Origin of the sequence: Listeria booriae (assembly GCF_000766865.1) — a bacterium.
Taxonomy (GTDB): Bacteria; Bacillota; Bacilli; order Lactobacillales; family Listeriaceae; genus Listeria_A; species Listeria_A booriae.
This window is the reverse complement of record NZ_JNFA01000005.1, coordinates 1-109,438: the sequence shown is the minus strand read 5'-3', so window position 1 is coordinate 109,438 and position 109,438 is coordinate 1. Positions and strand designations below refer to the sequence as shown.

103 protein-coding genes, 3 pseudogenes and 1 riboswitch are annotated in these 109,438 nt (G+C 42.2%); of the genes and pseudogenes, 78 read left to right on the top strand and 28 right to left on the bottom strand.

All coding sequences use genetic code 11. From position 1 onward, the window contains the following. The 11 genes from EP57_RS02820 to EP57_RS16335 all read left to right on the top strand — a co-directional run. Nucleotides 1–2,423: Ig-like domain-containing protein (locus tag EP57_RS02820; RefSeq protein WP_036084011.1), on the top strand; the 2,423-nt coding region annotated here is incomplete at its 5' end. 109 nt (nucleotides 2,424–2,532) lie between these two features. Beyond that, complete coding sequence (locus EP57_RS02815; RefSeq protein ID WP_036084009.1) at nucleotides 2,533–4,032, top strand: glycosyltransferase family 39 protein; 1,500 nt, start codon at nucleotides 2,533–2,535, stop codon at nucleotides 4,030–4,032. Between the two features lie 33 nt (nucleotides 4,033–4,065). Next, nucleotides 4,066–4,314 carry a GntR family transcriptional regulator gene (locus EP57_RS02810; protein WP_036084008.1) on the top strand — a complete coding sequence of 83 codons (249 nt, stop codon included), beginning with the start codon at nucleotides 4,066–4,068 and terminating at the stop codon, nucleotides 4,312–4,314. Then, on the top strand, nucleotides 4,311–4,937 hold the full coding sequence (locus EP57_RS16340; RefSeq protein ID WP_052167503.1) for a class F sortase: 627 nt from the start codon (nucleotides 4,311–4,313) through the stop codon (nucleotides 4,935–4,937). Before EP57_RS02810 ends, EP57_RS16340 begins: the two co-directional genes overlap by 4 nt. Nucleotides 4,938–4,976: 39 nt before the next feature. After that, nucleotides 4,977–6,263: a glycosyltransferase family 2 protein gene (locus EP57_RS02800; protein WP_036084006.1), complete on the top strand. Its 1,287-nt coding sequence runs from the start codon at nucleotides 4,977–4,979 to the stop codon at nucleotides 6,261–6,263. A 28-nt stretch (nucleotides 6,264–6,291) separates the two neighbouring features. Then, nucleotides 6,292–7,161 (top strand): carbonic anhydrase family protein, encoded by an 870-nt coding sequence (locus tag EP57_RS02795; protein ID WP_036084003.1) that lies wholly within the window; start codon nucleotides 6,292–6,294, stop codon nucleotides 7,159–7,161. A gap of 37 nt (nucleotides 7,162–7,198) precedes the next feature. After that, nucleotides 7,199–8,230, top strand: coding sequence for a UDP-N-acetylglucosamine 2-epimerase (locus tag EP57_RS02790; RefSeq protein ID WP_036084000.1), 1,032 nt, complete (start codon nucleotides 7,199–7,201; stop codon nucleotides 8,228–8,230). 12 nt (nucleotides 8,231–8,242) lie between these two features. After that, nucleotides 8,243–8,797, top strand: a complete 555-nt coding sequence (locus tag EP57_RS02785) for a Crp/Fnr family transcriptional regulator (protein WP_036083998.1) — start codon at nucleotides 8,243–8,245, stop codon at nucleotides 8,795–8,797. 21 nt (nucleotides 8,798–8,818) lie between these two features. Then, nucleotides 8,819–9,781, top strand: a complete 963-nt coding sequence (locus EP57_RS02780) for a glycosyltransferase family 2 protein (RefSeq protein ID WP_036083995.1) — start codon at nucleotides 8,819–8,821, stop codon at nucleotides 9,779–9,781. A 12-nt stretch (nucleotides 9,782–9,793) separates the two neighbouring features. Beyond that, entirely contained in the window at nucleotides 9,794–10,084 is a 291-nt protein-coding gene (locus tag EP57_RS02775) for a hypothetical protein (protein ID WP_036083994.1), read from the top strand. Nucleotides 10,085–10,194: 110 nt separating this feature from the next. Further along, on the top strand, nucleotides 10,195–13,329 hold the full coding sequence (locus tag EP57_RS16335; RefSeq protein ID WP_052167502.1) for an immunoglobulin-like domain-containing protein: 3,135 nt from the start codon (nucleotides 10,195–10,197) through the stop codon (nucleotides 13,327–13,329). A gap of 65 nt (nucleotides 13,330–13,394) precedes the next feature. Here EP57_RS16335 and EP57_RS02765 read toward each other — a convergent pair whose 3' ends face one another. Further along, nucleotides 13,395–13,979, bottom strand: coding sequence for a hypothetical protein (locus EP57_RS02765; RefSeq protein ID WP_036083993.1), 585 nt, complete (start codon nucleotides 13,977–13,979; stop codon nucleotides 13,395–13,397). Between the two features lie 296 nt (nucleotides 13,980–14,275). On the opposite strand from EP57_RS02765, the gene EP57_RS02760 reads away from it, so the two are divergent. The 9 genes from EP57_RS02760 (at nucleotide 14,276) to EP57_RS02720 (ending at nucleotide 22,425) form a co-directional block, all read left to right on the top strand. Next, nucleotides 14,276–14,941: a DedA family protein gene (locus EP57_RS02760; RefSeq protein ID WP_036083991.1), complete on the top strand. Its 666-nt coding sequence runs from the start codon at nucleotides 14,276–14,278 to the stop codon at nucleotides 14,939–14,941. Nucleotides 14,942–15,038: 97 nt separating this feature from the next. After that, entirely contained in the window at nucleotides 15,039–15,338 is a 300-nt protein-coding gene (locus EP57_RS02755) for a hypothetical protein (RefSeq protein WP_036083990.1), read from the top strand. Nucleotides 15,339–15,491: 153 nt separating this feature from the next. Beyond that, complete coding sequence (locus EP57_RS16900) at nucleotides 15,492–15,668, top strand: hypothetical protein (protein ID WP_159106408.1); 177 nt, start codon at nucleotides 15,492–15,494, stop codon at nucleotides 15,666–15,668. Continuing rightward, entirely contained in the window at nucleotides 15,655–17,100 is a 1,446-nt protein-coding gene (locus EP57_RS16330; protein WP_052167501.1) for a T7SS effector LXG polymorphic toxin, read from the top strand. Before EP57_RS16900 ends, EP57_RS16330 begins: the two co-directional genes overlap by 14 nt. 18 nt (nucleotides 17,101–17,118) lie before the next feature. Continuing rightward, on the top strand, nucleotides 17,119–17,568 hold the full coding sequence (locus EP57_RS02740; RefSeq protein ID WP_036083987.1) for an SMI1/KNR4 family protein: 450 nt from the start codon (nucleotides 17,119–17,121) through the stop codon (nucleotides 17,566–17,568). A gap of 463 nt (nucleotides 17,569–18,031) precedes the next feature. After that, on the top strand, nucleotides 18,032–20,332 hold the full coding sequence (locus EP57_RS02735) for a glycosyl hydrolase family 18 protein (protein ID WP_036083986.1): 2,301 nt from the start codon (nucleotides 18,032–18,034) through the stop codon (nucleotides 20,330–20,332). Between the two features lie 137 nt (nucleotides 20,333–20,469). Continuing rightward, a complete protein-coding gene (locus EP57_RS02730) occupies nucleotides 20,470–20,688 on the top strand; it encodes a DUF3955 domain-containing protein (RefSeq protein WP_052167500.1) in 219 nt (72 codons plus the stop codon). Between the two features lie 108 nt (nucleotides 20,689–20,796). Further along, complete coding sequence (locus tag EP57_RS02725; protein ID WP_036083985.1) at nucleotides 20,797–21,645, top strand: aldo/keto reductase; 849 nt, start codon at nucleotides 20,797–20,799, stop codon at nucleotides 21,643–21,645. A gap of 72 nt (nucleotides 21,646–21,717) precedes the next feature. After that, entirely contained in the window at nucleotides 21,718–22,425 is a 708-nt protein-coding gene (locus EP57_RS02720; RefSeq protein ID WP_036083983.1) for a Crp/Fnr family transcriptional regulator, read from the top strand. Between the two features lie 62 nt (nucleotides 22,426–22,487). Here EP57_RS02720 and EP57_RS02715 read toward each other — a convergent pair whose 3' ends face one another. Beyond that, a complete protein-coding gene (locus EP57_RS02715; protein WP_036083981.1) occupies nucleotides 22,488–23,123 on the bottom strand; it encodes a CPBP family intramembrane glutamic endopeptidase in 636 nt (211 codons plus the stop codon). Nucleotides 23,124–23,637: 514 nt separating this feature from the next. On the opposite strand from EP57_RS02715, the gene EP57_RS02710 reads away from it, so the two are divergent. Further along, a complete protein-coding gene (locus EP57_RS02710) occupies nucleotides 23,638–24,330 on the top strand; it encodes a Crp/Fnr family transcriptional regulator (RefSeq protein ID WP_036083979.1) in 693 nt (230 codons plus the stop codon). Here EP57_RS02710 and EP57_RS02705 read toward each other — a convergent pair. From EP57_RS02705 to EP57_RS02695, 3 genes are read right to left on the bottom strand one after another with little or no spacing between them, the layout of a single operon-like run. After that, the gene (locus EP57_RS02705; protein WP_036083977.1) at nucleotides 24,327–25,298 is read right to left on the bottom strand and encodes an AraC family transcriptional regulator; all 972 of its coding nucleotides are present in this window, start codon (nucleotides 25,296–25,298) and stop codon (nucleotides 24,327–24,329) included. The genes EP57_RS02710 and EP57_RS02705 overlap by 4 nt on opposite strands. 16 nt (nucleotides 25,299–25,314) lie before the next feature. Then, entirely contained in the window at nucleotides 25,315–26,883 is a 1,569-nt protein-coding gene (locus EP57_RS02700; protein WP_036083975.1) for an alpha-L-rhamnosidase-related protein, read from the bottom strand. 15 nt (nucleotides 26,884–26,898) lie between these two features. Then, nucleotides 26,899–28,257, bottom strand: coding sequence for a glycoside-pentoside-hexuronide (GPH):cation symporter (locus EP57_RS02695; protein WP_052167499.1), 1,359 nt, complete (start codon nucleotides 28,255–28,257; stop codon nucleotides 26,899–26,901). Between the two features lie 552 nt (nucleotides 28,258–28,809). Between EP57_RS02695 and EP57_RS02690 the strand changes: the two genes are divergently transcribed. The 20 genes and pseudogenes from EP57_RS02690 (at nucleotide 28,810) to EP57_RS02605 (ending at nucleotide 50,474) form a co-directional block, all read left to right on the top strand. Then, entirely contained in the window at nucleotides 28,810–30,192 is a 1,383-nt protein-coding gene (locus EP57_RS02690) for an amino acid permease (protein ID WP_036083973.1), read from the top strand. Between the two features lie 71 nt (nucleotides 30,193–30,263). Beyond that, nucleotides 30,264–31,853, top strand: a pseudogene (locus EP57_RS17315) (immunoglobulin-like domain-containing protein); the annotation flags it as partial. A 45-nt stretch (nucleotides 31,854–31,898) separates the two neighbouring features. Then, entirely contained in the window at nucleotides 31,899–32,861 is a 963-nt protein-coding gene (locus EP57_RS17310) for a chitinase (RefSeq protein ID WP_036084030.1), read from the top strand. A 94-nt stretch (nucleotides 32,862–32,955) separates the two neighbouring features. Continuing rightward, a complete protein-coding gene (locus EP57_RS16325) occupies nucleotides 32,956–33,438 on the top strand; it encodes a DUF4352 domain-containing protein (protein WP_052167498.1) in 483 nt (160 codons plus the stop codon). Nucleotides 33,439–33,526: 88 nt separating this feature from the next. Continuing rightward, nucleotides 33,527–35,833: pseudogene (locus tag EP57_RS17330) on the top strand (glycosyl hydrolase family 18 protein); the annotation flags it as partial. 9 nt (nucleotides 35,834–35,842) lie between these two features. After that, nucleotides 35,843–36,640, top strand: coding sequence for an immunoglobulin-like domain-containing protein (locus EP57_RS17415; protein ID WP_479481426.1), 798 nt, complete (start codon nucleotides 35,843–35,845; stop codon nucleotides 36,638–36,640). A 173-nt stretch (nucleotides 36,641–36,813) separates the two neighbouring features. Then, entirely contained in the window at nucleotides 36,814–38,088 is a 1,275-nt protein-coding gene (locus EP57_RS02670; protein ID WP_036083972.1) for a nucleotide sugar dehydrogenase, read from the top strand. 22 nt (nucleotides 38,089–38,110) lie between these two features. Next, nucleotides 38,111–38,779, top strand: coding sequence for a YveK family protein (locus tag EP57_RS02665; protein WP_036083970.1), 669 nt, complete (start codon nucleotides 38,111–38,113; stop codon nucleotides 38,777–38,779). Then, entirely contained in the window at nucleotides 38,773–39,453 is a 681-nt protein-coding gene (locus tag EP57_RS02660) for a CpsD/CapB family tyrosine-protein kinase (RefSeq protein ID WP_036083968.1), read from the top strand. Before EP57_RS02665 ends, EP57_RS02660 begins: the two co-directional genes overlap by 7 nt. A 5-nt stretch (nucleotides 39,454–39,458) precedes the next feature. Continuing rightward, nucleotides 39,459–40,784, top strand: a complete 1,326-nt coding sequence (locus EP57_RS02655; RefSeq protein WP_036083965.1) for a hypothetical protein — start codon at nucleotides 39,459–39,461, stop codon at nucleotides 40,782–40,784. Further along, complete coding sequence (locus EP57_RS02650; protein ID WP_036083963.1) at nucleotides 40,750–42,000, top strand: oligosaccharide flippase family protein; 1,251 nt, start codon at nucleotides 40,750–40,752, stop codon at nucleotides 41,998–42,000. Before EP57_RS02655 ends, EP57_RS02650 begins: the two co-directional genes overlap by 35 nt. Continuing rightward, nucleotides 41,990–42,619, top strand: a complete 630-nt coding sequence (locus EP57_RS02645; protein WP_052167497.1) for a sugar transferase — start codon at nucleotides 41,990–41,992, stop codon at nucleotides 42,617–42,619. The genes EP57_RS02650 and EP57_RS02645 overlap by 11 nt, the downstream gene beginning before the upstream one ends. Before the next feature lie 31 nt (nucleotides 42,620–42,650). Beyond that, complete coding sequence (locus EP57_RS02640; protein WP_036083959.1) at nucleotides 42,651–43,610, top strand: NAD-dependent epimerase/dehydratase family protein; 960 nt, start codon at nucleotides 42,651–42,653, stop codon at nucleotides 43,608–43,610. Beyond that, complete coding sequence (locus tag EP57_RS02635; protein WP_036083957.1) at nucleotides 43,579–44,856, top strand: glycosyltransferase; 1,278 nt, start codon at nucleotides 43,579–43,581, stop codon at nucleotides 44,854–44,856. The genes EP57_RS02640 and EP57_RS02635 overlap by 32 nt, the downstream gene beginning before the upstream one ends. Further along, nucleotides 44,837–45,580, top strand: a complete 744-nt coding sequence (locus EP57_RS02630; RefSeq protein ID WP_036083955.1) for a glycosyltransferase family 2 protein — start codon at nucleotides 44,837–44,839, stop codon at nucleotides 45,578–45,580. The genes EP57_RS02635 and EP57_RS02630 overlap by 20 nt, the downstream gene beginning before the upstream one ends. Before the next feature lie 39 nt (nucleotides 45,581–45,619). Next, nucleotides 45,620–45,850, top strand: a complete 231-nt coding sequence (locus tag EP57_RS02625) for a MerR family transcriptional regulator (protein WP_052167496.1) — start codon at nucleotides 45,620–45,622, stop codon at nucleotides 45,848–45,850. Between the two features lie 226 nt (nucleotides 45,851–46,076). Continuing rightward, nucleotides 46,077–47,402: a sensor histidine kinase gene (locus EP57_RS02620; RefSeq protein WP_036083951.1), complete on the top strand. Its 1,326-nt coding sequence runs from the start codon at nucleotides 46,077–46,079 to the stop codon at nucleotides 47,400–47,402. Continuing rightward, a complete protein-coding gene (locus tag EP57_RS02615; protein ID WP_036083949.1) occupies nucleotides 47,380–48,117 on the top strand; it encodes a LytR/AlgR family response regulator transcription factor in 738 nt (245 codons plus the stop codon). The genes EP57_RS02620 and EP57_RS02615 overlap by 23 nt, the downstream gene beginning before the upstream one ends. 152 nt (nucleotides 48,118–48,269) lie before the next feature. Further along, nucleotides 48,270–49,274 (top strand): inorganic phosphate transporter, encoded by a 1,005-nt coding sequence (locus EP57_RS02610; RefSeq protein WP_036083947.1) that lies wholly within the window; start codon nucleotides 48,270–48,272, stop codon nucleotides 49,272–49,274. Between the two features lie 117 nt (nucleotides 49,275–49,391). After that, nucleotides 49,392–50,474 (top strand): GntR family transcriptional regulator, encoded by a 1,083-nt coding sequence (locus EP57_RS02605; RefSeq protein WP_036083945.1) that lies wholly within the window; start codon nucleotides 49,392–49,394, stop codon nucleotides 50,472–50,474. Between the two features lie 55 nt (nucleotides 50,475–50,529). Here the strand turns inward: EP57_RS02605 and EP57_RS02600 are convergent, their stop codons facing one another. After that, nucleotides 50,530–51,912, bottom strand: coding sequence for a sugar porter family MFS transporter (locus EP57_RS02600; RefSeq protein ID WP_036083943.1), 1,383 nt, complete (start codon nucleotides 51,910–51,912; stop codon nucleotides 50,530–50,532). Between the two features lie 247 nt (nucleotides 51,913–52,159). Between EP57_RS02600 and EP57_RS02595 the strand changes: the two genes are divergently transcribed. The 3 genes from EP57_RS02595 to araA are packed head-to-tail and all read left to right on the top strand — an operon-like array spanning nucleotide 52,160 to nucleotide 55,894. Beyond that, nucleotides 52,160–53,737, top strand: a complete 1,578-nt coding sequence (locus tag EP57_RS02595) for a xylulokinase (RefSeq protein ID WP_036084024.1) — start codon at nucleotides 52,160–52,162, stop codon at nucleotides 53,735–53,737. A 16-nt stretch (nucleotides 53,738–53,753) separates the two neighbouring features. Continuing rightward, complete coding sequence (locus tag EP57_RS02590) at nucleotides 53,754–54,452, top strand: L-ribulose-5-phosphate 4-epimerase (protein ID WP_036083941.1); 699 nt, start codon at nucleotides 53,754–53,756, stop codon at nucleotides 54,450–54,452. 17 nt (nucleotides 54,453–54,469) lie between these two features. Continuing rightward, on the top strand, nucleotides 54,470–55,894 hold the full coding sequence (araA, locus tag EP57_RS02585) for an L-arabinose isomerase (RefSeq protein ID WP_036083939.1): 1,425 nt from the start codon (nucleotides 54,470–54,472) through the stop codon (nucleotides 55,892–55,894). Nucleotides 55,895–55,967: 73 nt separating this feature from the next. Here the strand turns inward: araA and EP57_RS02580 are convergent, their stop codons facing one another. From EP57_RS02580 to EP57_RS02570, 3 genes are read right to left on the bottom strand one after another with little or no spacing between them, the layout of a single operon-like run. Then, nucleotides 55,968–57,053, bottom strand: a complete 1,086-nt coding sequence (locus EP57_RS02580; RefSeq protein ID WP_036083938.1) for a DUF4097 family beta strand repeat-containing protein — start codon at nucleotides 57,051–57,053, stop codon at nucleotides 55,968–55,970. Further along, nucleotides 57,050–57,535 (bottom strand): DUF1700 domain-containing protein, encoded by a 486-nt coding sequence (locus tag EP57_RS02575; protein ID WP_036083936.1) that lies wholly within the window; start codon nucleotides 57,533–57,535, stop codon nucleotides 57,050–57,052. Before EP57_RS02575 ends, EP57_RS02580 begins: the two co-directional genes overlap by 4 nt. Continuing rightward, nucleotides 57,528–57,857 (bottom strand): PadR family transcriptional regulator, encoded by a 330-nt coding sequence (locus tag EP57_RS02570; RefSeq protein WP_036083935.1) that lies wholly within the window; start codon nucleotides 57,855–57,857, stop codon nucleotides 57,528–57,530. Before EP57_RS02570 ends, EP57_RS02575 begins: the two co-directional genes overlap by 8 nt. Nucleotides 57,858–58,078: 221 nt before the next feature. Here EP57_RS02570 and EP57_RS02565 point away from each other — a divergent pair, with 221 nt between their 5' ends. The 8 genes from EP57_RS02565 to EP57_RS02530 all read left to right on the top strand — a co-directional run bounded on the left by EP57_RS02565 (nucleotide 58,079) and on the right by EP57_RS02530 (nucleotide 65,761). Then, nucleotides 58,079–58,849, top strand: a complete 771-nt coding sequence (locus EP57_RS02565) for a YusW family protein (RefSeq protein ID WP_036083933.1) — start codon at nucleotides 58,079–58,081, stop codon at nucleotides 58,847–58,849. 383 nt (nucleotides 58,850–59,232) lie between these two features. Further along, nucleotides 59,233–61,239: a BglG family transcription antiterminator gene (locus EP57_RS02560; RefSeq protein WP_036083931.1), complete on the top strand. Its 2,007-nt coding sequence runs from the start codon at nucleotides 59,233–59,235 to the stop codon at nucleotides 61,237–61,239. A 17-nt stretch (nucleotides 61,240–61,256) separates the two neighbouring features. Next, nucleotides 61,257–61,586 carry a PTS sugar transporter subunit IIA gene (locus EP57_RS02555; protein ID WP_036083929.1) on the top strand — a complete coding sequence of 110 codons (330 nt, stop codon included), beginning with the start codon at nucleotides 61,257–61,259 and terminating at the stop codon, nucleotides 61,584–61,586. 1 nt (nucleotide 61,587) lies between these two features. Beyond that, the gene (locus tag EP57_RS02550; protein WP_036083927.1) at nucleotides 61,588–61,944 is read left to right on the top strand and encodes a PTS sugar transporter subunit IIB; all 357 of its coding nucleotides are present in this window, start codon (nucleotides 61,588–61,590) and stop codon (nucleotides 61,942–61,944) included. A gap of 13 nt (nucleotides 61,945–61,957) precedes the next feature. Continuing rightward, nucleotides 61,958–63,256: a PTS sugar transporter subunit IIC gene (locus EP57_RS02545; RefSeq protein WP_376701631.1), complete on the top strand. Its 1,299-nt coding sequence runs from the start codon at nucleotides 61,958–61,960 to the stop codon at nucleotides 63,254–63,256. A gap of 15 nt (nucleotides 63,257–63,271) precedes the next feature. Then, the gene (locus tag EP57_RS02540) at nucleotides 63,272–64,054 is read left to right on the top strand and encodes a glucosamine-6-phosphate deaminase (protein ID WP_052167495.1); all 783 of its coding nucleotides are present in this window, start codon (nucleotides 63,272–63,274) and stop codon (nucleotides 64,052–64,054) included. Beyond that, the gene (locus tag EP57_RS02535) at nucleotides 64,020–64,991 is read left to right on the top strand and encodes an aldo/keto reductase (protein WP_036083923.1); all 972 of its coding nucleotides are present in this window, start codon (nucleotides 64,020–64,022) and stop codon (nucleotides 64,989–64,991) included. The genes EP57_RS02540 and EP57_RS02535 overlap by 35 nt, the downstream gene beginning before the upstream one ends. Then, on the top strand, nucleotides 64,988–65,761 hold the full coding sequence (locus EP57_RS02530) for a sugar phosphate isomerase/epimerase family protein (protein ID WP_036083922.1): 774 nt from the start codon (nucleotides 64,988–64,990) through the stop codon (nucleotides 65,759–65,761). Before EP57_RS02535 ends, EP57_RS02530 begins: the two co-directional genes overlap by 4 nt. A 35-nt stretch (nucleotides 65,762–65,796) precedes the next feature. On the opposite strand, the gene EP57_RS02525 is transcribed toward EP57_RS02530, so the two are convergent. The 6 genes from EP57_RS02525 to EP57_RS02500 form a co-directional block, all read right to left on the bottom strand. After that, nucleotides 65,797–66,009: a helix-turn-helix domain-containing protein gene (locus EP57_RS02525; RefSeq protein ID WP_036083920.1), complete on the bottom strand. Its 213-nt coding sequence runs from the start codon at nucleotides 66,007–66,009 to the stop codon at nucleotides 65,797–65,799. A 9-nt stretch (nucleotides 66,010–66,018) separates the two neighbouring features. Beyond that, nucleotides 66,019–66,501 carry a DUF2975 domain-containing protein gene (locus EP57_RS02520; RefSeq protein ID WP_036083918.1) on the bottom strand — a complete coding sequence of 161 codons (483 nt, stop codon included), beginning with the start codon at nucleotides 66,499–66,501 and terminating at the stop codon, nucleotides 66,019–66,021. Then, on the bottom strand, nucleotides 66,498–66,719 hold the full coding sequence (locus tag EP57_RS02515; RefSeq protein ID WP_036083916.1) for a helix-turn-helix domain-containing protein: 222 nt from the start codon (nucleotides 66,717–66,719) through the stop codon (nucleotides 66,498–66,500). The genes EP57_RS02520 and EP57_RS02515 overlap by 4 nt, the downstream gene beginning before the upstream one ends. 9 nt (nucleotides 66,720–66,728) lie before the next feature. Then, the gene (locus tag EP57_RS02510) at nucleotides 66,729–67,211 is read right to left on the bottom strand and encodes a DUF2975 domain-containing protein (RefSeq protein WP_036083914.1); all 483 of its coding nucleotides are present in this window, start codon (nucleotides 67,209–67,211) and stop codon (nucleotides 66,729–66,731) included. A 113-nt stretch (nucleotides 67,212–67,324) separates the two neighbouring features. Continuing rightward, on the bottom strand, nucleotides 67,325–67,822 hold the full coding sequence (locus tag EP57_RS02505) for a GNAT family N-acetyltransferase (RefSeq protein ID WP_036083912.1): 498 nt from the start codon (nucleotides 67,820–67,822) through the stop codon (nucleotides 67,325–67,327). A gap of 17 nt (nucleotides 67,823–67,839) precedes the next feature. Next, nucleotides 67,840–68,571: a glucosamine-6-phosphate deaminase gene (locus EP57_RS02500; RefSeq protein ID WP_036083910.1), complete on the bottom strand. Its 732-nt coding sequence runs from the start codon at nucleotides 68,569–68,571 to the stop codon at nucleotides 67,840–67,842. 148 nt (nucleotides 68,572–68,719) lie between these two features. Here EP57_RS02500 and EP57_RS02495 point away from each other — a divergent pair, with 148 nt between their 5' ends. The 3 genes from EP57_RS02495 to EP57_RS02485 all read left to right on the top strand — a co-directional run bounded on the left by EP57_RS02495 (nucleotide 68,720) and on the right by EP57_RS02485 (nucleotide 74,124). After that, nucleotides 68,720–70,402, top strand: a complete 1,683-nt coding sequence (locus EP57_RS02495; RefSeq protein WP_052167494.1) for a DUF6044 family protein — start codon at nucleotides 68,720–68,722, stop codon at nucleotides 70,400–70,402. 13 nt (nucleotides 70,403–70,415) lie between these two features. Next, on the top strand, nucleotides 70,416–71,375 hold the full coding sequence (locus EP57_RS02490; protein ID WP_036083909.1) for a glycosyltransferase family 2 protein: 960 nt from the start codon (nucleotides 70,416–70,418) through the stop codon (nucleotides 71,373–71,375). Nucleotides 71,376–71,655: 280 nt separating this feature from the next. Beyond that, nucleotides 71,656–74,124 carry an Ig-like domain-containing protein gene (locus EP57_RS02485; RefSeq protein WP_036083907.1) on the top strand — a complete coding sequence of 823 codons (2,469 nt, stop codon included), beginning with the start codon at nucleotides 71,656–71,658 and terminating at the stop codon, nucleotides 74,122–74,124. Nucleotides 74,125–74,195: 71 nt separating this feature from the next. On the opposite strand, the gene EP57_RS02480 is transcribed toward EP57_RS02485, so the two are convergent. Together EP57_RS02480 and EP57_RS02475 are read right to left on the bottom strand one after the other, a co-directional pair. Continuing rightward, on the bottom strand, nucleotides 74,196–75,140 hold the full coding sequence (locus EP57_RS02480; RefSeq protein ID WP_036083905.1) for a DMT family transporter: 945 nt from the start codon (nucleotides 75,138–75,140) through the stop codon (nucleotides 74,196–74,198). Between the two features lie 102 nt (nucleotides 75,141–75,242). After that, entirely contained in the window at nucleotides 75,243–75,707 is a 465-nt protein-coding gene (locus EP57_RS02475) for a universal stress protein (protein WP_036083903.1), read from the bottom strand. 153 nt (nucleotides 75,708–75,860) lie between these two features. Beyond that, nucleotides 75,861–75,967: riboswitch (TPP riboswitch) on the top strand. A gap of 88 nt (nucleotides 75,968–76,055) precedes the next feature. On the opposite strand from EP57_RS02475, the gene tenA reads away from it, so the two are divergent. Genes tenA through thiE form a run of 4 tightly spaced genes read left to right on the top strand, consistent with a single transcriptional unit; the run spans nucleotide 76,056 to nucleotide 78,950 of the window. After that, nucleotides 76,056–76,748 (top strand): thiaminase II, encoded by a 693-nt coding sequence (tenA, locus tag EP57_RS02470; protein WP_036083901.1) that lies wholly within the window; start codon nucleotides 76,056–76,058, stop codon nucleotides 76,746–76,748. Continuing rightward, the gene (gene thiM, locus EP57_RS02465) at nucleotides 76,726–77,529 is read left to right on the top strand and encodes a hydroxyethylthiazole kinase (protein WP_036083899.1); all 804 of its coding nucleotides are present in this window, start codon (nucleotides 76,726–76,728) and stop codon (nucleotides 77,527–77,529) included. Before tenA ends, thiM begins: the two co-directional genes overlap by 23 nt. Further along, complete coding sequence (gene thiD / locus EP57_RS02460) at nucleotides 77,530–78,333, top strand: bifunctional hydroxymethylpyrimidine kinase/phosphomethylpyrimidine kinase (RefSeq protein ID WP_036083897.1); 804 nt, start codon at nucleotides 77,530–77,532, stop codon at nucleotides 78,331–78,333. Further along, entirely contained in the window at nucleotides 78,330–78,950 is a 621-nt protein-coding gene (thiE, locus tag EP57_RS02455; RefSeq protein ID WP_036083895.1) for a thiamine phosphate synthase, read from the top strand. Before thiD ends, thiE begins: the two co-directional genes overlap by 4 nt. A gap of 5 nt (nucleotides 78,951–78,955) precedes the next feature. On the opposite strand, the gene EP57_RS02450 is transcribed toward thiE, so the two are convergent. The 3 genes from EP57_RS02450 to EP57_RS02440 all read right to left on the bottom strand — a co-directional run bounded on the left by EP57_RS02450 (nucleotide 78,956) and on the right by EP57_RS02440 (nucleotide 82,517). Then, a complete protein-coding gene (locus EP57_RS02450) occupies nucleotides 78,956–80,005 on the bottom strand; it encodes a sensor histidine kinase (RefSeq protein ID WP_036083894.1) in 1,050 nt (349 codons plus the stop codon). Continuing rightward, nucleotides 80,006–80,677 carry a response regulator transcription factor gene (locus tag EP57_RS02445; protein WP_036083892.1) on the bottom strand — a complete coding sequence of 224 codons (672 nt, stop codon included), beginning with the start codon at nucleotides 80,675–80,677 and terminating at the stop codon, nucleotides 80,006–80,008. A 100-nt stretch (nucleotides 80,678–80,777) separates the two neighbouring features. After that, complete coding sequence (locus EP57_RS02440; protein WP_036084020.1) at nucleotides 80,778–82,517, bottom strand: ABC transporter ATP-binding protein; 1,740 nt, start codon at nucleotides 82,515–82,517, stop codon at nucleotides 80,778–80,780. Nucleotides 82,518–82,838: 321 nt separating this feature from the next. Here EP57_RS02440 and EP57_RS02435 point away from each other — a divergent pair, with 321 nt between their 5' ends. From EP57_RS02435 to EP57_RS02425, 3 genes are all read left to right on the top strand, one after another. Then, nucleotides 82,839–83,510: a Crp/Fnr family transcriptional regulator gene (locus EP57_RS02435; protein ID WP_036083890.1), complete on the top strand. Its 672-nt coding sequence runs from the start codon at nucleotides 82,839–82,841 to the stop codon at nucleotides 83,508–83,510. Nucleotides 83,511–83,653: 143 nt separating this feature from the next. Then, entirely contained in the window at nucleotides 83,654–84,298 is a 645-nt protein-coding gene (gene fsa / locus EP57_RS02430) for a fructose-6-phosphate aldolase (protein ID WP_036083888.1), read from the top strand. Next, a complete protein-coding gene (locus EP57_RS02425) occupies nucleotides 84,298–84,657 on the top strand; it encodes an SH3 domain-containing protein (RefSeq protein WP_036083886.1) in 360 nt (119 codons plus the stop codon). The genes fsa and EP57_RS02425 overlap by 1 nt, the downstream gene beginning before the upstream one ends. 47 nt (nucleotides 84,658–84,704) lie before the next feature. Here the strand turns inward: EP57_RS02425 and EP57_RS02420 are convergent, their stop codons facing one another. After that, nucleotides 84,705–85,586, bottom strand: a complete 882-nt coding sequence (locus tag EP57_RS02420; RefSeq protein ID WP_036083884.1) for an alpha/beta hydrolase fold domain-containing protein — start codon at nucleotides 85,584–85,586, stop codon at nucleotides 84,705–84,707. 97 nt (nucleotides 85,587–85,683) lie between these two features. Here EP57_RS02420 and EP57_RS02415 point away from each other — a divergent pair, with 97 nt between their 5' ends. From EP57_RS02415 to EP57_RS02405, 3 genes are all read left to right on the top strand, one after another. Next, nucleotides 85,684–85,956, top strand: a complete 273-nt coding sequence (locus tag EP57_RS02415; RefSeq protein ID WP_036083882.1) for a helix-hairpin-helix domain-containing protein — start codon at nucleotides 85,684–85,686, stop codon at nucleotides 85,954–85,956. After that, nucleotides 85,956–86,654: an NAD-dependent protein deacylase gene (locus EP57_RS02410; RefSeq protein ID WP_036083880.1), complete on the top strand. Its 699-nt coding sequence runs from the start codon at nucleotides 85,956–85,958 to the stop codon at nucleotides 86,652–86,654. The genes EP57_RS02415 and EP57_RS02410 overlap by 1 nt, the downstream gene beginning before the upstream one ends. 88 nt (nucleotides 86,655–86,742) lie before the next feature. Then, nucleotides 86,743–88,071 carry a hemolysin family protein gene (locus EP57_RS02405; protein WP_036083878.1) on the top strand — a complete coding sequence of 443 codons (1,329 nt, stop codon included), beginning with the start codon at nucleotides 86,743–86,745 and terminating at the stop codon, nucleotides 88,069–88,071. A 197-nt stretch (nucleotides 88,072–88,268) separates the two neighbouring features. Here the strand turns inward: EP57_RS02405 and EP57_RS02400 are convergent, their stop codons facing one another. Both EP57_RS02400 and EP57_RS02395 read right to left on the bottom strand, forming a co-directional pair. Further along, nucleotides 88,269–88,655, bottom strand: coding sequence for a type II toxin-antitoxin system HicB family antitoxin (locus EP57_RS02400; protein WP_036083876.1), 387 nt, complete (start codon nucleotides 88,653–88,655; stop codon nucleotides 88,269–88,271). 84 nt (nucleotides 88,656–88,739) lie between these two features. Next, nucleotides 88,740–88,907 (bottom strand): type II toxin-antitoxin system HicA family toxin, encoded by a 168-nt coding sequence (locus tag EP57_RS02395; RefSeq protein ID WP_241480696.1) that lies wholly within the window; start codon nucleotides 88,905–88,907, stop codon nucleotides 88,740–88,742. Nucleotides 88,908–89,070: 163 nt separating this feature from the next. Here EP57_RS02395 and EP57_RS02390 point away from each other — a divergent pair, with 163 nt between their 5' ends. The 5 genes and pseudogenes from EP57_RS02390 (at nucleotide 89,071) to EP57_RS02365 (ending at nucleotide 94,635) form a co-directional block, all read left to right on the top strand. Next, complete coding sequence (locus EP57_RS02390) at nucleotides 89,071–90,024, top strand: LacI family DNA-binding transcriptional regulator (RefSeq protein ID WP_036083872.1); 954 nt, start codon at nucleotides 89,071–89,073, stop codon at nucleotides 90,022–90,024. A gap of 67 nt (nucleotides 90,025–90,091) precedes the next feature. Further along, nucleotides 90,092–90,463 carry a hypothetical protein gene (locus EP57_RS02385; protein ID WP_036083870.1) on the top strand — a complete coding sequence of 124 codons (372 nt, stop codon included), beginning with the start codon at nucleotides 90,092–90,094 and terminating at the stop codon, nucleotides 90,461–90,463. A gap of 16 nt (nucleotides 90,464–90,479) precedes the next feature. Then, nucleotides 90,480–91,091, top strand: a complete 612-nt coding sequence (locus tag EP57_RS02380) for an HAD family hydrolase (protein ID WP_036083867.1) — start codon at nucleotides 90,480–90,482, stop codon at nucleotides 91,089–91,091. Between the two features lie 1,162 nt (nucleotides 91,092–92,253). Next, nucleotides 92,254–92,670 (top strand): annotated as a pseudogene (locus EP57_RS17410) (hypothetical protein); the annotation flags it as partial. 1,551 nt (nucleotides 92,671–94,221) lie between these two features. After that, the gene (locus EP57_RS02365; protein WP_036083863.1) at nucleotides 94,222–94,635 is read left to right on the top strand and encodes a thioredoxin family protein; all 414 of its coding nucleotides are present in this window, start codon (nucleotides 94,222–94,224) and stop codon (nucleotides 94,633–94,635) included. 470 nt (nucleotides 94,636–95,105) lie between these two features. Here the strand turns inward: EP57_RS02365 and EP57_RS02355 are convergent, their stop codons facing one another. Both EP57_RS02355 and EP57_RS02350 read right to left on the bottom strand, forming a co-directional pair. Beyond that, nucleotides 95,106–95,921: an aldo/keto reductase gene (locus tag EP57_RS02355; protein ID WP_036083861.1), complete on the bottom strand. Its 816-nt coding sequence runs from the start codon at nucleotides 95,919–95,921 to the stop codon at nucleotides 95,106–95,108. A gap of 2 nt (nucleotides 95,922–95,923) precedes the next feature. Beyond that, nucleotides 95,924–97,105 (bottom strand): MFS transporter, encoded by a 1,182-nt coding sequence (locus EP57_RS02350; RefSeq protein WP_036083860.1) that lies wholly within the window; start codon nucleotides 97,103–97,105, stop codon nucleotides 95,924–95,926. A gap of 137 nt (nucleotides 97,106–97,242) precedes the next feature. Here EP57_RS02350 and EP57_RS02345 point away from each other — a divergent pair, with 137 nt between their 5' ends. After that, nucleotides 97,243–97,599 carry a winged helix-turn-helix transcriptional regulator gene (locus EP57_RS02345; RefSeq protein ID WP_036083859.1) on the top strand — a complete coding sequence of 119 codons (357 nt, stop codon included), beginning with the start codon at nucleotides 97,243–97,245 and terminating at the stop codon, nucleotides 97,597–97,599. Between the two features lie 246 nt (nucleotides 97,600–97,845). On the opposite strand, the gene EP57_RS02340 is transcribed toward EP57_RS02345, so the two are convergent. The 3 genes from EP57_RS02340 to EP57_RS17405 all read right to left on the bottom strand — a co-directional run bounded on the left by EP57_RS02340 (nucleotide 97,846) and on the right by EP57_RS17405 (nucleotide 100,666). After that, a complete protein-coding gene (locus EP57_RS02340) occupies nucleotides 97,846–98,958 on the bottom strand; it encodes an ABC transporter ATP-binding protein (protein WP_036083858.1) in 1,113 nt (370 codons plus the stop codon). 134 nt (nucleotides 98,959–99,092) lie between these two features. Further along, nucleotides 99,093–99,809 (bottom strand): cyclic nucleotide-binding domain-containing protein, encoded by a 717-nt coding sequence (locus EP57_RS02335; RefSeq protein ID WP_036083857.1) that lies wholly within the window; start codon nucleotides 99,807–99,809, stop codon nucleotides 99,093–99,095. 116 nt (nucleotides 99,810–99,925) lie between these two features. Beyond that, nucleotides 99,926–100,666 (bottom strand): metalloregulator ArsR/SmtB family transcription factor, encoded by a 741-nt coding sequence (locus EP57_RS17405; protein WP_077916751.1) that lies wholly within the window; start codon nucleotides 100,664–100,666, stop codon nucleotides 99,926–99,928. A gap of 280 nt (nucleotides 100,667–100,946) precedes the next feature. Here EP57_RS17405 and EP57_RS02320 point away from each other — a divergent pair, with 280 nt between their 5' ends. The 7 genes from EP57_RS02320 to EP57_RS02290 form a co-directional block, all read left to right on the top strand. Beyond that, nucleotides 100,947–104,297 carry a GH36-type glycosyl hydrolase domain-containing protein gene (locus tag EP57_RS02320; RefSeq protein WP_036083856.1) on the top strand — a complete coding sequence of 1,117 codons (3,351 nt, stop codon included), beginning with the start codon at nucleotides 100,947–100,949 and terminating at the stop codon, nucleotides 104,295–104,297. A gap of 116 nt (nucleotides 104,298–104,413) precedes the next feature. Beyond that, entirely contained in the window at nucleotides 104,414–105,031 is a 618-nt protein-coding gene (locus tag EP57_RS02315; RefSeq protein WP_036083854.1) for an acetyltransferase, read from the top strand. A gap of 93 nt (nucleotides 105,032–105,124) precedes the next feature. After that, nucleotides 105,125–105,544, top strand: coding sequence for an ester cyclase (locus EP57_RS02310; protein ID WP_036083851.1), 420 nt, complete (start codon nucleotides 105,125–105,127; stop codon nucleotides 105,542–105,544). 182 nt (nucleotides 105,545–105,726) lie between these two features. Beyond that, nucleotides 105,727–106,281, top strand: a complete 555-nt coding sequence (locus tag EP57_RS02305; RefSeq protein WP_036083849.1) for a TMEM175 family protein — start codon at nucleotides 105,727–105,729, stop codon at nucleotides 106,279–106,281. A gap of 266 nt (nucleotides 106,282–106,547) precedes the next feature. Continuing rightward, nucleotides 106,548–107,216, top strand: a complete 669-nt coding sequence (locus EP57_RS16320) for a cyclic nucleotide-binding domain-containing protein (protein WP_052167492.1) — start codon at nucleotides 106,548–106,550, stop codon at nucleotides 107,214–107,216. A gap of 153 nt (nucleotides 107,217–107,369) precedes the next feature. Continuing rightward, nucleotides 107,370–107,549 carry a hypothetical protein gene (locus EP57_RS02295; protein WP_036083847.1) on the top strand — a complete coding sequence of 60 codons (180 nt, stop codon included), beginning with the start codon at nucleotides 107,370–107,372 and terminating at the stop codon, nucleotides 107,547–107,549. A 57-nt stretch (nucleotides 107,550–107,606) separates the two neighbouring features. Beyond that, on the top strand, nucleotides 107,607–109,438 hold a 1,832-nt coding region (locus tag EP57_RS02290), incomplete at its 3' end, for an MSCRAMM family protein (protein ID WP_036083845.1).

Here is a 109,438-nt window from a genome sequence, read left to right as displayed (position 1 = left end):
TAACACTTTACAGCAACACAGGTGCAGTTGTAGAAACAACAACAACAGACGCTAACGGATTGTACAAATTCGAAACAATTACACCAGGAACTTACTACGTGAAAGTAACAGCACCAACAGGTTATGACGTATTAGCTAACTCAGCATTCGGTGGCGACGGCGTATCAGGATACATCGATATCGCAGCACAACAAACACGCACAGATATGAACTCATCACTTGTCGAAGCTGTAGATCCAACAGCCGTAGCTAATGCAAAATGGATTTATCACAATGGATTCACACCAGATACTGATTTAGCAAATGGTGGAACAATTTCTGTATCAAACACGTACAAAGACGGATACAACAACGACAACGTAGACGTGGCCTTCTATAACAGCGCAGATAAGATTGTAAATCCTAGCTCGTATACTTGGACATTATCAAATCCTGACCTATTCACTTCTGTTCAAGCTAACGGCACGCATATTGCCTTCACGCATACAGAAAAAACAGGAAGCTCATTAGTAACAGTGAAAGACGCATCTGGTAAAACAGTACGTACATTCACAATCACTATTACAGGTCCAGAAAATGTACCAGCAACAGACATTTCACTTTCAGCATCAAATATTACAGCAAAAGTTGCTGACACAGGTAAAATCAATGCAACAGTAGCACCATCAACAGCAACAAACAAAAACTTAACGTATACACCAGCAGACCCAAGCATCATCTCTGTAGATGAAAACGGCAACTGGACAGCTAAAAAAGCAGGAACAACAACAATTGCGGTAGCAACAGAAGACGGATCAAACATCACGAAAACAATCACTGTAAACGTAAGTGAATCAGTAGTTGTGAAACAAGAAAACATTCCTAACTACCCAGCAGACGTAATTACAGAAGGTAAAAACATCTACATCGATACAGCCTTCACAAACACGTTCAATTCACATGACATGAACTTCAGAGAATACGATACAGCAGGAAATGTATTGAACAGCAGTGACTACGTCTACACATCTAGCGATACTTCCGTATTATCTTCAAAACCAGACCAAGGAGATAACTGGAACAGACTAGCAGTTAACGGCGCAGGAACAGCAACAATTACAGTGAAAGACAAAGCTGGAAACACTATCCGTACGTTCATCGTACACGTAGCTCAAGCAGCAACAACAGTACCAGTAACAGACATTTCACTTTCAGCATCAAACATTGCAGCAAAAGTTGCTGACACAGGCAAAATCACTGCAACAGTAGCACCATCAACAGCAACAAACAAAAACTTAACGTATACGCCAGCAGACCCGAGCATCATTTCTGTAGATGCAAACGGCAACTGGACAGCTAAAAAAGCAGGAACAACAACAGTTGCGGTAGCAACAGCAGACGGATCAAACATCACGAAAACAATCACTGTAAACGTAAGTGAATCAGTCGTTGTGAAACAAGAAAACATTCCTAACTACCCAGCAGACGTAATTACAGAAGGTAAAAACATCTACATCGATACAGCCTTCACAAACACGTTCAACTCACATGACATGAACTTCAGAGAATATGACACAGCAGGAAACGTATTGAATGGTAGCGACTATATCTACACATCTAGCGATACTTCTGTATTATCTCCAAAACCAGACCAAGGAGATAACTGGAACAGACTAGCAGTTAACGGTGCAGGAACAGCAACAATTACAGTGAAAGACAAAGCTGGAAACACTATCCGTACGTTCATCGTACACGTAGCTCAAGCAGCGACAACTGTAGCAGCAACAGGTCTAACATTAGACGCATCAAGCATCACTGCTAACGTAGCAGACACAGGTAAAATCAACGCAACAGTTGCCCCTGCAAACGCAACAAACAAAAACGTAAGCTACACACCAGCAGACGCAAGCATCATTTCTGTAGATGCAAACGGTAACTGGACAGCTAACAAAGCAGGAACAACAACAATCACAGTTAGAACATTAGACGGTAGCAACATCAGCAAAACTATCAATGTAACAGTTGCTAAAAGCATGGCAGATCGTGTAGGAAGTGCTGACTTCGAAATTGTCAATCAACGTCCAAACACAGGAAGCACTGGAACAAACGTTTATGTTTATCCACACGCAGCGGATGTACCAGCAGGCGTAGTTTATTCAATGGAAACATATAGCGACACAACGGCTACAACCTTGCTTAGAACGGATACACTTGGTACTTCTGACGGAACATATCACCAAATGATTCACTGTACTACACCGTTGGCAGCTTGGGGCCTACAAGGTTACGCTATCAAAGTATACGCAACATACCAAGGTACTAAATATCTGATTCTGAATGACCAGTCATACAAATACTACTCTCTACAAACAACACACGAAATGACCAGTCATACAAATACTACTCTCTACAAACAACACACGAATGGACTGACTGATCTTTAGATATATCATAATGTACCACCCAAAATAACCATAACGAAAGCTGTAGCCAACATCCAAGTTCGGCATCACGCGGGCTACAGCTTTTAATTTTTCAACAAGGAGGAACAACGTGCTGAAAAAAAGTTTAACAGGAATTGCATTATGGATTCCCGCACTTATGATGCTTTTCGCACTCGTTAGCACAGCTATTTTACTACCATGGCAAGCAAACGGTGAATCATCTATCTGGATGATTACAGGAATAGTAGCAGGCATCATACTTGTTTTAATTATGAGTATCTGGGGTTTTACGAAACTCTATCAATGGAAAAAAGGCTACTTCTATCTCGCATTAGGCGCCCTGATTATCGTTCCAAGAATCATTTGGATTATCTGGATTCCAACACATGCCGTATCTGACTTTTACTACTATCAAGTAATCGCAAGTTACGTCGCAGATAACAACAGTTGGACAACGCTATACGATCAAGGCATTCTATTCTACGCGCCTTATTTCACACATATACTCAATTTCTCTAAAGTACTATCGACTGTTTATCATATTTTTGGAAACAGTTATCTTGTCGGGCAACTATTTAACAGCCTCTTGACACTAGGAGGAACATTTCTACTTTTTAAAGTCGTTAAAAATTGGTTTCCGCTTGGCGTTGCTGTAGGTAGTAGTTTGATTTTCGCCTTATGGCCAGCCTACTTTATGTACAGTACACTACTTGCGACTGAACCATTATTTATTTTCTTATTTGTTTTAGCACTTTTCTTGTATCAGCAGGTGGAGCAACACGCGCCGAGCTTTATCTGGTCGTTGCTACTTGCACTTACATTAATCGGCTTAAACATGATTCGGCCACTCGCTGTGGTTATACTAATTGCCTTTGTAATAACTTCTTTCTTACTTCGACCAAAACGCAAAGAAACGCTAAAAAGATACACCATCGTCGTACTTCTGTTTCTCGTTTTCCTCGCTGGACAATCCACGATTAACAAATTGGTATATCATATCCCAACCTCCAATAGCACAATCGGATACAACGTGTTCGTAGGTGCCAATGAAAAGTCAGGAGGACAATGGAGCCAAGCCGACAGTAAGACGTTCTGGAAATTATACAACGACAATAAAACAGACGCTTCAAAAGCAGACAGCGCCCTACTCCAAAAAGGGATAGAACGCTATCAAGATATGGCTAGTAATGGCAAATTAACCGACCATATCATCACTAAAATGAAAAACTACAGTAGCGAAAGTTATGGCTACGATTGGAATGTTTACAGTGATGCACCAGAAATTTGGTACCACTCCAAAATCATTCTCGCGATTTGCAACGTATTTATGTACATCATCTTAGGGTTAAATGTCCTTGCAGTCGTTCTCGCACTTTGCTTACGAAAAATAGCAGACATTTATTTATTCACCTTGCTACAAGTTGGATTCACATTATCAGCGCTTCTCGTAGAAGTACAAGGTAGATATCACGTGCCTTTAATTATCGGCTATAGCGTGATTGGCGCCTGGGGTTGCTGGCAACTATATCGAATTTTAGCAGGAAAAAACAAAAAGAAGAAAAAACCAGTCATGCTCGAAGGTTACGACAGACCTGAGCTACCGCTGTAAAAAGGAATTCATTGTATGGAGATGAACCGATATATGAAGAGACCACGATTAGAAGAAGTCGCGTACGAATACGTATTGAAATGTATTCAAGAAAACCGACTGAAAATGGGCGACTTTGTGAGCCAGCAAGAGTTGGCGCATGAACTCAATATGAGTCGAACTCCGATTCGAGCCGCCATTACGAAACTAAGCGGCGAAGGCTACATCCGAATGTTACCTTACCACGGGGCTTTCGTAGCCTTTTATAAAGACCAATCTGTGAAAGGTTGGGATAAAGGATGAGAAAACGGATCATTGCCGCAACATGTATTTTACTGCTGTTGGTGAGCGTTATTATCACCTTTGACTACATCAATGCCAATTCAGAAACACTACCAAAAGGAAACCAAACAACCGAAATTGCAACCATTCCAAAAAGCACAACAAAAACAACTGGCGCAACTGCCAAAAAAAGCATCATGCCAACCCAAATCATTTTTCGCAATGGGACAAAAACCCAAATTGAAGACCCAGTCCGACCTGTAGGAACAGACAATGGTGGTCGAATGGAAGTGCCAGACGGAATCGACGCCGTATATTGGTATAAATTTGGCCCGTCACCAGGCGATAAAGGTAATGCAATTATTGCAGGACACCGCGATTGGGGCGGCGAACTAGGGTTATTTAAGTACCTCGAAGACATCGCATTAGGCGAAAAAGTCATTATCGGCTATGAAGATGGCACACAAAAAACATTCGAAGTAAAATCTAAAAAATCCTACGCTTTTAAAGACTTTCCACAAGAACTAATGGACACAACAAAAGGTAATCAAGTCACATTAATCTCATGTACCGGGACGTTCAATCGCTCCCAAGACGGTTATCAAAACCGAGAAGTTGTCATACTTCAACCAGTAACCAAGTAACATATTCCTAACGGTTACAAACAATACAAGGAGGAATATATGAACGCTTTATTAACAATTATGGCCGGAGTCAGTGTATGCCTAATCTTTATTTATTTTTCGTACACGAGCTTAATTTTGCTACTCCCCCCATTTGCAGGAAACAAAAACAAAGTGAGTGAACAAGACGACAGTGAATTGGAATATGTTTTTCTAATTCCTTGTCTGAACGAAGAAGTTGTCATCGAAAAGACGATTCGATCGATATTAGCTTTGTCTTATCAGAAGAAGATGGTAATTGTTGTCGATGATGATTCATCCGATAATACAGTCGCCATCGTCCGCCAAATGAATCTTCCTAACGTCCGGGTTATCGAGCGCAAGAAGCCGAACGCCCAACTAGGAAAAGGGGAATCTCTTAATTACGCCTATTCAAAAATAACAAAAGCAGCACGCCGTCTAGGCAAAAATCCAACCAATCTCATTCTCACCGTTATTGATGGAGACGGTCGCCCAAGCGATAATTTGTTAAACGAAGCAAACCGTGTATTCCGTGACACAGCAGTTGGCGCGGCGCAAGCACGGATTCGTATTACAAACCGCAAAAGCATCCTGCCAATGATGCAAGACATCGAGTTCTACTCCACGGTTGCAGCTATTCAAAACAGCCGCGAATACACCGAAAGCGTTGGTTTAGGCGGAAACGGGCAATTCACAAGACTAAGCGCATTAGTCGAACTTGGTCCAGCACCTTGGTCCAAATGTTTACTAGAAGATTTCGACTTAGGCTTATCAATCCTTTTAAAAGGCTGGAAAAGCAAGTATATCGGAGAGGCCATCGTATATCAACAAGGACTTACATCTGTGAAGAAATTTATTCGTCAACGTGCTAGATGGGTGCAAGGAAACATCCAGTCCATCAAGCGATTACGCGAAATTAGAAAATCAGACACATTAAGTAGCGCATCTAAGCTCGATATCTATTACTTCTTAGCCCAACCGTGGATTAACCTACTCGGAAGTATCATCATGATTATTTCCTGGGGGCTAATGCTTATCTTCTTCCAATCGGTTGACTGGGGCGCAGGATTTACGAACACATTGCAAGATTGGGGCGCGATACTAATCATTGTCGGTTTGATTTTCGGACCGGGTCTGATTTGGTGTATTTATCACTACGAACTCGGCCGCAAAGACAAGGATGGCATTTCCTTTTTCCATTGTATGGGCGCAGGATTATTCATGCCAATTTATAACTTATTAGCCATTCCAAGCATTTGGCTCGCATTTTGGCGACAAGTAGCACGAAAAGAAGCTTGGGCAAAAACAGAACGAGTAGCTGAATAACAAAAAAATGATAGTGAGGTTTTTATTCATGATTAAGAAGAAAATAACGATGCCTTTAATGGCGATTGCAGCAAGTAGTTTACTAATTTTAGGCGCGTGTGGCACGACAGATTCATCAAGCACAGACAAAAATACAGACACTTCCACAAAAACAACCCAAACAACAAAAGAAACCACAACGAAAAAAGACGAAAAAGCATTGCTTGACTGGTCATATTCTGGCAGCACAGGCCCATCAGACTGGGGTTCTATCAAACCAGCATACAAAATCAGCGACACAGGCAAGAAACAATCACCAATCAACATCGAAACAAAAGACGCAAAAGCAGACAAAACAAAAGCGAGCGTTGCCTACAAATACCAACCAACGATGTTCAAAGTAACGCGTAAAGACCAAACAGTTCAAGCCGTTGCCCAAACAGCAAAAGGTAGAGCAGACAGCAAGATTACCGTTGCAAACAAAGAATATACACTAAAAGAAATCAACATCCACACACCAAGCGAACACCAACTAGACGGCAAAAAATATGACGCAGAACTACAACTAAAACACGTTTCTGCGGATAACAAAACATTAATCATCAGCGTTTTCGTTAAAGAAGGCGACAAAAACCAAGCAATTGGCGACATGACAAGCATCATTGCCTCATCAGAAAACGGCAAAACAACAACGATGAAACAAGCTGTTAGTACGCTAGGTCTCATTCCAACAGACGACAAAGCATTCGCATACGACGGTTCCCTAACAACGCCAGCAACAACAGAAGGCGTATCATGGGTTGTTTACGAAAAACCAATCACAATGTCCAAACAACAACTTAGCGACTTAACAAAACAACTCGGCGACAACAACCGCCCAGTACAAAAGTTAAACGACCGCCAAGTAAGCAGCAACTAATTTTGCACAAATATCAAAAATAAATGGAGCATATCACATGAAAAAAGTAATGATAGTGTTTGATACGCCCGCAGAAGCTATTAGAATATGTCCCGTTATCGATAAACTAAAACAAATGCAGTACACACCAGTCGTTTTTATCCCTAAACAGGTAGAAACGGCTGGGATAATGGATCAAATTTTGGCGTTATTTGGCGTAGAACCAAGTTATGTATTAAGCGCTGCGCTAGAATCACAAACGCTAAACCAACTCACGGCTTACGCCTTAAACGAATTATCCAACACCATAAAACAAGAGCAAATCGACGCTACCATCGTGTGCGGCAATACGCGAATCGCTTTTGTAGCAGCACTTGCCTCATATTACAACGATATTCGCGTGACACAAGTACTGTCCCCCGCAGGAAACGGCGAAGCAACCAGCGCTTTTTTTGGCAAAAACACAGACGCATTAATGGCGCCGCTAGCCGCAAATCGGGTTTTTCTAGGTCTAGAAACAGCATTATCCAAAACGACCACATTGCCGCTAGACCAATTGCCAATCACAAACAGTGATACTAAAAGAATTATTTTGTTTGACTATCACGGCAAGTCCAACCAACGATCCATACTCGAAAAAAGCTTCCAAGCAATGAAACATATCACCAATACTTACAAAGAAGTTATTTTCGTCATCCCGATAAAACTAACAACATTAGTCATGGAACTCGCAAATCGAATTTTAAAAGGCCAAAAACAAGTATATTTTGTGAAGCCATTTAATATTTTAGAATATCAAAGCTTTATGCGTCGCGCGTGGCTCGTGATGTCTGATAATACGCATTGTCTGGAAGAGGCGCAAATACTTGGCATTCCAGCATTAATTATGAAAAATCCGGGCAACAATGGCACACGCCAAGATCAAGGTGTCGGAACGGCAATCAATTTTTCCAAAGTACAACTTGTAGATTGGATGGAGCGGTTGCTTCTAGACGCTGAGTGCTACGAAACCATTACGAAACGCCCATCACCGGACCCAAAAACACAATCCATAGAACAAATGATGGACTTATTGTTCCAAAATAGCTAGGAGGAGAGCAGGATGTACCACGATTGGCCAGAAATGACCTTTTCAGAGAAACAAGAAATCGAATTTCACTGCACAAATCACTTTTTTATCATTCGAAAAGGGATTATTGCGATGGAAAGTAAAGCCGGTACTGTCATTGATTATTTAACTGTTGGCGATCTTATCGTCACTAATTTACTTGATGCCAATATCATTTTTTATGCAAAAACCGAAGTTCGGTTGGAAAAACGAGAGCTTAGAGAGACGAGTCTAGGCAACAGCACCAACGTATATAACAGGCTAATGCTTGAGCGTCTGGATGAATATAAAAGCGCTGCTCCGGCACGAGTGGGACTTTGCCTGAAACGATTAGCTACTAAATTCGGAACACCAACAGAAAAAGGTACGCAAATCATCCCGGCATTCACACAGTATGACTTGGCGAATTATTGTAATCTAAAACGAGAATATGTTTCGTTATTATTGCGGAATTTAGTAGATGCTGGCGTCATCCGTGTCAGACCAAAGCCATGGCTAGTTTTAAATATGGACAAATTAGACGACTATATTTTGAAAAATGGTTTCTGATTTGCACAAGGAGCACACACAATGAAACAGATTTGTATTTTAATACCTACTTACAATGAACAAGAAGCACTACCTTATCTTTATGAACGACTAAACCGTATCACCAACCAACTGACCAATTATGCATTTACGTTTTTGTTTGTGAACGACGGCAGTACGGATGATACGTTAGCGACAATTAAGAAGATGCAGCAGCAAGATTACCGCGTTCGATTCGTCAATTTATCACGCAATTACGGCAAAGAAATCGCGATGATTGCTGGGTTTGATCATGCATGCGCGGATGCCACGATTTTATTGGACGCCGATTTACAAGATCCACCAGAAATCATCGTTCAAATGTTGGAATATTGGGAATGTGGCTATGAAGACGTGTACGCCAAACGAATTTCCCGAAAAGGCGAAACATGGTTTAAAAAATGGTCTTCCAAGAAATACTATGAAGTCCTGCAAAAAATGGCAACAATCGACATTCCGAAAGACACAGGCGATTTTCGCTTATTAGATAGAAAATGCGTCGAAGCATTAAAAGAAATCCGAGAAACACAACGCTACACTAAGGGTTTATTCAGCTTCGTCGGCTTCAAGAAAAAAGAAATCCTGTTCGAGCGCGATGCCCGCGTGGCAGGTTCCACCAAATGGAATTACAAAAAACTGTTTCAACTAGCCATCGACGGGATTACTTCTTTTTCCGTAGCGCCGTTACGACTAGCAAGCATTGCCGGGGCAGGCATTTTAGTCATCACTATTTTGACGCTGTTATTTATTTTTATCGAAAGTATTTTCTTAGGCAGAGCCCCAACAGGAACGATGGGTATTGTTACCGTTATTTTGTTCTTAGGCGGGGTGCAATTGATTAGCATCGGCTTACTTGGCGAATATATCGGCCGCATTTTTATGGAAACGAAAAATCGACCGCTGTATTTTGTCGAATCACATACAGAACAAGTGGTTTATCAAGATAAGTCACGGAAAATTGGGTAAGGAGCAATGCAAATGGACATCATGGAACATTTTTTACGAGTGGAGTTACAAAATCAAGTAGCCTACACAGAAATGTTGCAATTCGTGGCTTCACTTTACATTAGAAGTGGCGAATTTGAAGGAGAAGAATACGTGATTCGCAAATTGGATCATCTTAATTTTATCATTGCGCGAGAATATATAGGGCTGGACGGGGAACGCGACATTAGCCGCCCTATCGTTATTAGTCGCCAAGCATTGATTGCCAAAATAAACAAACACGTACGAGCTCGCGGCATAGCACTTATCAACGCGTGCGTGTAGGAGTCATACAAAATAATGTTATTTGTTACACCACGCCAAAGTTCGCAATTCGCGTATTTTTCGTGGTGTATTAAATATAGAAACAAAATGAAAAAACGGAGGGTTTACTAATGAACAAAAGCATCATCAAAATTGCAGCAGGAACCATGATCGCATCAGCCATTCTTGCAGGAAACACAGAACTACCATATAACGTAATGAAAGATCCGGTGGCACATGCCGCAACAACTAACGTACACGGCGTACCGAAACCACCTATTGCAGTCATCAGCCTTCAAAATGGGAGCTTCGAACAACCGGTAATTCCATACGGAGAATGGGCAACATTCGATCAATCGCAAGTTCCGGGCTGGCAAACGACAGCATCCGATGGTTTAATCGAAATTCAGAACCATAACGAAAACCGAGATGCTGCGGACGGCGAGCAATATGCCGAACTAAACGCGTACGAAGCATCTGCTTTGTACCAAGACATCGCGACTACACCAGGCGCAAAAGTAAGATGGCAAGTCTCCCATCGCGGTAGACACACAACAGACACAGCAACAGTGAAATTCGGCTCTCCAGGGGATTTGAAACTCATCGACACGATGACAACATCCGTAGACGCTTGGAAAACTTACTCAGGAACCTATACTATTCCAGCAGGCCAAACCACAACACGTTTCGAATTTGAAGCAGTCGGCGGAGATCCAAGAAACGGTAACCTGCTAGACAACATCGTTTTTGCAACACAATCTTTCATCACTGTATCCGGTAGTGTCGACAAAACATCCGTGAAAAAAGACAAAACAGCGACGTACTCTTTCGACGCTAAAAATGAAGGCGGAATGGCATCTCAAAACACAACATTGACCATCCCAATTCCACAAGAAGTCACGCTAGACTCACCAAATGTTAAGGTAGACGGCGTTTCTGTGGTAGGTTCATATGACAGCAATACGCGCATTTTATCCATTCCGCTTGGAAGTATCGCAAAAGACGCAACCAAACACGTTACGTTTGATGTGAGAGGCGCGGTTGTAGCGAACAATGTCACAGCCCAAGCCACTGTTATCCATCAAGATTTAGGCTTCACCGACGAAGATTACACAAATTACTCCAACGATGTCACTTTAAGTGTACTTGCGAACAATGCGCCAACAATCACGGCAACAGACCATACACTGAAAAAAGGTGCTAAATTCGACCCAATGTCAGGCGTAAGCGCAACAGATCCCGAAGACGGTAATCTAAGCAGCAGCGTGAAAATCACAGCCAACGACGTGGACACAACAAAAGAAGGCGTCTACCACGTGATCTACAGCGTAACTGACAGCGACGGCAACACGACAACAAAACAAGTCACAGTAACAGTCACAAGCAATGACGCGCCAACAATCGAAGCAACAGACCACACCCTGAAAAAAGGCACCAAGTTCGACCCAATGGCAGACGTAACAGCAACAGATGCAGAAGACGGCAATTTGACAAAGGATATCAAAATCACAGCAAATGATGTCGACACAAGTCAAGAAGGCACGTATCACGTGACCTACAGCGTAACCGACAGCGACGAAAACACGACAACAAAAGAAATCACAGTAACGGTCACAAGCAACGACGCACCAACAATCGAAGCAACAGACCACACACTGAAAAAAGGAACTAAGTTCGACCCAATGTCCGAAGTAAGCGCAGCAGACAAAGAAGACGGCGACATGACAAAAGACATCAAAATCACAGCCAACGACGTCGACACAAGTCAAGAAGGCACGTACCACGTGACCTACAGCGTAACCGACAGCGACGAAAACACGACAACGAAAGAAATCACAGTAACGGTCACAAGCAACGACGCCCCAACAATCGAAGCAACAGACCACACGCTGAAAAAAGGAACTAAGTTCGACCCAATGTCCGAAGTAAGTGCAGCAGACAAAGAAGATGGTAATCTAACAAAAGACATCAAAATCACAGCCAACGACGTCGACACAACCCAAGAAGGCATCTACCACGTGACCTACAGCATAACTGACAGCGACGAAAACACGACAACAAAAGAAATCACAGTAACAGTCACAAGCAACGACGCCCCAACAATCACAGCAACAGACAAAACACTAAAACGAGGCGACACATTCGACGCACTAGCTGAGGTAAGCGCAGCAGACAAAGAAGACGGTGACCTAACAAGCGACATCCAAATAATCGCAAATGACGTCAATCCTGATCAAGAAGGCACCTATTCAGTCACATATAGCGTAACCGACAGCGACAACAACACGACAACTAAACAAATAAACGTAACCGTAACAAGCAACGAACTTCCAGTCATCACAGCCACTGACCACACAATCAAAAAAGGAAGCAATTTTGACCCGATGTCCGAAGTAAGCGCCACAGACCAAGAAGACGGCGACCTGACAGACGCAATCAAAATTACCGCAAACAGCGTGAACACAAACAAAGAAGGCATTTACCAAATCACGTACAGCGTAACCGACAGCGATGACAACACAACAACGAAAGACGTCACTGTCATAGTAACAAGCAACGAAAAACCAGCCATCCAAGCAGAAGACCAAACAATCAAAAAAGGTACCAAGTTTGATCCAATCGCAGACGTAACCGCGACAGACCAAGAAGATGGCGACCTAACAAAAACAATCGAAGTCATTCGAAACACAGTAGACACAGCAAAAGAAGGCACATACCAAGTTTCCTACGAAGTCATCGATAGCGACGGCAACATTGCCTACAAAACAATCACAGTAACCGTAACATCTAACGAAAAACCAACGATTGCAGCAGAAGATCAAGTTATCACAGTAGGCGACAAGTTCGACCCACAACAACTAGCAACAAGTACAGACCAAGAAGACGGCGATCTAACAAAACAAATCGAAGTCATCATCAACACAGTAGACACATCACAACCAGGGACTTACAAAGTAGTCTACCGCGTAACCGACAGCGATAACAACACCGTGGAGAAAACCATTACCGTAACAGTCCTACCAAAAGCTACGGAAATCACGCCTCCATCAGCAACACCAGAAATCACACCAGTCGTACCAGCAAAAACACCAACCATAACACCAGTAGAACACATCACAAGCATCATCACTCCGGATACAACACCAATCATAACCCAAACATCACCAGAACTACCAACAACCGGAGACCAGTCAACAAAAACACCAATCTTACTAGGCGGCGCGCTAATATCCTTAGCTTACTTCCTATTCAGACGTAAAAAATAATAACCAAAAAACTCCCTTGCCAAGAAGCGTAATCATTCACGTCTTCCTAACAAGGGAGTTTTGCATTATTGATATTTATTGTAGAGCGAATCTGCCTTATCGCGCAGTTCCTTCATATCTTGGCGAGCCTTGATTAACTTCTCGTCAGATTCATTTTTTGCCGTGCTTAGTTGCGTGACTTGCGTATTCAAAGTATCCACTTGCGCTTTGTACTGATTTCGTTCCGATTTCAGCTGATTAATTGTGTCGTTTAACTGCGTAATCGAGCCATTTATTTGCCCAATTTGCGTATTCAGAGCGGTAATATCTATATTTTTTTGGTTCACTTCATTTTGTTTATTTTGCAGCTCCACCATTTTTGCGTTTACTTCTTGCTGTTTGGCGGCGATTTGGTTGTCCTTATCAGTTAGCTGGCCTTTTAGTTGCGTGATTTGATTCGTTAAGTCATTGATTTTCTGTGCATTATCTTGCTTCGATTGATTCAGCTGGCCAATTCTTTGGTCCGCCCAGTCGAGCACCTCAGAAATTCGCGCTTTATCACTTTCTCCGCCCCATAAAACAACACTCGCCCCAAACACAAGCGTACTCGTTCCCAATACCATAAACGCTACCAACACAACAACACTAACCTTCTTCATTTTACGCATCATTTCCTACCCTTCAATATTTATAATATTCAAAAATTTAAAAAATGAAGTAATGAGCTATGTACTGTGACATCAGAAAAATGACAATCTCTGAAATCCCTCATTGATTATATATCAATAGGTGTCAAAAAGTAAACAAAAAATGAATAAAAGTTTATTTGAAATATTCGCACCCTAAAGGTCACAGTTTTTACAAATGTTAAGTTTATGTAAATACACCTGTGGTATGATATAGAATGAGCAAGAAATATGGTACAATAAAAGCTAGCTCTGACTAAAATATAGGACGTGATAGATTCGTGGAGATCATTAAAGCGCTGATTAGCTTTATTATTCATATTGATCAGCATCTTGTAGAAATCATCAATACATTTGGCATCTGGACGTATGTCATTATATTCTTAATTGTATTTATTGAAACGGGACTTGTTATATTCCCATTCTTGCCGGGAGATTCCTTGCTATTTGCAGCGGGAGCATTGGCAGTATTACCTGGTTCGGACTTGAATATTTTCATATTACTCATTGTATTATGGGTTGCCGCAGTACTTGGCGATACAGTCAATTACCACATCGGTAAGAAAATCGGAACCTCCATACCACAAGATAGTTGGCTTGGAAAAGTAATCAACCAAGAGAAAATGGACAAAGCCGAAGCATTTTTCAATAAACACGGCGGAAAAACCATTTTTATCGCTAGATTCATGCCTTTCATCCGTACATTCGCACCATTTGTAGCCGGTGCTAGCCGTATGAATTACCGTTATTTCTTGAACTACAACGTTTTAGGCGCGACGGTTTGGGTATTACTTTGTACATTGGCAGGTTATTTCTTCGGGAATATTCCGATTGTCAAAGAGAACTTCTCGCTCGTTGTACTAGGAATCATCTTCGTTTCCATCTTGCCAATGATCTTTTCATTCATTAAGAGCAAAATGGACAACAAGAAAGCTAAAATGAAATAAGAAACCAAAGCTGGGCGATTGTGCCTGGCTTTTTTTAATAAATAATTATGGTATAATATTCTCATATATACTAAATCAAGGAAGGAGAGAACGACTAGTGGCAAAGAAAATACAGCTACCCAGCGGTAGACTATCAGAGCACGCAACAGCCATCGGAAAAAATACGGATGCGTTGAGGTTTCAACTTCAACCCCACGTGGCATATTCCACAGGCACCTCGCAGGAACTCGTCTCCGATTGCATGGAATTGACGCAATTTCTGCAAGCGTTTCCGAATGCTTTTACGAAAGACGTTTCACATCTAAAGCAGGTCGAGCGTGCTTTTGTGGCATCGGAAAAAGCCTTGGCACAGCAGTTACAAGCAGGCATCGATTTTATCAGTCAAAAAGGATCATGAGAGGAGCAGATAGAAGATGGAAAGAGAACGCGCATTGCTCGAGAAACAATTAGAAGCAGCCACCCATAAACAACGAAAGCTGGAAGATATTCAACTAGCGCTTATCCAATTAAACCGCGAGAAAGCCAGTATTCTTGGCAGTTTTCAACAAGCATGGCAGGGCAACAAGGCGGACCGCGTAGCCAGCAACTCGAAGATACCATGGAAGCAGAGTGGCACGAAACGCGTGGGCAGGTCAACTCATTAGAAAATCAAATTATCGCGGAAAAACGACAAATTCGGAAGCAGTTAGAAACGCTGAAAGAGCAGACATCCCATGGCGCGAATTGATATAGCAGAAATACATAATTTTGTGTCGGTATTTATCAGGGAATCCAAACGCGTGCAGACAGAACTAGCGCAACGCAAGCAAGTCATTAGCCAATTTGTAGCTGATTCGGATATTCAAGGTGAAATAGGCGACCAAGCGAAAGCCTATTACCGCGACGTCTATTATCCACTAATCGACGCGACGAAACAAAGTTTATTGGATGCCGAGGAAGTCCTCCAACGCTATGTATCCGATTTTCAGTCCCAAGTAGACCCATCCCCGAATGCAAAGCTCGACTTGGCACAGATGTACGAGTTGCAAGCAGACATGCGCAACTATGAAAACAAAATGGAAGACCTCGAATTTCAAGTAAACAGTATAGCTAACAGTATGGCTGCCATTGGGAAAAACATTGGTTTACAATTGGGTTTAGAAACAGCCATTGGCAAATTTCGAGAAGAAGCACGTATCCTAGAAAATTACGAACAGTTCGAAGCGACGCACCGAAACGTGCTCCGTGATGTTCTCACCCAACTGTACCAAGTCAAGCAAAGTTTGGCGCAAATAGAAAGTGGTATCGCCTTTCGTCCTACATCGCATCTCTTCCAAGCGAAAAAGATACATTTGGGGACACTGGCACCGAAAAAGCCAGAGAAGTCAGTGAAAACATATGATTTTGATGCGTATGATAAGACGTTATGCGGCGATTATTGGGTACTATCGAAGAACGGTGTTACCGATGAAGATTGTGCTGGCGCGACAGAAGCGTATAATGAAAGTTTGAAAACTGGGTCTGTGAAGGCGCAAGAGGATACGATTGATTTTGAAGCCGAATACTTGAAAGCGGCGATGGAAGGGTATGATCTGTTAACTGGAGAGAGTATCACGGATGCGCAAAGCTTTTCGATTATTTCAGGTATTATCATCAGTGGTATTGCTTTACGAGGTCGAGGGAAGCTGATTTCTGTTGCTCATCTGAGTAAAATAAAGAGCGACCTGAAACTGAAAGCAGCCAAAGATATAGAAATGAAGACTTTCAGTAAAAAACTCATGGCAACCAAACCAATGAATTCGCCAGTGCCAGAGAAGTGGATAAAAAAAGGTGGTAGTATTTCTATTGACGGGAAGGGTATCTGGAGTTATACCAATAAGCGAGGACAAACAGTGAAGTATCCGAATGGGTATCCTGATTTTACGGAATATAGTCATCCGACTGTAAAACCAGTGACAATTAAATACGCAAATCCAACGAATAGACCGGCTGATTACAAAGCTGCCAATATTCAAGCGGGTTTGGACAGAAACTCTATTCCACCAGTCACGTCACTCAATAAAGCACCTTCTGGGTATACTTGGCATCATATGGAAGATGGTAAAAGTATGATGCTAGTAGATATGAAGGTACATGCAGAATTTGCTCATAAGGGTGGTATAAGTTTGAAAAATAATTAATGGGAAGGGGTAGGAAATATGATGAAATTAACAACTCCCAATGGTAAAGCTTCTGAAGAAGTGATTCAAAGCTTTGAATTGGAGAATAACTTGAAATTACCAGTTGTATATAGAGATTTTTTAAAAGAAAATAATGGTGGAGAAACTGAGCCATCCTTGTTTCGAATTTCTGAATCTGAAGGTGTGAGTGTTCTAAATTCTTTATATGGTTTAGGTGATATGTACGAGAATTTACAGGATTTTTTAGAAATATATGATGAACGCTTGCCTAATGGCTTCATACCAATTGGTAACGATCCAGGTGGGAATGTTATTTGTGTCGCTACAAAAGGTAAACAAGCCGATCAAGTGTATTTTTGGGATCATGAGGCAGAGACGGAAGAGCCAAATGATATGGCAAATGTATATTTTTTAGCTAATGATATAAATGAGTTCTTAAGTAATCTTTTCGAAGAAGCGGAGGGCTAAAAACTTTGGCACTGTGAATGAAGACACGCATATCGCTTGGCTATTAATTAACCGAATTAGTTAAATAAGAACGCACAGTAATACACCCCTTCAAATAGGGATTCGATATTACTGTGCTTCTTTTTTGTGAAAATGTAAACAATATATACAATTCACGCCCCGAATCAGCAATTTTTCACTATAAATAACACTATAATGTAATGTGTGTAAAATAAAACCATCGCGTGTAAATGTTGTGTGTAAGAATTTTAACATTATAAACACTGATATGAACGCTTTCTTTTTTGGCATGATACTTGCAATACTGTTTAGTGTCCAGAATTTAGTAATGTGAAAAAGGGGGAAGAGCGGAAGATGGTCGAATTCTGGTGTTAACTGTAGATGAAGGTTAACAAAATGTAAGTCTCAGAGTAAGAAGGTACACCAGTTACGAAGAACGCGAAAAAATAAAAGAGGTGAAGAAATGAAAAAGGTAACAAAGAGGGTAGTAAGTGTTGTTTCCGTTTTGTTGTTAGTCGTTTCGTTATTTGCGTCATCAGTTCTAGGTAGTATAGGGAATTCTTCTGTGAAGGCTAAGGCCGCCAGTACACCACAATATAGAAATGTTATGTACTATGGAGATTGGTCCATTTGGGGCGGGGAAGGTCAGTTTTATCCGAAAGACATACCGGCAGATCAGCTGACACATCTGAACTTTGCGTTTCTTGATTTCGATAGTAACGGAAACTTGAAATTCACAGACAAGGATGCAGCAGTTGGCGCACCAGTTGGGCAAGACGGTGTTCAGTGGGGCGGAGCTAATGCTGGTATTTTAAACGCGTTACAAGATTTAAAAGCTGCCAATCCGAATTTAAAAGTCGGTGTATCCATCGGTGGTTGGTCTAAATCTGGTGACTTCTCTGCAGTAGCGGCAAACGCAACGGCACGAGCTAATTTTGTAAGCAATGTTATGAAATTCATTAAATATACCAATATGGATTTTGTCGATCTAGATTGGGAATATCCTGCATCGGTTCGCGCCGCTGACTTAGTGGATAACAAGAACGATGAAGGAACACCAAATGCAACTCCAGCCGATAAGCAAAATTACATTACGCTTCTTCAAGATTTGCGTACTGCGCTTGATAAACAAGGGGTTGACGTGAAGAAGAAGTACGAACTTTCCGTAGCACTACCAGCTGCTAAAAACACATTGGCAAACGGTGTGGACGTAGCGAAACTTTTCAATGTAGTCGATTTTGCGAATATCATGACATACGACATGAACGGCGCTTGGACACCGAACAGTGCACATCACACGGCGCTTTACGGTAACCCAGCTGACCCGAACTACAATGACGGTTTTTCTGTCGATCAAACAGTGAAATATTTGAAGAGCCAAGGCGCAGCATCTGAAAAAATCGTAATCGGTGCAGCATTCTATACACGTGGCTGGAACAAGGTTGACGCGGGCACAAGCACAACGCAACCAGGACTTTTCCAACCAGCAACAAAAAATAACAAAGACGCGGACCAATCCGCAACATACGGCGCTCCAAACGAAAAACCGTTAGCTACTGGTGATGGTGGACGTGCAGGCGGCGTGTGGGCATACAAGAGCATCGACGCTTTGAAAGCAAAATCCCCAACACTCGTTGAATATTGGGATGACGTGGCAAAAGCGCCATACATGTATAGCAAAACTACAGGCGAGTTCTACACTTACGACAATGTGCGTTCTATCGGTTACAAAGCACAGTACGTGAAGGACAACAATCTTGGCGGTATGATTTCGTGGATGCAATCCCAAGACAAAGCAACAACATCCACAAAACGTGACGAATTAACAAAAGCTATTAAACAAGGTCTATTCGGTGCTGGCGCGCTAGCCGCTAACACAATCACGTATGCCAACCTAAACGTAGAAGCAACTGTAGCTCCTTACAGTGAAAACGGCGTTGGGTATGAAATCACAGTGAAAAACAAAGAAACAGCGAACGAAACCAATGAAGTTTTACAAGCGGTTGAATTTGCTGCTGAAACAGTGAAATTACCGAAGTTCTATATCCCTGTAAAAGCTGGCGAAACATTGACAGCAGGGGATTACAAAGCAGGAACAGTAAGCACAGCCAATGGATATACTGTTGTCGATCTAGCGTCCGTTTATGATGCACAACAAATTCCACAAGGCGCAACTTACACATTCCGCTTGAAATCGAACCTAACATCCGTAAATGTAAGTAATATCGCGAACATCTCACTAACACAACGCATGTCTAAAACAGGTACTGAATTAGGCAAACAAGTTGTCTTTGGCGGAGGCGCGGTAGTTCCTGATCCTAGCGATACAGTAGCACCAACAGCTCCGGCAAACTTAGCAACAGTAGCAGCAAACGTAACAGACGTAGCAGTTCCACTAAGCTGGAGCGCATCTACGGACAATGTTGGCGTAGCAGGTTACAAAGTGTACCGCAATGGCACAGAAGTTGCGACCGTATCTGGAACAAGCTACACAGACACAGGTTTAACAGCTTCCACAGCCTACACGTACACAGTAAAAGCATATGACGCAGCTGGCAATGTTTCGGCGGCGAGTACAGCGCTTTCCGTAACAACAAAAGCAGGAACCGTAACACCACCAGGCTCAGGAACTTGGAGTGCTGACGCCACGTATAACCAAGGCGACCAAGTAACGTATAACGGCCACACGTACAAAGCGAAATGGTGGACAAAAGGCGACGTTCCAGGCGCGGACCAATGGGGCCCATGGGATTTAGTCAACTAAAATAAGACGCGAAAAACAGGAGAGAAGACGGCTCTCCTGTTTTTTGATATAAAAATTTATTGATAAACGATAAAAATATATCTCGAAACAATGTTTTTGTGTTATAATAAAAACAAATAATAAATGAGGTGATAACGATGATGAAAAAATGGAGCAAGTGGTTCGGTCCGATTTTGATTCTTATGGGTGTGTTATGTCTTGTAATCGCGCCGTTCGTCCCTGTTGAAATCGATGCAGAAGGTTTTGTACATGAACCCGGCTTTTTCCTAATTCCAGTAAGCTATGTTTTCTTTTTATCCGGAATCATTGTTACGTTAGTCATGACACTACGAAAGAAATTACGCAAGCAAAATTAGCATAATGATTGGAGGCCGCAAAACAGGTCTTCAATCTTTTTTTGTTTGATAAATGGCAAAAAAGTCATATACTAGTAGTGACTATAGATTAGGAAGGGGTTTTGGAGAATGGATTTAAAGGTTACAGATACGAAGAAGTTTCATAATGGGCAGGAAATTCCGCTGGTCGGGCTTGGCGTATGGAAAATGCGGGATGAAAAAGAAGCGATAGAGGCAATTCAAGTTGCGATTGAGTCTGGCTACCGCGCGATCGATACAGCGAAAGTGTACGAAAATGAGGAATATGTCGGTCAGGCGATTCGTGAAGCTGGCATCGCGAGGGAAGCGCTAACAATCACGTCAAAACTTTGGAACGCCGATCACGGTTACGACGAAACGTTGCGAGCATTCGACACGACGCTCAAGAAATTACAGCTAGACTATCTCGATTTATACTTAATTCACTGGCCAGTGCTGGCGTATAAAGACAGTTGGCGCGCAATGGAACGGCTGTACAATGAAGGACTTATCAAATCCATCGGCGTCAGCAACTTCCACCAACATCACCTAGAAAATCTCTTCACAACCGCGAATGAAAAACCAGTCATCGACCAAATCGAAATCCATCCCTTACTATCACAAAAACCGCTAAAAGCATATCTCGAAAGCCAAGACATCGTCCACGAAGCATGGTCACCACTCGCACAAGGCGGCGAACTACTCACAAACCAGACCTTACAACGCATTGCCGACAAATACAACATCACGATTCCCCAAGTCATTTTGCGTTGGCATTTAAATAACGGCTCAGTCATCATTCCAAAATCCGTGACACCAGAACGAATTCGCGCGAACATTGATTTGTTCGGCTTTGATTTAGCAGCTAGCGATATGGCGGAGATTGATGCGCTGAATAAAGACGAGCGGAAAGGGTCAGATCCGGATAGTGAGGAGTTTTTGGCGAGAGTTTGGAAGTGAGGATGGTTTCTAGACGAGAACGAGCGGGTATTTATAAGGCAGGCGAGACATTATTACGGAGGTGATTGAACGTTGAGTGAGAACCATTTTTTTCCTGATTTTACGCAGCAAACCGATTTAATGGAATTATTACGAGGTGCGGTTGGCTTTTCCGATTTCTCTCATGAGCAGAGAATCAAGAAAGGCGAGACTTTTACACGCGAAAATATTAGTAATTTTCTTTTTAGAATCGAAAGTGGAACGGTCCAATTTGGCTATATCAAGGATCGCCAATTTATTTTTCAATTTTTTCTACAGCCGGGCGACTTCTTGACGCTTCCAGAGTACTCTGAAGATTTGCCGGCTGAAGGTTGTTATATCGCGCTGAATGATGTGTCGGGTTGGGTAGTAGATATGGCTTTCGTGCAAGAAGTGCTCAATGAACGAGATCCTAAGAACTATATTATGATGGAGCATTTTTTGCGAACAAGGCGTAAATTTTTCCGCGCCTCCATTCGAGCGAACTTGGAAGCTAAACAACGCGTCTATTTTTGTATCTTAATATTAATCGAAATAGGTTTCCGGCAATCTAAAAACAGTGTGGAGTTGCCAGAATTTGTGACACATGATGTTCTTGCGACAATGGCGAACGTGTCCAAAAGCCTCGTGTTGTCCGTCGTTAAATTTTTGCGAGAGTCGGAAATGCTCGCATCCAACAAAAAGCCATGGGTCATTCTAGATTTGAATAGGTATATGTTATTAATGGCAGAAGAAAGAATTCCGACGAAAAGTGCAGTTTGATATAAAATAACCGATAAGTTTGTATCAGGTAGAATCCTGTTGAACAAACTTATCGGTTTTGTTTATCGCAACAATATCGGCAAAAAAGAAATCATATCAAAAGACACATGCACTAACCACGTCACCCAAACCGAATTACTTTTCTTAAACAAATAATTCAGTACAAGGCGGCTCGGTATAATCGTAACTAAACATTGTAGCAAGTTATAATCATACGCGGGCAAATGCCAAACTGCGAATAACACAGAGCAGAGTAGTGTCGCTTGCCAGAATTTCCAACCAAGCTTTTTCCACGCGGCGTAGAGAATGGCGATAGACAGCAATTCCTCGCCCATTAGCATGAAAGGAATATTCCTCATAACATAGCCCCAAGTAAGAACGCTGTTAATGCTATTTTCCGTGTGCCCACCAGCGATAAGTGACCACAGGCTTCCAGTCAATGTACCAACTATAAATAAGAATGGAATCCCAATCAGCAACCATTTAAAGCTAAAATGCTTAAACCAATCCAAGAATTCATTTTTCAGTAGGAGTAAAAGTACGATAAACATAATCACAACATTGAAGTATGCGCCGACAATTTCCAGCACGGTATCACTTGAAAAAACATATGGTAGCAATTGATAAGACAGACCTACCAGTATTGTAATCAAAATAAGTATGTAGCCGCGTTTTTTATTAATAAGCGTATTTTCCATATAACTATCTCCTTTGGGTTCTTGTTCAGTAGTAATTACCCTCTAAACAAAGATAGGAAACCATCAATGCAGCCCGAACTGAAGCAGAGATGGTTTCCTAACATAACAGTTAAGTAATATGGGGAATTAGCAATAACTGAAACGCTAAGTAAAGTATAAACGATATGCAGAATAAATGCTGTGGATAAAAAAAGAAATAATACCGCTAAGAATATCAGATGAGAACGCTTTCCTTTGTACTTTCGACGTGATTACGCATGCTTTTTAAGAAAGCGATTTCTTAACAGGAAAAATCATGCAGTTGTTCATAAGTTATCTACAGACGCAGAGACAAAACTCCGATAGAATAAAGGAGTACCTCATCCCACAGGTACATCTCAGAGTACATCTCATGAGTAAAGGGCGGAGCATCTGTTAAAGGAGCTCCGTCTTCTTTTGCGTTTATGTCACTTTTGAACAGGGAACATGATGATATATATACTGCCAATCGCTTGACGTGGAAGGGGGGGAGAACATGTATTTTAAATCAGAACTACGAGCCAACTACTCATTAGAACATTTACTAAAATTATTACGGAAAAATCCAGCTTTTAGCCAGTATTGTACTCAAAAAGTGATTTCTAAAGGCGAAATTCTGAAAATGGGTCCTAATAACCGTCAATATTTTTATATGGTAGAGCAGGGATATTTTTCGTTTTATTATGAGAATGAATACATTGGCAAGCATTTTATTTTTTTTGTACAGAGAGATACGATGATTAATTTTTTGCTGTATAAAGAACATATGGATTTGAGTTTTGAATATAAGGCACTATCGGATGTTTTAGTTTGGGAGATCGATTTTGCTTTTTTGCGGTCGATGATTTTGGAGGAGGACCCGCGGAATTATTACCAGCTGAACTACATATCAACAATTCAGACATTGCTTTTTCATACGATTGTCAGGCAGACGCTGGACGCGAAGAGGCGGGTTATTTATTGTTTAGTAGAGATTGCAGAGGAATTGTCATTATACACAGGGGAGCATAATTATGTGTTGCCTGATATTGTGACCTATGATTTATTAGCAGAATTTGCGGGGACTTCGCGCGGCTACACGTCACGAATTATTAAAGAGTTGCGAGATTTGGGTTTGCTTTCATCATTTAGAAAACCGTGGATTATTAAGGATTTACCGAAGTTGAAAAAGTTGTTACATGAAGACTAGCGGTTTTGTTCACGGAATTGCTTTGGAGTCATGTGGTAATGATGTTTGAATTGCTTGAAGAAGAAGCTGGGCGAGCCATATCCGGCTTCTTCGGCGATGTCTTCTAATTTCTTGTCTGTATAAAGTAGTAAATGTGTCGCGTGATGGAGTTTTTGTTGGCTAATTAAATCTGTTAATGTTTTACCAGTTTCTTTACGTAGTTTATTACTTAAATAATTTTTATTGAAGCCAAAATGTGTGGCCATTTCTGCAAGTGTTAGCGTTTTGTAGTTATTTTCAATGTATTCGAGCATCGGAAATAAAGTGGCGTTTTCCGAAGTACGTGTTTGATATTCCTTATTCTCATGAAAAACGCGAGCCAATTCCATAAAAATAACCGCTAAATAATGATTTATCATCTCATTCGAGTAATCTTTTGGATCGAAAAATTCGATGAAGATAAGTTTCATTACGAGTTGCAGATGGTCATTATTTTGCGCATCGAAGCGGATAAAATGATCTTTTGTACTACTAGAAAGTGCGGCGGAAAGAAGAAAATCAGACACGATGCTTTTATTGCTTTCTAATGTTTTGATAAATGTTGTTTTGACAGTTTCGCTACGAAAAATAATGTTTAGTAAAATATCATTTTCGCCCATCGCGGCTATGCTATGACTCGTATTTTGGTCGAAAAGGCAGAATTGACCTTGCGTGAATATATATTCTTTGCCGTTAATAATCTGTTTTGAAGTACCGGAATAAATGTAATTTAGCTCGATGAATTGATGCGTATGTGTGGGCATTTCTGCAAACCGATGATGTTTATTAATGAAAATATCATTTTGGCTAAAAAAGGGCGCGTCAGGCATGATAACTTTGTCTTGCTGTCTGTGAACCTTGATATCGTTAATGTTTCGATGGTTGATTCGTTGCTGTTTTTCAATGGCGTCGTGCGCTCGTAAAAACTGATCTAACTCTTCAAAATTCATGACTAACGCGCTCCTTTCACAAGTTATATTTTCGGATAAAATAGGCTGGTGTGCAGCTCCATGCGTGACAATAGGAGTTGATAAGGTGACTTCCATACGGTGAGAATGACAAGTTGTTTGGTTTAAAAAGCTCCCAAAATGTGTCGGCACCTTGATGTAGCATATCGCCCCAATAGCCGACTAACACTTGTTTAGCTGCCTCTTTATTGCCGACTTTTAACCAAGCTTCTACGAGAAAATGATGGGCAAATGGTGTTGTTAGACCGATTTCTGGCGCCAAATCTTGCGTTCGTTTTAGCAATGCCTCTGCTTCTTCATTTGGCAAAATACCTGCCAATACCATCCAAATTTGACTATGCCATGAGATCTGTTGGCTGGAACTGCTAACAAATAATTTTTGTTCGGAATCCCAAAGGTGCTTTTTGGCGGCTTCGGTGGTGTTTTCAAGTAGGGTTGTTAGTTTTTCGGTGCTTTCTGAATGAAGGATTTTCGCGAGACTAATCGCTTGTTTTAACGTGAAAATGAAGAGGCCTTGGACAGGTACCTGTTTTTCTAGCGTGTCATTCCAATCCATGAAAGCCCACCAATATGGCTGTTCTACTGCTAAATAGCGTTCATCTAGCAACGTCTCTGCAAATCGAATTTGATCTAAAGCGACCGGCCATAATTCGGTTAATGTGTCGATATCACCAGTCGCGTGATAATAATCGTGCAGCGTCATCATGAAATAAAGCGCGTAGTCAACCAAGTACGTATCGTCGGGAATTGGCTCAGGCTCAATGAACAGATTCGCCGCCACACGCCCATCTGCATCTGTTAAACCGGCGAACAAATACAAACAACGCTTCACTAAATCTTGATTTTGAAAAGTTTCATAGTTTGTTTGCGCTTGCAAGTACAGATCGCCTAGCCATAAACGCCGGTCCCGCTTTGGCCCATCTTCAAACACATCTTGCATACAGTCATTCAATGTTTTTACACTGACATAATCTAGTTTTTGAAAAAAATCACTCGTATTGGGAGTCTCTTTTAGCGTATCCGGATTCGCGGAACTTACCGTCTTTATTTTAACATGTTGTAGTGCTACTTTGTATTTTGGCGATGAATCAATGACTTCTATTTTCACATAACGAAAGCTGTAACGGCGCGCCATATCAAGCGTATGCGGCAATACATCCACATGATAATGCGCTTCCTGAAGCCAAGATTTACTCAACCAACCATCATAATTCGCAAATGGTTCGGCTATCTCGACAGGCATTTCGCCAAAAGTAAGTTTCAAATAAAGCGGCGCATCGGGGGGACTTCCAATCGGCAAAATCGAAAGGCTCGGAAAACCAACAACATGCTCACCAAAATCAACCGTGATACTATCTCCTTGACCTAACACATAATTGTCCAAATCGCTAATCGGCGCAATTTGGCGCATTTTCCAACCGTGAATCATAGATGCGTCAGCCTCGACTTCTACGATACTTTTTGCCGTAACTTCCTGATGCAGCAACGGCTTACGCAATTGTTCTGCTTTTTTTAGAAATGCCGTATTTTTTTTAATAATAACATCCTCGTTCACTTGTATGTTCACATCAAAAACCTCTTTCTAATCTTCCAATAACCGCGCGTCAAGCTCTTTGCGGATTTCTGGGTATAATTTATCCAACTTATAAAACGACATAATAATCATGGAAAACACGACTAAAATCGCTGGAATCACGAGATAATTCAATTTTATGGCGAGTAGCGCATTTGTTGTCTGTGTCTCATTCGCAGCATAATGGCCCCAAGTCAAAACAATCCCAGAAATCGCGCCAGCCACTGCCATTGCCACTTTTCCGATAAAACCGTTGATGGCCGAAAGAATCCCCGCAGCACTAACACCAGACTTCCATTCGCCATAATCGACTGGATCAGCTTGCATAGAGAAATAAATACTTTGTCTAAGCCCGTGACCCAGCGCGGCAACTACAGCCCCAATAAGCAATCCGGTTACATTAACGTTCGCCCAAATCATAATCACAAAACCGAGCAGATTCACCACACTGGCAATCATAAACACAGTCCGTTTCAACATCCGCCCAGAAATCGCTGGCGTAATAATCGTCCCAACCATCGGAACGAGCGAACCAATACCCGCAACAACCGCCGCTAAATCAGGTCTCCCAACATTATACGTATAGTAGTAAATCAATGAACCTTGCATAAAAAAGAACGAACCCCACATAAATAAAATATTTACCGCAAAAATATACCATGGCTTGTTACCTTTCAACGCTGAAAAAGTTTGTTTTACCGTCACTTTCTCCAGTTTCATTTTCACTTTTTCCTCGACATTGCGGAAAGTAAAGAAAAATAACAATGTGCCAACCACTGCAAAAATCACCATCGTCCAGAAAAATCCTTGCGCTTTCGAATCACCGCCGAGCCAGCCGACTAACGGCAATGTCATGACACTGACAATCGTTGCCCCAACAAAGGAGAAAATCATTCGAACCGTTGCCAAAATCGTTCTTTCATTCGTATCACTCGTCAAACTAGGCAAAATCGAGGCCATTGGAATATTCACCATTGTATAAGCAAGAGATAAGCCTAAATATGTAATATAAGCATAAATAAGCTTGCCCGCAGGCCCAATATCAGGAACATAAAACGCCAAAATCGCTAATAATCCGAAAGGAATCGCGCCTAGCAAGAAGTAGGGTCTTGATTTTCCCCATTTTGTATTCGTTCTATCAATCAAAATCCCCATTAAAACATCCGCAACCCCATCAACGACACGAGTTACAAGAAATAAGACACTAACTTGCACAGCTGCAAGCCCAAAAATATCCGTATAAAAATACATTAAATAAAGCGTTATCATTTGCCAAATTAAATTACATGCTAAATCTGCGGAACCATAACCAATTCTTTGTCGCCATTTAGAAATGCCTTTATGCTCTAAAGCTGTTGTACTTTCCATTGAAATTCCTCCCGAACCAATTTTTCAAGTCGCGCAACCTGCTCTTTAATTAAAGCGCTTTCTTAGTTTTGGAACAAGTGCATTTTTACATATGTTTATGCATGATTTACAGGTGGGATAGAGATTAGCATGACCTAAACTAGCAAAGAGGTATACCACTTAAAAGATTGTGAAATTTACATGAAAATTTGTAATCGCATACAAAAAAGATATACTTACACACACCAAAATATATAAAAAATCACAAACTTCCTTAGAACGTAAATATACCTATTTATTCTGTGAATGTTATATTAAAATTTAAAACTCATATAACTCATTATCTAGCAACGATATTGAAATACTTTCTAAATTATAAGCGTTCTTATTTGGTATGAAGTTAGCGCATGTGGTACAATAAAATAAATGATAGCGGTTACATTGTGAATTTAAAAATGATGGTATTTGCACTAGTTTTACGGTATGATGGTTATAGACATTGTTTCACAAAGATTAGTGGTTTGGCTCGACTGGTTCTTGTCAGCCACGACAACAAATAAGGGGGAAATACATATGTCAGAAGGACAGACATTAGAAAGAGGTTTGAAGAATCGCCATGTACAGTTGATTGCCATTGGGGGCGCAATCGGAACGGGGCTATTTCTCGGGTCAGGGAAATCGATTCATTTAGCCGGTCCATCGATTCTTTTTGCCTACACAATTACTGGTATTATTTGTTTCTTGATTATGCGCGCACTTGGAGAATTACTGCTATCAAACTTGAATTACCACTCATTTGTCGATTTTGTATATGATTATTTAGGAAATGGCGCCGCGTTTGTAACCGGTTGGACTTATTGGTTCTGCTGGATTTCCATTGCGATGGCGGATTTAACAGCGGTTGGTCTATACACCCAGTTCTGGTTCCCAAGCGTTGCCCAATGGGTGCCGGGTCTTATTGCTCTTGTTATTTTACTCATCATGAACCTTGCAACAGTTAAATTATTCGGTGAAATGGAGTTCTGGTTCGCCTTAATTAAAGTTATCGCGATTTTGGCGCTTATTATCGGCGGTACTTTTATGATAATCAAAGGATTCTCAACAGACGCTGGTGCATCAAGCTTTACAAACCTTTGGAGTCACGGCGGTTGGTTCCCGAACGGTGCTTCTGGTTTCATACTTTCCTTCCAAATGGTTGTTTTCGCCTTCGTTGGTATTGAGCTCGTGGGCTTGATGGCTGGTGAAACGAAAGATCCTGAGAAAGTTATTCCAAAAGCGATCAACAATATCCCGATTCGGATTATCATTTTCTACATCGGTGCTTTACTCGTAATTATGAGTATTTATCCATGGAACGACATCAACCCAGCGAAAAGCCCGTTCGTGCAAGTGTTCTCCGCACTCGGAATCGCAGCAGCAGCAGGAATTGTTAACTTTGTCGTACTGACCTCAGCGGCCTCAGCATGTAATAGCGCCGTCTTCAGTACAAGTCGTATGGTGTATTCACTAGCTAAAGAAAAGAACGCCCCATACCCAATGACAAAATTAACATCGCATAAAGTACCATCTAACGCATTATTCTTCTCAACAATCGTTATCTTAATCGCGGTTATTCTAAACTACGTTATGCCAGAAGGAGTATTCACACTGATTACTAGTATTTCCACGGTCTGCTTCATTTTCATCTGGGGAATTACAGTTATCTGCCATCTGAAATACCGCAAAACACGTCCAGAACTTGCAGCAAAAAACAAATTCAAAATGCCACTGTACCCAATTTCTAACTACTTGATTTTGATATTCTTGGCATTCATCCTCGTTGTTTTGGCGATGGCCGAAGATACACGTGTAGCCTTGTTCGTAACACCGGTTTGGTTTGCACTAGTTACTGGAATCTACTTCATTCGCAAATCGCGAGTAGATAAGCAAGAATCGAGTGCACCAGATTTGGATTAAATAATATTTTGAAGACGAGACCTCGTAATTTTTACGAGGTTTTTTTGTTTGGACAAATTTCAAATAAAAATATGCTTCGGCCCAAACGACGCAGGATTTTGACCATATTGCGAAAAAATATTGAGTTCATAAGGAAACTCTCTATAATGAAAATCAATAGGCTCATACAAAACGAAAGAAATGCGTTTGAGTTATTAATTCGCTTTGTGAAAAATAAAGCAATGCTCAAAAATAAGGAGGCAAGTATGAAAATCAATAAGCAATCCACAAAAAAGGGCAACAAATTAACTAGAACAATTGCAATGACACTAGTAGTGGGTATAGCTACGACGACACCAATCTCTCTAGCCGTAAACGCATCTGAGATAATCAATCCAAGCGTAGTAGCAAATCAATTGGCAACACCTACAATAACACCTAACGAATTCGAGTTATACACAGACAGCTATATAAGAGGGACTTTTACAGGTGATGTGAAACGTATTAGAGTATTTGTTGAAGGTGAGAATACGGGCGAATACAGCGGCGGAACAGTAAGCGGAGGTGTGTTCCAATTTTATGCTCGAGATAAAATTCGCAACACCCACGATAAAGTTACTGTAAAAGCATATAATACAGCGGGCCAAGAAGTAGATAGTAAAGTATTAACTATCAAAAATGCAGACGGCACAGGTAGTGTGGCAGTCAACGATTTTGTACTACGACAAAGCAGACATGTGGAAGGAACATACGAGGGTAACGTAGCGAGAGTTCGCCTCAAAGTCGGTACTACAGAATATGCAGGCGGTACTGTATCCGAAGGTAAAATCACTTTTTACGCGCTTGATAAAATAAAAGACACAACAGAACCAGTAGTGCTAATGGGTTACGACAGGCGTGGTAACAAGATTACAGAACAAACTGTCAATGTAACAGAACTCAGCGGAACAATCACAGCCAATGAATTCGAACTGTATACCGACAGCTACGTGCAAGGAACGTTTACCGGCGAAGTTAGAAGCATTAAGCTAATTGTGGAAGGCGAAAGTAGCGTAGAACATCTCGGTGGAACGGTAAGTAACGGTGTCTTCCAATTCTATGCCAAAGATAAAATCCGTAATTCATTTGATAAAGTGACACTTAAAGCCTACAACGCGGTAGGTCGAGAAGTAGACAGCAAGGACATTTCAATCAAAAATGCCGATGGAGTTGGTAGCTTAGTTACGACTGATTTTGCTTTAGGACAAAGCCGAAATGTAGAAGCAACTTACCAAGGAAATGTCTCCAGAGTTCGCCTTAAAGTGAACAATCAAGAATACACTGGAGGAACAGTTGCTAATGGAACAGCAACCTTTTACGCACTCGATAAAATCAGAAATACCACAGATAAAGTAACGCTAATAGGTTTGGACCGACGCGGTAATAAGATTACAGAACAAGCTGTTAAAATTGTTGAAGGAGTAGCAAATACTGCGCCAACAATTACAGGTGCTATTGACAAAACGATTGATAAAGATACAGTTTTCAATCCATTAGAAGGCGTGAGTGCGACAGATAAAGAAGACGGTGATTTGACAGCTTCCATCCGAGTAGCTGGGAATGTCGACACTACGAAAACAGGCGTGTATGAGCTAACTTACTCAGTTAAAGACTCTGCTAATGAAGAAACCAAAGTTACACGAAAAATCACTGTTCAAGATGTGGTCGCAACAGATCCAGCAGCCGAAATGGTTAATCCGACAGATAAAGTATTAGTTGGATACTGGCACAACTGGCCGGCAGGAAAAAGCGATGGGTATAAACAAGGCTCATCAGCTGCGATGGATTTAACAGAGATTCGCAAAGAATACAATGTTATTGACGTCTCTTTCATGAAGTCAGCGGATGAAGGTGGAATACCGACTTTCGCCCCGTATAACATGACAGACAAAGAGTTTCGTGATCAAATTGGCGAGTTAAACAAAGACGGTAGAGCAGTTATCATGGCACTTGGTGGAGCAGACGCGCATATCGAATTGAAGAAATCTGATAAAGATGCTTTTGTAGCAGAAATTATTCGGATGGTAGATGTGTACGGATTTGACGGGCTTGATATCGACCTTGAGCAATCCGCAATCACAGCTGGAGAAAACCAAAGCGTCATTCCAGAAGCCTTGCGTGAAGTCAAAAACCACTACAAAGCTCAAAATAAGAATTTCTTAATCACAATGGCTCCAGAATTCCCATATTTGAAACCAGGTGCAGCATACGAAGCATATATTAAAGGCCTAGATGGTTACTATGACTGGATTAATCCGCAATTATACAATCAAAGCGGTGATGGTCTATGGGTAGATGAACTAAACTTGTGGCTTACACAATCAAACGACGACTTAAAAGCGAAATTCCTATACTATATGGCAGACTCTTTCTCCAAAGGAACACGAGGTTTCTTACACATCCCAGCTGACAAACTAGTCTTAGGAATTCCAGCAAACAACGATGCAGCCGCGACAGGATACGTTATTAACCCACTCGATGTTAAAACAGCAATGGATCAATTAGAAGCTGAAGGACAACCAATCAAAGGCCTGATGACGTGGTCAGTCAATTGGGACGCTGGAACAGATAAAGACGGAAAAGCGTACGATTGGGAGTTTGTTAACCGCTACGCACCGATGCTTTTTAACGAAACAAAAGCGATGAAGTAAGGCGATAATCTACAAGGCTGGTTAAATAATTTTCCGTTTTAGCCAGCCCTAGCTTGAAGAATTTCTGTTTTCCAAACCGCTGAAAGGAGACTACATGAAAAAACTGATGCTTTGCGCAGTGTCTGTGCTCGCCATGTTTACTCTCGTTGCGTGCGGCGTGATGCCAGAAGAACCAGCGAACAATAAACAAAAGGATAGCACTAAAGTAGTGAAAGATGACACTGTTAAAAATCAAGAAGTTAAGTTAACGAAAAAAGTCAGAGGAACCGAACTGACTATTGAACATATCAAACAGACAATCATTAAGAAAAAGAAGCATCTCGAACTGCAATTCAGTCTAACCAATCATTCTTCCACAGATCAAGGAGTTGGTGCTAATGACTTTAGAATAGAGGCCGATGATGGCAAAACATATCGAATTGATGGTACAAAAGTAAATTTTGGCGATGTTATTGCACCACATGAAACATTAACTGGAAGCGCCTATTTCGTAATCCCAGAAAAGACTAAAAGTATCAATGTCGTATATCAACCAGAAGAAAAAATGGAAGCAGCATGGAAAATAAATCTTGAATAATTGGTATTCTGGGTTCATCCCAATAACACATACTAAAAACTATTGAAAAGAGGGAAAAATCGTGAAAAACAGTTCAATCAAACTAGCAATGAGTACAGTCTTAATCTTACAAGCATTTCTTATTGCATTAACAGGGGTATTTTATATGCCACAACCGCAACCAGTAAGCGCAGTAGAGAAGAGCACGACAGCATCTAAATACAGAAATGTTATGTATTACGGAGACTGGTCAATTTGGGGAGGTCAGGATAACTTCTATCCTAAAGATATCCCAGCAGATCAATTAACGCATTTGAACTTTGCATTTTTGGATTTTGATAGCAATGGGAACTTTATTTTTACAGATACAGATGCAGCTGTGAGCGCTCCAGTAGGTGAAACAGATGTAGCTTGGGGCGGCCCTAGTGCAGGTATTCTAAATGCCTTACAATCCCTTCGAGCGGAAAATCCTAACATGAAAATCGGAGTGTCACTTGGCGGCTGGTCCAAATCAGGAGACTTCTCAGCGGTCGCAGCAGATCCAGCGAAGCGTGCTAATTTTGTAGCCAACACAGTGAAATTCGTCAAGATGACAAATATGGACTTCGTAGACGTTGACTGGGAATATCCGGCATCGGTTCGAGAAGCTGACCTTGTAGATAACAAAAACGACGAAGGTACACCGAATTCACGACCTGAAGATAAACAAAATTACATTACATTATTACAAGAATTGCGTACAGCGCTTGATAAACAAGGAACAGAAATCAAAAAAACATATGAACTAACAGTCGCACTACCAGCACCAAAATCAAAACTAGACGAAGGAATTGACGTTAAAGCATTGTTTGATATTGTCGACTTTGCCAATATCATGACATACGATATGCACGGGGCATGGGAAGGACAAAGTGGTCACCACTCTGCATTATACGGAAATCCGAACGATTCTGCTTTTTCAGACGGACTTTCGGTTGACCAAACAGTTTCTTATTTAACATCACAAGGAGCCGCTCCTGAAAAAATTGTTATCGGAGCAGCATTTTACTCTCGTGGATGGAATACCGTTGCCAAAGGATCAGATCCACTTAACCCTGGTCTATTCCAACAAGCAACAAAAGACTTTGCAGATTCAGACCAGACACCATCGTGGGGAACATCAAATGAAATTGATATGGTTATCGGAGATTTTGGACGAGCATCAGGAACTTGGGCATACCGCAACATTGATAAACTAAAAGCAAGTGTTCCAGGTTTGACAGAATATTGGGATGGTATAGCCAAAGCACCATACTTGTACAGCGAAATCACAGGGCAATTCTTTACTTTTGAAAATGTACGTTCCGTGACAGAAAAAGCAAAATATGTCCAAGAAAAAAATCTTGGAGGTATGATTTCATGGATGCAATCCCAAGATAAAGTGAGCGCTGGATCAACAAAGCGTGACGAGTTAACAAAAGCAATTAAAACGGGCTTAGCAGGTTCAGAAAAACTACCAGATCAAAAAATTGTATACGCAAACCAAGATGTAGAAGTTACTGTAACAGCAACAACTAATTCATCTTACACGTTAAATTTGCGTAACAAAGCAGCGAACAAAGAAACGAATCCAGTATTAAAAGCAGTAGAAGAAGCATTCAATACTGTCAAATTACCTAAATTTTACGTAGCACTAAATACAACGGAAAGACTGTCCGCTGGAGACAATCACGCAGGGGTAGTATCACAGACTGGAAATATTGCTACCATTGACCTTGCTAGTGTATATGACGGCAAAACAATCTTGCCAGGTGCTAACTACACACTTAAATTAAATACAACAGGTACCGCTAACCAAGCGAATATCGATACAATTCATTTAACGCAACGTATGACAACTAATCGCAGTGAGTTAGGCAAACAACTTGTTTTTGGCACACAAAACACTGCTCCAGAAATTAAAGGAACAAGCAATAAAACAATCACTGTTGGAACTTCATTTAATGCACTAGAAGGCGTTACAGCAACCGATGCAGAAGATGGAGACCTAACATCACAAATAAAAGTAACAGGAACAGTCAACACATCAAAAGTCGGTGAATATGAACTAACATACAGCGTTAAAGACTCCGCAAACGAAGAAGTAACAGCTAAGCGCACAATTAAGGTCATTGCCAGTCAAGAACCAGTAACAGGAACCATTACCCCAAGAGCTTTTGAAGTATACAAAGACACATATGTAGGTGGTACATTCACGGGCGATGTGAAACGGATTAAGCTTGTGGTAGAGGGAGATAAAGGTGGCGAATACACAGGTGGAACAGTGAACACAAACGGCACATTCCAATTCGATGCAACAGGAAAAATTCACAATTCATACGATAAAGTAACAGTAGAAGCATACAATGCAGCCGATAAAAAAGTAGACAGCAAAGTCGTCTCGCTAATTAATGGAGATGGAGCAGGATCAATCACGACAGATGATTATATTCTTGGTCAAAGCAGACACATTGAAGGGGCGGTTAGTGGTAACGTCTCAAGAATTCGTTTGCAAGTCGATGGAACAGAATATGCTGGCGGATCATTAACAAATGGCCGTATCTCTTTCTACGCGATGGACAAAATCAGAACAACAACAGCTAAAGCTATCCTAGTGGCTTACGATAGACGTGGAAATAAGATTGATCAACAAAATATCAAAGTAAGACCATTGTATACAGGTAGTGTAGCACCAAACGAATTTGTACTGTATCAAGATAGTTATGTTACAGGTAATTTTACAGATGATGTGAGACGTGTTCGACTAGTTGTTGAAGATGACAATGGAACCGAAATCGAGTATGCAGGAGGAACAGTAGAAAACGGAACATTCCAATTCTACGCCAGAGATAAGATTCGTAGCTCATATAACAAAGTAACAATTAAGGCATATAATTCAGTAGGCCATGAAGTAGACAGCAAAGTAATCGCTGTGAAAAACCTAGATGGTAGCGGTACAGTTACTCCTGATGAATATGTATTAGGCCAAAGTAGATATCTAGAAGGAACTTACGCTGGGAATGTCAGCCGAGTTAGATTAAAAGTAGGCGATACAGTTTACAGCGGAGGAACAGTAGCAGCTGGGAAAATTTCCTTTTACGCACATGGAACCATTAAGAATACAAGCGAAAAAGTAGTCCTAATTGCTCTGGATGCACGCGGTAATATTATCGATCAGAAAGACGTTAAAGTAACAACGAAATAAACGAGTATTTAGTGAAACGATAGCCTGAGACAAAATGTATCGGTATGAGAATTGGTACAGATTCTATCTCAGGCTAGACTTTCCATTATTATTTTTTAATATCCCAGGCTTTAGGGAATTATCACGGACAAAAAAACAGTAGCTATCCAGCCAAGTTAAAGAAGGTGAGAAAATTGAAAATAGCAGTGATTGGCCTAGGCTATATCGGCTTACCTACAGCGGTCATGTTCGCCAATAAAGGACATCAAGTAGTTGGTGTTGACGTGAACCAGTCTGTCATAAAAAGATTAAATAACGCAAAATCAGGCATAGAAGAACCATTTTTACAAGAGGAACTTGAAAAAGCAGTAAAGCAAGGCAACTTTATCGCAACTACCGAAATAGAACTAGCTGATGTGTTCATCATTACAGTACCAACACCAAGTAAGAAAGATTTATGGAAATCATGCGATCTAACTTATGTGCTACAAGCAGTTACAAGTGTTCTGCCCTACTTAAGAGCAAACAATACAGTAGTTATTGAATCAACCGTTGCGCCTAAAACAACCGAATCTGAAATTTTGCCGTTGATAGAATCAGTAGGTTTGCAAGTTGGCAAAGATGTGCATTTATTGCATTGTCCAGAACGTGTTTTGCCAGGGCGAATTATTCATGAACTTGTGTATAACGATAGGATTATCGGTGGTGTAACGCCGAGTTGTACAGAAGCTGGCATTAAATTATACCAAACATTCGCAAAGGGCCGCTTAATACCCACGAATGCAGCAACCGCAGAATTAGCTAAACTAATGGAAAATACCTTTCGTGACGTTAACATAGCATTGGCCAATGAGCTAGTGAAGGTCGGTGAGACATTAGAAATTGACGCGCTAAAAGTCATTGAACTCGCAAATCACCACCCGCGTGTAAATATCCATCAACCAGGTCCAGGCGTTGGCGGGCATTGCTTAGCCGTTGATCCGAACTTTATTGTAGCCACGGCGCCATTTGCGACACCACTAATTAAAGAAGCGAGAAGTATCAACGAATCGATGCCGGTCTATATTCTAACTAAAGTGGAAGAAATCATGGCGCACATAGGCGGTAACAAAATAACCATTTTTGGTCTAGCATACAAAGGAAATAGTGACGATACCCGCGAAAGTCCGGCGATGACGATTTACCAATCTCTACAAAAGCAATCACCGTATGAGGTAGTGGCATACGATCCACACGTTGCTTTAGATTTTGTAGAAAAAGACATCAACACCGCTTTAACAAACACTGATTTACTACTAGTACTCACAGATCATTCGGAATTTCGAAAAATCGCTTCCAAACACATTGCGAATATGCGAAACAAACTCATTTTTGATACAAAAGGTATTGTACAGCATGTTGACACTGAAGTTAGCATAATAAATCTAGGAAATATGCACACACTAAAAGAAGTAAGTATTATGACTTGAAAAAGAAGGTAAGGTTAGTAATATGGAAAAAATGATAGACTTGCGCGTTGTTGCTAAGCGAATAAAGCAGTATCTTTGGATTCTTGTCCTAGCGGCAGTGGTCGGTATTGGAGGCTCCGCCTTATGGGCCACACAAATAGCCACCCCAAAATATCAAGCAACAGCAGACATCTTTGTTAAGCCACAAAAATTAGAAACAGAAGATTTCAGGCTAGATGCCAACACGAATAATCGCTTAATTAGCACCTATTCAGGCATTTTAAAAAGTCATAAAATTATCGATCAAGTAAAAATGAAATTAGATATAAGAGAAAGCTTCCAAACAATCGTTGCGAATTTGAACGTAAAAAATGAAAATGAATCGCAAATCATCTCCATATCGTATACCACAACCACACCAGAAGAAGCCGTCAAAGTTGTAAATACGACGATTCGGGTAATGGAAGTAGAGGTTGGAGCATTACTTGAAGACGGTACAATCAAAGTTTTATCAAAAGCAACTATAGAAGAAGCGGCAATTCCAGTTTCACCAAATATAAAAATGAACTTGTTGATGGGGTTATTTATTGGCTTGGTGGGCGGTATGATAATCATGGTTGCCATCCTATTCAGCAACAATACGATTAGAGAAAATGAAGACATTGAAGAGATAACCAATATTCCTATTTTAGGGGAGATTGAGAAATGGTGATTAAAAAGCAATATTCTGAAAGACAATTAATTAAAAAAGAAAAAGGTGTCATACCTGAACAGATTCGTAATATTCGTACTAACATTCAATATCTAGCGGATAAGCGTAATCTAAAAGTAATTATGGTGACATCTTGTAGGCAAGGTGAAGGAAAATCAAGTGCCATTGTCAATCTGGCTTATTTTATGGCCAAAAATAATAAGAAAGTATTGGTTATCGATAGTGATTTACGTCTACCAACAATCCATAAGCCATTTCAACTGCAGAATTTTAGCGGCCTTACCGATTTTCTAAATGAACTTATGGATGAAAAAGAAACGATTCAACAAGTTGCTGAAAATCTAGATGTTGTAACAAGTGGCCCATTACCATACAACCCTACCGAACTACTCAGTAAAAAGCGTTTTAAAACTTTTATCGACACACAACGAGTTGATTATGACTTCATTTTCGTAGATGCGCCACCAAGTGGGTTAGCAGATAGTAAGATTATTGGAAGCGTCTGTGATAGCACGATTATTGTTGTGGAGAATGGAAAAACAACAAAGAATCAGCTAAAGACATGCATCGATACATGTAAAATGCAAAATATTGATATTATCGGTGTCATTAGAAATAAGATAAGGAAGAAAAAGCATGACTCAAATTATTATTATAACTATGTTAAAGAGTAGCTTTGGTGAGAGAAATGCAGTTAAGCGTCGGTAGAATCACAGTTATTCTAGGTGTCATCACATATATTGCGGCACTGTATATTGCTTATATTTATTTAATCTCGCCAGCATATAGTTACTATCAACTTACCAATTTACATCCGTCATTATGGGTCACTATACTGTCTAGTCTATTAGCTATTTTGCCGAGCTTTTGGTTGGAATATCAGGTGCAACGACCGTCTCAAGTTATTTACTGGACATTGTATCTGTTTGCGTACATTCCTGTCATCATCATTCCTGATTTTATTAGAGTGGATGCTTTGGATTCCTTTTGGATATTTAAACTAGTCGTGCTTGCTGGCCTGATGATCCTTTATTTCTTCAGCAAAATTTCTTTGATAGAGCTTCCGAATACTAATTTCCCAGTTGCCGCTGTGAACGTTGGGATATTTGTAGGTATGTCGCTACTCTATGCGGTTATGATTAAGGCGTATGGTTTTCATATTAATCCGGTTTCTTTTAAAGAAGTATATGGTGTGAGAGAAGTGTATCGAAGTGAGACAGGCAGAATAGCTGGGTACGCAATAACATGGCTTTCGAAAATAATGGATATGTTTATGATAACTATCGGTATAATGCGTGGTCAGTTATTACTCCTCTTTGTAGGGATATTTGGGCAAGTGTATGTATATTCTGTTTCAGGACACAAAAGTGTGGTGTTGTCGATGGGGTTATTGTTTGTTATCCTATTTTGTCTTAGAAAAAGCGGGAGAACATTTGGTATTAGCTTTGTCTGGTTCATGGTTGCTTTTGTAGTGTTGGCCATTTTGGTAGATATTTTTAATGACAATATTGCACTTACTGAAATATTTACTAGAAGGATGCTCCTTTTACCTGGCGCTTTATCGAGTTTATTCTTTGACTTCTTCTCAACACATGAAAAAACATATTTAGGACACTCGATTTTGGGATTTTTTGTGGACTATCCTTATAAAGCGAGTCCTAGTCACCTTATTGGTTTCACGTATTTTGGTTCAGAGGAGATGTCTGCAAATGTAAACATGTGGGCAGATGCTTATTCTGCTTTTGGATACGCTGGAGTCATTGCCTTTAGTGTGTTGCTTGGATGTGTGCTTTGGCTGTATGACAGTATTGCGCAGAAACGGAATTTTGTGCTCAGTGTAGCCTTGATGGTCATGCCGGCTTGGAGTTTGGTGGATAGTTCCTTTATTATCGCCCTGTTTACAAACGGTATCGTGATTGCGATGGGATTGAATTACTTGTATCGCAGTGATTTATGGGAAGGAAATGAACATGTCAGCGCGAAAAATATTAGTAACCCTGTTTAGTGGTAATGTGTTGGCACAGTTGATTATGATGGCTTTTGCTCCAATCATTTCAAGGCTATATTCTGAAACGGAAATGGGAATTTACGCTGCGTATGTCACGGTCATTGCCATTACGGTTAAAATTGCTAGCTTAAGTTTAGAAAAAGCAATTCCGCTAGAACAAGATACCAAATTAGCTAGGCAGTTATTAAGACTGAATTTCATGATTGTTTGGCTAGTCTGTGCGATATTGTTTGGCGTATACATGATTTTTGACTGGAGTATATTGCGTTTTGTTGGGATAAATCCTAGTGTATTTTCGATGCTATTACTTAGTTTAGGTATTGCTTTTACAAGTATGATACAAATTTATAACTATCAGAATATGGCGCTGGAGCAGTACAGAACGTTATCTCTGACTAAATCCATGCAATTACTGGGTACTGGATTTTTACAAAGTATATTATCATTTCGTCCCATGGGTTTGCTTCTGGGAGATATTGGTGGGAAGTTACTTAGTTTGCTTGTTTTACAGCATGTATCTAGGAAGGCGCGGTTAGAGAAAGTAGTATTTTCGTGGGCGGATATGGTGTTTTTATTACGGAAGTATCGGAACTTTATGCTTTTCTCTGCTCCATCGGGGCTTGTCAATACGCTCGCTTTACAAGTGCCACAACTGTTTATTATCGCTATTTTTGCAACGGCTGCTGGGGGTCAATATGCATTAGTACAGCGTGTAATTCTTGTACCAATTTCACTGCTTTCCATATCTATTGCCCAGTTTTTCTATAGTTTTGCGACAAAACGCATTGCGAATCAACCGGGGCAAGTTTATCGAATGTATATGCAAATTACGTGGAAACTTTGTGTGGTGATGTTCCTGCCAGTCGTATTGTTAGCTATGTTTTCACCAGTTGTTTTTCCGTTTGTTTTTGGTGCGAATTGGCGGGAGGCTGGGGAGCTTGCACAGACTTTAAGTATGCTGTTTTTTACACAAGCAGTTTTTGGGGCCACTTCGCAGATTTTATATGTTACGAATAAGCAAAAACTACAAATGATCTTAGAACTTTGCAAATTAGCGAGTATTATTGGTGTTTTTATGATTATGCAAGCTGATTTTCTACAAACGATGATTTTTTACAGTGTGATTATTTCGTTTTTCAATGTTGTTGTTTGGTATTTAGGTCGGCGAGCTTTGGTGAAGCTATTAAATGGAGTTGGGAAAAATGATGAGTAGGCAAACGGTGGACTTATTTTTCAAAAGAGTAATGGATATCCTCTTGGGGGTTGCGGGTTTTCTTGTGACTACGCCGATTATGCTAGTTGTTGCTACCTGTATCAAACTAGAAGATGGCGGTCCTGTCCTGTTTGTGCAAACAAGAACTGGAAAAGATGGCAAGCTTTTCCCCATTTATAAATTTCGATCTATGAAAGTTGACGCAAAACAGCAAAATGAGTACGGAAAGGGTTGGGAGAGCGGGGTTCCAGACACATTCATATTTAAAGAAGGTAACGGTAAAAATCCTTGTATCACAAAAGTTGGCGGTTTTATAAGAAGGACAAGCATAGATGAATTGCCGCAATTTTTTAATGTAGTGATTGGCAATATGAGTCTTGTTGGGCCAAGGCCTGAAATACCTGATATCACATGCTACTACTCAGAAGAACAAAAAAAGCGGTTAAGAGTCAAGCCAGGACTCACAGGATGGGCGCAGGTGAATGGTCGAAGTTTAATAACGAATGGAGAAAAGATGCAGATGGATTGTCATTATGTGGACCACCGTTCTATACGTATGGACATGTATATTCTAATGCTTACAGTAAAGGTTGTTTTGACATTTAGAGGGGCGGTTTAGCTTAAGCAAAAGGAAAGCGAGGAAACATGATGTGAGAAAAAAACGATTCTTAATTACAGGTGGTTGCGGCTTCATTGGTTCGCAAGTACTGAAAAATTTGATCAAAACACCACATGAAATCTTTGTTATTGATAATTTAAGTACTGGTGACTGGAGTTGGATTCTAGAACGCCGGATTGATTTGAAAATATGTGATATTAGAAGTAAAGATGCTCTAAATTATATCGCAAATGTTGCCCCGCATTATGTGATTCATTTGGCGGCACAGACGGATATCCCGACTTCTATCGAACAGCAGCAACTAGATGCAGATATTAATATTTTGGGTACATTGAATGTCTTGCTTGCATGTAAAAAAGTCGCAAATTTTGAGCGATTCGTTTTTGCATCGTCGGCAGCAGTGTACGGAAACAATACGGATTTGCCATTAAACGAGGAGTCACAAAAACAACCACAATCTCCGTACGGTATGTCAAAAAGTATGTGTGAGCAGTACCTTTCTTTAAATGAGAACATGGATGGTTTTCCATATTGCGCGCTTCGATTTGCTAATGTATACGGCAATAAGCCCCTTGCTAAAAAGGATGTCATTTCGAATTTTTGGGATAAACTAGCACATCAAAAAGCACCAACTATTTTTGGCAGTGGAAAACAGACGAGAGATTTTATTTTCGTAGAGGATATTGCAGAAGCATTGATTTTGGCGATAGATATCAAGAAAAGTGGCGTATATAATGTTTCAACAAATGAGCAGACATCTATAAATGAAGTATTTCAAAACATAAGCAATCTGCTACAAATCGAGTTAGACCCAGTGAGAAAGGCTCCGCGTTTAGGTGATGTGTACAATAGCTGTCTTTCCAATCAGAAATTTAAAGAAGCGACGGGATGGGAACCCACATATATATTGCAAACGGGTCTTGAGAAGTTACGAGAAATAAAGATGAAGGAGACTCTCCATGCGACCAAAAATAGTGATGTTGTTATTTAATAATTTTTCTAATGATGCTAGGGTTTTGAAGGAAGGAAAAACCTTGGCAAAGGCAGGTTATTGGGTGGAATTAATCTGTATGCAAGAATATAAGAAAAAAGTATTACCAAAGTCGGAACTTGTTGCCCCTTTTTTTTACGTAACAAGGGTAGGTGGGAAAAATAATCAGTATGCGATTTGGGTCATATCGTTACTGCTGTTTATACTTGGATTTTCGGTATTAGGACAATTTGGAATTGCCGTAGTTGCCATCATGTTGTTATTCATTTCGTTTACTTCAAAAGGACATATCTTTATTCACCGATCAATGACAATTATAACAATGGCATTGGTTGCTAGGAGTAGGGATGCTGATTATTTTCAGGCACATGATTTAAATACTCTACCACAAGCCCATTTTGCAGCGAGAAGCAGATGGAACAAAAGCCTACTAATTTATGATTCCCACGAAGTTCAAACAAGTCGTGAAGGTTGTAATGGTTTTTTATATAAAAAGATTGAACAGTTCTATATTCGCAAAATTGATTTGATGATTGTTGAAAACCATACACGAGCTGCTTTCAATGAACAATTATATGGCTTTCTCCCAGCTGTGCTTCATAATTATCCGGAATATGTAACTCGAATGGTAGGTGGTCAGAGTATACACCAACTTTTGAAACTACCACCAAATGAAAAAATTTTATTGTATCAAGGTGTTATTAACCCAGGCAGAGGTTTGGAGAAATTAGTAGAAGCCGTACCTTTATTTCAAGAGGGAACGTTAGTCTTTATTGGAGACGGCCGTCAAAAAAAGGAGCTGCAAGCAAGAGTTGCTGAACTAGCCTTAGAAGACCGCGTTAAATTTATTGATAAAGTGCCATTACACGAACTAAGAAGTTACACGCAACAAGCATTTCTGGGTTTTCAAGTTTTAAATAATACTTGTTTTAACCACTATTCTGCTTCATCAAATAAGCTTTTTGAGTATATTTCAGCAGAAGTTCCTGTGATTGCGTGTGAATTCCCGGAAATTAAGAAAGTGGTGGAAGGCGATCAAGTTGGCGTTTGTGTCGATTCCCATTGCCCGAAAGCCATTGCTACTGGTGTAAATCACTTGCTTCAAAATACAACAAAGTACCAGCTGCTAAAGAAAAACACCCGGAGAATCAAAAAGAAATACACTTGGGAGAAAGAACAAATTAAATTGGAACATTATTACAAATCGCTCAACACAAAGGAGAAAAATGAAAGAGAAATTAGTTAGTGTCATTATTCCAACATACAATAGTGAAGCCACCATTGCGAAAACAATAAGCAGTGTTTTAAATCAATCATACAAATCACTGGAGATTATTATTGTAGATGATGCCTCCAATGACAAGACTGTTCAAATCATCCAAGACATAGACAAATCACAAATATCTCTTTTCGTACTCAAGCAAAATATCGGGGCGGCTGAAGCTAGGAATATAGCATTGAGCAAAGGTAGAGGGCGTTTTATCGCTTTTTTAGATAGCGATGACACGTGGTATCCAGAGAAATTAGCTCGGCAACTGCGGTTTATGGAAGAACATCAAGCAGGATTTAGTTTTACAGCTTATGAACGGGTTGTTGCCTCTACAGTTAAAAATACAGTGCAAGTGCCTCGGCGCCTGGCATATAACGATCTTTTGAGGAACACGATTATCAATTGTTCCACGGTAGTCATCGATCGAAAAAGGATAAATCATATAAAAATGCCAAGTATTAGAACAAGGCAGGATACAGCAACTTGGCTTTCGATTTTAAAAAAAGGACACGTCGCGTATGGGCTAAACCAAGTTTTGGCGAGCTACAATCTTCGTAATGACTCGCTGTCATCTAAAAAAGGAAAAATGGCAATGCAGACTTGGAAAATGTACCGAGAACAAGAAAAACTAAGTTATTGGCATGCGGCTATTTGTTTCACTTGTTATGCATACAACGCTGTGCGGAAACGAATAATTTAATTTTAAACAAACATTGACACAACGGAGGGAGCTAAAATTATGGATAAACAAAAGCAACTTAGAGAGTTATTAGACAGGGAGTTTCTTTCGAGACAGGAAGCTATTGATTACCTCGACATTTCCAAACAATGTTTTCATTCTCTAGTGGCTCGTGGAAAAATAACAAAAATCAAAAAAGGTTCTGCGGTCCTTTTTTATCGCTACGAAATTGAGCATCGGAAAAGTATAGCACCAGAGTTATTTGAAAAGTATCGTCCATACCAAAGATAGCTCCGAACCATTAAAAACGTGTTTTTGATATATGAAAGCACGTTTTTAATGTTGCACAAAATCGCTACCTTTATGAAAGCACGCCTTTTTTTAAAAGAAAGCGCTCTCTCGCGATGCCGAGCCATAGGAAAGTTCATTTTTTGACTACAGCAAACTGGCAGTTTACGTTCTATACTAGATAGTATAAGGATGGATTATAAGAATAAAAAATAAAAAGGTGGTTAAGATGTCAGAAAATGATTTGTATATTACAATGTCTATCATTAGCTTCATACTGCCGGTACTTATTCTTGACATAGAAAAAGTAATTAGAGTTCGAATTATTAGCACGCTAATTTTGTGTTTCGCTGTGTATTATCTGTTTTTAGAATCACTGTCTCCCACTTATTTTAGCGTGCTTGCATATGGGATACTACTTCTGTTTATGTATATTACTACAAATGACTTCACCACGTCCCTGGTGTATTTCTTGACTGTGAATCTAATTTTAAATGTATCGTGGTACTGCAGTTTTGGAATTTTACTAAGTTTTGCAGGGGAAAATGGAATTGTATTTCCCTTTGGAGGGATTGATTATAGAGAAATTCTGATAGGCTATACGATTCAATTTGTCATTATTATGGCTCAAAGTCTATTTTTAAGAAAGTATTTAAATACAACAAATAAAAATGTGATGCAAAAAATAATGAGCAGTAGCTTATGGCTAAAAATAGTCATGCTAAGCATACCAATTGGCATTGAGTTAGTTACAGCACTTTTCTTAGCAATCCCTGAGATGGCATACCATCATTTACGAATGGGAGCGTTAGTTATTGTTTTTTTAATGATTTACCTTATCGGAATGGTGGCTTTAAAAATTAAGATTACCCAACAAAAAGAATATTTGGCGCTGACCGCCGCACAACAAGAGAACTTGGAAAAGCAAAATAAGAGTTTAAAAGGGTTAAAACATGATTTTAATAATATGTTAATTTCGATTCAATTTTTTCTTCAAAAGAATGATTATAGTGGTCTTGTGGAATATATGCAGGATATCGGTATGATGATGGATGACGATATGTCACTAGAATTACCGGAAATTCGGAACATGCCGATAAAGGGCTTGCTATTAGCAAAGTTACTTCAAGCACGAGACAGTGGTGTTCGAATCAACATGGAGGCTACTGAAATTATCAATCAGATTCCCGTCAGTACGGCAAAATGTGTGCGGATTTTAGGTATCATTTTGGACAATGCTTTGGAAGCGGCACAAGAATCAGAGGATGCAACGGTGGATATTTTCATTTATAGCCAGAATAAAAGATTGCATTTTCTTGTTATGAATACGATGAAAAGAAGTAATGATGTGGATATAGAAACTTTATATCAGCCAGGCTATAGCAGTAAAGGCAGTGGGCGAGGTTACGGCCTTTATAACATTCGCAAACTTGTAAAAAGTGACAAGAAGTTGGCGTTTCAATCGAGTATAGTAAACGGAAGCTTTATTGCCAAGTTCAGCATTTTAGAAAACAATAAAGGGAGTGAAATTTATGAAGAAACTGTATGTCATTGAAAATGAGAAAATACAGCGGGACACGTTGTTGCAAATACTGAATCAAGATGAAATATTGTCTGAGATGCCTATAGAGGTAGATCAAGACATAGCAACTCCAGATGCTTTATTAGAAGACATCAGACGCAATAAAGGCAGTCATATTTATTTTTTAGATATTGATTTGGAAGCGCGGTTAGACGGCGTACAGCTGGCCATAAAGGTTAGAGAAATTGACCCGAAAGGCATTATTATTTTTCTAACAGCAATCAAAACACGGCTTTTCGAAACAGTAAATCTAGTTATTGAGCCATTGGCCTATTTAGTAAAAACGAATTTTACTTTGGCGACATTACAGTTGAAAATTGCAGAAATCACAGCTTTAATACGACGGCGATACGATAAAACAGAATTTTTGATAGTAGAGGTTGAGGGTGTGGTTCATAAAATTGGCTACGAGCATATTTACTTTATTGAAACATTGCCGAGGACTAGAAAAACAAGATTTCACTTAGAAAATGAGGTTTTATCGGTAAGTATACCCATTAACGAGTTAAAAGGAAAATTGATGTTCACCGAGTTTTTGTTAGATTTACAATCCTATATTATTAATCCTACTAAAATCCGGAATTTAGATTTGGGAAAAAGAACGATTGTTTTTAAAAATAGTGAGACTGTTTTTGCGGGGAAACGAACGGTGGCTAGAGTAAGGCAGTCTTTGCTAGCGGCACATTAGTATCTTGATGATGACTGATGTGTTTTTTTGTTGTTTCTGCTCAAACATGTATATTTGTGCTACAATCTATATAAATTGTATTTGAAAATGAGAATATCACGCGAGACAGGGTATAGATTGTTAAATAAGTTTTAACAGCTGGGGGATTAGGAATGGATACAGTACTTTTAATAACGATTATAATTGTCATTGTTGGCTTAGCGTTTGATTTTATAAATGGATTTCATGATATTGCGAATGCGGTGGCGACGAGTATTTCTACGCGGGCGCTCAAACCGCGTGTGGCGATTAGCATTGCGGCAGTGATGAACTTCTTAGGTGCGATTTCGTTTACGGGTGTCGCGGTAGCTTTGACTTCGAGCATTGTCGACCCGTTTGCCTTGAAAAATGGCGAATTTGTCGTGCTCTGTGGGTTGATTGCGGCGGTGATTTGGAATTTGCTGACGTGGGTTGCGAAAATGCCGAGTAGTTCATCCCATGCGCTGATTGGCTCGATTGCGGGGGCCTCGATTGCTTCGGCGGGGAGCTTTGGGGTGCTGAACTGGAGCGGTTTTACAACGATTATTATTGCTTTGATTGTGTCGCCGGTTATTGGTTTTACGGTCGGATTCTTGATTTATTCGCTGTTTAAATTTCTATTCCGGAATAAGAAATTGGTGCAGACAAATCGGCGGTTCCGCTTTATTCAAATTGGTACGACTGCGGCGCAAGCTTACGCGCATGGGACGAATGATGCGCAGAAAACGATGGGGATTATTACGCTAGCGCTGATTGCGAGCGGTTTCCAGACGGATTCGCACGTGCCGTTCTGGGTGCAAGTGAGCTGTGCGGCTGCAATGGCACTCGGTTCGTCGATTGGCGGATATCGGATTATTAAAACGGTAGGTACGAAAATCATGAAAATTGAGCCGGTGACTGGCGTTGCGGCTGATTTGGGTTCGCTTTCGGTCATTATGAGTGCGACGCTGATTCATTTGCCGATTAGCTCGACGCAAGTTATTGATAGTTCACTGATGGGTGTTGGGACGGCGAATCATAAGAAAGAAGTGAACTGGCGGACTGGGAAGAATATGCTGGTGACGTGGATGATTACGCTGCCTTCTGCGGGAGTTTTGGCGGCGGTTGTGTATTGGATTTTAGCGGCAATATTTTTATAATCTGTAAGTAAAGGTATTTTTGCTATTGTATCTGGATTTGAAAAAGTTGTATAATATTTGTATGGGAAAACACGCTCAATACATTGCAAACTGTTTGAGATGGAAAGGAATAGATGTATGAATCAATCTAAATACCAAGTTATCGCGGAAGATATACGTACAAAAATCGCAACGGGAACCTACCCGCAAAATACGGCGATTCCACCTGAATTGAAACTCCAAGAGGACTACGGGGTTAGCCGTCACACGGTTCGCCAAGCAATTGCTGTGCTTGTGAATGAAGGATTGTTGCGCAAGGAAAAAGGCTCGGGTACTTACGTAGACAATCAACCAAGGCAGGAAGATGCCAGCAAAGCAAAAAGCGAACACAAAACAATTGGCGTCATTACTACATATTTGTCCGATTATATTTTCCCGTCAATCATTCGTGGAATTGAACAAACACTGCGCAGTAAAAATTATTCCTTGTTGCTCGCTAGCACAAATAACGATTACGCGGCAGAAAAAGAGTGTTTGCAAAAGATGATCGATCAAGGCGTAGATGGCCTTATTGTGGAACCGACGAAAAGTGCGCTTTATAATCCTAACTTGGCGCTGTATGTCAGTTTGCGAGAACGAGGGATTCCAATCGTGATGATTAATGCGGGTTATGAGGAGTTAAATATTCCACACATTTGCGTTGATGATGTTGCAGTTGGCTATAAAGCTACGGAATGCCTTATCAAGAAGCAGCACAAAAACCTGCTTTTCGTCACGAAAACGGACGATTTGCAAGGAAAGTATCGCTTGAAAGGGTTTATTGAAGCGTGTGAGGCCTATGAAATACGATTTTCAGAAGGAGATGTTATCACGTACACGACGGAGACGCGTGGGCAGGTCATCAATCAAATTTTGGCGAGGCTGGGCAAGAAAGATGTGACGGGGATTGTTTGTTATAACGATCAGGTTGCGAATTTGCTGGCTACGGAATTGATGGAGCAAGGGTACAAGATTCCAGCTGATTTTTCGATTGTAGGGAATGATGATTCTACGCTTAGTCGTGTTGGTAGTATTAAATTAACGACGTTGAGTCACCCTAAGGAAGAGATGGGGAAAGATGCGGCGAATTGGATTGTACGTACAATTGAGACGGGGGTTCCAGAGGACAGCATTTGTTACACACCGGTTTTGATTGAGCGAGATTCAGTTAAAGAAATTTAGAAAAGGGCAGGTACTTTTTTACCCGGGTGGAGGGTTCAGAGTACCTGCCTTTTTTTTATGCTAGTTTTCTTTCAGCGGCATGTTGTTCGATTTCTTCAAGCGTGTGGCCGCGTGTTTCAGGGACAAAGAAGCGAATAAATAGTACGCCTAGGAAACAAATGATTCCAAAAATGGCGAAAACCAATTCTTGCGGCATGGAGGCGGTCATGATTGGGAATAGCAATCCGACAAGGAAAGAGCCAATCCAGTTGAATGAAGAAGCTAATCCAGACGCCCGACCACGAATGGCAAGTGGGAAAATCTCGCCGACAATAACCCAAGTGAGCGGTGCCCAAGTACAAGAATAGAAGGCTACATAGACACAAAGAAAAATAAGCATAATCATCGGACTGGCATCAGATTTCACAAAAGTATTTAAAATGGCTGGCAAGATAAAGGACAGCCCCATCACCGTTCCACCAATAGTTAGCAATGTTCGACGGTTAAATTTGTCCGCAATAACTAGGAAGAAAAGCGCGCCAAGAACGAGGATAACGCCTTGGATGATAGGCCACATCAGCGCTTCGCTCGCAGCATGTCCTGTCGCTTTTTCAACGATTAGCGGGATGTAATAAAAAATCGCGTTCGCACCTTGGAATTGTTGGAAAGCAGCTACGCCAATACCTGCAATAACAAGCGCCCTGTAACGACCGGTGAGAAGGGTTCCCCAAGTTGTTGTATGCGAGATTTGTTCTTCTTGTTTTGCGGTTTTAATGATTTGATCGAGTTCTTTGTCTACTTCTTCTGGTTTGCGAATGTAGCTAAGAACTTTGCTTGCTTCGGCGAGTTTTTTCGATTTTACAAGGAAACGTGGTGACTCTGGAAGCGCTAACACTCCGAAGAAAAGAATAATAGCTGGAACCGCTGCGATCCCAAGCATCAATCGCCAAGCCCATGTTTCAGGCAGTCCTTTTAGCAGAAAATCAATGATGTACGAAAGGAGCATTCCGGAAACGATCATGACTTGGTTAATTCCCGACAAGCGTCCACGTAATTTAGCAGGTGCCATTTCTGACATGTAAGAAGGAACAAGTGCTGAAGCAGCTCCTACAGCGAGTCCAAGCAACACTCTGGCTCCAATTAAGTAATACTGACCGTTGTGCGGAGCGAGTCCACATAGAATCGATCCAATGACGAAAACAACAGCCGAAATCAAAATCATTTTGCGGCGACCTAGTCTATCGGAAAGTATCCCAGCCAATGCGCCCCCAAATATCGCGCCTAGCATAACAGCAGATGTAATCCAACCGATTAACCCCGCATGCCCCGCCAAGTTCCAATCATCTTGTAGAAATGGAAGCGCCCCAGTCATTACCCCAATATCATAACCGAAAAGTATACCTCCAAAGGCTCCAAAAAAGTAGATAAATGATGCAGAAATTTTCTTTTCTTTCTTCATTTTGCGTCCAACCCCTTATTGTCATAATAGATTTGCAATAATTTAATCGATGTTATGTAAGCATTTTCATTCTACAATATTTGTTCGGACATATCAAGTATTTATTACTCTTTTTTAATATTTTTAGTTGACATGTACGTACAACAAGAGTAAATTTAGAATGTAAGCGTTACTAAAAGCGATGATTTAATCTGATTTTTCAAAGGAGGTCTTTAAAATTAGTACAGAAGAAGTGAAAGCAGAGGAGATGCTGGATGTTATTGATGGCCGTACATCTTTAGGAATCGAATTCGGTTCGACGCGGATTAAAGCTGTTTTAATGGATTCGAAATTTAGCGCGGTTGCTACGGGAAGTTATGAATGGGAGAACAAATTAGAAGATGGCGTTTGGACATATGCGCTTGATGACATTTGGAAGGGCTTACGAATGAGTTATCGCAAGCTTGCATCGGAAGTTTTTGAGAAGTATGGAGAAACGTTGTCTGCAGTTGGGTCTATTGGTTTTAGCGCGATGATGCACGGATACATGGCTTTTGACAAAAAGAAACAATTACTGGTGCCGTTTCGAACTTGGCGCAATTCCATGACGGAAGAAGCGGAACAGAAGTTGACCGAACAATTTAGCTATAACATTCCGCAACGTTGGAGTATCGCCCACTTGTATCAGGCAATTTTGAATAAAGAAGACCATATCGAGCAAATCGATTACTTAACAACGCTTGCTGGCTACATCCATTGGCAGTTGACGGGTGAGAAGGTTATCGGGATAGGAGACGCTTCGGGCATGTTTCCAATTGATATTGCCACAAAAACGTACAATCAAAAAATGATCGAGACATTTAGTCAACTAGTTGAAAAGGAAGGCGTCGCAGTAAGTTTGCAGGCGATTTTGCCGAAAGTGTTACTGGCTGGTGACGAGGCTGGTAGATTGACACAAGAAGGTGCGTATTTACTTGATCCAACGGGGAATTTGCAGCCGGGGATTCCGATTTGTCCGCCTGAGGGTGACGCGGGAACGGGTATGGTTGCTACGAATAGCGTGGCGAAGCGAACTGGGAACGTGTCGGTCGGGACTTCTGCTTTTGCGATGATTGTGTTGGAAAAAGAACTGCGAGCGGTTTATCCGGAGATTGATCTGGTGACGACGCCATCTGGGGATCTAGTTGGGATGGTGCATACGAATAACTGCTCGTCGGATATAAACGCGTGGATGAAGCTGTTCCAAGAAGTTACGGAGGCTTTTGGTTTTGAAGTTAGTACAGAAAAACTGTTCTCCGTGTTGCTAAAAGAGGCGCTAAATGGTGATTTGGATTGCGGTGGATTGCTTTCGTACGGTTATTATTCTGGTGAAAATATTACGGGAGTCAATGAAGGCAGGCCGCTATTTGTTCGTTCGCCGGAAAGCAGGTTTAATTTAGCGAACTTCATGCGCGTTCATCTTACGAGTGCGTTCGGTGCGATGCGGATGGGATTGGATATTTTAAAACAAGAGCAGATTCACATTGACACATTGGTTGGACATGGCGGGATTTTTAAAACGCCTGAGGTTGGTCAACGGGTGCTTGCAGCTGCGATGAAGGCGCCGATTACGGTGATGGATACGGCGAGTGAAGGCGGAGCATGGGGCATTGCGTTGCTTGCGGCGTACATGAAATCAGATGCGGAACAATCTTTGGCTACATTTTTAGCGCAAGAGGTGTTTAAAGATGATCGCGGCGTGACGCTGGAACCGACCGAAGAGGAGATGGCTGGCTACGAGGTATTCTTGAATCGTTACCGCGAAGGAATAGAGATTGAAAAACGAGCAATTGAAAAATTGAAATAGATTGGAGGGTTTTGCGATGTTAGAAGATTTGAAAGAAGAGGTTTTTCAGGCTAATTTGGAATTACCGGAACGCGGTCTTATTAAATATACATGGGGCAATGTGAGTGCTTTTGATAAGGCGTCGCAATGCTTTGTCATTAAACCGAGTGGTGTCAGTTATACAGAAATGAAAGCTTCGGATATGGTAGTTGTCGATCTGGATAATCATGTTGTGGAGGGGGATTTGAATCCGTCTTCGGACACGCCAACACATGCTGTACTGTACAGAAACTTCCCTGAAATCGGCGGAATTGTACATACACATTCAACGTGGGCGACAATCTGGGCGCAAGCGGGACTTGATGTTCCGGCAATGGGGACAACGCACGCGGACACATTTTTCGGTGCAGTTCCTTGTGCGCGCGTTTTAACACAGGACGAAATCGATGCTGGATACGAGCATGAAACGGGCAACGTCATTGTAGAAACGTTTAGCGAGCGGGGCGTTAATCCGACAGACGTGCCGGGTGTTTTGCTCCACGGACACGGCCCATTTACTTGGGGAAAAGACGCCACCAGTGCAGTTATGAACGCGGTCGTGTTAGATGAAGTTTGCAAAATGAATTATTATACAAGACAACTCAATAGCTATGCAGAAGAGCTGCCAAAACGAGTGCTTGATAAACATTATTTAAGAAAACACGGTAAAAATGCTTATTATGGACAAGGAAAATAAAAGGAGCTGGAAGAAACATGTTAAAAGTAGCTGAAAAAGAATTTTGGTTTGTCGTAGGTTCGCAACATTTGTACGGTGAAGAAGCGTTAAGAAGTGTCAAAAAAGACGCGGAAGAAATGGTCACGGCGCTAAATAAAAGTGGTAGAATGCCCTACCCAATCGTGTTAAAAGGGCTTGCGGTAACGGCGGACACGATTACAAATATCATGAAAGAAGCGAACTACCAGGATAAAGTGGCGGGTGTCATCACATGGATGCATACATTCTCGCCGGCCAAAATGTGGATTCGTGGAACAAAACTATTGCAAAAACCGCTACTTCATTTAGCAACACAATTCAACGAGAGTATTCCATGGAAAACGATTGATATGGACTTCATGAACTTGAACCAATCAGCACATGGCGACCGCGAATATGGTTTTATTAATGCTCGCTTAGGCAAACAAAATAAAATCGTCGTCGGTCACTGGAAAACAGATCGCGTTATGTCTGAACTTGCTGACTGGATGGATGTGGCGGTTGCTTATGAGGAAAGTTTTAACATTAAAGTTGCCCGTTTTGGCGATAATATGCGAAATGTCGGCGTAACAGAAGGCGATAAAGTGGAGGCGCAAATTCAGTTTGGCTGGGTTGTCGATTATTTTGGAATTGGTGATTTGGTCCAAGTTGTGGATGCTGTCACGGATGAAGAAGTGGAGGCTTTGTTTAGCGAATACAAGCAGCTCTATGATTTTGATTATGGCGATTATGATGCGGCGACTTGGGAAGCACACGTGAAAGTGCAGGCGCGCCAGGAAATTGGTATTCGTCGTTTCCTTGAACAGGGCGGGTACAATGCTTTTACTTCGAATTTTGAAGATTTATATGGTTTACAACAGTTGCCGGGGCTTGCGGTGCAACGCTTGATGGCAGAAGGATATGGCTTTGCTGGTGAAGGTGATTGGAAAACGGCTGCCATTGATCGTTTGATGAAAGTGATGGCGCACAATGAAAATACAGGTTTTATGGAAGATTATACGTATGAATTAGCGGTAGGCAAAGAAGCAATTTTGCAGTCGCATATGATGGAAGTAGATCCTACACTTGCTGTAAACAAGCCGAAAATCGTTGTTTCACCGCTTTCTATGGGCGACCGCGAAGACCCAGCAAGACTTGTGTTTGATGGAAAAGCTGGGGATGGCGTCGTTGTATCAATGGCTGACTTTGGCACGCATTACAAACTATTGATTAATGAAGTCATTGCATTTGAGCCGACAGAACCAGCACCGCATTTGCCAGTGGCGCGTGTTTTATGGGAAGTGAAACCTGGATTCCACGAAGGTGTTCACGCTTGGATTGAAGCGGGAGGCGGACATCACACGGTGGTTTCGCTAAATTTGACGACAGATCAGATAGTGACTTGGGCAAAATTAGTTGGTTTAGAAACAACGCTGATTAAGTAACTTTCAAAAACTTATATACATTAAGGAATGCAAAAATACCCCTGCCAGATTTCGCGGAACAGGGGTATTTTGCTTATTCTTCTGAGAATATTTTAATATCGCCAGAGTCTGTTTTGATATTTATTTTTGGAGAGCCTTGGCGTGCGGAGAATGTCTTTGGTGTGAAAACTTCGCCTGTACTTGTTTGTGTTGTGATTGGTGCTGATTTGAAAAGTGGTGACAGTGTCATTTTGACGAGGCCGGATTTGCTTATCGCCGTGATGTTGCCGGCAACGGTTTGCTGGTCTAGGATGATGTCGGCGTCGTCAGTCGTTGCCGTTAGGTCGCCGCGAATGTTGCGCAGAACGATTTTGCCTGTACCTGCTGTAGCTGCCAGTTTGCCGTCGACTTCTTCTAGGATGGCTACGCCAGCTTTTGTGTTGATGTTTAAGGTTGTGACATCATCTTCGGTGGACACGATTTTGCCGGTGTCGGTTTTTAGTAGAATTGCCTCACCGATGTTGCGATGGGATTGCACGATTCCGGATTGGCTGATGATTTGGAAATCACCGATGGAATCTTTGATGATGGCAGTTCCTTCGTCGTTATGAATCGTGACATTTCCTAGCCAATGCAGGAGTTCGACGTCTGCAGATTTTGTTCTTACGGTAGCGTCTTGAATATCATTTTTATAGCCTTCAACAAAACCAGATTGGACGGCGACTTTTAGATGTTTGCTGGTGAGATTATTGACGTCGATTTTGCCAGTGTCACTTTCAATTACGACATTATCAAATTGAAAATCGGATGCTAAGTGAATCGTGATGTCTTGAATGCCAAAGTCTTGTAAATTGATTTTGTTCAGCGTTGGATTCGAATGTTTCATATCGATAGTCAAATTGCCTTTAGAAAGCACCGTGTCGTTCAACTTCTCGATTTGTTTTGGTGTTAGATTGCCATTTAGCGTAATATAATTCTGGTCACTTGTCGTCTTTTTGAAGTTAACATCGATATTGTAGTCACTTCGTATGGTTAGGTTTTGCAGGCTTTTATTGGAGATGGACCAATTCTTCGTGTAAGCGTGGCCCTGATCGATAATGTTCCCAGAAACAAGGCAAATCAAGAAGCCGATGCACCCAATTGCTGTCAGTAAAATTCCGAAAATAATATGCTTTTTCATTGCGATGCTCCCTTTCTAGTTATGAATTGGCGCCAAGTGGAGGCTAGTAATGATGATAAAAGTAACGCAATTCCGATTAGTACACAACACAAAAAAAGTTGATATACAATGACTTGCCCGATAGAAATCCAATTAAAAATATAAACAATAATAGCAATTCCGCTGAATAAAATAAATAGGGCCGATAATACTAAAATAATGATTTGCCACAAAGTAGAAAACAAGGCTTTCCACTGAATGCGTTTTCGGTTGTTCTCATCATCAAGACCGTGCAAGGCCGCGTCCAACCGATTCTCCTCGAAGTAAGAAGCAACGATATGTCGCGGATCGCCAATGTGAGCTAGCGCCTCTTCTTCTGTTTTTCCAGAAGCCATACTGATTTGGATGTGCTCCTCGTAATCGGCAAGAAGGCTTTCGCGTTCCTCGATATCGAGTGTCGCGAAACCTTCCTCCAATGCTCTAAAAAATTCCTGTCTATTCATCTCTGTCTTCCTCCTCACGAAGATTGTTAACGTCTACCACGAATTTATCCCATTCTGTTAACAATTCATCTAAGTATTCTCTACCTAAGTTCGTAATATGATAATATTTTCGCGAAGGACCATCTGGTGAGTCTTGTGTATAGGTGGAACAGTAGCCATCTTTCACCAAGCGGCGCAACGATGGATAGAGTGCTCCTTCTGCAATTTCAATATGTTTGTTTACTTTCTGCGTTAATTCATAGCCGTAACGGTCCTTTTTCTGAACTAAATATAGAACACAGAGTTCCAGGACACCTTTTTTGAACTGAATTGACGTACGCATTACTCGTCCTCCTGCTAACACTACTCTATTTAAAATAATAATTAATAGTCAGTCTTATTATAGCAATATCAAGGTTTTTAAGCAATACATTATTGACTACTATTTATTCTATAATAGAAAAGTCTTGACAATATTATTCGCATGTCCTATGATTGTCTTAGGTACTATAGAATAAATAATAGTAGCCAATCTATAATAGAACAGGAATAGGAGAGATTTAGATGAACAAATTTGTAAAAGTAGCAGCAGCAACAGGTGTAGCATTAAGCTTGGGATTGACAACGATCGCGCCAACAACTTCCTTGGCAGCAGAACAGATTGGTAATATCACGTATCAAGATAGCTACAAAACAATTCAACAATTTACGAAAGCAGACCTTGCTAAATTAACAGGCGTAGAAGTAACAACAGCTAACGTAAATGCAGTTTACAACCAATTGAAAGTAAACAAAACATGGACAAAAGCAGGCTTCAAAGCAGCCGAAGCGAAACAAATCGCAGCAAGCGCAACAGCTTACACGCAACAACTAAAAGGCATTTTGACAGACATCGCGAAAAACAGCAATAAAGGCCTTCACCTTGCGTACATCACAACACCTTACACAACACAAGTAAACTTCGGCACATTCGGTAGCTCTAGCTCTGGTTCTGCAGGAACAGACACACCAGCCGTAACACCAGCAGCACTAAGCGTTACAAAAATCGAAGTACAAATCGAGTACAAAAAACAAGATGTAGAATTCCAATACGAAGTAAAAAGCAATGGCACTGTCAAAGCTAAATTCGAAAATGAATTCACAAAAGAAAAACTAGAAGGCGCAGCAGCGCAAGCTAAAATCGAAGCAATCTTCGCTAATTTCGACATCCAAAAGAAATCACAAACACAAATCGTAAACCAAGTCCTTACTAAATTAAACTTAGGCAAAGACTACAAAGAGTTTGAATTCGAAGCAAAATTCAGCAACAACTCTAAACTTGAATTTGAGATTTAATTCGCTTCACTTTGTATCCTTTTTTGATTAGTTTGTTTTAAATAGCTGAAAGATCCTTTATGTGTAATGATAGGCACCTCAAAAGTTAGACGGAAATCTAATATTTGAGGTGTTTTTCTGTTGCGCGTATATAGCTGAAAACATTAGCGTTAAAACAGTATAATGGGGTTCAATTTGTTGTTGTATTTAGATGGCATAAAAAGAAATTATGTCCAAAGCTTTGAAAAATAAACAATAATGTCATGCACTCCAAAAGTTAGACGGTACATCTAATTTTTGGGGTGTTTTTTTGTACCTTCTGTGCGACAAAATATGCTATATGGCGTCTTGTAAGCCTTATCATTAAGTGTTAAATTGTAGCTATGGAGGGGCGATGGTAGCTGATGAAGTTAAATCAACAGAGCATGGAGATTTTAGAATTCTTGTTGGCGCAAGAGAGTTTTGTAAATATGAATGTGATTGCGACGGAGTTGGTTATTTCAGATCGGGTTGTTCGCTATAATTTGAATAAGTTGGATGTTTTTTTAGAGGAACGTGGGCTTGAAAAAACGATGAGGCACCGCAGAAAAGGAGTGATGCTGGCCAGAAAGCAGGAGGTTCAGCCGGTTGTGGCGATGTTTAAGCAGCGGATAACGCCGGAGAGGTATAAGTATAGCCAAGAGGAAATTCAGCGATTTTTGTTGTTGCGGTTGTTGCTTTGTGATGAGGCGACGCCAGTGACTTATTTTGAGCAGGTGTTGTTTATTTCGCGGACGTCGGTTTTGAATCATTTGAAGGCGATTGAGGGTGAGTTGTTCTTGAATGATTTGGAGTTGATACATAAGCCGCGGATTGGGTTTTATTTGGAAGGTAGTATCGTGCTTAAGTGTTCGTTGTTTGCGCGGCGGTTTATTCAGACGGTGAGTGTGCATGAGTTTTATCGGTTCTTGGATTCGGGGGACTGTTCGTCGAAGAAAGGTGAGCTGTTTTTTAATAATCTGTTTGATGTTGATTTGTTGGAGCGGATTGTGATGGAGATTGAGGAGATTGAGGACGGGATTGATTGGGCGATGGATGATCAGCTGTACTTGATGTTACTCGTGGCTTTTGTGAAGCAGCATGCGCAAAAAGAGGACTGGTCTTATGCGGATTTTCGGAAAGGAAACTCTGTGGATATGCTGGACAATACGATGGAGATTATTTTGAATACGGTGCGGCAATATCGGGTCGGTGAGCAGGATGAGGCGCAGATTACGTCTTTTGTGGTGGCGCTTTGTGAGCGTGTTGGACGGCAGTATCGGATGGATTTTATGGACGGGGATCGGGCGTTTTTTAGGCAGCTTCGGGCGCATATTTTGTGGATGGTGCGACGGATTGAGTCGGGGGTTATGATTGAGAATCCGATTTTTCATGCGTTTATTCGGGATAATCGGGCGGTTTTTCAGGTGGTTCGAGAATGTTGTGAGTCGCTTGGGAAGCAGATTAATCCGCAGGAAATGTCATTCTTGGCGATTTATTTTGCTTCGGAGATGGAGCGCAGGAAGCATTTGTTGATGGAAAAGCCGAAGTTGCTCGTTGTTTGTCCGGAAGGTGTTGCGGTGAGCAATATGTTGGCGATGCAGTTGAAGCAGTATTTTGAGTTGGAGGAAATCGAGACGGTTTCGCTTCGGAAAATGACGCCGGATTTGATTCGAAAATTCGATTTTGTGGTGAGTACGATTGATTTGCCGGAATTGGATAGTTCGCGAGTTTTGCGGGTGAATGGGTATTTGCAGGAAGACGATTTGGAGTTGTTGCAGGACCATTTGCAAATGAGGTTGAAGAAGACGGAGCAGGAGGCGGTCGGGAAGTTTAGTCAGATTCTTGATATTGTGAGTCGGAATGCGGAGATTACGAATTTTAGTAAGCTGGAATTTGAACTTTTGGAAGCGCTTATTTCGGATGGCTGGGAACGACCGCGGGTGCCGCAGATTGTGTTTCGCAAGGACATGGTAGTGCGGGTGAGACGGGCGAACACTTGGCAGCAAGCGATTGAGATTGGGGCGAAGCGGCTTGAGGAGGTTGGTGTGACGACGGCGGATTTCAGGCGGAAGGTTATTGCGAATATTAAGTGTTACGGGCCGTATATGGTGGTTGCGCCGGGTGTTGTTTTGGCGCATGCTGGTCCGGAAGATGGCATTTTGCAGGATGGGCTTGGTGTGACGGTGATTGAGGAGGGGATTTTGTTTTTTGATCGTTTTGATGAGCCGGTGCGTGTGATTTTTACGTTGGCATTGCGAACGAAAGAGGCGCCGATTTTGGTGGAGCAGTTGATGAAATTGATTGTGAATCAGGATAAAATGGCGAAGTTTAAAGCGGGACACTCGGCGGACGACGTGTATCACGATGTTTTGTCGGCAATTTACGAATGAGAAAGAGGATGTATTTTATGGACGCGGAAAAGATTTCATTTTTATTAATATCGCTGGCTGGTGATTCGTTTTCTAAATTAGTGGAAGCGTTGCAGGAAGCGAAGGTTGGCAATAAGGAGCGTGTGGCGGAGTTGCTTGCGGAATCGGACGCTTTGATGAATGAGGCGCACCGAGCGCAGACGGATTTGATGGTGCAGGAGAGTCGCGGGGAATCGTGTGAGATATCGGTATTGCTCGTGCATGCGCAGGATACGTTGATGAATACGATTTTGGCATCGACGCTGATTCAAGAAATGATTGAGATATACGGCTTATTTAGGCCAATATTGGAAAAGGGAGAGATTTAGGATGAACTTAGAGCGATTGCATATTTTATTGGTTTGTAATTTGGGGGCGTCAACGGGTGTTATGGTGACAAAGATGAAGGAAATAGCCCAATCGAGTGAAAAATTGCGTCAGACGGATGTTCGGATTGAGGCGCATCCTGCTGGGGAGTTGCGAGAGTATGTGGCGGACTTTGATGTGATTATGGTTGGGCCGCAAATTAAGCATCAGTTGAAGCAGTTGAGCGAGATTGCTAATGAGTATGGGAAACCGATTCAAGTTATTGATACGAAAGATTATGGGACGGTGAACGGGGCTAATATTTTGAAAGATGCCATTATTTTGAAATTAAATGGAGAGGAGAAGGGTGAGCGTGGCTGAGAAAAAATCATTTATGAATAAATTCATCGCTTTTATGGAGAAGTATTTCGAGCCAGTCGCTGCCAAAATTGAGAAACAACGTCATATTTCATCAATTAAAAATGGGATGATTGCGCTGATTTCGGTGTTGATTATTGGTTCGTTCTCGCTGATTATTTCGGCGATTGGGAATATGTTTCCTGCGGGAAGTGTGATTAAGACGTTTTTCGTGGATCATGCGGAAATGTTGAATTTGCCATTCCAGTTTACGTTTGGATTGTTGTCGGTGTATTGTGCGATTACGATTTCGTATAGTCATGCGAAACAGATGAAGGCACCGATTTTGCATAGTATTATTGCGGGTGTGATGGCGACTTTGGTGTTGAATACGAAGTTTGTGGATGGGGCGCTTAGCACGGCGTTTCTGGATTCGCGAGGGTTGTTTATTGCGATTTTTGCGTCATTGATTTCGGTGGAAGTGATTGCGTTATTTATCCGCAAAAATATTACGATTCGGATTAAGGGATTGCCAGACGGGATTGCGACGACGTTTGAGGCGATTGTGCCGCTTGTAGTGATTTTGTTTGGTGCTGTGGGGCTTAGTGTGGCTATGCAAAGTGTGACGTCTGGACAGATTATTCCGGAAGCGTTTACGACGATGTTGGCGCCAGCGATTAATAGTATTGATACGCCTTACGCGGTATTCTTAATTTGTTTCTTTGAGATGTTGTTCTGGTTTATTGGGTTGAACGGGTATGCGATTCTAGTCGGGTTTGTGATGCCGTTTATGACGCAATACTTAGGAGCGAATGCTGCGGCTTATGCTGCGGGAGAATCGATTCCTCATGTTTTTGCACCGAATTTTTGGGATTATTTTATGGGGTTCTCGGGATCAGGACTTACAGGGGCACTTGTTTTGCTCGCTTTGTTTAGTAAGTCGAAGGAATTGAAGGCGGTCGGGAAGGTGTCTGTAGTGCCTGCGATTTTCACGATTTCTGAGCCGGTTGTTTTTGGATTGCCGATTTGTTTTAATCCGTACTTATTTATTCCGTTTGTAATTGGAACGCCGATTGTGGCTGTGGGGCAATGGTTTGTCTTTCATTTTGGCTGGGTTCGTCCGCCGATTGCGAATGTTGGCGGAACACCGATTCCACTGGCGCAATATTTGGCGACGATGGACTGGCGCGCGATTATTTTGATTATCGTTGTGCTTGCAGTTGCGGTCTGTATGTATTATCCTTTCTTTAAAATGTACGAAAAAAGCTTGGTGAAAGAGGAAGCGAATGTATCGGATCGTGAGCGTGCACATGAGGCGCTGGATTTAGATTTCTAGGAGGTTGAGGGTTAGATGGACATTAGAATTAAACGAAATGCGCAAGATGTGGCGGCATATGTGAGTGAGAAAATTATTGCAACGGTGCGGAAAAAACCGAAAAGCTTGATTTGTATTGCTGGTGGGGATACATCGCTTTTGACAATGCAGGAGTTAGTACGGGCGAATCAGGCTGGTGTGGTGGACTTTGGGGAGGCGTCTTTTGTTGGGCTGGATGAATGGGTTGGCCTTGGGCGTGACGTGAAGGGAAGCTGTCAGCAGACGCTTTATGATAACTTTTTTGATGAATTGGTTGGGGTTCGTGAGGAGCAGATTTGCTTTTTTGATGGCAAAACGGCGGATTTGGCGGCGGAATGTGCGCGTGTGGACCGGTTTGTGGCGGAGCGCGGTGGCATTGATTTTATTTTGCTGGGCGTCGGGATGAATGGGCATATTGGTTTTAATGAGCCGTTTGTGCCGGTGGATACGGATTGTCATGTGGTGGAATTGGACGATGTGACGAAGACGGTGATGAGCAAGTATTTTGATGAGGATTTTCCGTTGACGCAAGGGATTTCGCTTGGGATGCAACAAATTATGACGGCGAAACAGATTGTGTTAGTGACGACGGGCGCGAAGAAGGCGGAAATCGTGGCGAAAGTCGTGATGGGTGAGATTACGGATGCTGTGCCGGCGACGTTGTTGCGGAATGCGACGGGGAGCGTTAGTTTTGTGATGGATCAGGATGCGAATGGAATTTTGAAAATGGGGGTTAAGGTCGAAGATGAAAAACATAATAGTGCATGGACGGAAAAATAAGCAGCCGATTGAGATAGCGTGTTCGCAGTTAGTGATGGGGTCTGGTGACTTCTTGCGGGTAGACAATATGGAGGATGCGGGCGCGGTTTTGGATACGTATTTTGAGTTAGGCGGGAATACGTTTGATACGGCGCGGCATTATCGCCATAGTGAGAAGGCGATTGGTGAATGGATGGAGTCGCGGAAAAATCGGGATGATGTGGTGATTCAGACGAAGGGTTGCCACCCGGTTCGCGAGATGCCGAACGTGCCGCGGGTTTCGCCTGATGCGATTGCGGATGATATTTCGCTGAGCTTGGAGATGTTGCGGACGGATCATGTGGAGTTGTTTGCGCTACATCGTGATGATCCTACGGTGCCGGTTGGTGCGATTATGGAAGCGCTACATCGTGAGGTGGAGTCGGGACGGGTGTATGCGATTGGAGCGTCGAATTGGGAGTTAGACCGAATTATGGAGGCAAATGATTATGCAATTCAACACAATTTGACGATTTTTGATTTCAATAGCCCTAATTTGAGTTTAGCAAAAGTGAATCGACCTCGATGGGCAAACTGTGTTTCGGCGGATGCGCGTATGATTGCGTGGCATGAGTTGTCTTCGTTGCCGTTGTTTTCGTGGTCATCGCAGGCGGGAGGCTTCTTTTCGGGACGTTTCCAGCCGTATAATGTGGTGGATGAAGAGATGGTGGAGGTTTATTATAGTGATGCGAATTGGGAAAGATACCACCGGGCGCAGATTTTGGCGAAGGAGAAACATGTGACGCCGATCCAGATTTCGCTTAGCTATGTGTTGAATCAGAAGTTTCCGACGGCGGCTGTGATTGGACCAGAAAATGTGGAGGAATTGATGTCTTCTGTTGCTGCAACGCGGATTGTTTTGACGGAAGATGAAGTGGAATGGCTAGATTTGAAGCGTGGGGAGAGGGTGCAACGATGACGGCGGTTCAAGATAAGTTAGCGGTACAGCTTTATTCTGTGAGACATGAGATGGCAGAAGATTTGGAAGGCACTTTTCAAAAGTTATCCGATATTGGTTTTCGCAATGTGCAGTTGGATGGAATGCGTGGCAATGATCGCGCGGAAGTTTTGCGGTTGCTAAAGAAGTATCAGTTCAACGTGATTGGAATGCATATCAAACATGATCGATTTTTAAATGACTTGGATGGAATTGTGGATGAGGCGTACTTTTTTGGCTGTAAGACGATTTTTGATAAGTATATTGAGGAAGAAGACCAGAATCCGGGTGGATATGAGAAGACGAAGCGGGCTTTGCTGGATGCGGTCGCTAGGTTGCATGGACTTGGGTTTCGGGTTGGTTTGCATAATCCAGAGTATGATTTTAATGATCATGTGTATGGACGCCGTGTGATGGATTATTTGACTGATCTGGAGAATGGGCTTTGTGTGTATGCAGAGCCGGATACGTATTGGATTAGTGCGGCGGGGCATGATCCGGTGGAATATGTGAAGCGCTACAGCGGGCGTGCGCCGATTGTGCATATGAAAGATTTTCGTTCGGGATTTGAGCTGGAAGATATGGCGAATAATTTAGTGGAAATTGGCGACGGTGAGGTTGATTTCGCGGCGATTATTGCTTGGGGAGAGCGCCATGGTGTGGAGTATTACTGCATTGAACAGGATCGCTCGAACTTGAACATGTTTGAAAGCTTGAAGAAAAGTCGTGATTATTTATTACATTTGATGTAAGCAAAACAGGATTTTCCGTGTGGAGAATCCTGTTTTTAAGTTGTATCATGTCTGTATTCCAAAACATCGCCAGGCTGGCAATCCAACGCCTCGCAAATCGCTCCCAATGTGGAAAATCGAACTGCTTTTGCCTTCCCGTTTTTCAAAATAGAAAGGTTTGCCATGGTGATGCCGACTTTTTCGGAAAGCTCGGTAACGCTCATTTTTCGTTTAGCTAACATAACGTCGATATTGATAATAATTGCCATATTTTCACCTCAGACCGTTAAGTCGTTTTCTGTTTTAATAGCGATCGCTTCTTGTAAAAGTCGTTGTAAAACTGCGGCGAACGTTGCAATAACAAGTGCGGCGCCGATGATGAAGACGCAGATACCCATGAGGCCAGGTGGATCAACATGTTGCGCGAGAGAATAGAAAAATGGGAAAGTAACTGCGTAAATTCCTGCAACTCCAAAAGCACAATATTTGATTTTCTTCAAAGCTATCACGGATAGTGTCGAGAACGCGCTACCGTTATCTATATAGCGCAACAGCTTCCAAGTGTGGAATAACGCAATAAAGAAAGGAATCGCCGCGAGTGACATACCAATTAGAATAGGATAAAGTATTTTCACTATAGCAGCCTCAGTCTTTGCTACATCTATAGCCAATGCGGGAAAAGCGACGCAACACAGCGCTAGCACACCGAGACTAATGAAAATGATGACTAACTTCATTAAAAAAGTAGAACCGTATTTCATAAAGACACCTCATTGTCTGATTGATATTCTAAAACGTCGCCAGGCTGGCAATCTAACGCCTTGCAAATCGCTTCCAATGTGGAAAATCGGACAGCTTTTGCCTTGCCATTTTTCAAAATAGAAAGGTTTGCCATGGTGATGCCGACTTTTTCGGAAAGCTCAGTCACGCTCATTTTTCGCTTGGCCAGCATAACGTCGATATTGATAATAATTGCCATAATTTCACCTCAGACCGTTAAGTCGTTTTCTGTTTTAATAGCGATGGCTTCTCGTAAAAGTCGTTGTAAAACTGCGGCAAATATTGCGATTACAAGGGAAGCACCCATGAAAAGCAGGCAGATAACGACGATACCCGGCGCATCATCTTTTTGAGCGAGCATGTAGAAAAATGGGGAAGTTAGCAAATAAACCCCAGCAACTCCAAGCGCGCAGTATTTGATTTTTTTCAAGGCCGTTACGGCAAGCGTCGAAAAAGCATTGCCATTGTCGACGCATTTTAGGAGCTTCCAAGTGTGGAAAAGGGCGATAAAGAAAGGAATGGCAGCCAAGCACATCCCAATAAGCACCGGATAAAGCGGCTTCGCAAAATTCGGGTTGTTAATGGTCGCATTTATGGCTAGCGCAGGAACCGCGACGATACATAGCACAAGAACTACGAGTCCAATTAGGATAACCGCAATTCTTAAAATGATAGTGGATCCGTATTTCATAAAAACACCTCGTTTGGTTTTGTATGTATTGATTATAGCATCATATTTATCGTTTATCAATAAATAAATATTGTTAAAAAAGCGCCGATTATAAAATCGACGCATGACTTTCTTTATAAAAACAAAACCATATGCTCCTCATCAAAATACACATTATTAATCTTCAGCGCCCGTTTTTCAAGGCTGAAAACTTGGAATCCAAGTGAAATGTATAAATTGCGGGCCGGACTGTTCGCGCTAACGACAGATAAGTAAATCTGCTCCACGCCTTCTAGCTGTTTTGCCTGTTCAATCGCGGTTTCAATCAACGCTTTGCCGACGCCACTGCCACGGAAATCAGGTAAGACATACATGGCCACGATATTCGCGCGATGCCGAGTTTTGAGGCGATCTTCACGAATCAAGGTCACGACGCCTACGAGCTGTCCTGATAAAAAGGCACCAAACGTTAGTGAATATGGTGATTGGAAGCGGATTTCGTATTTTTGTAAGGCGGTGTACTTTTCTTCTTCAAAGCTTGAGGCGAACGATGCAGGGCTTTCTTGTAATGCTTGAAGCCTAATCTGCACATATTTTTCAACATCTTTTAGTGTTAAAAGCCTTAATTCCATATTTTCACCCCTTACTCTTAGTATTTAGTAAGTAATGATCCTGCTTCTTCGTCAATGATAAAAACAACATTCGGATGGTTTTGCAAAATGGATGCTGGGCAGTCAATCGTTATCGGACCTTCGAGCGTTGCCTTCACAGCCTCAGCTTTGCGGGTTCCAGAGGCAGTTACGAGAATTTGCTCTGCTTCCATCATATCGGCTAAACCGAGCGTCAGCATCTGTTCCGGCGCTTCTTCGCGTGATACCTTGTAATAAAGCATAGTACTGTTAATCGTGGAATCGTCGCTGTCCGCTAAAAATAACCGCGCGTCAAAAGGCGTTCCAGGTTCATTCGCGCCAAGGTGAGCGTTTACACCAAGACCGAGAATTTGTAAATCACGTTTATTGGCTTGCAAAATTTTATTATAACGAGCGATTTCTTCATCAAAACTAGCTAAACTACCGTCTAAAAGGGCAATTTCTTTCGGTTGTTTCTTAATTTGGTCATAGAATTTCTGATGCATATAATTGTATACCGTGAACGATTGCTCGCGAGGCGCGATAAATTCATCTAAGTTCATCATAAACACTTTTTCGATGTCTACTTCGTCATTATTGATGCCTTCTACGAGTTTTTCGAACATACCGTCATAGCTTGCGCCAGTTGTTGTGTTGATAACTGGGTTTTCTTTTGATGCAATCACATCTTTTACGAGTTCATATGCTTTTTGAGACATTTCATCGTAAGTTTTTGTACGGATAATTTTCATGTTTTCTCCTCCTATTCCTACGTGACTAGAATACCTTGTTTTTAGGAATTTTGCAAAGTTCTGATTTATTTTCGGTGAATTCTTTGGATGTTCTGTAAAGTATTGCTATAATGGAAAGCATCGACAAGTAGATTTATGAGGTGAATGTATGAAAAGTTGGGTATTAGAAAGAAAGCAAGAATGTATTGCGGTGCTGTTATTATTGGTTTTTGTAGCGCCATTGTTTATTTTGGGAGGAAATAGTCATATTCGGATTCATGATAATTTGGATTCTAATATGACGTGGTATCGGGTTTTGCTAAATAGCGGGAACTACTTGGCAAAAACGGGTACGAATATTCCACAGATGTTGGATGGATTTGCGCCACGAGATGCGTTTGATTCACAGTTTGTTGGGATTGTGTGGTTGTATGCCATTTTTCCGACGCCGCTTGCTTTTGCGGTAAGTCAGTTGATTACTCGTGTTTTCGCGTTTATCGGGATGCGCCTGTGGCTTCGGGATTACGTGATTAAAGATCCGAAACAGAAATATATTACGATTTTTGTAGCGCTCGCGTTTGCGTTGACGCCGTTTTGGCCGTCGGGAATGCTTAGTACGCTCGGAATGCCGCTCGCGTTATGGGCGTTTCTAAATATCCGAAAAGGGAAAAAGAGTATTTGGAACTGGCTGATTTTGACGCTGTTACCGTTTTATTCAAGTCTTATTTTAGGTTTTTGTTTCTTCTTATTCCTCGTTGCGTGTATTTGGGTATACGATATTGTGAAAAAACGTGGCTGGAATTGGCGGTTTTTCGGGAGCATGGCATACATGTCGGTGCTTTATTGTATCGTGAATTACCGCTTCATTTCGCAGATGTTCTTTCAATCAAATGAGCCGGATTCGCGAAGCGCGTTCAGCTTGCCGAGTAATAGTTTTTTAGACTCCATTCGGTTAACATTTAAGAATTTCACGATTGGCCATACGCATGACCAGTCATTAGCTACATATGTTGTGTTGCCGGTCATTTTGCTAGCGCTCATCGTCATGTTAGTGAAGAAAGATTGGCGCGGACAAAAACTATTTTTATGGCTGTTAGCGCTGAATTTCGCGTTATCGGTTTGGTACGCATTTTGGTGGTGGGGCGCTTGGAATCCAGTAAAAGAACAGATTTCGATTATGCGTTCCTTCAACTTCTCACGGTTCCATTTCTTGCAGCCGTTCATTTACTACGGACTATTTGCGCTGGCGCTCGTTTATTTTGCGAAGAAGGGCGGAGGCTGGAAAAAGCTCGCGATTATCGGTTTGGTACTGCAAATTGGCGTGACATTCGCGAACAATGCGGAAATTCTGTACCGCGAGGCAGGGACGCCATCGATCAATCAATTTTACGCAAAAGATGAATTTCAGCAGATAAAAGACTATATTGGCAAGCCACAAAAGGATTATCGAGTGGCAAGTATCGGTATTCATCCTTCGATTTCGCAGGAAAATGGATTTTACACGTTGGATGGGTATGTCAATTCTTATCCGCTGAGCTACAAAGCGAAATTCCGTGAAATTATCGCGCCGGAACTCGCCAAAAGTCCGACTTTACGAGAATATTATGATGGTTGGGGCAATCGTGTTTATATTTTTGTCGCAGAACTTGGGAAAAATTATTTATTCGACAAAAATTCGACGAAACACATCAAGAATTTGGAATTGAACACGCAGGCCTTTAAAGATATGGGTGGAGAATATATTTTCTCAGCGCTTCCGATTGATAATGCGGCAGCCAACCACCTTCATTTAGAAAAAGTATTTGACGATAAACAAGCCGCGTGGAAAATTTATTTATACAAAGCAGAGTAGGGGTGACTCGGAAATGAGAGAAAAGCCATTATTAACAATTATCGTTCCTTGCTACAACGAAGAAGAAGTTTTGGCGGAGACGATGAATCAATTAGGTACGATTTTGCAAGATATGAAAGAGAAAATGATGATTCAAGAAGCGAGTGATTTGCTGTTTGTTGATGACGGGAGCAAAGATCGTACTTGGGAAATTATTGCGGCGGCCTCAGAACAGCAGCCACACATTAATGGCGTGAAGTTGAGTCGTAATTTTGGCCATCAAAATGCGCTTTTGGCAGGTATGAAGACAGCAGAAGGCCGCGCGGATTGCATTATTTCGATTGATTCGGATTTGCAGGACGATGTGAATGTGATTCCTGATTTTGTAGAGAAATATCGCGAAGGTTACGAGGTTGTGTACGGGATTCGTGACGAACGTAAAACAGATACCCGTTTCAAGCGGAGTTCGGCGCATTTATTCTATAGTATGATGGGGAAATTCGGGATTCACTTAATTCCAGATCACGCGGATTATCGTCTGCTAGGAAGTATGGCGCTACAAGAAATGAATTTGTTCCCAGAAAACAATATTTTCTTGCGAGGGATTGTTCCATTGATAGGTTTTAAGTCTGAAAAAGTATATTATCACCGAAAAGAACGTTTTGCCGGTGAATCGAAATATCCATTGAAGAAAATGCTAGCCTTTGCAGCAGATGGCCTAACTTCGTTCAGTGTTGCGCCGATTCGTTTGGTGACAGGACTTGGCGGCTTAATGTTTGTGATCGCGATTATTATTGGTATTTATACATTTGTGCAACATCTCTCGGGCACCGCGGAAACGGGTTGGTCATCGCTAATGCTTTCGATTTGGGTTATTGGCGGCGTGCAAATGGTGAGCCTCGGCGTGGTTGGTGAGTATATCGGACGTATTTATTCTGAGGTGAAACATCGTCCAAGATTTATTGTCGAAAAAGATTCTTATGATGTCAGATAGACAAAGGAAGCGGTCCTGTATGAGCTTAAGGGATCGCTTTTTGTCACCTATCCGAAATGAAAACGCTTTCTATCACTCAGAAGGACAAAATTAATTCTAATTTTGTCTACATACATATGCCCTATGTTTTCGTATACTAATATTATAGGATACTTGGATTTAGGGAAAATTCAAAGTTCTAAATTCTTGAAATTCGGTAGGTGATTCTTATGGAATGAGTATACAATGTTATATCTGAATATTCCGTCTAAAATAAATTATTAAGGGAGAATAATTAACCATGAAATTAAAATTCAAAGTTATGGCAACAACATTTTTAGCAGGAACATGTGTGTGCTTGCTTGGAGGAACATTGAGTTTGGAACCATCAACTGCTAAAGCATCCATGGTATTAGAAAGCATGAATCCAATTCCCCAAAATCTGCTAACTGAGAACACAATATCTCCGCTAGGTTTTAACCATTATATTTCTCTTTACCCCTTACCAAGAGCGGGTGACAGAACAATTGACGGTTCACTTGGCATGTTTGGAGATCCTGCTGGGGTTGGGGGATCAACTGTATCTGTTCAGGTAGGTGGTAGAACTCTTTTCACCGCAACTGTTAATCAAACAGGTGGTTTTATGGGAACATTTGCTATTGGTTATACACTTCAACAAGGAGAAGTTATGACAGTCAATGCAAACTTTAGAGATGGACATAGGCTTACACAAACATATACTGTTAGTGCTGCGTTTATGAAACCAATAGTCGAAACAGAAGTAAGAGAGGGAGTTAGTGTTCTTACTGGAACCGCAGATCCGCAATCTGAGATTGAAATTAGAGATTCAGAATGGGGTACAAATTTAGGTTATGCAAAGGTCCCGTCAACAGGAAAGTGGACTGTGAATCTTTTGGCGCCATTGAGAGAAGGAAAATACATCACAGTTAGAGCCACTTTAGGGGGGAGCACAGCAAGCAGAGATGCTATTCCTATAGAAGCTGCGATAAATCCAACAATCACATCTGATCCAGAAAATGGTAGTACAACAGTTTCTGGAATGTCTGCAGGTGGGGCCAATGTGGAATTATGGAATGACAACGTAAAAATTGGAACTGCGACTGCCGACAAATTTGGTAATTGGAGTGCTACTGTGCAGCCACTGCTAGGCGGTGATAAACTAGTAGCTAAGGCAACGCTATTTGATAAGATGAAAGAAAGCACTTCCTATACAGTTAGTTTGAGCAAATTAGAGCAAGTTAGTTCCGTAACAACCAATAGCACGAAAGTAAAAGGAAAAGGCACTGTAGGAGCAACGGTTTCTGTGAAGGAAAGCAATAAAGAAATCGGAACAGGCGCGGTCGATGAAAATGGTGATTTTGAAATAACAATTCCTAAACAAACAGAGGGAAGCAAGCTTTCTATCACGCAATCTAGAAAAGGTACAACTAGTGTTGCTACAGAAATTACAGTTGCAAAAGGTTTAGATAAAGTAAGTGAAATCAGCGATGTAACGACGGAGAGCACGTCACTAACAGGTAAGGGAAGCCCAGAAGCGACAATTAGTGTAAAAGCGCAAGGCGTAGAAATTGGAACTGCCCAAGTGACGAGTACTGGTGACTTCACTGTCAACATCGCAAAACAAGAAGAAGGAACAGGACTTTCCATTACACAATCAAAAGATGGTGATGAAAGTGAAGTTGTGAACATAATAGTTGGAAGCGCGCAATTAAAGGCACCAACTATTTCTACACACTATGTGGGAGCAACCTATCTGACAGTAAAAGCACCAGAGAGAGCTAAGAAAGTTATGCTGCGTATTGATGGTAAAATTATTAGAACGATGGATGTAACAGCACCAAACCAAACACTCAGATTTTATGTGAACGATTTACCTGCACTAAAAACACCAGGAGCTACTTTTGAATTCGTTGCTCAAGATAGTAATGGAAAAGATGGTGAAGTTGCAACAGGGACTGTAAAAGAAGTACCTGAGCCAACGTTAGCCACATATAAATTCGGGGAAGGACACATTACAGGGCATGTAGGAACTGATATAACTCGTATATCCCTATATGATAAAGCTGGGTTATTACTTCGCAATGGACAAATCGAAGCCGATGGAACTTTCAAAATTCTAGCGACTAATTTACCTGCATTACGAGTCGTTGGGGATACTTTTAGTGTAAGAGCGACAACTGCTAGTGGTGCAATAAGCGAAGCTGTACAGGGAATTATTCATCCAGGAGTGCTGAGCGCTGCACCGACAATTGTCGATTATTATGTAACAGATAGCTACATGACAGGGAGAGTAGCACCGAACGCAGCGAAAGTACTTCTACGTATTGATGGAAGAAATGTCAGAATTGGAACTATCGCTGCAGATGGGACTTTCCGTATCTATACTAATGATATAACAGCGTTAAAAGAAATTGGTGCGCAATTTGAAGTTGTGACTCAAGATGCCCACAATTTTTATAGCGAAGTTGCAGTTGGAAGTACTAAATTTATTGAAGCGCCAGTAGTATCACCTTTCCGTGCTGGTCAATCCTATATTAATGGAACCGTGTCACAAGGTGTAACGGGAGTCAGTGTAAGCGATAAATCAGGAACATTGCTTCGTTACGGACAAGTTTACGAGAATGGAACATTTAGAATCTATGTTGCAGGCCTCAACGCGTTCCAAAATGTTGGAGAAAGCTTTAGTGTTCGAGCGCATAATGCGAATGGAAGTAGAAGTGAGGAAACAAAAGTAACGATTCAACCGTAGTCGGAAACAAGCTAATAGAAAAGACTGATACGTGTAAATGCTAATGTATCAGTCTTTTTGTGGGGAAATAATTACTCATCTAGTATTTTCTCAGGGTCCCGCACTTTATTCCGCGTCCGCAATAGCTCCGTTAGCGCTCCAGAACCAAGCACAACCCCAATAATAATCAAAATAAATCCAAGAATCTGCATCCAACTTATCTGTTCATTTAAGAAAAGCGCCGCACCAATAAGCGAGAAAAATGGATTCAAGTTCATAAAAATCGCCGTTTTCGAAGGCCCAATCTGCCCCACAGCAAAATTGTAAATCAAGTTCCCAAACGCCGTCGCGCATACTGCTGACACAAGGAATAGCGCCCACATCGAAACAGAATGCCCACTCATCTGCGCAAGACCATCGGGTTCTTTTATCAAGCTCGTGAAAAATAGCAAAACCGAACCAATCAGCAACATGTATGCTGTCATCAAACGCGTATCAAGCGTTCCCGCAATCCGTTTAATAATAATAAAACTAAAACATTGTGACAAAATCGCGATGAACACGTAAATATCGCCAAGAGAAATCCCCGAAAGTCCTTGTCCACCAGTCAAAACAACAATCGAAACCCCGAGCAGTCCAGCGACCAATCCAATCAATTGCCCAGCAGAAATTGCTTCTCGCAAGAAAATCACCGCCAAAATTGCCGTCAAGACTGGCCCAATTCCCAAAATCAGTCCACCGTTCGTTCCCGAAGTCATCGTCAGTCCGGACGCCAAAAAATAATGGTGAATAAAAATATTAAACAAGCTCCCCGCTACAATATAACCAAGTTCCCGTCGCGTCGGCAATCGAAATTTTCCAATCGCAATCAGAAAAATAAAGACCACAATCGCAGCCGTAAAAATCCGAAAAGCCGTCATCGTAATCGGCGGGAAATGCGCTACCAAAATCTTCGTCGCCGTCACATTAAGTCCCCAACTCGCCATAACCAAAACCAACAATAAATAAAGCGTCACCGGTGTTTTCCCTTTTTGCATCCTTGTTCTGAACCTTCTTTCCTAACTATGTATGCCGTAAGTATAGCAGTTTTTTTGGCATAAAGAAAACCAAGCGAGGCGTCCCACTTGGCTTTGGCTAGATTAATCTACGTTATGTCGTTCTTTCCAATTCTTTCCCTTCACAACAATGACATCACAAGGCGCGTGCGCAGCAACATAATTCGACACACTACCCAAAAGAAATTCTTCCGTTGGCGTTAGCCCTGTAGAGCCAACAAGCACTAAATCAGGCTCGAATTTCCCAATAATCTTCTTCACAAAAGTTGTTTTTGGCGTTCCAAATTTCACAAACGTTTCGACATCTTTAACTCCGAGAGTTTCGGCCTCGTTTTTGTAAATCTCGACAAGACCTTTGCCGTACTCCTTGGCTTTTTTTGCATAAGTTTGTTCGTAATCGATGAGTGGTGCAATGCGGCGAACGTCTGCTACAAAGCCAATACCTAGCGTCGCGCCATCTTTTATGGCAATTTGGATACCGCGTTTTAGAGCTTCTTCCGACTCATTAGAACCGTCCACACCAACTAAAATCCTGTGATAGATTGTCATTTGACTTCATCCTCTCTATGTCGTCGTTTCCCCTTACCACTCCATACCCATTTTCGCGTCAGGTCACGCGTAATTTTTGGAGAAACGGATTTATTTATGATACACTGGATAGGAAAAAACGAATAATGGCATTCGGTACTTTTCGGAGTTCTGAATGTATACTGGGGGAGTCTTCCTTAAGACCGAGATATAGATATAATCTATGGACCCTTTGAACCTGTTGAGTTAGCACTCGCGTAGGGAAGTATTGGGGACCTTGATGTTACATATCATAACGCCTTTTCTTACGCTAATGCTGGCGCGAGGGAAGGCGTTTTTTTGATGCAAAAATAAGGAGGAGTGCTAAAAATGCGTTTTTCGGAAAAATTATATGCGGAAAATCGGGAAGTTTGGCAAAAAAGTAAGGATCATCCGTTTGTGAAGCAGTTGGTGGATGGGAGTTTGGATAAGGCGAGTTTTCGTTATTATTTGCTGCAGGATCATTATTATTTAACGCATTATGTGAAGGTGATCGCGCTTGGCATCGTGTGTGCGGAGGATAATGCGGCGATGACGGACTTGAGTAAGTCGCTGATTTCTTTGGAGGCTTCAGAGCTTGCGATGCGGGAAAAATTTTATCCGCTTGTGGGGATTTTGGAGGCGGATTTGGTGGATATTGAACCGAGTCCGGCGGCTTATCATTATACGTCGCATTTGTACCGGACGGCGGGGACGCGGGAATTGGGACGGGTGCTGGCGGGGATTCTGCCGTGTTATTGGTTGTATCGGGAGATTGGCGAGGCGTACCAGGGATGCGTGAGTCCGGAGCCTGTGTATCAGGATTGGTTGGCGATTTATCAGGGTGCGGAGTATGCGGACGGATTGAAGCGCCAAATTGATTTGCTGGACCAGGTGGCGGAGCAGTTGCCGGATGCGGTTTTGACGGAGATGCGGCGGGATTTTCGGATTAGTAGTTATGCGGAATTGGCGTTTTGGGACATGGGATTGAAACGGGAAAATTGGAATGGGAGTGATAAAGATGGCGAATTGGCAACTTATTGAGGAAGTGAGACGGAAAAACCCGTTGGTACACGTGATTACGAATATTGTGGTGGCGAATGATTCGGCGAATGGCTTGCTTGCGATTGGGGCGTCACCGATTATGGCGGCGGCTGTGGAGGAGATGGAGGAACTGGGCGGTTTTGCGGATGCGGTCGTGATTAATATTGGGACGCTGGACGCGCAATTGGTTGAGGCGATGCTGGTTGTTGGGAAGGCGGCAAACGCGGCGGGGAAACCTGTAATTTTAGACCCGGTTGGAGCTGGTGCTACGACGTTTCGACGGGAAACGGTGCGGCGTTTGTTGCGCGAGATTCAGTTTGCGGTGATTCGCGGAAATATGGGAGAGCTGGCGAGCATTGCGGGCGTGGATTGGCAGGCGCGAGGCGTTGATGCGGGAACTGGCGACGCCTCGATGGCAGCCGAGATTGCGCAAAAAGTGGCGCGGGAATACAAGACGGTCGTCGCGATTAGTGGAGAAGTAGACACGATTTCCGACGGTAAGCAAGTGGTGACTATCCAAAACGGCGATTCACTTTTGCCGAGAATCACCGGTTCAGGATGCCTGCTTAGTTGCGTGATTGGCGCTTTTGTCGGCGTTAGCAATTCCGTTTTGGAAGCCGTCCTGACTGCCTCGGCGAGTTATGCTATTGCTTCAGAATATGCCGTGAAAACATTGCAACGTCAGCTCCCAGCAGCATTCCGTGTTGCCTTTTTAGACGAGTTAGCATCATGGGACACGCACGATCAAGAGAAGCTGGCGAACATCAAGGAGGTTTTATAAATGTTTCCACAAGCAGTGACCATCGCAGGTTCCGATAGTGGCGGCGGGGCAGGGATTCAAGCGGACATCAAGACTTTTCAAGAACGTCGCGTTTTCGGCATGTCCGCCATCACAGCAATCACCGCCCAAAACACGCTCGGCGTCCACGCGATTCATCCTGTGCCAGTCGATATTTTAGCAGCCCAACTCGACGCGCTAAAAGATGATTTCAAAATCACCGCCGTCAAAACCGGCATGCTTGTCGACGCGGCGCACATCCTAACTGTGGCTGATAAATTACAACATTTTAGCTGGGGCAAGCTCATTGTCGACCCCGTCATGATTGCCAAGGGCGGCACCTCTCTCGTGACCGCAGAAGCCATCGACACGATTCGCGCGAAATTACTACCACTGGCAAGCATCGTCACGCCAAACATCCCAGAAGCCGAAGCCCTGGCTGAAATGCCCATCGAAACGACCGCAGATATACAAAAAGCCGCCCAGCGCATCCAAAGCCTTGGCGTTCAAACGGTTATTATTAAGGGCGGACACAGCGCGGACGACGAGGCATCGAATGATTATATTTTAGACGGCGCAATATCCTATTGGCTAAAAACGGCGCGCATCGACACTCCGCAAACCCATGGCACAGGCTGTACTTTTTCCGCTTGTATCACCGCTGAACTCGCGAAAGGTGCCACGATAGAACACGCGATTCGGACCGCAAAAGATTTTATTAACGACGCCATCAGGTACCCATTAAACATCGGAAACGGCCACGGTCCAACGAATCACTGGGCGTACGGAAAGGAGCATCAAATATGACACCGAACGAAATGCTAGCCATGTATTTCATCGCGGGCTCCCAAGATGTACCCGAAAACACATTACCGGAAGTCCTCGAAGACACACTACAAGCCGGCATCACCTGTTTTCAATTCCGCGAGAAAAAACTAGCAAACCCTGAAAAACTCGCAAAACAGTGCCAAAAACTTTGCAAACAGTATCAAGTTCCATTTTTCGTAAATGATGATGTGGCTTTGGCACTCAAAATCGAGGCGGACGGCATTCACGTTGGCCAAGATGACATGGCGATTCAAGAAGTAATTGCTACGTGCGCTAAGAAAATGATGATTGGGCTTTCCATCAACACACTAGAACAAGGCCAGAAAGCGGCGCATATAGCGGAATTAACATACATCGGCGTCGGACCAATCTACGAAACAACATCTAAAGTAGACGCCCAGCCAGCAACAGGCATACAGCTCATTCAAGACATTCGAAAAGCTGGAATCGCATTACCAATCGTCGCAATCGGCGGCATTACAGCAAAAGATACAACACCAATTCATGACGCTGGCGCACAAGGAGTTGCCATCATTTCAGCGGTAACAAAAGCAGCCAACCGCGCACAAGTCGTACAACAATTTTCGCATAACTAAAGGATTTATTTAGGCATTTGCAATGTAATGGTCGTTCCTGCGCCTTCTTCACTATCAACAACAATCGTCATCTGATGTAGGTCGGCAATGCGCTTTACGATAGAAAGCCCGAGCCCGCTACCACCAATCTTGGCTTGACGAGAAGCATCAGCTTTATAAAAACGTTCAAAAATACGTAATTGATCTTCTTTTGAAATACCAATTCCGCTATCTTGAATAATGATCTCGGTTTGTTGATTCTTGTTTTGAGCAAGTGAGACGCGAATGGAGCCACCTTTTGGTGTGAACTTGATGGCGTTGTGAAATAGGTTTTGCCAGACTTGGTAGAGTAATGATTCGTCGCCGTAAACCTTGATGGGTGCGAGTTCTGGGATGATGTCGATTTGCTTGTTTTGCCACTGGGGTTCGGCGGTTAGGATGATGTCGCGGATTTGGTAGTCTAGTCGAAATTCGGTTGGGTTGAGTTGGTAGTCATTTTTTTCGAGTGCGGTTAATTTGAGCAAGTTTTCGCTAATTTTTGATAAACGGGTTGTCTCTGCCTGGATGACATCTAGGTAGTGGCGCCGTTTGTCGTCATCGATGCTGTCATCTTGAAGCAGTTTGGTGAAGCCAGAAATCGATGTGAGCGGTGACTGGATTTCGTGCGAGACATTGGCGATGAAATCTTGTCGTAACGTTTCCATTTCGCCTAATTGCTGTGCCATTTTTTCGACCTGAACGACCGTTTCACGCATGTTTCCGCCATCCATTTTGTATAGAGATTGCAATTGTTCGCTAATTTGGAAATTGCCTCGTCCGATTTCTTCTAGAGCCGAGCGAAACAACCTGAAATAGACTTTTTCGTGTCTAAAAAGGAATTGGCCAACGGTGAAAATAACGGCGAGCATGATAATAATCGCGCCCCCCGCAATCGTCGCTTGTTCCCAAATGCCAGGCCATGAAAAGTTGTATTTATGTTTTAGCCAGTTGAAAACACTGTAGGAACCGAGGTTACATAGAATAAGAAATGTAAGAACCATGAGGCTGCTGCCAACAGCTTTTAATTTTGGATTCATTTATAGTTCCTCCAAACGATAACCGAGTCCGCGAATGGTGCGGATAGTAAAACCAGATTGTTCAGCAGGAAATTTCTCACGAAGTCGCTTAATGTGAACATCTACCGTACGCTCGTCGCCTTCGTAGTCATAGCCCCAGATTTCTTCAATGAGCTGCTCACGCGAAAAAGTTTTATCAGGATAACCCGCGAGACGAAAAAGCAATTGAAATTCTTTAAGTGGCAGTGTAATAACTTTGCTTTGGCTAGTAACGAGCATTTCTTTTTCATTCAAAGAGATGTTACCGATACGTATTTCTTGCGTCGCCAAAATCTGATAGCGTTTCAAAAGTACCCGAATTCTAGCAACCAGTTCTTCAGGCGCAAACGGTTTGACGACATAATCATCAGCACCGAGACTAAAACCCTTAATTTTCTGCTCGATTTCACCACGCGCCGTTAGAAAAATAACCGGAATCTCTTGAAAACTTTTAATCGCGCTACATAATTCCCAACCATCCATATTCGGCATCATAATATCGATGACAGCCAGATCCACCGTCGTTTTTTCCAAAACAGAAAGCGCATCAACACCATCCTGCGCATTAAAAACAGTAAAGCCCTCTTTTTCTAAAAAAATAGTAACCAGCTCACGAATATTACTATCATCATCCACCATTAAAATACGATTCATGACACTACCTCCAATATATATGTAAAAATATTTCCCAGGAAATAACCAGTTCGTGCCTCCAAACCTCAGCGCGCTAAGTTATTTCCCGGGGAATAAATAATTAAGTTAGCTGCTGCTCAGCAAATGTTGCGTAAAGTGGGTGGCTTGCCACGAGTTCGCTATGTGTTCCGCGGCCTGTGATTTCGCCGTGTTCGATAAATAAGATTTGATTTGCATTAACGATAGTGGATAGGCGATGGGCGATGACAAATGTTGTTCGGCCTTCCATTAAGTTCGCTAAAGCTTGTTGGACAATGCGTTCGGATTGGCTATCTAGACTCGCAGTTGCTTCGTCCAGCATCAAAATTTTTGGATTTCGTAAGAAGGCGCGAGCAATTGCAATACGTTGACGTTGTCCGCCAGAAAGTTTCACGCCGCGTTCGCCGACTTCTGTATCCAGTTGATTTGGTAATTTTGCGATGAAAGTGTCTGCGTAGGCGAGTTTTGTAACAGCCCAGAGTTCGTCGTCGCTGAATTCTTTATCTAAACCATAGCACAGATTGTCGCGAATGGTACCGGATAACATCGCGCTTTCTTGGGAAACGTATCCGATTTGGCTCCGCCACGAATGAATCGAGATCTCACTTAGCGATTGGCCGCCAACAGTAATGTCTCCTGATTTTGCTTGGTAGTAGCGTTCTAGAATCGCGAACAATGTGGATTTACCGCCACCACTAGGACCTGCAAAAGCAATGACTTCACCAGGATTCGTATCAAACGAGATGTCCTGCAAAATCGGTTCATCTTCATTATAGGAGAAAAAGAGATTGTTTGCAGTTATTTTCTTTCCAGAAATATCAACGTTTTCGCCATCATAAATGTTTTCTTCTTCGTGATCCAAAATTTCAGAGATACGTTCTGTAGCACCTTTTGATTTTTGGAGTTGGGTGAAGAAGGTGACGAATGTAGTAACTGGCATGATGATTTGGAACAGGTAAAGCAAGAAGGCGATGAGTGTACCTGTTGAAAGTGTGCCGGCTGCGACGCGGATTCCGCCGTAACCGATAATGCCGACAATCACGCCCATAACAACGAATAGCATTAAAGGTCCAATGATAGCAGTGATTTTGGCTTCGCGAACGCCGAATCTAAGAAGGCGATGGATGCCTGCTGTGCCGTCTTGGATTTCTTTTGTTTCTGCATTAGATGATTTAACAAGGCGTGCTTCGGATAGTGTTTGGCTAATAGAACCAGTGAATTCCGCGGTTTCTTTTTGCATGCCGCGAGATATTTTAAACATTTTTTGTCCAAGTGGTGCCACGATTACGGCGGTCACAGGAACGGCTACGAGTAGTAATAATGTCATTTTCCAGTCCATGATGAACAGGATGATGAGTGAGCCGACGACGGAAATAATCCCCGTGACGAACTGCGGTAAGCTGTCTGCGATGAGTTCTTTAATAACGACGGTATCGTTGACCATCCGGCTGACCATTTCGCCAGATTTTGTATTGTCGAAATAAGATACTGGCAAGTTCAATGTTTTCTTCCATAGTTTTTCACGCATAGAGGCGACCATTCGTTGCCCCATAAGGTTAAGTAGGAAAATCGCAAAGCCATTTGTTACGGCTTGTAGGACAAAGACGGCGACTATCGCTGTGATGAGTTGCCAGCTTAAGGATGACGGCGAGAAGCCATCGATTAGGTTCTTCGTAAATAGAGGGATGAGTAATCCAGCCCCAGTCGTGATTAAGCTAGCCAAGAAGCCAGCGATAATAACAGTTTTTGATGGTCGTGTCGAAACGAGTAGTTGAAAGAATTGTTTCCAACTATAGGATGATTCTGCCTTTTTCTTTTTCATGTCTTTCATTCCTTTCTGTATATACGAGGGTTCCCCCTCCTGCTCCATTACTATAAAACATCAATATGAATGGAATATGAACAGCGATTAATGTAATAAAAATTACAATCGAGGTTTAAATAATATATATTTAAAAATTTAACAAAAAAAGAAGAATTTAACACCGTTGTGAAATTTTATGTTACAATTATAATCTAATAACTGCTTAATTTTTACTTATCAGCTCGATTATAAAAACTATTTAACATTAGTCGAGTGGGCATTTTAGTTATCATGTGTTATAATTCAAAAATACATCAAGTAGAAAGTGAGAAGAGAGCCATGCTGTTTTTAAAAGAACGCAAGTCAACAATTACTGTATCGAAATTAATAGAACATTGTTTTGAACATCCAGATTTTAAGAAATATTGTTCTATTAAGCGCAACAAGAAGGGTGAAGTTTTAACGAGCAAACAAGGTGATGACTTCAAAGTTTACTTCATTTTGAGCGGCATCTATGGTGTGGTTATGCCAAATGATAAGCCAAAAGGCGGTATTACTCGTTTTCTTGGGAAGCATGATAGTTTTGGTTTGTACCATCTGTATTACGATGTGTGGGAGCCGGATGCTGTGATGCAAAGCCTAGGACACGGGGAAATCATGGAGGTAGACAGCACGTTTTTATTCTCCATTCTAGATCAGGCAGAAGAGAATAACTTTTTTATGGTGCAGTATTTAGCAGAAGAACTACGGGAATCGCAATACTTCTCCAAGCTGACCTTCTTTAAGAAAGAAGAGAGAATTAAGAAGGCATTGTTGAAATGTGGTCTTGAGTTGGGAACATTAACGGAAGATGGTATCATTTTGCCCCGCCAGATTACGCAAGAAGTGCTAGCGAGATACACGAATACGTCGCGTGAATATGTGGCGCACACGGTAATGAAGTTGATTGAATCGGGAATTATTCGCAATCGACCGAAACCATTGCTTATTGTGGAGAGAGATAGATTATAGAAAATATGTGAAGTATAGCGAGTGATGAGTTGAATCGTCACTTGCTTTTTATTGTACAAGCGTTTTGGAAGACATTTGTTAGTAAAGGGTATACAATGGTGGTGAAATTTGAAAGCGTTTAACGCATATGGAGGAGGATGAACATGAAATTTTTTATTGATACTGCCAATGTAGAGGAAATTCGTAAAGCGAACCGGATGGGATTTATTGCTGGGGTGACGACAAATCCGTCGTTGATTGCGAAAGAGGGTCGCGATTTTAATCAGGTTATTCAAGAGATTACGTCGATTGTGGACGGGCCAATCAGCGGAGAAGTGGTAAGTTTAGAGGCAGAAAAAATGATTGAAGAAGGTCGCGAAATTGCGAAAATCCATCCGAATATGGTTGTTAAAATTCCGATGACTGGTGAAGGTATGGCGGCAGTTGCGGTGTTGAATAAGGAAGGAATCAAGACGAATGTGACGCTTGTCTTCTCGGCGGCTCAGGCTTTACTTGCGGCACGTGCGGGTGCTACATATGTATCGCCGTTCTTAGGACGGTTGGACGATATTGGTTCGGACGGTTTGATTTTGATTCGGGATATTGCGGAGATTTTCAAGGTCCACGGCATTGAGACGGAAATTATTTCGGCGAGTGTGCGTCATCCGATTCACGTGATTGAGTGTGCGCGTGCTGGGGCGGATATCGCGACGGTTCCTTATAAAGTTTTCGAGCAAATGTTGAAGCATCCGCTGACTGATTCGGGAATCGAGAAATTCTTAGCTGATTGGGAAAAGGCGCAAAAATAATGAATACACAATACCTTGTAAAAACGGCGCATCAGCCTGAACCTGGAACCCCACTTTTCATTAACAAAAATGAAGCGTTGCGGATTGGCAGACGGTACGGCGACACGAAATGGATTTCTTGTACGGCAAAAATGACTGGGGTCACTGGTTGGGTGCCGGAACAAATTATTTCGCGTGATAGTCCGGATGCGAAGTCTGGTACGGCGACGGAAGATTATTCGGCGCGCGAACTGGCTGTTAAAGCTGGCGACACGGTGGAGAGTAATCGGGAGCTAAACGGCTGGGCTTGGTGTGTGGATGAGGACGGTAACGTTGGTTGGGTTCCTCTTGAAAAATTAGATAATAAATCTCTGAAATAGTTGGAAACCCTCGCGTGTTGTGATGACATGTGAGGGTTTCTTTTGCGCTAAATGAGTAGTGATATCAGTTTTTGACGGGCATCTTCGCCTTCTGGAATCGGATAGAGCGGGAAGATGTGCGGGTAGTCTGGGTATTCGTAGTAAGTTGTGATGGCTTTGTTTTTGGTGGCAAAGCGTTTGGTATCGGGATTGGTTAGATCGCCTGTGCTACTGAAAATGATGATTGGTGCGCTATGCATGAAATCTCCGTAGAGTGGGCTAATGATGCCGTCTGTTAGGGTATGCGTGCCACGATACCATTCGCTGATTTCTTTTAGTGCGGGAGTTCCGACGATGTAGTCTTTTTCTTCGATAGGTGCGATGTCGGGGTTGGTGAATGTTAGGTCAACTGCGGGCGAGATGGCGATGATTTGTTTTGGTTGTGGTAAGCCGATTGTTTGGAGATGTAGGCTGAATGCGAGGGCGATGTTGCCGCCTGCTGAGTCGCCGATGATGGTGATTGTTTCGGGATAGTAGTCTTGGATGGCTTGTTGATATATGGTGGTGAGTGTTGCCATGACGGCGTCTACGTTGTGTGTGGGTGCCAATGGGTACAGTGGGACGATGGCTTTTGTGTTAGTTTTGGTGACGAGTAATTGGATGAAGTCCCAATGTAATGAACTGATTGGTAACACGAAACCGCCTCCTGCTAGATAGATGATGAGGTTATTGGATGCGGATGTTGGCGCGATTTCGTAGACTTGGGATGTGTTGACTTGGTGGGAAGTTACAGAACAAGCAGTTTGGAGTTTTTTTGATGGGTAGGCGATTTTTGCTTGTTTTTTGGTGATGGTGGTTTGTAGTTTGGGACCTTGGAGGTACCACATTTTGTTTATTTTTCCGAGTTTGGCGATGGTTTTTATGAGTTTTAGTTGGGTGCTGGTTTTCATTGGTTTCGCTCCTTTTTTTGTTAGTATAAGCTATGTTTATGACTTGTATGTGAACAAGGAAACTGTGTTAAAATGAGAGGGAATGGAGGCGTGTGTGATGAAAGATGAATTACTGCAAATTCCTGGGATTGGCAAGCGGTTGAGTGAGGCGCTGCATAATATTGGTGTGTATAAAATGGCAGACTTGAATGGGAAAAATCCGCTGCATTTGTATGAGTTGATGTGTGAGTTCGAGGGGACGCGGGTTGATCCTTGCGTGCTGTACACGTTTCGGTGTGCGATTTATTTTGTGGAGACGGAGGAACCTGATCCGCAGCTTTTGAAATGGTGGAATTGGAAAAATCGAGCGTTTGAACGGGAGGTGGAATGATGGGGACATTGAAGGAGATGCTCTCGAGTAGTGAGCGGATTGTGTTTCTGACGGGGGCTGGTGTGTCGGTGCCGTCAGGGATTCCGGATTATCGGTCGAAGAATGGACTGTATACGGGACGGAAAAATCCGGAGTATTTGCTGAGTGCGACGTGTTTGCGTGAGGAGCCGGACGTGTTTTATGCGTTTGTGCGGGACAATATGTATTATCCGGACGCGAAACCGAATGCGATTCATGAAAAAATGGCGGAAATCGAGCGGCGTGACGGGAAACAAGTGACGGTGGTGACGCAAAATATTGATGGCTTGCACGGGCTTGCGGGATCGCGAAATGTCGTTGAGTTTCATGGGAGTCTGTATCGGTGTCATTGTCAGAAGTGTGGCGCGACGGTGCGTGCAGAGCAGTATTTGGAATCGGATAAGCATGCGGAATGTGGCGGAGGGATTATTCGCCCAGATGTGGTTTTGTACGAGGAAGGCTTGCCGGAAGACGCGATTAATGGAGCGCTGCACGCGGTGACGCAGGCGGATTTGATTGTCATTGTGGGAACTTCTTTTAAAGTAAGCCCGTTTTGTAATTTAACGGATTATCGGAAAAAGGGAAGTGCTGTTTTTGCGGTAAATCAGGAGCTTTTGCGCTTGCCATTCCCGTTTACGATGATTCAAGATGATGCTGTCAGTGTTTTTAAAGAATTGTGATTTCTTGCGATGAAGCGCTAAAACATGGTAAACTTTTGATATCGCATTTTTGTGCGTGTGAGTATTTTTAAGAGGAGTGGATGGTTAGATGAACCCTGACCCCGAGAGTCAGCAGATTATTGTACAATTAATTCTTATTGCGGTGTTAACGTTGCTAAATGCGTTCTTTGCTTCGGCGGAGATGGCGTTAGTATCACTGAACAAAAACCGAGTGCGTTCCCAAGCAGAACAGGGCGATAAAAAGGCGGTATTATTAGTCAAATTGATTGATGACCCCAGCCGGTTTATTGCGACAATTCAAGTGGGTATTACGCTTGCTGGATTCTTCTCCAGTGCGGCGGCGGCCACAAGTATTGCGTCTGTTTTAGGTACACGATTTGGTGGAACGGCTTTTGCGAATGAGATGGCTGTAGTCGTTGTGACGATTATTTTATCTTATATTACGCTGGTTTTTGGTGAGCTTTACCCGAAACGGATTGCTTTGCAGAAAGCGGAGGCAATTTCTCGTTTTGCAGTACGACCGATTTTAATTATTAGCACGATTTTGACGCCGTTCGTTAAGTTTTTGTCACTATCGACGAATGTGTTAGTGAAATTAACGCGAATGGACAAAGGCGAGTCAGATGAAAAAATGACACGTGAGGAAATGCAGCTAATTATTGAAACGGGAAGACGCGACGGTGCTATCGAAAACGCTGAACTGGCAATGCTTCGCGGCGTGTTTGAAATGGACACGATTTACGCAAAAGAAGTAATGGTTCCGCGGACGGATAGTTTTATGATTGACGCAAATGAGGATTCGAGCGTATTGGTAGATAAGCTTTTGGAAAAGAATTTTTCGAGGATTCCGGTTTATTTAGACGATATGGACTCGGTGTATGGTATTCTGCATATGAAAGATTTTTTTGCGGCGGCGCGAAAGTATGGTTTTGATAATATTGACGTGAAGTTACTGGTAAAAGAGGCATTTTTTGTGCCAGAAACGATTTTTGTAGATGATTTGTTGAAAGAAATGCAGAAATCGCATAACCAAATGGCGATATTGATGGACGAATACGGTGGTGTTGCGGGGCTTGTTACTGTGGAAGATTTGTTGGAAGAGATTGTCGGCGAAATTGATGATGAGTACGATGCGATTACGGATGAAGTAAAGATGCTTGATGCGCGCACATTCATTGTTGAGGGCGGTATGGCGATTGATGATTTCAATGAGCGTTTTCATGTGACATTGCCTGACAAAGGAATTGATACGATTGCAGGTTTTGTTTTAACACAAATTAAGACGATTCCTGAGGATGACGATGAGGTTATTTTAGAGTACGAGCAATTCACTTTTATTGTAACGGAAATGAAGGATTCTCGTATTATTGCGATGCGAGTAGAGATAAATGAAGAGATGCAACAAGACTTAGCGTAAAAGAGCAGGATTTCCTTGTGTGATGTGAGGGGATCCTGTTTTTATTTTGGTGTTATTGAAAATCGATTATGCGATGTCGGATAATGGTGAGAAATTAGTGCTGGAACGTTTTGCGCGATTTAAAAACAAAAATGATAAATAAACAAAAAATGCTTTATAGAGGTACGTGTGACCATCTTATAAAGCATTTATTTGTGTTATACGCAAAGCTTTTCTTTGAGTGCTTCGGTAAGGGTTTGGGAGAAGTTGATGTTGTCTTCTTCTGCCATGTTAGCGATCCATTCGGGAATTGTTACGTTTTTGCGGATGCTTTTAGAATGATATTTTCTTCTGTAGGCGGCTAGATCTAGACCGATTAGTGCGACTTCTTTGTTAGGGAATTTCTTGCGAATATCTTGTACTGGGCTTGGTTCTGGGAAATTTTTTTGATCTTCGAGGCAAAGACCTAGTACTTCTTCTGCCATGTCAAATGCTTCTTCCAATGTTTGTCCCTGCGTCATAGCTTCTGGAATATCAGGGAATCTTACTAAGATATAGTCTCCGTCTTGCTCTAGAGTAGCAGGGTACACGATGTTTACAGCCATTGTGACCGCTCCTTTCCAATTGTTCGTATAAGTTATGGTTATTAAAAGAGGTCTCTTCTGCCTATTATTGCATGTAAGCGGGGGTCAATGTAGACCCGCCTGCTTAAGTATGCATTGCTCCAATCCTTTTCCTAAATCTTGATTATGCATCGGAATAATCACAGTTCGCTCTGTGACAGGATGGTACATCTTCAAATGACTGCCTCGTTGGGTAACTTTCTTAAACCCGTTCTGTCGAAGAAGCTTGATCATTTGTTTGGGTGTCATAGGCATGAGCTCACCTCTCTTCTCAATACATATTATACGCATTATATGCGCATAAGTCAAGATGGGAATTTATTTGTACAATAATGAGACTTGAGGAACCGGAGATTAATCGGTATGATAGAAGAGAAGAAGTCAGGAGGTGTCTGAGTTGCCGAATATTAAGGATATTGCGAAACTTGCAGGGGTTTCTGTGACGACTGTTTCACGGGTTTTGAACGATCACCCGTATGTGACAGGCGATAAGCGTAAGCGCGTTCAAGAGGTGATGAAAGAGCTTGATTACACGCCGAATCGTAATGCGGTGGACCTTAGTCGTGGTCGGACGAATACGATTGGCTTTGTTTTGCCTTATAATGATCATCCGTGGTTTGATAAATTGATGAATGGTGTTCTGGAAGCGGCTTTTGCGGAGTGTTATTCTGTGGTGATTTGTCCGACGGCTTACGATCAAAAAGAGGAAGAGCGGTACTTGCGGATGCTGAAAACGAAGCGGATTGATGGCTTGGTGATTGCGTCGCGTGCAAATAATTGGGAAACGATTGCGCCGTATGCTAAATATGGTCCGATTGTGGCTTGTGAGTACATAGATCATCCGCTGATTTCTTGTGTGTATGTTGATCAAATGAAGGCGTGCATGGATGGTTTTCAGGCTTTGAAGGACCGTGGGCATGAGCGGGTCGCGTTTACGGTTGGACGCCATGAGAAGCAGAGCAATACGACAAAATGGAAAATGGAAGCGTATAAAGCGGTGTTTGGCGCGATTGATCCGGAGCTTTTTTTATATGATTGTTATAATGTGGAGGACGGGAAGCGTGCTGCGGAGAGGTTTTTGACGTTGGATGAGCCTCCGACGGCACTTTATTCGAATGGGGATGAGGTTGCTGCGGGGATGTATTATTATGCGACGCGGAACGGTTTTGATGTACCTCGGGATATTGCGATTTTAGGTGAGGAGAATTTGCAAATTGCGGATGTGCTGGATATTTCGACGGTCGATAAGAGCGTGCGGGAGACGGGACGTGTTGCTGTGGAGCTTCTTTTGGGGGCGGAAATTGAAAAACGGGAAGTGCGTCACGAAATAATTTTTAGAAATTCGATTTAAAAGCTTGACCTGAAACCCATTTCATCGTTTACAACTAAGATATAGAATTCGGAAAGGGGCGATGAGAATGCGTGTTGAAGGTATGTGTAAAGTGTCGATGAACGTAGGTATGGAATTCCAGTATGGTGAATTTTATTTGGAGCGGGATTATCTGGTGTTTGATCGGAATTATAGCCTAGGTATGAAGAAACGGCAGACATTCCCTATTGCTAAATTGAAAAATATTGCGGTTATTCCTGAAAATGGACGGATATATGTGACGTTTGCTTGTGGTGATACGGTGTTTGAGTTGGATGAGTTTGCGGACGGTGACTTGAGTGTGTTTGCGCATGAGTTGCGGACGGCGCGTTACGGGGCGAAGTCGGCGGATATGATGCAGTTTACGTTTGAGAAGAGCCGCCAGTATACGACGCATCATCAGCACCATTTTGTAGAATGATGAAGGAGCGGGTGAGATGTATAAGACGGTAATTTTTGATGTGGATGGGACGCTTTTGGATACGGAACGGGTAGTTTTGCATGCGCTACAGGTCGCGTTTGGGAACGCTGGCTTGGATTATGAGCTGGATGATTTGCGATTTGCGCTTGGGATTACGGGCGCGAAGGCGCTAGCGCAACTCGGTGTGGAGAATCAGGAGAGCGTGATGGCGGACTGGTTTGCGATGGAGGCGAAATTGACGGAGGACGTGGAGATTTTCGACGGGATCGTTGAGGTGCTTGAAAAATTAGACGGAATTGGCGTAGTGACTTCGAAGAATGCGGATGAGATGGAGACAGGGTTTTATCCGTTTAATTTGGCGGAGCATTTTGACGCGATTGTTTGTGCGAGTGACACGGAGAATCATAAACCGCATCCTGACCCACTTTTGCGATGTATGGCGATGCTCGGTGCTGATCCTGCGACGACGCTTTATGTTGGGGACGCTACATATGATATGGAATGCGCGCATGCGGCTGGTGCGAATTTTGCGTTGGCTTTATGGGGCGCGAAGACGACGGACGGATTTGAACGGGCGAATCATGTGTTGGAGATGCCGAGTGATGTTTTGAAATATGTAAGACGATAAAGTTTAAACTGTGTGAATAGTGAATCCTAGGTTCATTGTTTATGCAGTTTTTCTTTTTAGGACAATAAAAGTTTGGAATGGTAAGAATGATTTACCAAAGGAAGAAACCATTGCCTTTTCGAAGCTATTATATTAAGAGCTGAAAGTGTAAAGGTTAATTTTAAATTTCTAGAATCTATGTCATGTTACGTGTAATAAGAATTAAGATATACTGATAATATAGGCTTTAAAAAGGTGAGGATGTTGAAATATGGGCGATAAACATGACGAATGTTCTCCCATATTTACAGATATAAGAAAAAATATATTGCTTAGGCATGCATAATATGCTACATTTTAGTTGTGTTATTTTGCTAATAGCAAGGAGCACAACTACAAACAGAAAAAGGGGAGTAACAAGATGAAAAAGGGATTATCAAGATTACTTTTAGTCATGATCGCTATTGCTATGATTGTGTCTACGATTCCAGCATACGAACCACATGCGGAACAAGGGGTGCTACCAACAGAAACAACGGTAGAAGGGACACCAGAAAAAGCAACAGATGTTGAAGGGCAAACGAATGGCGAACAGCCCGTGAAACAAGAAGTGCCACCAGCAGAAACAACAGTAGAGGGTGTACCAGAACAACCAGAAGTTGTTGAAGAGAAGCAAGAGACAAAAGCTCCTGCTATGAAGGAAGATGTAGACTGGGTGGATTCATACTATGAAGGAAAAAGAATGCTAAGAAGCGTGCAAGATAAGCCAGAAAAAGCAACCATCAAAACCGTATCGAATGGCGTTGGGACAGGCACGGGTGCCATGAACCTTTCGTGGAAAGCGATGCCAGGAGCTACTGGATATAAGGTGATAATTGGAAACGGTTACAATTATGAGTTCTTTTCTGTGGGAAATGTAACATCATGGACGACGAAAGGCAAAGGGATTTTTCCTACCAAAGCAGAGCTAGACAAAGGTCTGTATCGTTTCCATACGGATGGCAAAGGAACCGAATTTGCGAATGACCCGACGCAACTTTATGAGAATACATTTAAAGCTGGAACGACATGGACGTTGCGTGGGCAAAAGAAATATATTGTCCGTATTTTAGCGATTTATACAAGTGGCGATGGTCCAACATCGGATATTACAGAGGCCGTGATGCCACCTGAAACGTTGCCAGCAAAACCAGAGAAATCTGTCATTAAAACGGTATCAAATGGTGCAGGCACCGGAACAGGCTATATGGATATTTCATGGAAAGCGGTATCCGGCGCGATTGATTATAAAGTAGTCATCAGTAATGGCTATAACTACGAATATTTCAATACAGGGAATGTAACGAACTGGTCGACAAAAGGAAAGAAAATATTCCCGACACAAGCGGAAATAACAAATAAACAATATAAATTTCACCAAGACGGCAAAGGAGTGGAGTTTGCGAGTGATCCACGTGCCTTGTACGAGAATGGCTACCAAGCAGGAAGTACGTTTGGTTTACGCAACCAGAAGAAATATATTGTGCGTATTTTAGCCGTTTATCCATGGGGAGATGGTCCAACATCAGACATCACCGATGCAGTTATGCCGATCGAGCAAATGGCCAAGCCAACGGTAACGAGTTATCGTTCAGAAGATGATGCAAGTACAGGGTATTTGGATGTCAGTTGGCAACCAGTTACCGATGCCGTTTCTTATAAAATTGGACTATTCAACGGGTTTAACTATCAATACGTAAATGTAGGTAAAACAACTAACTGGAGTACCAAAGGGAAGAAATTGTGGGCATCTAAAACAGATATTGCGAATGGAAACTACCAATTGCATACCGATGGAACAGGTAGTGAACTACCAATGGATCCGATGAAGACATATACAGCAGCGAACAAAGCAAATCCAAATGTAAATTATAGTGATCGTTTGTTTTACTATACGCGTGTGGTAGCCGTATTTGCGGATCAAGAAAGCCCTGTTTCGGAAGCGGAAGTTGTTACAATGCCATTAGAAGATTTATCATTTGCAGATGTAGATAGTACAGTTAGCAATAATCAAGGTTCCTTCACCTTAAAATGGGGAGGAGTAGCAAACGCAGCGGGCTATAAAGTATGGCTATCAGACGGCTATTTATACAATGGTTATGACGTAGGAGAAAATTATGAGTGGACGTCAAAAGATAAAGGGATTTGGCCGACAAATCAAGAAATTATAAATGGATTTAAAGGGCTACATCATGATAATAAGGGGCAAGAATTATCGAGTAACCCATATGAAGTATACCAAATAAATAACCCTAATTTCGCGAATACAGAGAACTATTATGCTAGGATAACGGCGTATGATGCTAATGGTGAAACGATAGCGCTCCAAAATGCTACGCGCTTTTCATTAGGTGATTCTATCAAGGAAGAAGTTCCTAACTTTGAGACGATGACAAATGAAGAACTTGGCATTAAAGAGGGCGATTACAACGAAGATGAAATGGAAGTAGTGGAGAAAATATATACTGCAGTGGAAGAGATTCCTGAGTCTGTAGTCAATAGTGGAGAGAGTAAAACGGTTGAATGGCTTGAAGAGGAGACTGGATACCCAGTTGCTGTTACAAATGATGAGCAGTTACAATTCTATGTAGAAGATCCTAATCAAATATCGACGCGTGGTGTTGCTGGATGTGCCATAGCAATAGGTTACGCAATTGTTAGTTTTGGTTTTCCTGCTGCTAAGATATTAAAATTAAAGGCTGCTATGAAGGCATTGGGTGGTGCTACGAAGTTTGCCAAACAATTTTATATATCGTATAAATACTACGCGAAGAAACGGACTAAGGCTGCGGCTCTTAAAAAGACTATCAATTCAATAGGGAAAAATCTAAGATCAGATATGAAAAATGCGTTAATGGATCTGTTAGGTATAGCAGCTATCCTTGAACAGTGTAGGTAGTATAGATGGAAGGTGAGACTATGAATAAGAATAAAAAAAAATACGATTTTTTTATATATGCGCTCATATTGTTTTCTGGAATAATGATAGCATCATGGTTTGAGCCGTTGATAGGTGAAAAAGCTGTAACTATAATACAAATTATACTATTTTGTATATGTGCGCCTATTACTATATGGATGAGATTGCAAAATAGAAGGATGGACAAACAAAATGAAGATAACTAAAATCTTGTCACTCTTAATTTGTATGATGCTGATTCTTATACTGGGAGCATGTGGCGGAAAAAATGATTACGGTTTAGTAGAAGTAGACAAAGAGAAGGAAATCGTTTCGTTGTTAGATTCGAAAGAAACTAGAGGCGTTCGTTATGTATATTTCGGCAGACCGACATGTCCAGAGTGTAAGATATTTCAACCGAAACTAGAGGAAGTTCTTGATAGTAAGAAAATAAAAGTACTGTATTTCAATACAGATACATTCAAAGAATCAGACACGTTCTTTAAGACTGTTAGTATGTTTAATGTCTCATCAGTACCAAGTCTAGTTCGAATTGAAAATGGAAAAGTACAAAAAGTTTTATTATATGAAAAAGACAAGAGTAAAATTGATTCATTTATGGATTAGTCCTCATGGATAACGGTTGATAAAGTTGTTGAATAATGAACAACAGAGGGCACGCCTGAAAATGGTTGTGCCCTGTACTTCATGTCCCTTTTTGACCGTCGCGGTTACTTCCTTTTCCGCGGTGGTTTTTTTGTCCCTTGAATTGTCTGATGAGGGTGTACCCTAAATATACATACATGGCTGATTGTTGCCTGCCAATTTTTAATGTGAAGTCAAGGTATAAAATAAGTGCGCTCAAAAAGAAGTAAGATTGCGGAGATGTTTTTTTGAAGAAACTGCATGCAAATGAGCGGAAGGAAAGGTTAAAAACTAGCCACTTGCCATGAACGACTTCCTTCTTTTGGAAGCTTTCCAAACTCCTTGAATGTAATACTTTCGCCTGATCTATGTAAAGCCGGAGACTACATCCGACCCATTATAATCGGTACGGCAGTCTCCAGCTATATTTAACATTCATCCCATACGTTCAATTAAAAATCAATATTATCCGGATCAGGCCCGACGCGTAGATTCTGATTAAGAGCATCAATCTGCGCACATTCTTTATCACTTAACTCGAAATCAAAAATGGCCATGTTTTCTGCGATGCGATGGGGTTTTGTTGATTTTGGAATGACGATGATGTCGTTTTGTAAGTCCCAGCGCAGGATGACTTGGGCGACGGATTTGCCGTGACGGGTTGCGATTTCTTGGAGTGTCGGGTTATCGAAAAGTCCGCCTTGCATGAGGGGGGACCAGGCTTCGACGCGGATGTTGTTTTTGGTGCAGTATGCGATGAGGTCTTTTTGTGTGAGTTGGGGATGGAGTTCGATTTGGTTGATGACAGGCATGATGGTGGCTGTTTTTTTGAGTGTTTCGAGATGGTGAATTTGAAAATTGCTAACGCCAATTGCGCGGATACGGCCGTCTTGATGTAGTTTTTCAAGGGCGCGCCAAGCGTTGGTGTATTTACCTTCGACTGGCCAGTGGATGAGGTAGAGGTCGAGATAGTCAAGTTCCATTTTGCGTAGGGATTCGTCGAAAGCGGTGAGTGTTGCTTCGTAGCCAAGGTCGGCATTCCAAACTTTGGATGTGATGAAGAGGTCTTCGCGCGGGATGCCTGATTCGCGGATGCCTTGGCCAACGCTTGTTTCGTTTCCGTAGATTGCTGCGGTGTCAATGCTGCGGTAGCCAAGACGGGTGGCTTCTTTGATGGCGGATACGAGTTCTGCGCCTTCTTCTACTTTAAATACGCCGAGTCCAAGGACGGGCATGTGGATTCCATTTGCTAATTTGACTGCTTTCATTTTTAAAATTCCTCCTGTTTTGTTTCTAATTTTTTACTCCAAGCGGTTAGGGCGACGGCGATGAGAACCATAATCATGCCGACCCAAGTGGTGTCAATGATGCGCATGTGGGTGATGACGAGGCCGCCAAGATAGGAGCCAAGTGCGATGCCTGCGTTGAATGCTGCGATGTTGAGTGCGGACGCGATGTCGACGCCTTTTGGTACGAATTTCTCGGCTAGGATGACGACGTAGACTTGCAAGCCCGGGACGTTCATGAAGGCGAAGATGCCCATGAGTAGGATTGTTGCGAGTCCGAACACTTTGGATGGGGCGGTGAAGTAGAGTAGGCCGAGCACGACGGCTTGTGCGATGAACATGTAGAACAGGGCTTGGATTGGCTGCTTGTTGGCGACTTTTCCACCGATCGAGTTTCCGACAGCGATGGCGATTCCGTAGATGAAAAGTAAGAGTGCGACGGTGCTTGTTGGGAAGCCGGTGACTTGTTCTAGTAATGGTGTTAGGTAGGTGAAGACGACGAATGTGCCGCCGTAGCCAAGTGCCGTGATAGCGAATACGAGTAGCAGTGGCCCTGTTGTTAAAACTTTGACTTGTTCGCCGAGCGTCATTTTGGCGCCTGGACGCAAATTGCGCGGTATCAGGATGAGATTGGCGATGAGCGCGATGACGCCGAGTGCTGCGATGCCGATAAATGCGGTGCGCCAGCCGAATTGTTGTCCGACGAGTGTGCCGATTGGGACGCCGGTCACGGTTGCGATGGTGAGACCGGTAAACATGATGGAAATGGCGCTGGCCCGCTTGTTTGGTGGCACAAGGTCAGCCGCGATGGTCGACCCAATGGACATGAAAACGCCATGCGCGAAGGCAGATACGACGCGAGCGATGAGTAGTAAGGCAATCGTTGTGGAGAACGCTGCAATCGTGTTTCCTAAAATAAAGACAATCATGATGGCGAGTAATAATGTTTTGCGATTCATTCGTGATGTGAGTGCAGTCAATATTGGTGCGCCGAACATGACGCCGACCGCATAAAGTGAGACGGTTAATCCCGCAGTACTAACGGGTATCGCCAAGTCCTCCGCGATGAGCGGCAACAACCCGACGCTAATAAATTCCGTTGTTCCAATTGCAAAAGCACTAACAGCCAAAGCCAATAATGCAAAAATATTTCGGTTCCCTTTCAATCTAAAAACTCCTTCCAAATTCGGCTTGCTTTTTTAATGACAAGTGTTATTATGATACTTAGTAGACATTAAAACAAGTACGTACTTTTTTGTAATGTAGGCACTTTTTAGTACCTATCGAAAGGAGAAAAAATGCGATGAAAAAATATAATATTTCGGTGGAAGCAACGCTCGAAGTTATTGGCGGCAAGTGGAAATGTGTCATTCTATGCCACCTAACGCACGGGAAGAAAAGAACGAGCGAACTAAAGCGGCTTATCCCATCCATCACGCAAAAAATGCTCACACAGCAATTGCGAGAGCTAGAACATGACGGTATTATCAATCGGATTGTCTATAACCAGGTACCGCCAAAAGTGGAATATGAATTGAGCGAGTATGGCAAGTCGTTGGAAAGTATTTTGACGGCTTTGTGTAATTGGGGTGATGTTCATATTGAACGGACATGCGGGGATCGTTTGGAGTTTCTAGAAGACAGTATTTTAAATAAATGAAAAACCCTGGGGAGTTGGGGCCCCAGGGTCTTCCTATATAGAGTGAGAGGTTCACATCATCGGCTCAGCGAAGCGACAAGCGCTAATCTCCGTCGTTAAAAGCTCCGTTCCGATGCTCACGTACGTAAGTACGCTCCGCTTCGGTACTCGCTTTTGCCTAGGATCTCAGCACTTGTCGCTTCGCTGAGGTTTGGTGGGGGCTTCATGTTTTAAGAGATTTAAGAGCATGAAGTCACCGTTTTATTTTTAGTCACGGCCGTCTTCTACGATGGAGAGTTCTGTGTCTACGTCGAAGAAATGGGATTTGGACATTTCGAAGGCGTATTTGATTTTGTCGAACGGTTCGTGGGTGGAGCGTGAGTCTACGCGGGCTACGAATTCGTGGGAGCCTACTTTGGAGTGTAGCATGAATTCTGCTCCGGTTAGTTCGGCAACAACGATTTCGGCGTCGAATGTAGAGCCTGGGCTTGCTTCGATTACTAGTGGCTCGTCGTGAATGTCTTCTGGGCGAATACCGAATGTTACTGCTTTGCCGTCATAGCCTTTGTCTTTTAGCACTTTTAGTTTACCTTCTGGGATTTCAATGCTGAAATCGTCGCCGATAAATTGTGTGCCGCTGATTTTGCCTTTAAAGAAGTTCATTGCTGGGCTTCCGATGAAACCTGCGACGAACATGTTTACTGGGTGATCGTATACTTCTTTTGGTGAACCGACTTGTTGGATGACGCCGTCTTTCATAATAACGATACGTGTCGCCATTGTCATCGCTTCGGTTTGGTCATGGGTTACGTAAATCATTGTTGTGTTTAATTGTAAGTGTAGTTTCGTAATTTCGGCACGCATTTGTACACGAAGTTTCGCATCAAGGTTAGACAAAGGTTCATCCATTAGGAAGACTTTTGCGTCACGGACGATGGCACGGCCTAGTGCTACACGTTGGCGTTGACCACCGGATAATGCGCTTGGTTTACGTTTTAGGTACTCGGTTAGGCCTAGGATGTTGGCTGCATGTTCTACGCGCTTCTTGATTTCGTCTTTAGGCATTTTGCGTAGTTTCAAACCGAAAGCCATGTTGTCATACACGGTCATATGTGGGTATAGTGCGTAGTTCTGGAAAACCATGGCGATGTCGCGGTCTTTTGGTGCGACGTTGTTCATTACTTTGCCGTCGATGCGAAGTTCGCCTTTTGAAATTTCTTCCAAACCTGCAATCATACGTAATGTTGTTGATTTACCGCAACCAGATGGTCCGACAAAAACGATGAATTCTTTATCCGCGATTTCAAGGTTAAAATCCTCTACTGCGGTTACTTTGTTATCGTATATTTTATAAATATGTTCCAGTGATAGTTGTGCCATGTTCGTTAACTCCCTTTCAAAATGTTTTCGTTTAACTTTGATTTCATTGTATATGAAAACGCTTCACGAAAACTATGTCAGGTTGCACAAAGAATAAAATTTGAAATTGGGCAGGTTGCATAAGCTGCCGGAAACTAGATTGAAAATGGATCGTTCACAGTAGGCGGGATAGACTCGGCAAGTAGTTGGCGTAGTAGTTTTTCATCCGTGACGATCCATGGTTTTTTATTGGAGAGTAAGACATCTTTGTTGCGGAGGTCTGCTAGAACTTGCGCGGCGAAGGCTCTTGAGGTGTGTGATAATTCGGCGAGTAAGTCATAGGTCAGAAATTCAGGGAGTTCGACTTCGTTTACACCTTTCCTAAAGCCCATGTCTAGTAGTTTATCCAGCGTGAAATAGAGACTTCCTTTGCCGTCCATGCGGTCGCGGATAACATTGTAAAATAGCTTGGTACGGTTGTTTAGCAGGTGTTGTAGTAGGATTAAGTCGCCGTTTTCTTCCTGCATAATTAATTTGCGGAAAAAGGAAAAATCGATTTTCCACCAAGTAACTTTTGTTAGGGCGGTGAATTCGGAGGCGATGGGTGTATCTTCTTCGGTAATTGGTAGCAGCGGGAAGTCGCCGGGCTGCACGATATAAGAGAAATCAATGCCTAGAAGTCCGGTATATTTATATTTTAGGTGGCCGTATTCGATGAGGTAGAAGTATTTTGGTTGGCGAGCGGTAGTTACGATTTCGCCTTTTGCCAAGCGTTCCTCGATACAATGGTCGTAGAATAGGTCGCTTTTTTTAAGGATTTTTAAAACGTTGCTTGGCGATGCGATGGATTGTAGCGTTTCTTTTTGATACATAGTGGAAATGCTCCTTTCTGGATTTCGAATAGTATATTATACCCTAGGAGCAAACTTTTAACGCATAGAAAAAACCTGATTCTCCGATAGTGCGTGGGAAAATCAGGTCATTATTTTTAGGCTAAAATAGTTGTTAGTTTGTCAGCCATTGAAGTCCAGCCGTATTTAGCGCCTTCGATTGCGCCTTCGCGGGCTTTCGTTTCTTCGCTGAATCCGGATTGGTCAAGGCGTAAGCGAACTGTGTTGTCAGCTTCTTTCGTTACTGTCCATACGACAGTTGTTGTTTCGCCAGCGCTTGCCCATGTGTAGGAAATGCTATTTGGTTCATCGATTGTAAGGACTTCGCAATCAACAATGCCGTCCCACCATTCGGAAGGCTCTGCGCGGAATTGGAATTTGTGACCTACTTCTGCTTTGAAATCGTTGTTCCAAATCCATTGAGCCAGAACGTTTGAGTCGGTTAGTGCGTTCCATACTTTCTCTACGGTTGTTGCGAATGTGAAATCTAATGATACATCTGGTTTCATGTCTTGTTCCTCCAATATTTGTTTTAGTTTTAAAAAGCTTTCGTTCCAAAAATTCTCGTAAAAGGATACCCAGTTCTGAACTTCCTGCAATGGTGCGGCGTTCAAGCGGTATCGTGTTTCTCTTCCTACCTTGCGAGCTGTGACAAGATTCGCTTCTTTTAAAATTGCCAAGTGCTTAGAAACGGCTGTACGGCCCATTTTAAAATGTGGTGTGATTTCATATAAAGGCAATTCCTCGCTATTTGCCAAAATTCGAAGTAGCTCCCGTCTTGTCGGATCAGCAATGGCATTGTAGACATCTTTCGACTGATTCATATCGTTAACGTCCATCACATTCACTTCCTTCGTTATGGATAAAATAATAGGACACCTTTTGTTGTCGTTTTTATTATAGGACACCATATAGTGTCTTGTCAAGTTTTTTTATGGAAATGGGTATGACTTGTGAAATATTCGGGAAGCGATTATAATGAAAAATAGCTATAGAAACGTTTCGATAAAATGTTTCTGTTTTTAGATGTTAACTTAAGAATGAAAACGCTAACTAATGGGTTTTGTGATGATTTTGGTGAAACGTTTAGAATTATGAAAAGAAAGTTGAGGTCAAGTGATGAGAGTATTGAAAGGGTTAGAAAATAATAGGTTTGAGTTGAAATCGGAGTCTGCATGTGTGTCGTTTTTGAAAAGTGGGGACTTGTATGCGGCGGATTTCGGTGACACGATGTTGAATCAGGTTTGGGCGAACGAGATTGATGGTTCGATGAATAATTTGTTTTTGCGGGTGTTTCGGGAGGACGGGACGGTGGATTCGGCGCCGTTGCTTGGTGTGAAATCGGAGAGTGAGGTTGCTTTTGGGAAGCGGCAGGTGCGTTATACGGGGGCTTTTGAAGGGGTTTCGTATGAGGTTTTATTTGTGCTTTCAGAGCGGGATTGCTGGTTCTGGGACGTGAAGTTGTCTGGGAATGGCGAGACGGTAGATGTGATTTATGGGCAGGATGTTGGTTTGGCGAACGTTGGGGCTTTGCAGGCGAATGAGGCGTACGTGGCGCAATATGTGGATCATCGGGTTTTTGAGGACGCGGATTGTGGGTATGTGGTTTGTTCGAGGCAGAATCAGGGGGACAAGGTGTTTCCGTATTTGCAGCAGGGGTCTTTGACGCGAAATGTTGGTTTTGCGACGGATGGGACGCAGTTTTTTGGGCTGGCTTATAAGACGTCGAATGTTGCGGAGGTGTTGCGCGGTGCGGATTTGCCGAGTGAGGTGTATCAGTATGAGTTTGCGTATACAACGTTGCAATCGGAGCGTGTGAGGCTGGACGGGGACGCGAGGTTTGTTTTTTACGCGCTGTTTAAGGAGTCGCATGCTGAGGCGGTTACGGAGCTTGGGTTTATGGATGAGGTGCGGATTGCTTGGCGGGAGGTTGAGACGGAGAGCGGGTTTGTGGCGCAGGATCGTGTGTGCAAGCGGGACGATATTGGGGATGTGTTGCGGACGGTGAGCTTGGACGGGGATGCTTTGGAGCGGTTGTACCCGGAAAACGTGCGGTACCAGGAGGAATGGGACGGGAATCAGTTGTTGTCTTTCTTTACGGGAAGCCATGAGCATGTGGTTTTGAAGGAGAAGGAGATGATGATGGAGCGTCCGCACGGGCATATTTTGTTCAGCGGGGACCAGTTGCGGGTTGATACGCCGATTTTGACGTCGACGCTTTATATGGCGGGGATTTTCAATGCGCAGGTCGTGATGGGAAACACGTCGATGAATAAAATGATGACGAATGTGCGAAACTTCTTGAATGTGCTGAAAACGTCGGGGCAACGGATTTACGTGAAACTGGCTGGGAAATATGAGTTGCTCGCGATGCCTTCTGCGTTTGAGATTGGATTTAATTATGCGAAATGGGTGTATAAAACGGAGACGGAGACGTTGTTTGTGTCGGTGTTCACGACGGTGGACGGGGCGGAGATGACGCTGGATGTTCAGTCGGAAAGCGGGAAGGCATACCCGTATTTGGTGACGAATCAGGTTATTATGAACGAGAATGAGTATCGGACGGCGTTTGGGATGGAACGTGACGGGAATTTGTTGCGCTTTTCGGTAGACGCGCAGGCGGTTCCTGGGAAGGTGTATCCGGATTTGACGTATTATTTGCAGGTGAATGCGGCGTTTGATGTTGTGGATGCGAGGCGCTTGATGGAGAATGCTACGGTGGGCGCGGGGTCACTTGTTGTGCTGGACTTGGCGGCTACGGCGGAATTTCGACTGGTGCTGCAAGGGAATTTGGACGGTGCGGATTTTGAAGCTCGTGCTGGTATTTTTGATGTGGAACGTGAGAAATATCGGGCGCATTTTGCGGAAGTGATGCATGATTTTTCATTAACGCAAAATGGAAAAGAGACTGCGGAACTGCGCAAAATGAACGCATTGACATGGTGGTACACGCATAATATGTTTGTGCATTACTTGGTGCCACATGGTTTAGAGCAGTACGGCGGTGCGGCTTGGGGAACGCGCGATGTGTGCCAAGGTCCGATGGAATATTTTATGGCGATGCAGCGTTATGATATTGTGAAGTCGATTTTGACGCGGGTCTTTTCGCATCAGTTTGATGATGATGGCAACTGGCCGCAGTGGTTCATGTTTGATGAATACGCGAATATTCATGCGGCGGAGAGCCACGGGGATGTGATTGTTTGGCCTTTGAAAGCGGTGAGTGATTACTTGCTGGCGACGGATGATTATTCCATTTTGGACGTGAAAGTCCCGTATATGAGTCGTGAAAAACTGGTATACACGGATTACGAAGTGACGATTTATGAGCATTTACAAAAGGAGATTAGTTATATTACGGATCATTTCTTGTTTGACACGTATCTGTCTTGTTATGGCGACGGCGATTGGGATGACACGCTTCAGCCACATGATGCTCAGTTGAAGAGCAATATGGCGAGCAGTTGGACGGTGGCTTTGACGTACCAAACGATGAAGCAGTTTGCTAAAGCGATTGCAACGTTTGATCCGCAGAAATCACAGGAACTTGAGAAACTGGTAGCAGGAATCGAAGCGGATTTTAATACGTATATTTTGTCTACGGATGTTATTCCTGGTTTTGTGTACATGGAAACGCCGGAACAAGTGGAGTTAATGATTCACCCGACGGATCGCAAAACTGGCATTCAGTACCGGTTGTTGCCGATGACGCGCAGTATGATTGGGGAGCTTTTGACGCCAAATCAGGCGGAGTCGCATTATCAGCTTATTAAACGGGAGTTGCAATGTCCAGATGGTGTTCGTCTGATGAACCGCCCCGCAACATATCAAGGTGGTGTTAGCACGAATTTTAAACGGGCAGAACAAGCCGCGAATTTTGGCCGTGAGGTTGGTTTGCAGTATGTCCACGCGCATATTAGGTTCACGGAAGCGATGGCGAAACTTGGCAAGAAAGAGGAAGCATGGCACGCGCTAAATGTGATTAATCCGATTAATATTAAGGATGTCGTGCCAAATGCGGAGCGCCGCCAAAGCAATGCGTATTTCAGTAGTTCAGATGGCAAATTCAAGACGAGATATGAGGCGCAAGAACAGTTTGATAAGTTAAAAACGGGAGATGTGACGGTTAAAGGTGGCTGGCGAATTTATTCGAGCGGTCCGGGAATTTATTTAAATCAGCTAATTACGAATGTGCTCGGAATCCGCACGGTTGGTGAGGATTTACTGCTTGACCCTGTGCTGGTTGACCGTTTGGACGGCTTAACATTCCAATTCACATTTGCAGGAAAACCGGTAACTTTCTGCTATCATTTGATGGGGAATTCGAATCGTCACGTGACGCTAAACGGCGAAGCGATAGCAACAGAAACTGCGCAAAACCGCTATCGTGAAGGCGGAATTCTCCTATCGAAAGCCGCGCTAGAATCAAAGCTCCAAGCAACAGATAATACGATTGAAATTTATATGTAATTTTGACTTAAAATAAAAACGTTTCGATTTTTGCGGTGTTCTAATTTTGCTAAAAAAATAATGGTTCTCCGTGTTATACTAAAAGAAAGTCACGCGATTTTAAAGGAGAACGGTACATGAAAAATGTCATTATTGTCGGAGCGGGCGGGCACAGTAAAGTAGCGCAAGAATGTATCCAGCAACAAGGCGAATACAAGATTGTCGGCATTCTAGATAACAAGTTCACCGCGTATGAAAAAATAGGTGAGCAATTCTACGCCCCATTCACCGACTTTGAACAATTTAAAAACGAAACCGACTACTGGTTCATAGCAATCGGCGATAACAAAGTACGAGCAAAAGTGGCCGAACAACTTGGCGATGTCGCGTATGCAACGATTATTCATCCAACAGCGATCGTCTCACAAACGGCTACCATCGAACCCGGTAGCATCATCATGCCAGTCACCGTCATACAACCAGATGCCATCGTCGGCCGCCATACAATCATCAATACTGGCGCCATCATCGAACACGACGTCATCATCTCCGAATCTGCCCACATCTCCCCAAGAGCAACCATCACAGGCGGCGTCAAAATCGGAACCTGCGTCCATGTCGGTGCTGCAGCCGTCGTGAATCCGCAAGTCCAGCTCGGCGACTATTCCATCATCGGAGCCGGCGCAGTCGTGACGGCAAACACCGAGCCACATCAAACATACGTCGGCATCCCGGCTAGAAAATTAGAAAAATAAGCAAAAACAAACCAAGATTCCCGTCACAATCAGGATCTTGGTTTGTTCTTGCCGGTACCACCTTATGATAAAATATAAATCGGAGGTGTCCCAATGAAATCTGAACAATTGGTAAAACAGTTTTTTGAAGAAGTCCGATCTGGTCGTCATCCTGAGCGCGCCGCAAAATATATGGCAGAAACGATTCACGCACACCAAGTTATTTCAGAAAATACCCAAACTGTTGTGAGAACGCCGCAAGATTACACGGATCATGTGCACGAAATGATAGAAGCCTATGGCGATTTTTCTGTAGAATTGCAAGAATGTATTGCAACCGATGAAAAAGTATATGTTCGCTGGAAGCAAGTCGGCACGCATATCGGCACCGTAGATGGCTATGAACCGACAGGATTACCCGTGATTGAAATCGCAAGCGCTGTTTACCGCATTCAAAATGAGAAAATTGTGGAGTATTGGATTCAAATAGACCGAGCTGGAATTGAAACGCAGCTAAAGCAGAATAAAGCATGAATCATTTTATATAATAGAACAATAACCCTCACTGTCCCCAACATACTATGTCTACCAGGTGACAATCACTCTTTTTCCTCGTCAAATGATGCCGTTATCAATTGAAATTTGGGCCCATCAGAAGTAAAATTGTATTGTTTAGCAATTTCAATACATGACAACAAAAGAGGAGGAAAACAGCTTTGCCTAAAAATAGACTAGAAGCTTTTAGCGATGGTGTTTTTGCTATTATTATCACAATTATAGTTTTAGGTATGACCTTGCCAGCGAGTTTTACCGTAGCAAACATAGAATCGTTCATGTGGGATATCTTTATTTTCATTGAAAGCGGCCTGATTATCGGGCAGTTTTGGTATTCACACAGCCAACTTCTTGACCAAGCAAAATCAATTCCGGTAGTAGGTGTCTTTTTGAACATCTTGTTTTTGCTGGTTTTATCACTTGTTCCATTATTTACAAGAGGCGTTATGGAAAGTCCTGATTCAACATCACCAATTATAGGTTTTGTCGCTACGATACTTATTACATCGATTATTTACCAATTGCTACTCTATTATTTAAATGATAGAAATATGCGGGTGGATAATTGGAAGTTTCGCATGGCTAGTTTTATATTTGTTATTGCGATTGGCGTCATCAGCTTTTTCTCTCCACGTGCCTCATCGGTACTGTTCATTATTTTTCCAATCATCGGATGGATTGTAAAACTTATGAGCAGTAGAGCAGAAATTAAATAAGAAAACCAGAACTTGTTCACAAAGAGCAGGTTCTTTTTTGTACCTGAAAACAAGAGTTTTACGGGCTTTTGTCGAAAAATGCAGTATGTAAGAAATTCACGTTGTAACAGAAAATACAATATAAAGCTCCCGAAAGTGTCAAGTTGCTGTTTTTATTCCAAGCTAATTTTTATAGAATGATAAAGTAAAGTAATCAACCTATTTTTTTAGTAACAGGTTCGCGACAACATACATTCGGACAACAACCTATGGAAGGGGTTATTGATGTGAACGGTTTAATGGAACTGTACGAGAAAAAAGAAGTCGAACAACTATTCAACGAAAAAAAGCTGATAGACCTTTTAATGAACGCACATCGAGTGATTCCGAAAGAAAAGAAGGTAAACAAAAATCAAGTTCTTATGGAGGAAGGCGAAAAAAACGAACTTGTCTTCTACATTAAACAAGGAATCGTCGGTTTTAAAAAATATGATACATTTTTAAATTTCTCAAAAGAAGCGCATTTTGTCGGATTAGAAACTTTTCTTTTCAACGACATTCAACCATACACTGTGATGGCGCTAGAAAAACTAGAAGTACTTGTTTTCAAAAAAGTCGAGATCCTAGATTTGCTAATGGCGATGCAAGAAGGTTGGCTATACCTGTACCTTTTAAATAAAGAAGAAAAAAATAAGATACAAAAAAGTTGCTCCTACCTACATCTCAAGGGGAATCAAAGATCAAAGAAAATGTTGATGGAATTGGCGAAAGATTTCGGAATTTCAGATGGTGATGCGGTTGCTTTACCAAAATGTTTTGGAAAAAAGTGCGTCACCAATTATTTAGGACTGAGTTTCAACACAGGAAAGTCGCTGTTCGAGAAATTCAGACGAGAAGGTTTTCTCCTACCAGCAGATCAAGAAAGTTTCTTCCGAATAAATAAAGAAAATTTCTAAATAAAATTTTGAATAGTCAAGCTATATTATAAATGAAACATAGAAAACAGGGGGTGCACATATGCCTTTTCAAAAGTTGCTCGGGCCTGATTCCAGCTAAGTAGGGAAATATCCAGGTTAAAAAAATAATTCAAATTATAAGGAGGCTAAACAATGAGTCAAGGTGGTAACTTAAATCCATTGGTACCAATGACAGGTGGTGGCCCTATTATCGGCGCAGCAATGCTCCAAGGGTACCCGCTAATGGCAGCGACGATCGGTGTCGGAATTGCAGCAGTGACAGCCGTTCTCTTGTTTGCTAAGAATAAGCGCAAACAGCACGACCACGCATAATAAGTAAAAGGGAGGGGCTCCAATGGGGGCTCCCCAAAATTAGGAGGACACAAAATAATGAAGAAACACAAAGCAATGAAAAGATGGGGCACAGGTATCTTAACAGGTGTACTGGTACTAGGTAGCTTAACGCCAGTAGTTCAGCCTTATAAACCTGTATCCGCCGCAGAAAACACGTTAAAACAACTACAAGCAAGTGGTCAAGGTAGCGTCAGTGACGTGATGTTTGAAGATTTAAATGGTAACGGCAAACAAGATGCTGGTGAATCAAAAGGCATTGCTGGAATCAAAGTAGAACTTCACAATGACCAAGGAACATTAGTAGGTACATCAACAACAGGTGCAGACGGCAGATATAGTTTTACAGATTTGCCAGATGGCACTTATTATCTTCACGTTGATATGTCTACTCTACCAACAGATGAAAGACTATACACAACAGAAGGCATCAACGGTTCTGATGGTAACTCAACATACTTCACGATTACAGACGGTAATGCTGTAACAGGTTATCATTTCGGTTTTTATCCAAACGAAGCGCCTAAACTAGGTAGTGTTAGTGACGTGATGTTTGAAGATTTAAACGGAAATACAACACAAGATTCTGGTGAAAAAGGTGTAGCCGGAATTAAAGTCGAACTATTTAACACACAAGGTTCGTTAGTAGCAACGACAACAACAGGAGCAGATGGACGTTACACATTCGCAGACGTACCAGACGGCACATACTATGTCCATGTTGACTTATCGACTATCCCAACGAACGAAAAACTATACACAACACAAGGCATCAACGGAGCAGATGGCAACTCTAGTTACTTTACGATTTCAAACGGTAACGCAATCACTGGTTTCCACTTTGGCTTCTATCCACAACAAGGCGCTATCCAAAGCTATGTCTATAACGATGCAAACAAAAATGGACAAAAAGACGGCGGAGAAGCTGGTATTAGCGGTGTCCACGTTGCTTTATACACGGAAGCCGGAGCAAAAGTAGCTGATGCAACAACTGACAGCGCTGGAGCATACCATTTTGACGCAATTGAACCAGGTAGATATTACGCAAAAGCAGATATTCCAGATGGTTATAAATATCAATCAGGTGCTGAATTTGGTGCTGACGGAACAACAGGTTACTTCACTGTAGCAAGTGAACAAACACTTCGCAATGAGTTGAATCTAGGTCTAAGTACATCAAATAGCTCTGCAGTTAGCGGTAAAGTAACAGATGCAGCAACAGGCGCAGGACTTGCAAACACACGTGTTGAACTACGTGATGTACAAGGAAATCTAATTGACTCGCAACAAACAGACACAAATGGTAATTACAACTTCACAGCTCTAGCAGCAGGAAATTACTATACAAAAGTAGTAATCCCAACTGATTACAGCTTTGCGAGTGGAAATGGCTACGGTAACGATGGTAACAGTAACTACATCCAACTAGATGGTAGCAACTCATCAACTAGCTATTCTATCGCATTAAGAAAACAAGTAACAGACAGCTCTGCAATTAGCGGTAAAGTAACAGATGCAGCAACAGGTTCTGGACTTGCAAACACACGTGTCGAATTACATGACGTACAAGGAAATCTAATTGATTCACAACAAACAGACACAAATGGTAACTACAACTTCACAGGCCTAGCAGCAGGAAACTACTATACAAAAGTAGTGATTCCTAGCAACTATGATTTCGCAAGCAGTAACGGCTATGGTAGTGATGGTAACAGTAATTACATCCAACTTAATGGCGAAAACACATCATCAGATTACAGCATCGCGCTAAGAAAACAAGCCAACACAACGATTTCAGGTGTTATTAACACACCAAGCGGTCAAGGTGTCAGCGAAAACGTATCTCTTTACAGCGTAGACGGTACACTTGT

Bases quoted from the DNA above. Each gene is read 5' to 3' on its own strand.
- EP57_RS02415 (WP_036083882.1), top strand. From the start codon at position 85,684: ATGAAAGATGAATTACTGCAAATTCCTGGGATTGGCAAGCGGTTGAGT.
- EP57_RS02535 (WP_036083923.1), top strand. From the start codon at position 64,020: ATGAAAAACATAATAGTGCATGGACGGAAAAATAAGCAGCCGATTGAG.
- EP57_RS02480 (WP_036083905.1), bottom strand. From the start codon at position 75,140: ATGCAAAAAGGGAAAACACCGGTGACGCTTTATTTATTGTTGGTTTTG.
- EP57_RS16900 (WP_159106408.1), top strand. From the start codon at position 15,492: ATGGCAGGGCAACAAGGCGGACCGCGTAGCCAGCAACTCGAAGATACC.
- EP57_RS02310 (WP_036083851.1), top strand. From the start codon at position 105,125: ATGAAATCTGAACAATTGGTAAAACAGTTTTTTGAAGAAGTCCGATCT.
- EP57_RS02515 (WP_036083916.1), bottom strand. From the start codon at position 66,719: ATGGCAATTATTATCAATATCGACGTTATGCTGGCCAAGCGAAAAATG.
- EP57_RS17405 (WP_077916751.1), bottom strand. From the start codon at position 100,666: ATGGACGTTAACGATATGAATCAGTCGAAAGATGTCTACAATGCCATT.
- EP57_RS02530 (WP_036083922.1), top strand. From the start codon at position 64,988: ATGACGGCGGTTCAAGATAAGTTAGCGGTACAGCTTTATTCTGTGAGA.
- EP57_RS02645 (WP_052167497.1), top strand. From the start codon at position 41,990: ATGATGAGTAGGCAAACGGTGGACTTATTTTTCAAAAGAGTAATGGAT.
- EP57_RS02485 (WP_036083907.1), top strand. From the start codon at position 71,656: ATGAAATTAAAATTCAAAGTTATGGCAACAACATTTTTAGCAGGAACA.
- EP57_RS02340 (WP_036083858.1), bottom strand. From the start codon at position 98,958: ATGGCACAACTATCACTGGAACATATTTATAAAATATACGATAACAAA.
- EP57_RS02580 (WP_036083938.1), bottom strand. From the start codon at position 57,053: ATGAAAAAGCATATTATTTTCGGAATTTTACTGACAGCAATTGGGTGC.
- EP57_RS02565 (WP_036083933.1), top strand. From the start codon at position 58,079: ATGAACAAATTTGTAAAAGTAGCAGCAGCAACAGGTGTAGCATTAAGC.
- EP57_RS02560 (WP_036083931.1), top strand. From the start codon at position 59,233: ATGAAGTTAAATCAACAGAGCATGGAGATTTTAGAATTCTTGTTGGCG.
- EP57_RS02780 (WP_036083995.1), top strand. From the start codon at position 8,819: ATGAAACAGATTTGTATTTTAATACCTACTTACAATGAACAAGAAGCA.
- thiM (WP_036083899.1), top strand. From the start codon at position 76,726: ATGGCGAATTGGCAACTTATTGAGGAAGTGAGACGGAAAAACCCGTTG.
- EP57_RS02810 (WP_036084008.1), top strand. From the start codon at position 4,066: ATGAAGAGACCACGATTAGAAGAAGTCGCGTACGAATACGTATTGAAA.
- EP57_RS02690 (WP_036083973.1), top strand. From the start codon at position 28,810: ATGTCAGAAGGACAGACATTAGAAAGAGGTTTGAAGAATCGCCATGTA.
- EP57_RS02595 (WP_036084024.1), top strand. From the start codon at position 52,160: ATGCTGGATGTTATTGATGGCCGTACATCTTTAGGAATCGAATTCGGT.
- EP57_RS16335 (WP_052167502.1), top strand. From the start codon at position 10,195: ATGAACAAAAGCATCATCAAAATTGCAGCAGGAACCATGATCGCATCA.
- EP57_RS02785 (WP_036083998.1), top strand. From the start codon at position 8,243: ATGTACCACGATTGGCCAGAAATGACCTTTTCAGAGAAACAAGAAATC.
- EP57_RS02335 (WP_036083857.1), bottom strand. From the start codon at position 99,809: ATGTATCAAAAAGAAACGCTACAATCCATCGCATCGCCAAGCAACGTT.
- EP57_RS02705 (WP_036083977.1), bottom strand. From the start codon at position 25,298: ATGAATTTTGAAGAGTTAGATCAGTTTTTACGAGCGCACGACGCCATT.
- EP57_RS02635 (WP_036083957.1), top strand. From the start codon at position 43,579: ATGCGACCAAAAATAGTGATGTTGTTATTTAATAATTTTTCTAATGAT.
- EP57_RS02345 (WP_036083859.1), top strand. From the start codon at position 97,243: ATGAAAAAATATAATATTTCGGTGGAAGCAACGCTCGAAGTTATTGGC.
- EP57_RS02445 (WP_036083892.1), bottom strand. From the start codon at position 80,677: ATGAATCGTATTTTAATGGTGGATGATGATAGTAATATTCGTGAGCTG.
- EP57_RS02660 (WP_036083968.1), top strand. From the start codon at position 38,773: ATGGTGATTAAAAAGCAATATTCTGAAAGACAATTAATTAAAAAAGAA.
- EP57_RS02395 (WP_241480696.1), bottom strand. From the start codon at position 88,907: ATGATCAAGCTTCTTCGACAGAACGGGTTTAAGAAAGTTACCCAACGA.
- EP57_RS02795 (WP_036084003.1), top strand. From the start codon at position 6,292: ATGATTAAGAAGAAAATAACGATGCCTTTAATGGCGATTGCAGCAAGT.
- EP57_RS02650 (WP_036083963.1), top strand. From the start codon at position 40,750: ATGTCAGCGCGAAAAATATTAGTAACCCTGTTTAGTGGTAATGTGTTG.
- EP57_RS02510 (WP_036083914.1), bottom strand. From the start codon at position 67,211: ATGAAATACGGATCCACTATCATTTTAAGAATTGCGGTTATCCTAATT.
- EP57_RS02730 (WP_052167500.1), top strand. From the start codon at position 20,470: ATGATGAAAAAATGGAGCAAGTGGTTCGGTCCGATTTTGATTCTTATG.
- EP57_RS02555 (WP_036083929.1), top strand. From the start codon at position 61,257: ATGGACGCGGAAAAGATTTCATTTTTATTAATATCGCTGGCTGGTGAT.
- EP57_RS02590 (WP_036083941.1), top strand. From the start codon at position 53,754: ATGTTAGAAGATTTGAAAGAAGAGGTTTTTCAGGCTAATTTGGAATTA.
- EP57_RS02385 (WP_036083870.1), top strand. From the start codon at position 90,092: ATGCGTGTTGAAGGTATGTGTAAAGTGTCGATGAACGTAGGTATGGAA.
- EP57_RS02400 (WP_036083876.1), bottom strand. From the start codon at position 88,655: ATGGCTGTAAACATCGTGTACCCTGCTACTCTAGAGCAAGACGGAGAC.
- fsa (WP_036083888.1), top strand. From the start codon at position 83,654: ATGAAATTTTTTATTGATACTGCCAATGTAGAGGAAATTCGTAAAGCG.
- EP57_RS02765 (WP_036083993.1), bottom strand. From the start codon at position 13,979: ATGATGCGTAAAATGAAGAAGGTTAGTGTTGTTGTGTTGGTAGCGTTT.
- EP57_RS16340 (WP_052167503.1), top strand. From the start codon at position 4,311: ATGAGAAAACGGATCATTGCCGCAACATGTATTTTACTGCTGTTGGTG.
- EP57_RS16325 (WP_052167498.1), top strand. From the start codon at position 32,956: ATGAAAAAACTGATGCTTTGCGCAGTGTCTGTGCTCGCCATGTTTACT.
- EP57_RS02500 (WP_036083910.1), bottom strand. From the start codon at position 68,571: ATGAAAATTATCCGTACAAAAACTTACGATGAAATGTCTCAAAAAGCA.
- EP57_RS02615 (WP_036083949.1), top strand. From the start codon at position 47,380: ATGAAGAAACTGTATGTCATTGAAAATGAGAAAATACAGCGGGACACG.
- EP57_RS02420 (WP_036083884.1), bottom strand. From the start codon at position 85,586: ATGAAAACCAGCACCCAACTAAAACTCATAAAAACCATCGCCAAACTC.
- EP57_RS02380 (WP_036083867.1), top strand. From the start codon at position 90,480: ATGTATAAGACGGTAATTTTTGATGTGGATGGGACGCTTTTGGATACG.
- EP57_RS02665 (WP_036083970.1), top strand. From the start codon at position 38,111: ATGGAAAAAATGATAGACTTGCGCGTTGTTGCTAAGCGAATAAAGCAG.
- EP57_RS02725 (WP_036083985.1), top strand. From the start codon at position 20,797: ATGGATTTAAAGGTTACAGATACGAAGAAGTTTCATAATGGGCAGGAA.
- EP57_RS02735 (WP_036083986.1), top strand. From the start codon at position 18,032: ATGAAAAAGGTAACAAAGAGGGTAGTAAGTGTTGTTTCCGTTTTGTTG.
- EP57_RS02525 (WP_036083920.1), bottom strand. From the start codon at position 66,009: ATGGCAATTATTATCAATATCGACGTTATGTTAGCTAAACGAAAAATG.
- EP57_RS02790 (WP_036084000.1), top strand. From the start codon at position 7,199: ATGAAAAAAGTAATGATAGTGTTTGATACGCCCGCAGAAGCTATTAGA.
- EP57_RS02625 (WP_052167496.1), top strand. From the start codon at position 45,620: ATGGATAAACAAAAGCAACTTAGAGAGTTATTAGACAGGGAGTTTCTT.
- EP57_RS02540 (WP_052167495.1), top strand. From the start codon at position 63,272: ATGGACATTAGAATTAAACGAAATGCGCAAGATGTGGCGGCATATGTG.
- EP57_RS02435 (WP_036083890.1), top strand. From the start codon at position 82,839: ATGCTGTTTTTAAAAGAACGCAAGTCAACAATTACTGTATCGAAATTA.
- EP57_RS02405 (WP_036083878.1), top strand. From the start codon at position 86,743: ATGAACCCTGACCCCGAGAGTCAGCAGATTATTGTACAATTAATTCTT.
- EP57_RS02550 (WP_036083927.1), top strand. From the start codon at position 61,588: ATGAACTTAGAGCGATTGCATATTTTATTGGTTTGTAATTTGGGGGCG.
- thiD (WP_036083897.1), top strand. From the start codon at position 77,530: ATGTTTCCACAAGCAGTGACCATCGCAGGTTCCGATAGTGGCGGCGGG.
- EP57_RS02520 (WP_036083918.1), bottom strand. From the start codon at position 66,501: ATGAAATACGGTTCTACTTTTTTAATGAAGTTAGTCATCATTTTCATT.
- EP57_RS02570 (WP_036083935.1), bottom strand. From the start codon at position 57,857: ATGCGTACGTCAATTCAGTTCAAAAAAGGTGTCCTGGAACTCTGTGTT.
- EP57_RS02425 (WP_036083886.1), top strand. From the start codon at position 84,298: ATGAATACACAATACCTTGTAAAAACGGCGCATCAGCCTGAACCTGGA.
- EP57_RS02365 (WP_036083863.1), top strand. From the start codon at position 94,222: ATGAAGATAACTAAAATCTTGTCACTCTTAATTTGTATGATGCTGATT.
- tenA (WP_036083901.1), top strand. From the start codon at position 76,056: ATGCGTTTTTCGGAAAAATTATATGCGGAAAATCGGGAAGTTTGGCAA.
- EP57_RS02295 (WP_036083847.1), top strand. From the start codon at position 107,370: ATGAGTCAAGGTGGTAACTTAAATCCATTGGTACCAATGACAGGTGGT.
- EP57_RS02505 (WP_036083912.1), bottom strand. From the start codon at position 67,822: ATGGAATTAAGGCTTTTAACACTAAAAGATGTTGAAAAATATGTGCAG.
- EP57_RS02800 (WP_036084006.1), top strand. From the start codon at position 4,977: ATGAACGCTTTATTAACAATTATGGCCGGAGTCAGTGTATGCCTAATC.
- EP57_RS02355 (WP_036083861.1), bottom strand. From the start codon at position 95,921: ATGAAAGCAGTCAAATTAGCAAATGGAATCCACATGCCCGTCCTTGGA.
- EP57_RS02630 (WP_036083955.1), top strand. From the start codon at position 44,837: ATGAAAGAGAAATTAGTTAGTGTCATTATTCCAACATACAATAGTGAA.
- EP57_RS02740 (WP_036083987.1), top strand. From the start codon at position 17,119: ATGATGAAATTAACAACTCCCAATGGTAAAGCTTCTGAAGAAGTGATT.
- EP57_RS02600 (WP_036083943.1), bottom strand. From the start codon at position 51,912: ATGAAGAAAGAAAAGAAAATTTCTGCATCATTTATCTACTTTTTTGGA.
- EP57_RS02605 (WP_036083945.1), top strand. From the start codon at position 49,392: ATGAATCAATCTAAATACCAAGTTATCGCGGAAGATATACGTACAAAA.
- EP57_RS02315 (WP_036083854.1), top strand. From the start codon at position 104,414: ATGAAAAATGTCATTATTGTCGGAGCGGGCGGGCACAGTAAAGTAGCG.
- EP57_RS02475 (WP_036083903.1), bottom strand. From the start codon at position 75,707: ATGACAATCTATCACAGGATTTTAGTTGGTGTGGACGGTTCTAATGAG.
- EP57_RS16330 (WP_052167501.1), top strand. From the start codon at position 15,655: ATGGCGCGAATTGATATAGCAGAAATACATAATTTTGTGTCGGTATTT.
- EP57_RS02440 (WP_036084020.1), bottom strand. From the start codon at position 82,517: ATGAAAAAGAAAAAGGCAGAATCATCCTATAGTTGGAAACAATTCTTT.
- EP57_RS17310 (WP_036084030.1), top strand. From the start codon at position 31,899: ATGGTTAATCCGACAGATAAAGTATTAGTTGGATACTGGCACAACTGG.
- EP57_RS02545 (WP_376701631.1), top strand. From the start codon at position 61,958: ATGAATAAATTCATCGCTTTTATGGAGAAGTATTTCGAGCCAGTCGCT.
- EP57_RS02610 (WP_036083947.1), top strand. From the start codon at position 48,270: ATGGATACAGTACTTTTAATAACGATTATAATTGTCATTGTTGGCTTA.
- EP57_RS02620 (WP_036083951.1), top strand. From the start codon at position 46,077: ATGTCAGAAAATGATTTGTATATTACAATGTCTATCATTAGCTTCATA.
- thiE (WP_036083895.1), top strand. From the start codon at position 78,330: ATGACACCGAACGAAATGCTAGCCATGTATTTCATCGCGGGCTCCCAA.
- EP57_RS02695 (WP_052167499.1), bottom strand. From the start codon at position 28,257: ATGGAAAGTACAACAGCTTTAGAGCATAAAGGCATTTCTAAATGGCGA.
- EP57_RS02410 (WP_036083880.1), top strand. From the start codon at position 85,956: ATGGGGACATTGAAGGAGATGCTCTCGAGTAGTGAGCGGATTGTGTTT.
- EP57_RS02490 (WP_036083909.1), top strand. From the start codon at position 70,416: ATGAGAGAAAAGCCATTATTAACAATTATCGTTCCTTGCTACAACGAA.
- EP57_RS02715 (WP_036083981.1), bottom strand. From the start codon at position 23,123: ATGGAAAATACGCTTATTAATAAAAAACGCGGCTACATACTTATTTTG.
- EP57_RS02775 (WP_036083994.1), top strand. From the start codon at position 9,794: ATGGACATCATGGAACATTTTTTACGAGTGGAGTTACAAAATCAAGTA.
- EP57_RS02575 (WP_036083936.1), bottom strand. From the start codon at position 57,535: ATGAATAGACAGGAATTTTTTAGAGCATTGGAGGAAGGTTTCGCGACA.
- EP57_RS02450 (WP_036083894.1), bottom strand. From the start codon at position 80,005: ATGAATCCAAAATTAAAAGCTGTTGGCAGCAGCCTCATGGTTCTTACA.
- EP57_RS02320 (WP_036083856.1), top strand. From the start codon at position 100,947: ATGAGAGTATTGAAAGGGTTAGAAAATAATAGGTTTGAGTTGAAATCG.
- araA (WP_036083939.1), top strand. From the start codon at position 54,470: ATGTTAAAAGTAGCTGAAAAAGAATTTTGGTTTGTCGTAGGTTCGCAA.
- EP57_RS02495 (WP_052167494.1), top strand. From the start codon at position 68,720: ATGAAAAGTTGGGTATTAGAAAGAAAGCAAGAATGTATTGCGGTGCTG.
- EP57_RS02710 (WP_036083979.1), top strand. From the start codon at position 23,638: ATGTATTTTAAATCAGAACTACGAGCCAACTACTCATTAGAACATTTA.